The sequence below is a fragment of the Citrobacter sp. RHBSTW-00671 genome (assembly GCF_014103415.1).
Lineage (GTDB): Bacteria > Pseudomonadota > Gammaproteobacteria > Enterobacterales > Enterobacteriaceae > Citrobacter.
Genome location: NZ_JABXPR010000001.1, coordinates 4,316,123 through 4,431,465 on the forward strand (window position 1 = coordinate 4,316,123; position 115,343 = coordinate 4,431,465).

General features: G+C 53.5%; 103 protein-coding genes, 1 tRNA gene and 1 pseudogene (2 of these 105 running past the window's edge). 40 read left to right on the forward strand and 65 right to left on the reverse strand.

The window, feature by feature from the left end; translation table 11 throughout:
- The 4 genes from proY to phoB all read right to left on the reverse strand — a co-directional run.
- On the reverse strand, positions 1 to 530 hold the 5' portion of the coding sequence (gene proY / locus HV261_RS20770) for a proline-specific permease ProY (RefSeq protein ID WP_202039320.1). It extends 844 nt beyond the left edge of the window; only the first 530 of its 1,374 coding nucleotides appear in the window; the start codon lies at positions 528 to 530; its stop codon lies beyond the left edge, outside the window.
- A gap of 81 nt (positions 531 to 611) precedes the next feature.
- Entirely contained in the window at positions 612 to 1,931 is a 1,320-nt protein-coding gene (gene brnQ / locus HV261_RS20775) for a branched-chain amino acid transporter carrier protein BrnQ (RefSeq protein WP_202039321.1), read from the reverse strand.
- 407 nt (positions 1,932 to 2,338) lie between these two features.
- Positions 2,339 to 3,634, reverse strand: coding sequence for a phosphate regulon sensor histidine kinase PhoR (gene phoR, locus HV261_RS20780; protein WP_137384654.1), 1,296 nt, complete (start codon positions 3,632 to 3,634; stop codon positions 2,339 to 2,341).
- A gap of 50 nt (positions 3,635 to 3,684) precedes the next feature.
- The gene (phoB, locus tag HV261_RS20785) at positions 3,685 to 4,374 is read right to left on the reverse strand and encodes a phosphate response regulator transcription factor PhoB (RefSeq protein WP_003021496.1); all 690 of its coding nucleotides are present in this window, start codon (positions 4,372 to 4,374) and stop codon (positions 3,685 to 3,687) included.
- 190 nt (positions 4,375 to 4,564) lie between these two features.
- Between phoB and sbcD the strand changes: the two genes are divergently transcribed.
- The 3 genes from sbcD (at position 4,565) to araJ (ending at position 10,271) form a co-directional block, all read left to right on the forward strand.
- Positions 4,565 to 5,767: an exonuclease subunit SbcD gene (gene sbcD / locus HV261_RS20790; RefSeq protein WP_202039322.1), complete on the forward strand. Its 1,203-nt coding sequence runs from the start codon at positions 4,565 to 4,567 to the stop codon at positions 5,765 to 5,767.
- Positions 5,764 to 8,907: an exonuclease subunit SbcC gene (sbcC, locus tag HV261_RS20795; protein ID WP_202039323.1), complete on the forward strand. Its 3,144-nt coding sequence runs from the start codon at positions 5,764 to 5,766 to the stop codon at positions 8,905 to 8,907. Before sbcD ends, sbcC begins: the two co-directional genes overlap by 4 nt.
- Before the next feature lie 194 nt (positions 8,908 to 9,101).
- On the forward strand, positions 9,102 to 10,271 hold the full coding sequence (araJ, locus tag HV261_RS20800; protein WP_202039732.1) for an MFS transporter AraJ: 1,170 nt from the start codon (positions 9,102 to 9,104) through the stop codon (positions 10,269 to 10,271).
- A 4-nt stretch (positions 10,272 to 10,275) separates the two neighbouring features.
- On the opposite strand, the gene mak is transcribed toward araJ, so the two are convergent.
- Positions 10,276 to 11,184: a fructokinase gene (gene mak / locus HV261_RS20805; protein WP_202039324.1), complete on the reverse strand. Its 909-nt coding sequence runs from the start codon at positions 11,182 to 11,184 to the stop codon at positions 10,276 to 10,278.
- A gap of 91 nt (positions 11,185 to 11,275) precedes the next feature.
- On the opposite strand from mak, the gene rdgC reads away from it, so the two are divergent.
- Positions 11,276 to 12,187, forward strand: coding sequence for a recombination-associated protein RdgC (gene rdgC / locus HV261_RS20810; protein ID WP_137384658.1), 912 nt, complete (start codon positions 11,276 to 11,278; stop codon positions 12,185 to 12,187).
- A gap of 93 nt (positions 12,188 to 12,280) precedes the next feature.
- On the opposite strand, the gene ppnP is transcribed toward rdgC, so the two are convergent.
- From ppnP to HV261_RS20830, 4 genes are all read right to left on the reverse strand, one after another.
- Entirely contained in the window at positions 12,281 to 12,565 is a 285-nt protein-coding gene (gene ppnP, locus HV261_RS20815) for a pyrimidine/purine nucleoside phosphorylase (RefSeq protein ID WP_003021477.1), read from the reverse strand.
- Positions 12,566 to 12,636: 71 nt separating this feature from the next.
- Entirely contained in the window at positions 12,637 to 13,314 is a 678-nt protein-coding gene (locus HV261_RS20820; protein ID WP_202039325.1) for an AroM family protein, read from the reverse strand.
- Between the two features lie 278 nt (positions 13,315 to 13,592).
- Complete coding sequence (gene aroL, locus HV261_RS20825) at positions 13,593 to 14,138, reverse strand: shikimate kinase AroL (RefSeq protein ID WP_202039326.1); 546 nt, start codon at positions 14,136 to 14,138, stop codon at positions 13,593 to 13,595.
- Positions 14,139 to 14,322: 184 nt separating this feature from the next.
- Positions 14,323 to 14,778 carry a YaiI/YqxD family protein gene (locus HV261_RS20830; protein WP_101741820.1) on the reverse strand — a complete coding sequence of 152 codons (456 nt, stop codon included), beginning with the start codon at positions 14,776 to 14,778 and terminating at the stop codon, positions 14,323 to 14,325.
- 189 nt (positions 14,779 to 14,967) lie between these two features.
- On the opposite strand from HV261_RS20830, the gene proC reads away from it, so the two are divergent.
- Positions 14,968 to 15,777 (forward strand): pyrroline-5-carboxylate reductase, encoded by an 810-nt coding sequence (proC, locus tag HV261_RS20835; protein ID WP_202039327.1) that lies wholly within the window; start codon positions 14,968 to 14,970, stop codon positions 15,775 to 15,777.
- 14 nt (positions 15,778 to 15,791) lie between these two features.
- Here the strand turns inward: proC and adrA are convergent, their stop codons facing one another.
- From adrA to HV261_RS20860, 5 genes are all read right to left on the reverse strand, one after another.
- Entirely contained in the window at positions 15,792 to 16,907 is a 1,116-nt protein-coding gene (gene adrA / locus HV261_RS20840) for a diguanylate cyclase AdrA (RefSeq protein WP_202039733.1), read from the reverse strand.
- A gap of 91 nt (positions 16,908 to 16,998) precedes the next feature.
- A complete protein-coding gene (gene psiF, locus HV261_RS20845) occupies positions 16,999 to 17,319 on the reverse strand; it encodes a phosphate starvation-inducible protein PsiF (RefSeq protein WP_048212462.1) in 321 nt (106 codons plus the stop codon).
- Positions 17,320 to 17,466: 147 nt separating this feature from the next.
- Positions 17,467 to 18,882 carry an alkaline phosphatase gene (gene phoA / locus HV261_RS20850; RefSeq protein WP_202039328.1) on the reverse strand — a complete coding sequence of 472 codons (1,416 nt, stop codon included), beginning with the start codon at positions 18,880 to 18,882 and terminating at the stop codon, positions 17,467 to 17,469.
- A 104-nt stretch (positions 18,883 to 18,986) separates the two neighbouring features.
- Positions 18,987 to 19,229, reverse strand: coding sequence for a sigma-S stabilization anti-adapter protein IraP (locus HV261_RS20855; RefSeq protein ID WP_202039329.1), 243 nt, complete (start codon positions 19,227 to 19,229; stop codon positions 18,987 to 18,989).
- A 248-nt stretch (positions 19,230 to 19,477) separates the two neighbouring features.
- A complete protein-coding gene (locus HV261_RS20860) occupies positions 19,478 to 20,674 on the reverse strand; it encodes a multidrug efflux MFS transporter (protein WP_202039330.1) in 1,197 nt (398 codons plus the stop codon).
- 301 nt (positions 20,675 to 20,975) lie between these two features.
- Between HV261_RS20860 and ddlA the strand changes: the two genes are divergently transcribed.
- A complete protein-coding gene (ddlA, locus tag HV261_RS20865) occupies positions 20,976 to 22,070 on the forward strand; it encodes a D-alanine--D-alanine ligase (RefSeq protein ID WP_202039331.1) in 1,095 nt (364 codons plus the stop codon).
- 22 nt (positions 22,071 to 22,092) lie between these two features.
- Here the strand turns inward: ddlA and HV261_RS20870 are convergent, their stop codons facing one another.
- The gene (locus HV261_RS20870; protein ID WP_202039332.1) at positions 22,093 to 22,314 is read right to left on the reverse strand and encodes a DUF2754 domain-containing protein; all 222 of its coding nucleotides are present in this window, start codon (positions 22,312 to 22,314) and stop codon (positions 22,093 to 22,095) included.
- 263 nt (positions 22,315 to 22,577) lie between these two features.
- Between HV261_RS20870 and HV261_RS20875 the strand changes: the two genes are divergently transcribed.
- Positions 22,578 to 22,901, forward strand: a complete 324-nt coding sequence (locus HV261_RS20875) for a YaiY family protein (RefSeq protein ID WP_202039333.1) — start codon at positions 22,578 to 22,580, stop codon at positions 22,899 to 22,901.
- On the opposite strand, the gene HV261_RS20880 is transcribed toward HV261_RS20875, so the two are convergent.
- Together HV261_RS20880 and sbmA are read right to left on the reverse strand one after the other, a co-directional pair.
- On the reverse strand, positions 22,886 to 23,989 hold the full coding sequence (locus tag HV261_RS20880) for a DUF1615 domain-containing protein (protein ID WP_202039334.1): 1,104 nt from the start codon (positions 23,987 to 23,989) through the stop codon (positions 22,886 to 22,888). The two genes, HV261_RS20875 and HV261_RS20880, sit on opposite strands and share 16 nt — an antisense overlap.
- Before the next feature lie 14 nt (positions 23,990 to 24,003).
- Positions 24,004 to 25,224 (reverse strand): peptide antibiotic transporter SbmA, encoded by a 1,221-nt coding sequence (gene sbmA, locus HV261_RS20885; RefSeq protein ID WP_040232769.1) that lies wholly within the window; start codon positions 25,222 to 25,224, stop codon positions 24,004 to 24,006.
- A 381-nt stretch (positions 25,225 to 25,605) separates the two neighbouring features.
- Between sbmA and ampH the strand changes: the two genes are divergently transcribed.
- Positions 25,606 to 26,763, forward strand: coding sequence for a D-alanyl-D-alanine-carboxypeptidase/endopeptidase AmpH (ampH, locus tag HV261_RS20890; protein ID WP_048212469.1), 1,158 nt, complete (start codon positions 25,606 to 25,608; stop codon positions 26,761 to 26,763).
- Position 26,764: 1 nt separating this feature from the next.
- Here the strand turns inward: ampH and iprA are convergent, their stop codons facing one another.
- Both iprA and HV261_RS20900 read right to left on the reverse strand, forming a co-directional pair.
- Entirely contained in the window at positions 26,765 to 27,388 is a 624-nt protein-coding gene (iprA, locus tag HV261_RS20895) for a hydrogen peroxide resistance inhibitor IprA (protein WP_202039335.1), read from the reverse strand.
- A gap of 82 nt (positions 27,389 to 27,470) precedes the next feature.
- On the reverse strand, positions 27,471 to 30,377 hold the full coding sequence (locus tag HV261_RS20900) for an autotransporter YaiT-related protein (RefSeq protein ID WP_202039336.1): 2,907 nt from the start codon (positions 30,375 to 30,377) through the stop codon (positions 27,471 to 27,473).
- A 531-nt stretch (positions 30,378 to 30,908) separates the two neighbouring features.
- On the opposite strand from HV261_RS20900, the gene hemB reads away from it, so the two are divergent.
- The gene (gene hemB, locus HV261_RS20905) at positions 30,909 to 31,883 is read left to right on the forward strand and encodes a porphobilinogen synthase (RefSeq protein WP_137384668.1); all 975 of its coding nucleotides are present in this window, start codon (positions 30,909 to 30,911) and stop codon (positions 31,881 to 31,883) included.
- A 115-nt stretch (positions 31,884 to 31,998) separates the two neighbouring features.
- On the forward strand, positions 31,999 to 33,714 hold the full coding sequence (olsF, locus tag HV261_RS20910) for a bifunctional ornithine lipid synthase OlsF (protein ID WP_202039337.1): 1,716 nt from the start codon (positions 31,999 to 32,001) through the stop codon (positions 33,712 to 33,714).
- A 58-nt stretch (positions 33,715 to 33,772) separates the two neighbouring features.
- Here olsF and tauD read toward each other — a convergent pair whose 3' ends face one another.
- From tauD to tauA, 4 genes are read right to left on the reverse strand one after another with little or no spacing between them, the layout of a single operon-like run.
- Positions 33,773 to 34,624, reverse strand: coding sequence for a taurine dioxygenase (gene tauD, locus HV261_RS20915; protein ID WP_202039338.1), 852 nt, complete (start codon positions 34,622 to 34,624; stop codon positions 33,773 to 33,775).
- Positions 34,621 to 35,448, reverse strand: a complete 828-nt coding sequence (tauC, locus tag HV261_RS20920; protein ID WP_202039339.1) for a taurine ABC transporter permease TauC — start codon at positions 35,446 to 35,448, stop codon at positions 34,621 to 34,623. Before tauC ends, tauD begins: the two co-directional genes overlap by 4 nt.
- Positions 35,445 to 36,212: a taurine ABC transporter ATP-binding subunit gene (gene tauB, locus HV261_RS20925; RefSeq protein WP_202039340.1), complete on the reverse strand. Its 768-nt coding sequence runs from the start codon at positions 36,210 to 36,212 to the stop codon at positions 35,445 to 35,447. The genes tauC and tauB overlap by 4 nt, the downstream gene beginning before the upstream one ends.
- Before the next feature lie 12 nt (positions 36,213 to 36,224).
- Positions 36,225 to 37,187 (reverse strand): taurine ABC transporter substrate-binding protein, encoded by a 963-nt coding sequence (tauA, locus tag HV261_RS20930; RefSeq protein WP_202039341.1) that lies wholly within the window; start codon positions 37,185 to 37,187, stop codon positions 36,225 to 36,227.
- A gap of 338 nt (positions 37,188 to 37,525) precedes the next feature.
- Between tauA and HV261_RS20935 the strand changes: the two genes are divergently transcribed.
- The 6 genes from HV261_RS20935 (at position 37,526) to fbpC (ending at position 45,306) form a co-directional block, all read left to right on the forward strand.
- A complete protein-coding gene (locus HV261_RS20935; protein WP_202039734.1) occupies positions 37,526 to 38,155 on the forward strand; it encodes a response regulator in 630 nt (209 codons plus the stop codon).
- Positions 38,155 to 39,696, forward strand: a complete 1,542-nt coding sequence (locus HV261_RS20940; RefSeq protein ID WP_202039342.1) for an MASE1 domain-containing sensor histidine kinase — start codon at positions 38,155 to 38,157, stop codon at positions 39,694 to 39,696. Before HV261_RS20935 ends, HV261_RS20940 begins: the two co-directional genes overlap by 1 nt.
- A gap of 84 nt (positions 39,697 to 39,780) precedes the next feature.
- Positions 39,781 to 41,073: an MFS transporter family glucose-6-phosphate receptor UhpC gene (locus HV261_RS20945; RefSeq protein ID WP_202039343.1), complete on the forward strand. Its 1,293-nt coding sequence runs from the start codon at positions 39,781 to 39,783 to the stop codon at positions 41,071 to 41,073.
- On the forward strand, positions 41,070 to 42,101 hold the full coding sequence (locus HV261_RS20950) for an ABC transporter substrate-binding protein (protein WP_202039344.1): 1,032 nt from the start codon (positions 41,070 to 41,072) through the stop codon (positions 42,099 to 42,101). Before HV261_RS20945 ends, HV261_RS20950 begins: the two co-directional genes overlap by 4 nt.
- A 68-nt stretch (positions 42,102 to 42,169) precedes the next feature.
- Positions 42,170 to 44,248: an ABC transporter permease gene (locus HV261_RS20955; protein ID WP_202039345.1), complete on the forward strand. Its 2,079-nt coding sequence runs from the start codon at positions 42,170 to 42,172 to the stop codon at positions 44,246 to 44,248.
- Positions 44,249 to 44,259: 11 nt separating this feature from the next.
- Positions 44,260 to 45,306 carry a ferric ABC transporter ATP-binding protein gene (fbpC, locus tag HV261_RS20960; RefSeq protein ID WP_202039346.1) on the forward strand — a complete coding sequence of 349 codons (1,047 nt, stop codon included), beginning with the start codon at positions 44,260 to 44,262 and terminating at the stop codon, positions 45,304 to 45,306.
- Between the two features lie 94 nt (positions 45,307 to 45,400).
- Here the strand turns inward: fbpC and mmuM are convergent, their stop codons facing one another.
- The 9 genes from mmuM to HV261_RS21005 form a co-directional block, all read right to left on the reverse strand.
- The gene (mmuM, locus tag HV261_RS20965) at positions 45,401 to 46,333 is read right to left on the reverse strand and encodes a homocysteine S-methyltransferase (protein WP_202039347.1); all 933 of its coding nucleotides are present in this window, start codon (positions 46,331 to 46,333) and stop codon (positions 45,401 to 45,403) included.
- Positions 46,320 to 47,723, reverse strand: a complete 1,404-nt coding sequence (gene mmuP, locus HV261_RS20970) for an S-methylmethionine permease (protein ID WP_202039348.1) — start codon at positions 47,721 to 47,723, stop codon at positions 46,320 to 46,322. Before mmuP ends, mmuM begins: the two co-directional genes overlap by 14 nt.
- 273 nt (positions 47,724 to 47,996) lie before the next feature.
- Positions 47,997 to 49,211, reverse strand: coding sequence for a 3-(3-hydroxy-phenyl)propionate transporter MhpT (gene mhpT, locus HV261_RS20975; RefSeq protein ID WP_202039349.1), 1,215 nt, complete (start codon positions 49,209 to 49,211; stop codon positions 47,997 to 47,999).
- Positions 49,212 to 49,279: 68 nt separating this feature from the next.
- Positions 49,280 to 50,293, reverse strand: coding sequence for a 4-hydroxy-2-oxovalerate aldolase (gene mhpE / locus HV261_RS20980; RefSeq protein ID WP_202039350.1), 1,014 nt, complete (start codon positions 50,291 to 50,293; stop codon positions 49,280 to 49,282).
- The gene (gene mhpF, locus HV261_RS20985) at positions 50,290 to 51,240 is read right to left on the reverse strand and encodes an acetaldehyde dehydrogenase (protein WP_202039351.1); all 951 of its coding nucleotides are present in this window, start codon (positions 51,238 to 51,240) and stop codon (positions 50,290 to 50,292) included. The genes mhpE and mhpF overlap by 4 nt, the downstream gene beginning before the upstream one ends.
- Positions 51,237 to 52,046, reverse strand: a complete 810-nt coding sequence (mhpD, locus tag HV261_RS20990) for a 2-keto-4-pentenoate hydratase (RefSeq protein WP_202039352.1) — start codon at positions 52,044 to 52,046, stop codon at positions 51,237 to 51,239. Before mhpD ends, mhpF begins: the two co-directional genes overlap by 4 nt.
- A gap of 9 nt (positions 52,047 to 52,055) precedes the next feature.
- Positions 52,056 to 52,922 carry a 2-hydroxy-6-oxonona-2,4-dienedioate hydrolase gene (gene mhpC / locus HV261_RS20995; protein WP_202039735.1) on the reverse strand — a complete coding sequence of 289 codons (867 nt, stop codon included), beginning with the start codon at positions 52,920 to 52,922 and terminating at the stop codon, positions 52,056 to 52,058.
- A 28-nt stretch (positions 52,923 to 52,950) separates the two neighbouring features.
- Positions 52,951 to 53,895, reverse strand: coding sequence for a 2,3-dihydroxyphenylpropionate/2,3-dihydroxicinnamic acid 1,2-dioxygenase (gene mhpB / locus HV261_RS21000; protein ID WP_202039353.1), 945 nt, complete (start codon positions 53,893 to 53,895; stop codon positions 52,951 to 52,953).
- Position 53,896: 1 nt separating this feature from the next.
- Complete coding sequence (locus HV261_RS21005; protein WP_202039354.1) at positions 53,897 to 55,561, reverse strand: bifunctional 3-(3-hydroxy-phenyl)propionate/3-hydroxycinnamic acid hydroxylase; 1,665 nt, start codon at positions 55,559 to 55,561, stop codon at positions 53,897 to 53,899.
- A 191-nt stretch (positions 55,562 to 55,752) separates the two neighbouring features.
- Here HV261_RS21005 and HV261_RS21010 point away from each other — a divergent pair, with 191 nt between their 5' ends.
- The 3 genes from HV261_RS21010 (at position 55,753) to catA (ending at position 57,838) form a co-directional block, all read left to right on the forward strand.
- Complete coding sequence (locus HV261_RS21010) at positions 55,753 to 56,565, forward strand: DNA-binding transcriptional regulator (RefSeq protein ID WP_202039736.1); 813 nt, start codon at positions 55,753 to 55,755, stop codon at positions 56,563 to 56,565.
- 135 nt (positions 56,566 to 56,700) lie between these two features.
- Positions 56,701 to 57,012, forward strand: a complete 312-nt coding sequence (locus HV261_RS21015; protein ID WP_202039355.1) for a putative quinol monooxygenase — start codon at positions 56,701 to 56,703, stop codon at positions 57,010 to 57,012.
- A 148-nt stretch (positions 57,013 to 57,160) separates the two neighbouring features.
- The gene (gene catA, locus HV261_RS21020; RefSeq protein ID WP_137384689.1) at positions 57,161 to 57,838 is read left to right on the forward strand and encodes a type A chloramphenicol O-acetyltransferase; all 678 of its coding nucleotides are present in this window, start codon (positions 57,161 to 57,163) and stop codon (positions 57,836 to 57,838) included.
- A gap of 125 nt (positions 57,839 to 57,963) precedes the next feature.
- On the opposite strand, the gene HV261_RS21025 is transcribed toward catA, so the two are convergent.
- From HV261_RS21025 to HV261_RS21040, 4 genes are all read right to left on the reverse strand, one after another.
- Complete coding sequence (locus HV261_RS21025; RefSeq protein WP_202039356.1) at positions 57,964 to 58,416, reverse strand: acyltransferase; 453 nt, start codon at positions 58,414 to 58,416, stop codon at positions 57,964 to 57,966.
- Positions 58,417 to 58,651: 235 nt separating this feature from the next.
- Positions 58,652 to 59,368, reverse strand: coding sequence for a YebC/PmpR family DNA-binding transcriptional regulator (locus tag HV261_RS21030; protein ID WP_202039357.1), 717 nt, complete (start codon positions 59,366 to 59,368; stop codon positions 58,652 to 58,654).
- 432 nt (positions 59,369 to 59,800) lie between these two features.
- Complete coding sequence (locus HV261_RS21035; RefSeq protein WP_202039358.1) at positions 59,801 to 60,277, reverse strand: cold-shock protein; 477 nt, start codon at positions 60,275 to 60,277, stop codon at positions 59,801 to 59,803.
- 86 nt (positions 60,278 to 60,363) lie between these two features.
- On the reverse strand, positions 60,364 to 60,609 hold the full coding sequence (locus HV261_RS21040) for a YmjA family protein (protein WP_202039359.1): 246 nt from the start codon (positions 60,607 to 60,609) through the stop codon (positions 60,364 to 60,366).
- A gap of 485 nt (positions 60,610 to 61,094) precedes the next feature.
- On the opposite strand from HV261_RS21040, the gene HV261_RS21045 reads away from it, so the two are divergent.
- Both HV261_RS21045 and HV261_RS21050 read left to right on the forward strand, forming a co-directional pair.
- On the forward strand, positions 61,095 to 61,871 hold the full coding sequence (locus HV261_RS21045; RefSeq protein ID WP_202039360.1) for an MBL fold metallo-hydrolase: 777 nt from the start codon (positions 61,095 to 61,097) through the stop codon (positions 61,869 to 61,871).
- Between the two features lie 18 nt (positions 61,872 to 61,889).
- Positions 61,890 to 62,840 (forward strand): GlxA family transcriptional regulator, encoded by a 951-nt coding sequence (locus HV261_RS21050; protein ID WP_202039361.1) that lies wholly within the window; start codon positions 61,890 to 61,892, stop codon positions 62,838 to 62,840.
- Here the strand turns inward: HV261_RS21050 and HV261_RS21055 are convergent.
- Complete coding sequence (locus HV261_RS21055) at positions 62,837 to 63,487, reverse strand: class I SAM-dependent DNA methyltransferase (protein WP_202039362.1); 651 nt, start codon at positions 63,485 to 63,487, stop codon at positions 62,837 to 62,839. The two genes, HV261_RS21050 and HV261_RS21055, sit on opposite strands and share 4 nt — an antisense overlap.
- 125 nt (positions 63,488 to 63,612) lie before the next feature.
- Here HV261_RS21055 and HV261_RS21060 point away from each other — a divergent pair, with 125 nt between their 5' ends.
- Positions 63,613 to 64,707, forward strand: a complete 1,095-nt coding sequence (locus HV261_RS21060; RefSeq protein ID WP_202039737.1) for a LacI family DNA-binding transcriptional regulator — start codon at positions 63,613 to 63,615, stop codon at positions 64,705 to 64,707.
- 106 nt (positions 64,708 to 64,813) lie between these two features.
- Positions 64,814 to 67,891 (forward strand): beta-galactosidase, encoded by a 3,078-nt coding sequence (locus HV261_RS21065; protein ID WP_202039363.1) that lies wholly within the window; start codon positions 64,814 to 64,816, stop codon positions 67,889 to 67,891.
- An 87-nt stretch (positions 67,892 to 67,978) separates the two neighbouring features.
- Here HV261_RS21065 and prpE read toward each other — a convergent pair whose 3' ends face one another.
- From prpE to prpB, 4 genes are all read right to left on the reverse strand, one after another.
- Positions 67,979 to 69,865 carry a propionate--CoA ligase gene (gene prpE, locus HV261_RS21070; RefSeq protein ID WP_202039364.1) on the reverse strand — a complete coding sequence of 629 codons (1,887 nt, stop codon included), beginning with the start codon at positions 69,863 to 69,865 and terminating at the stop codon, positions 67,979 to 67,981.
- A 40-nt stretch (positions 69,866 to 69,905) separates the two neighbouring features.
- On the reverse strand, positions 69,906 to 71,357 hold the full coding sequence (locus HV261_RS21075; protein WP_202039365.1) for a bifunctional 2-methylcitrate dehydratase/aconitate hydratase: 1,452 nt from the start codon (positions 71,355 to 71,357) through the stop codon (positions 69,906 to 69,908).
- Positions 71,358 to 71,397: 40 nt separating this feature from the next.
- The gene (gene prpC, locus HV261_RS21080; protein WP_202039366.1) at positions 71,398 to 72,567 is read right to left on the reverse strand and encodes a bifunctional 2-methylcitrate synthase/citrate synthase; all 1,170 of its coding nucleotides are present in this window, start codon (positions 72,565 to 72,567) and stop codon (positions 71,398 to 71,400) included.
- A gap of 119 nt (positions 72,568 to 72,686) precedes the next feature.
- Positions 72,687 to 73,571, reverse strand: a complete 885-nt coding sequence (gene prpB, locus HV261_RS21085; protein WP_137384459.1) for a methylisocitrate lyase — start codon at positions 73,569 to 73,571, stop codon at positions 72,687 to 72,689.
- Positions 73,572 to 73,822: 251 nt separating this feature from the next.
- On the opposite strand from prpB, the gene prpR reads away from it, so the two are divergent.
- Complete coding sequence (gene prpR, locus HV261_RS21090) at positions 73,823 to 75,418, forward strand: propionate catabolism operon regulatory protein PrpR (protein ID WP_202039367.1); 1,596 nt, start codon at positions 73,823 to 73,825, stop codon at positions 75,416 to 75,418.
- 48 nt (positions 75,419 to 75,466) lie between these two features.
- On the opposite strand, the gene yahO is transcribed toward prpR, so the two are convergent.
- A complete protein-coding gene (yahO, locus tag HV261_RS21095) occupies positions 75,467 to 75,742 on the reverse strand; it encodes a DUF1471 family periplasmic protein YahO (protein ID WP_202039738.1) in 276 nt (91 codons plus the stop codon).
- Positions 75,743 to 76,090: 348 nt separating this feature from the next.
- Between yahO and HV261_RS21100 the strand changes: the two genes are divergently transcribed.
- From HV261_RS21100 to HV261_RS21110, 3 genes are all read left to right on the forward strand, one after another.
- Positions 76,091 to 76,723: a LysE family transporter gene (locus tag HV261_RS21100; RefSeq protein ID WP_137384458.1), complete on the forward strand. Its 633-nt coding sequence runs from the start codon at positions 76,091 to 76,093 to the stop codon at positions 76,721 to 76,723.
- Positions 76,724 to 76,811: 88 nt separating this feature from the next.
- Positions 76,812 to 78,200 (forward strand): diguanylate cyclase, encoded by a 1,389-nt coding sequence (locus HV261_RS21105; protein WP_202039368.1) that lies wholly within the window; start codon positions 76,812 to 76,814, stop codon positions 78,198 to 78,200.
- Between the two features lie 219 nt (positions 78,201 to 78,419).
- Entirely contained in the window at positions 78,420 to 79,526 is a 1,107-nt protein-coding gene (locus HV261_RS21110) for a 4Fe-4S binding protein (protein WP_202039369.1), read from the forward strand.
- 73 nt (positions 79,527 to 79,599) lie between these two features.
- On the opposite strand, the gene HV261_RS21115 is transcribed toward HV261_RS21110, so the two are convergent.
- From HV261_RS21115 to HV261_RS21135, 5 genes are read right to left on the reverse strand one after another with little or no spacing between them, the layout of a single operon-like run.
- Entirely contained in the window at positions 79,600 to 80,493 is an 894-nt protein-coding gene (locus HV261_RS21115; RefSeq protein ID WP_202039370.1) for a MurR/RpiR family transcriptional regulator, read from the reverse strand.
- Between the two features lie 2 nt (positions 80,494 to 80,495).
- Positions 80,496 to 81,443 carry an ABC transporter substrate-binding protein gene (locus tag HV261_RS21120; RefSeq protein WP_202039371.1) on the reverse strand — a complete coding sequence of 316 codons (948 nt, stop codon included), beginning with the start codon at positions 81,441 to 81,443 and terminating at the stop codon, positions 80,496 to 80,498.
- A gap of 15 nt (positions 81,444 to 81,458) precedes the next feature.
- Positions 81,459 to 82,511 (reverse strand): FecCD family ABC transporter permease, encoded by a 1,053-nt coding sequence (locus HV261_RS21125; protein ID WP_202039372.1) that lies wholly within the window; start codon positions 82,509 to 82,511, stop codon positions 81,459 to 81,461.
- Positions 82,508 to 83,521, reverse strand: coding sequence for a FecCD family ABC transporter permease (locus HV261_RS21130; protein WP_202039373.1), 1,014 nt, complete (start codon positions 83,519 to 83,521; stop codon positions 82,508 to 82,510). The genes HV261_RS21125 and HV261_RS21130 overlap by 4 nt, the downstream gene beginning before the upstream one ends.
- On the reverse strand, positions 83,518 to 84,345 hold the full coding sequence (locus HV261_RS21135) for an ABC transporter ATP-binding protein (RefSeq protein ID WP_137384452.1): 828 nt from the start codon (positions 84,343 to 84,345) through the stop codon (positions 83,518 to 83,520). The genes HV261_RS21130 and HV261_RS21135 overlap by 4 nt, the downstream gene beginning before the upstream one ends.
- Positions 84,346 to 84,791: 446 nt before the next feature.
- On the opposite strand from HV261_RS21135, the gene HV261_RS21140 reads away from it, so the two are divergent.
- Both HV261_RS21140 and HV261_RS21145 read left to right on the forward strand, forming a co-directional pair.
- Positions 84,792 to 86,954, forward strand: coding sequence for a TonB-dependent siderophore receptor (locus HV261_RS21140; RefSeq protein WP_202039374.1), 2,163 nt, complete (start codon positions 84,792 to 84,794; stop codon positions 86,952 to 86,954).
- A gap of 181 nt (positions 86,955 to 87,135) precedes the next feature.
- Positions 87,136 to 87,645, forward strand: a complete 510-nt coding sequence (locus HV261_RS21145; RefSeq protein ID WP_137384450.1) for a hypothetical protein — start codon at positions 87,136 to 87,138, stop codon at positions 87,643 to 87,645.
- Positions 87,646 to 87,749: 104 nt separating this feature from the next.
- Here the strand turns inward: HV261_RS21145 and foxA are convergent, their stop codons facing one another.
- The 3 genes from foxA to HV261_RS21160 all read right to left on the reverse strand — a co-directional run bounded on the left by foxA (position 87,750) and on the right by HV261_RS21160 (position 91,984).
- Positions 87,750 to 89,858, reverse strand: a complete 2,109-nt coding sequence (foxA, locus tag HV261_RS21150) for a ferrioxamine B receptor FoxA (RefSeq protein ID WP_202039375.1) — start codon at positions 89,856 to 89,858, stop codon at positions 87,750 to 87,752.
- A 121-nt stretch (positions 89,859 to 89,979) separates the two neighbouring features.
- Entirely contained in the window at positions 89,980 to 90,963 is a 984-nt protein-coding gene (locus tag HV261_RS21155; RefSeq protein WP_202039376.1) for an AraC family transcriptional regulator, read from the reverse strand.
- A gap of 115 nt (positions 90,964 to 91,078) precedes the next feature.
- Positions 91,079 to 91,984: a LysR substrate-binding domain-containing protein gene (locus HV261_RS21160; protein WP_202039739.1), complete on the reverse strand. Its 906-nt coding sequence runs from the start codon at positions 91,982 to 91,984 to the stop codon at positions 91,079 to 91,081.
- Positions 91,985 to 92,093: 109 nt separating this feature from the next.
- On the opposite strand from HV261_RS21160, the gene HV261_RS21165 reads away from it, so the two are divergent.
- The 3 genes and pseudogenes from HV261_RS21165 to HV261_RS27765 all read left to right on the forward strand — a co-directional run.
- Positions 92,094 to 92,720, forward strand: a complete 627-nt coding sequence (locus HV261_RS21165) for a LysE family translocator (protein ID WP_202039377.1) — start codon at positions 92,094 to 92,096, stop codon at positions 92,718 to 92,720.
- A gap of 217 nt (positions 92,721 to 92,937) precedes the next feature.
- A complete protein-coding gene (locus HV261_RS21170; RefSeq protein ID WP_048212521.1) occupies positions 92,938 to 93,195 on the forward strand; it encodes a YjhX family toxin in 258 nt (85 codons plus the stop codon).
- 91 nt (positions 93,196 to 93,286) lie between these two features.
- A pseudogene (locus HV261_RS27765) lies at positions 93,287 to 93,421 on the forward strand (SAM-dependent methyltransferase); the annotation flags it as partial.
- Positions 93,422 to 93,477: 56 nt separating this feature from the next.
- Here HV261_RS27765 and HV261_RS21175 read toward each other — a convergent pair.
- Positions 93,478 to 94,041, reverse strand: coding sequence for a DJ-1/PfpI family protein (locus tag HV261_RS21175; RefSeq protein WP_202039378.1), 564 nt, complete (start codon positions 94,039 to 94,041; stop codon positions 93,478 to 93,480).
- Positions 94,042 to 94,264: 223 nt separating this feature from the next.
- On the opposite strand from HV261_RS21175, the gene HV261_RS21180 reads away from it, so the two are divergent.
- The 3 genes from HV261_RS21180 (at position 94,265) to HV261_RS21190 (ending at position 97,353) form a co-directional block, all read left to right on the forward strand.
- Complete coding sequence (locus HV261_RS21180; protein WP_202039379.1) at positions 94,265 to 94,801, forward strand: tetratricopeptide repeat protein; 537 nt, start codon at positions 94,265 to 94,267, stop codon at positions 94,799 to 94,801.
- A 208-nt stretch (positions 94,802 to 95,009) separates the two neighbouring features.
- Entirely contained in the window at positions 95,010 to 96,662 is a 1,653-nt protein-coding gene (locus HV261_RS21185) for an ATP-binding protein (protein WP_202039740.1), read from the forward strand.
- Positions 96,655 to 97,353 carry a response regulator gene (locus HV261_RS21190; protein ID WP_202039380.1) on the forward strand — a complete coding sequence of 233 codons (699 nt, stop codon included), beginning with the start codon at positions 96,655 to 96,657 and terminating at the stop codon, positions 97,351 to 97,353. Before HV261_RS21185 ends, HV261_RS21190 begins: the two co-directional genes overlap by 8 nt.
- A 63-nt stretch (positions 97,354 to 97,416) precedes the next feature.
- Here the strand turns inward: HV261_RS21190 and HV261_RS21195 are convergent, their stop codons facing one another.
- Entirely contained in the window at positions 97,417 to 97,620 is a 204-nt protein-coding gene (locus tag HV261_RS21195; protein ID WP_202039747.1) for a hypothetical protein, read from the reverse strand.
- Between HV261_RS21195 and HV261_RS21200 the strand changes: the two genes are divergently transcribed.
- The 3 genes from HV261_RS21200 to HV261_RS21210 all read left to right on the forward strand — a co-directional run bounded on the left by HV261_RS21200 (position 97,574) and on the right by HV261_RS21210 (position 101,571).
- Positions 97,574 to 98,662 (forward strand): ABC transporter substrate-binding protein, encoded by a 1,089-nt coding sequence (locus tag HV261_RS21200; RefSeq protein WP_202039381.1) that lies wholly within the window; start codon positions 97,574 to 97,576, stop codon positions 98,660 to 98,662. The genes HV261_RS21195 and HV261_RS21200 overlap by 47 nt on opposite strands.
- 76 nt (positions 98,663 to 98,738) lie before the next feature.
- On the forward strand, positions 98,739 to 100,508 hold the full coding sequence (locus HV261_RS21205) for an ABC transporter permease (RefSeq protein ID WP_202039382.1): 1,770 nt from the start codon (positions 98,739 to 98,741) through the stop codon (positions 100,506 to 100,508).
- A complete protein-coding gene (locus HV261_RS21210; protein ID WP_202039383.1) occupies positions 100,501 to 101,571 on the forward strand; it encodes an ABC transporter ATP-binding protein in 1,071 nt (356 codons plus the stop codon). The genes HV261_RS21205 and HV261_RS21210 overlap by 8 nt, the downstream gene beginning before the upstream one ends.
- 172 nt (positions 101,572 to 101,743) lie before the next feature.
- On the opposite strand, the gene HV261_RS21215 is transcribed toward HV261_RS21210, so the two are convergent.
- The 3 genes from HV261_RS21215 to proB form a co-directional block, all read right to left on the reverse strand.
- Positions 101,744 to 101,818: transfer RNA gene (locus HV261_RS21215), tRNA-Thr, on the reverse strand.
- A 114-nt stretch (positions 101,819 to 101,932) separates the two neighbouring features.
- Positions 101,933 to 103,186, reverse strand: coding sequence for a glutamate-5-semialdehyde dehydrogenase (proA, locus tag HV261_RS21220; RefSeq protein ID WP_202039384.1), 1,254 nt, complete (start codon positions 103,184 to 103,186; stop codon positions 101,933 to 101,935).
- Positions 103,187 to 103,197: 11 nt separating this feature from the next.
- Positions 103,198 to 104,301 (reverse strand): glutamate 5-kinase, encoded by a 1,104-nt coding sequence (gene proB, locus HV261_RS21225; RefSeq protein ID WP_202039385.1) that lies wholly within the window; start codon positions 104,299 to 104,301, stop codon positions 103,198 to 103,200.
- Between the two features lie 289 nt (positions 104,302 to 104,590).
- Between proB and phoE the strand changes: the two genes are divergently transcribed.
- Positions 104,591 to 105,646, forward strand: a complete 1,056-nt coding sequence (gene phoE, locus HV261_RS21230; protein WP_137384434.1) for a phosphoporin PhoE — start codon at positions 104,591 to 104,593, stop codon at positions 105,644 to 105,646.
- Between the two features lie 56 nt (positions 105,647 to 105,702).
- Here the strand turns inward: phoE and crl are convergent, their stop codons facing one another.
- The 3 genes from crl to gpt form a co-directional block, all read right to left on the reverse strand.
- On the reverse strand, positions 105,703 to 106,104 hold the full coding sequence (gene crl, locus HV261_RS21235; RefSeq protein WP_005133595.1) for a sigma factor-binding protein Crl: 402 nt from the start codon (positions 106,102 to 106,104) through the stop codon (positions 105,703 to 105,705).
- A 57-nt stretch (positions 106,105 to 106,161) separates the two neighbouring features.
- Positions 106,162 to 107,406: an esterase FrsA gene (gene frsA / locus HV261_RS21240; protein ID WP_202039386.1), complete on the reverse strand. Its 1,245-nt coding sequence runs from the start codon at positions 107,404 to 107,406 to the stop codon at positions 106,162 to 106,164.
- Positions 107,407 to 107,504: 98 nt separating this feature from the next.
- The gene (gene gpt, locus HV261_RS21245; RefSeq protein ID WP_003031380.1) at positions 107,505 to 107,963 is read right to left on the reverse strand and encodes a xanthine phosphoribosyltransferase; all 459 of its coding nucleotides are present in this window, start codon (positions 107,961 to 107,963) and stop codon (positions 107,505 to 107,507) included.
- 261 nt (positions 107,964 to 108,224) lie between these two features.
- Here gpt and pepD point away from each other — a divergent pair, with 261 nt between their 5' ends.
- Entirely contained in the window at positions 108,225 to 109,682 is a 1,458-nt protein-coding gene (pepD, locus tag HV261_RS21250; RefSeq protein WP_202039387.1) for a cytosol nonspecific dipeptidase, read from the forward strand.
- Positions 109,683 to 109,882: 200 nt separating this feature from the next.
- Here the strand turns inward: pepD and dinB are convergent, their stop codons facing one another.
- From dinB to HV261_RS21285, 7 genes are all read right to left on the reverse strand, one after another.
- A complete protein-coding gene (gene dinB / locus HV261_RS21255; RefSeq protein ID WP_202039388.1) occupies positions 109,883 to 110,938 on the reverse strand; it encodes a DNA polymerase IV in 1,056 nt (351 codons plus the stop codon).
- Positions 110,939 to 111,076: 138 nt separating this feature from the next.
- Complete coding sequence (lafU, locus tag HV261_RS21260; protein WP_202039389.1) at positions 111,077 to 112,081, reverse strand: putative lateral flagellar export/assembly protein LafU; 1,005 nt, start codon at positions 112,079 to 112,081, stop codon at positions 111,077 to 111,079.
- Between the two features lie 2 nt (positions 112,082 to 112,083).
- A complete protein-coding gene (gene motA, locus HV261_RS21265; protein WP_202039390.1) occupies positions 112,084 to 112,947 on the reverse strand; it encodes a flagellar motor stator protein MotA in 864 nt (287 codons plus the stop codon).
- A gap of 28 nt (positions 112,948 to 112,975) precedes the next feature.
- Complete coding sequence (locus tag HV261_RS21270; RefSeq protein ID WP_202039391.1) at positions 112,976 to 113,692, reverse strand: FliA/WhiG family RNA polymerase sigma factor; 717 nt, start codon at positions 113,690 to 113,692, stop codon at positions 112,976 to 112,978.
- 20 nt (positions 113,693 to 113,712) lie between these two features.
- On the reverse strand, positions 113,713 to 114,177 hold the full coding sequence (locus HV261_RS21275; protein ID WP_202039392.1) for a flagellar basal body-associated FliL family protein: 465 nt from the start codon (positions 114,175 to 114,177) through the stop codon (positions 113,713 to 113,715).
- A 7-nt stretch (positions 114,178 to 114,184) separates the two neighbouring features.
- Positions 114,185 to 115,336, reverse strand: a complete 1,152-nt coding sequence (locus HV261_RS21280; RefSeq protein ID WP_202039393.1) for a flagellar hook-length control protein FliK — start codon at positions 115,334 to 115,336, stop codon at positions 114,185 to 114,187.
- On the reverse strand, positions 115,333 to 115,343 hold the 3' portion of the coding sequence (locus tag HV261_RS21285; protein WP_202039394.1) for a flagellar protein FliT. It continues 304 nt past the right edge of the window; the window shows 11 of its 315 coding nt (coding positions 305–315); the start codon falls outside the window, past its right edge; its stop codon occupies positions 115,333 to 115,335. The genes HV261_RS21280 and HV261_RS21285 overlap by 4 nt, the downstream gene beginning before the upstream one ends.

The window sequence follows — 115,343 nt, forward strand, 5'->3', positions numbered from 1 at the left end:
TTGCCAATCCCCCAAATGATAATGCCGAAACCAGCAACAATCATAATGATGATGGTGGCGACTTTGAAGAACGAGAACCAGAACTCCAGTTCACCAAATACCTTCACGCTCATCAGGTTGATGGCGCAGATAATCAGCACGACGCTGAGTACCCAAATCCAGTGCGGTACGGCCGGGAACCAGACGCCCATGTAAATACCGAAGGCTGTCACGTCGGCAATGGCGACAATCAGGATTTCAAAACAGTAGGTCCAGCCGGTAATGTAACCAGCCAACGGTCCGAGGTTTTCCTGCGCATAGCGCGAGAAAGAGCTGGCTGCGGGGTTATGGACTGACATTTCGCCCAGCGCACGCATAATAATGTACGCCGCGACGCCACCGATAATATAGGCCAGCAACACGCTCGGCCCCGCCATTTTGATGGCGTCGGCTGAACCGTAGAACAGCCCGGTACCAATTGCTGAACCTAATGCCATAAAGCGAATGTGCCGGGTGCTCAGCCCACGCTTTAGCTTGTTATTACTTTCCATCGATTCCTAACCTGTTAACACAATAAAAAAACCACGGGGCCATATTAATAGCCCCGTGGTTAAAACTTATTGTCAGTGATATTAGTGTGCGCTGGAGGTCACTTGTCGACCCGCTGCGCGATCCCAGATAACGGCCAGGACCACCATCACGACTGTTGGCATCAACCACGCCAGCCCCTGCTCCGCCAGCGGTAAACGCTGGGTCCAGGCTGGTAAGACATCGCCAACTGCAGAAGCTTTAATGCCATCAAGGATACCAAAAATCAGGCTGATAAACATCGCAGGTGCAATGACGCGGGAAGAATTATGCCACCATGAGCGGGTAAAGCTTAATACAACCAGTGCGATACATGGCGGATAGATAGCCGTCAGCACCGGAATAGAGATCTGAATCAGATGGCTCAGGCCCAGGTTAGAAACCACCATCGAGAAGCCGCCAAGGATAAATACCAGCGTACGATAAGACAGCGGAACATACTGTGCGAAGAACTCAGCGCACGCACAGGTCAGGCCAACCGCAGTCACCAGGCAAGCGATGAAAATCAACGCCGCCAGCAGGAAGCTGCCTGCACCACCGAAGGTGTGCTGAACATACGCATGCAGAATTGCCGCACCGTTAGCAGATTGATCGACCAGCGTCGCACTGTCTGAACCCAGGCGGAACAACGCGAGGTACAGCAGCGTTAAACCCACGCCCGCCATCAGACCTGCCCAGACGGTGTAGCGGGTCAACAGACGCGCTTCGGTAACGCCACGCGAACGGGCGGCGTTAACAATAACAATACCAAATACCATCGCGCCCAGCGTATCCATCGTCAGATAGCCGTTCACAAAGCCATTCGAGAATGCTGCGTTTTGATAGGCTTCCATCGCATTGCTGATCGGACCCGCAGGCCAGACAACCGCCGCCACGGAAAGCACAACCAGTGCCAGAATTTTCAACGGCGCAAGGAAGTTGCCCACGGTATCCAGCAGTTTGCCGGGATACAGTGACACCAGAATCACAATCGCGAAGTACACCACGCTGTAGATGAACAGCGGCAGCGCGGAATCACCGGTCAGCGGTGCAATCCCAACTTCGAACGAAACCGTTGCGGTACGCGGCGTGGCGAATAACGGCCCCACGGCCAGATAGCAGACGGTAGCCAGCAGCAGACCGGCAACTTTACCGATAGGCGTGCTCAGGCTGTCCACGCCGCCGCCCACTTTCGCCAGTGCGACCACGGTAAGTACCGGAAGGCCTACGGCGGTAATCAGGAAGCCAAAGGCTGCGGTCCAGACGTGTTCGCCTGCCTGCAAACCAACCATTGGGGGGAAAATAATGTTACCTGCACCAACGAACAGTGCAAATGTCATAAATCCCAGAGCGATAATATCGCGCGATTTTAACTGATGGGTCATAAAGTCTTACTGCCTGTGGATGTGGTGTTGAAAACGTTTAATTTTCTGCCTTTCCCTGCGGGATGATACAGCGGCATTTTTAAGCAATTCCAGCGGGAAATTCTCCCTGCCTGGCGCGGCGAAGAATAGTTTTTCGATTTACCGCGTAAATGCAGTCGGTATGACAGCATTTGATGCGCAATTTAAACGCTTATAACGTTTTAAAGCAAGGTGGGATCTAAAAACCAGAACAATATAGCGATATGAAAAATTGAGCCAGCACAAAACACCATTCCCTGGAAAAAGACATGGGTAATAATGCGAACAAAAAACAATCAAACGTCGTAAAATTCAGTATCTCTTTATTGACTGCAACAAAAAAAGCCAGCTTGCGCTGGCTTTTGGAAAGATAAGCTTACGAATACCTTTTAACCGTTATTTTTGGCAATTAAACGTTCCGCGAGCACAAAACTAAATCGTGTCCCTTTGCCTGGGGTGCTGTCGATATTCAAACGGCTGTCGTGATGATGCAGGGCATGCTTCACAATCGCCAGTCCTAATCCGCTCCCCCCCGTTTGTCGGGATCGTGCTTTATCTACACGATAAAAACGCTCAGTCAGACGTGGAATATGCTCAGCAGCGATACCCGGACCGTTATCTTCCACGCTAAACTCCGCTCCCGACGCCACATGCTGCCAGCGTACGGTAATATGCGTTCCCGCAGGCGTGTGATTCACTGCGTTATACACGAGGTTTGAGATTGCGCTACGCAGTTGTTCTTCGTTGCCCCGCACGTTCAGTTGGCTATCAACATCAAAAGTAAACGTGTGTTTATGCTGGCTCAGCGTCTGTGCTTCGTGTTCAACCACGCGCAGCATCATCGGCACATCCACCTTTTCATTGAGCATCATCGCCGGTGCGGCTTCAATTTTCGACAGTGTCAGCAACTGCTTCACCAGCCCTTCCATACGGTAGGTTTGCTCACGCATGGTATGCAGCGCTTTTTCTCGCGTCGTCCCTTCCAGCGGATGCTCCTGCATCATCTCCAGATAACCTTGCAACACCGTCAGCGGCGTGCGCAGCTCATGGCTGGCGTTGGCGAAAAAGTTACGTCGGGAACCTTCCAACTGGTGCATCTGCGTAACATCACGCGCCACCATCAGCAATTGCTTATCGGTGTAGGGCATTACGCGAATTTCCAGGTGCCGTCCGGTGTTGAGTACCAGATTAATTGGCCGACTAAAGTCGCGTGTTTTCAGATACAGCGTAAATTCCGGATAGCGCAGCAGGTTAAGAATGTTTTGCCCGCTATCATCCGGCCAGCGTAACCCTAAAACCTGCTGTGCCAGTCCGTTACACCAGAAAATCCCGCCTTCTTCGGTGGTCAGCACCACTGCGTCGGGCAGTGATTCGGCGCCGCTGCGAAAGCGTTTAATGAGGTTACCCAATTCGCGACGGCGCTTTTTATTACGCAACTGCATTTGATGCAGGCCGTAGAGCAGTGGCTCCCAACTGCCACGACCCGGTGGCGGCGTCATACTCCTGTCGACCCACAGCCACCAGGACAAACGCAATAAATTCCAGAAATGCCAGATAAGCAGGCCCGTTACCGACGCCAGTAAAAACCAGGGTAGATAACCAAAAAAAGCGCTAAGGATAAAAGCCGGTATGCAGCAGAGGATCAGCTCCAGTACCAGCCTTTTCCATGACAATCGTTCAAGCAAACGTCATACTCCATTTACAGCCTAATCCCTCAGGCTCTTATTACCTGCAGTCAGAAGCGGGTCGAAAAGCGATATCCCGTCCCGCGTACCGTCTGCACCATACGATCGTGTCCGCTATGCTCCAGCGCTTTACGCAACCGGCGAATATGCACATCGACCGTCCGGTCCTCTACATATACGTTGGTTCCCCACACATGATTGAGTAATTGCTCGCGGCTGTAGACACGCTCAGGATGGGTCATAAAGAAATGGAGCAACTTGAATTCGGTAGGTCCCATATCCAGCGGGTCCTCTCCGGTCATCACACGGTGCGAGGTAGGATCAAGACTCAGCCCTTGCATCTCGATAACTTCTTCCACCGCCATAGGGGAAATACGTCGTAAAACGGCTTTAATACGCGCCACCAGCTCCTTCGGAGAGAACGGCTTAGTAATATAGTCATCCGCGCCGGTTTCCAGCCCCCGTACACGGTCTTCTTCTTCACCGCGCGCCGTCAGCATCATCACGGGGATATCCCGCGTCATCGCTTCCCGCTTGAGGTGTTTAATAAACTGTAGACCCGAGCCGCCGGGAAGCATCCAGTCAAGCAGGACGAGATCCGGCCAGGGTTCATTAAGTTGGTTCACAGCACTGTCATAGTCTTCGGCTTCTACGGGTTGAAAACCGTTTTGCTCGAGCACGAAGCAGACCATTTCACGAATTGGAGCTTCATCTTCTACGACCAGAATACGTCTCGCCATGATTTGCCCTGTTTATAATTAAATCGTTTGCCATCAATACCGTGGCATTATGCGTCACTTTTATGACAGATTTATGAAAAGATAGTCCAGGTTTAACCCAGCCAGGCGAATTATGACAGCCCGGAAACAAGATATTACCGCCCTTGCAAGGTTATAATCTCCGCCATCGTTTTTTTGTCATGGAACTCTTATGCGCATCCTCCACACGTCTGACTGGCATCTGGGCCAAAATTTCTACAGCAAGAGCCGCGCCGCTGAACACCAGGCCTTTCTCGACTGGCTGCTGGAAACGGCACAATCCCATCTGGTGGATGCCATTATTGTGGCAGGTGATATTTTCGATACCGGTTCACCGCCCAGCTACGCCCGCGAGCTGTATAACCGGTTTGTTGTTAATCTACAGCAAACGGGCTGCCATCTGGTCGTGCTGGCAGGAAACCATGACTCCGTCGCCACACTCAATGAATCCCGCGATATTCTGGCGTTCCTCAACACCACCGTCGTGGCCAGCGCCGGCCATGCACCGCAAGTGCTACCGCAACGCGACGGCACGCCGGGCGCGATCCTCTGTCCGGTTCCTTTCTTACGTCCACGTGACATCATTACCAGCCAGGCGGGGCTAACCGGCCACGAAAAACAGCAGCATTTATTAGGTGCAATCACCGACTATTACCAGCAACAATATCAGGACGCCTGCGCGCTGCGTGGCGAGCAGAATCTGCCGATTATTGCGACAGGGCATCTGACCACCGTCGGTGCCAGTAAAAGTGACGCTGTACGTGATATTTATATTGGGACGCTGGATGCGTTTCCGGCACAAAATTTCCCACCAGCGGATTACATCGCGCTGGGACATATTCACCGGGCACAGGCCATCGGCGGTACAGAGCATATTCGCTATTGCGGCTCCCCGATTGCACTCAGTTTTGACGAATGCGGCAAAAGCAAATGCGTTCACCTGGTGAGCTTTGAAAACGGTAAGCTGAGCGCCGTTGAAAACCTCATCGTGCCAGTAACCCAACAGCTTGCCGTGTTGAAAGGCGATTTAGCGACAATTAGCGCACAGTTGGAACAATGGCGTGGCGCGCATCAAGAACCGCCGGTGTGGCTAGATATAGAAATCGCGACCGATGACTATCTGCACGATATGCAGCGCAAAATCCAGGCCCTGACCGAAGACTTACCGGTAGAAGTCTTATTGGTGCGGCGTAGTCGTGAACAACGCGAGCGCATCATGGCCAATGAACGACGTGAAACGTTGAGTGAATTGAGCGTGACGGAGGTGTTTGACCGCCGTCTGGCACTGGAAGAACTCGACGATCCGCAGCGTGAGCGTCTGAATCACCTGTTTAGCACGACCTTACACACGCTCGCCGGGGAGTCCGAAGCATGAAAATTCTCAGCCTGCGTCTGAAAAACCTCAACTCCCTGAAAGGGGAATGGAAAGTTGATTTCACGGCAGAACCTTTTGCCAGCAACGGGCTGTTTGCCATCACCGGTCCAACCGGTGCCGGGAAGACCACCCTGCTGGACGCCATTTGCCTCGCGTTGTACCACGAAACACCACGACTCAATACCGTCTCGCAGTCGCAAAATGACCTGATGACCCGCGACACGGCGGAATGTCTGGCCGAAGTTGAATTCGAAGTCAGAGGCGAAGCCTATCGCGCATTCTGGAGTCAGAACCGCGCGCGCAACCAGCCAGAAGGTAACCTGCAGGTTCCGCGTGTCGAACTGGCTCGCTGCGCCGATGGCAAAATTCTCGCCGATAAAGTTAAAGACAAGCTGGAAATGACCGCAGAACTTACCGGTCTGGACTACGGACGCTTTACCCGTTCTATGCTGCTATCTCAGGGGCAGTTCGCTGCTTTTCTCAATGCCAAACCGAAAGAACGCGCCGAGCTATTGGAAGAACTGACGGGGACCGAGATTTATGGACAAATCTCCGCCATGGTGTTCGAAAAACATAAAGCGGCGCGCACAGCGCTGGAAAAGCTACAGGCGCAGGCCAGCGGTGTAGCCTTGCTCGCCGCAGAGCAGGTGCAGTCCCTGACAGAAAGTTTGCAGGTACTTACTGACGAAGAAAAACAGCATCTTACCCGTCAGCAAATCCAGCAACAGCATCTCAATTGGCTCATCCGACAAAATGAGCTACAGGCAGAAGTAAACCGCCACCAGCAAGCATTACAAACCGCAAAAGAGGCGCAAGAAAAAGCACAACCGCAGCTGGCGACACTCAGCCTGGCACATCCCGCCAGAGCGTTGCGTCCGTACTGGGAGCGAATTCAGGAACAATCCGCCACGCTCGGCCGAACACGACAGAATATTCAGGAAGTGAATGCTCGCTTACAGAGCAGCTTAGCGCTGCGTGGGCGCATCCGTCAGCAGGCACAAAAACAGTCGGCGACCCTGCTCACCGAGCAGCAGACGCTAACCGACTGGCTGAACGAACATGACCGTTTCCGCTTATGGAGCAGCGAGCTGGCGGGATGGAAAGCGCTATTGGCACAGCAATCTGACGCTAACGAGCAGCTACGTCAGTGGCAAAAACTCCGCGACAGCGATGTGCGCAAGCTGGATGCACTGCCGCTTCCCTCGCTGACCCTTAGCGCGCAAGAGGTCACGGTAGCGCTGGCGCAGCACGCACAGTTGCGGCCATTACGCCAACAACTGAGCAATCTGCATGGACAAATTGCGCCGAAACAAAAACAGCTGGTACAGCTACGCACCACAATTCAGCTGCGCCAGCAGGAGCAAGCGCAACGCAACGCGGCCCTGGCCGAAAAACGTCAGCGTTATAAAGATAAAAATCAGCATCTGACTGATGTAAAAACGCTCTGCGAGCAGGAAGCACGGATTAAAGATCTGGAAAGCCAGCGTGCTTTACTGCAATCCGGTCAGCCTTGTCCGCTTTGCGGCTCCACCGCGCATCCGGCGATTGAGCGTTATCAAACGCTCGAACTGAGCATCAATCAGACCCGGCGTGAAGCCCTGGAAAAAGAGGTCAAAACGCTGGCCGATGAGGGGTCAACGCTACGCGGACAGCTCGACGCGATAACCCAACAGCTACAGCGCGATGAACGCGAGGTACAGACGCTTTCTCAGGAGGAGCAAGTACTTACTCAAGAGTGGCAGGCGCTGACTACCCGCCTGAACATAACGTTACAACCGCAGGATGATATCGCCCCCTGGCTTGCAGCCCAGGAGGAACACGAACAACAGCTTCACCAGTTGAGCCTGCGTCATGCCCTGCAGGCTCAAATTACTGCGCATTCCGAACAGATAACCCAGCTTCAGCAGCATATTGAACAGCGCCAGACTACGCTGCTCGCTGAATTAGCCCGCTACGGTCTGTCGCTTCCTGCCGATGACGATATCACCGCCTGGCTTAACGCACGTGCGGGCGAAGCGCAGATGTGGCAGCGTCGCCAGAATGAGCTGACCGAGCTCCAGGCGAAAATGGCACAGCTTGCGCCATTGCTGGAAACCTTGCCCGAAACCGGCACGAAGGAAGAAACGACAGAAAGCCTGGCGCTGGAAAATTGGCGGCAGGTGCACGATGACTGCCTCTCATTACAGGGCCAATGGCAGTCGCTGCAACAGCAGGAAGCCCAGGAAGCTCAACGCGCAGCAGAGATTCAGGCACAGTTTGATAGCGCATTACAGGCCAGTGTTTTTGACGATCGCGACGCCTTCCTTGCCGCCCTGCTGGATGAAGAGGCATTTAACCATCTTGAGCAGCTTAAGCAGTCGCTGGAAGGCCAGCTACAACAGGCGCAAACGCTGCTTAACCAGGCTCAGCAGGCGCTGGCAACGCATCAGCAGCAACCGCCTGCCGGCGCGGATCTCACACTCACCGTGGACTATCTTCGCGATGCACTGGCACAGCTCACGCAACAACTGCGGGATAACACCACACGCCAGGGCGAAATTCGCCAGCAGCTCAGGCAGGATGCCGAAAACCGCCAGCAGCAGCAGACCCTGATGCAAGAGATTGAAAAGGCCTCACTGCAGGTCGAAGACTGGGGCTACCTGAATGCGCTGATCGGCTCAAAAGAAGGTGATAAATTCCGCAAATTTGCCCAGGGACTGACGCTGGATAACCTGGTCTGGTTGGCCAACAATCAGCTGACCCGCCTGCACGGTCGCTATCTGTTGCAACGCAAGGCCAGTGAGGCGCTGGAACTTGAAGTGGTGGATACCTGGCAGGCCGATGCCGTGCGTGATACCCGCACGCTCTCCGGCGGCGAAAGCTTCCTCGTAAGCCTGGCGCTAGCGCTGGCGCTGTCCGACCTGGTCAGTCACAAAACACGCATTGACTCTCTGTTCCTCGATGAAGGTTTCGGCACGCTGGACAGCGAAACGCTGGATACCGCGCTCGACGCGCTGGATGCCCTGAACGCCACCGGCAAGACCATTGGCGTGATAAGCCACGTCGAAGCGATGAAAGAACGTATTCCGGTGCAGATCAAGGTTAAAAAAATCAACGGATTAGGTTACAGCAAACTCGATAAGATGTTTGCGGTGGAGTAATCAACCAACGGATGTGGATTCACGAGCCGGATGTGCGTAAGCACCATCCGGCATAATACATAGCACGATCGTGAATACACAAAGACGGATATGAAATGGCAATCTCTTTTTCTTATCCGCAAGCTATCCCTTTGTTGGCGGCGAGCATTCGGCGCTGTGGCGCACATCCTGCGTCTTTATTGTTGGCAGGTAGTATGAAAAAAGTCATTTTCTCTTTAGCCCTCGGAACGTTTGGGCTGGGCATGGCCGAGTTTGGCATTATGGGCGTATTAACCGAACTGGCGCGTGACGTGGGCATTTCCATCCCCGATGCGGGACATATGATTTCGTTTTACGCCTTTGGCGTTGTCATCGGCGCCCCCATTATTGCCGTGTTTTCCAATCGTTTTTCGCTCAAGCATATTCTGCTGTTTCTGGTCACACTCTGTGTCGTCGGGAACGCCATCTTCACCCTCTCTTCCAGCTATTTTATGCTGGCGGTAGGTCGGCTGGTCTCCGGGTTTCCACACGGGGCATTTTTTGGCGTCGGCGCGATTATCCTGTCAAAGCTGGCGCGACCTGGTAAAGTTACCGCCGCCGTAGCGGGTATGATTTCCGGTATGACCGTCGCCAATCTGATTGGCATTCCCGTTGGCACCTGGCTGAGTCAGACGTTTAGCTGGCGCTACACGTTTCTGCTGATTGCCGTGTTTAACATCGCCGTTATTCTGTCGGTTATCTTTTGGGTACCCCACCTCCGCGACGAAGCAAAAGGCAGGCTACGCGAGCAATTTCACTTTCTGAAAAGCCCCGCACCGTGGCTCATTTTCTCCGCCACCATGTTTGGGAACGCCGGTGTTTTTGCCTGGTTCAGCTACGTCAAACCCTACATGATGTACATCTCTGGTTTCTCCGAAACGCTGATGACTTTCATCATGATGCTGGTTGGGCTGGGGATGGTGTTGGGCAACCTGCTGAGCGGGCGACTGTCTGGTCGCTACACGCCGCTACGCATTGCGGTAGTAACCGATTTTGTGATTGTAGTGGCCCTGCTGCTGCTGTTTGCATTCGGCGGCATCAAAGCCGCCTCGCTGACGTTCGCCTTTATTTGCTGTGCGGGACTATTTGCGCTATCAGCGCCGCTGCAAATTTTACTGCTGCAAAACGCGAAGGGCGGTGAACTGCTGGGCGCGGCCGGAGGGCAAATGGCTTTTAATCTGGGTAGCGCAATTGGCGCTTACTTCGGCGGCTTAATGTTGACGCTGGGCTTTGCCTACAACTACGTCACGATCCCTGCGGCGCTACTGTCTTTTTCCGCGATGTCATCACTGCTGATCTATGGTCGTCTGAAGCGCGGAGTGCAACAGGTTGCACCCGCGACGTAAACGTTTATGCCTGCGGCCACAGCCAGGCCGCGCCGCGCACGCCACTGGAATCACCGTGCAACGCCTTGCGCAGAGGCGTTTCACACTCACCGCCAAAGACAAACTGCTTAATCAGTGACGGAACGTTTTGGTACAGCCTGTCGACATTGCTCATTCCCCCGCCCAGCACAATGACATCCGGGTCGAGAATATTCACCACATGCGCTAACGATTTCGCCAGGCGTAATTCATATCGATTCAGCGCCTGTTCCGCCAGCGTATCCTGTTCGTTTACCAGACGGATAATTTCACTGCCTGTTAGCGGGTTCCCGCTCAGGCGATGATAGTCAGTGGCAAAACCGGTCCCTGAGATAAAGGTTTCAATACAGCCTTGTTTACCGCAATAGCAAGGCACCTCTTGCCGATAGCGCAACTCATCATCATCCATCCACGGCAGCGGATTATGCCCCCACTCGCCCGCCGTGCCATTCCCACCGGTATGCGCCCGGCCATTGAGCGCCACGCCGGAACCACAGCCGGTACCAATTATCACCGCAAACACGGTCTGCGCCCCCGCGGCTGCGCCATCGACCGCTTCAGACACCGCCAGGCAGTTAGCATCGTTTGCCAGGCGGACTTCACGGTTCAGTCGCGTACTCAGGTCTTTGTCAAAGGGTTGTCCATTGAGCCAGGTCGAGTTGGCATTTTTCACCACCCCGGTATAAGGCGAAATTGAACCGGGAATGCCCATCCCCACGGTGCCCGTCTGCCCGGTGGCTTTTTCCGCCATCGCCACCAGCGCGGCGATGGTTTCTATGGTTTGTCGATAATCATCACGCGGCGTCGGCAGGCGATGGCGAAAAAGCTGCTCACCCGCATCGCCAAGCGCGATAACTTCCGTTTTCGTACCGCCTAAATCGATACCTATACGCACGGTTTGCTCCTCTTCCCGATTAACAATGCAAGCATAGCGACAATTCGCTATCATGCCCGCTGGATTTAACGACAAGGCCGTGGAAATTATCATGCTGTGGTTCAAAAATTTAATGGTTTACCGTCTTAGCCGCGATGTTTCTTTGCGTGCCGAAGAGATGGAAAAACAGCTGGCATCAATGACGTTCACCCCTTGCGGTAGCCAGGATATGGCAAAAATGGGCTGGGTGCCGCCGATGGGATCGCACAGCGATGCTTTAACGCATACCGCCAATGGCCAAATTATTATCTGCGCCCGCAAAGAAGAAAAAATTCTGCCGTCGCCGGTTATTAAACAGGCGCTGGAAGCAAAAATAGCCAAACTGGAAGCTGAGCAGGGTCGCAAGCTCAAAAAGACCGAAAAAGACTCGCTGAAAGATGAAGTGTTGCACTCATTGCTGCCGCGCGCCTTTAGCCGCTTCAGCCAGACAATGATGTGGATCGACACCGTCAATGACCTGATCATTGTCGACTGTGCAAGCGCCAAAAAAGCAGAGGACACGCTGGCACTGCTGCGTAAAAGCCTCGGTTCACTGCCGGTTGTCCCGTTGACGATGGAAAACCCAATCGAACTGACGCTGACCGAATGGGTCCGTTCCGGCACGACGGCGCAAGGTTTCCAGTTACTGGATGAAGCCGAACTGAAAGCGATGCTGGAAGATGGTGGCGTGATCCGTGCGAAAAAACAGGATCTGGTTTGCGATGAAATTGCCGTACACATCGAAGCAGGCAAACTGGTCACCAAGCTGGCGCTCGACTGGCAGCAGCGTATTCAGTTTGTCATGTGCGACGACGGTTCCATTAAGCGTCTGAAGTTCAGCGATGAACTGCGCGATCAAAATGAAGACATCGACCGTGAAGACTATGCTCAACGTTTTGATGCCGATTTCATCCTGATGACGGGTGAACTGGCCGCGTTGATTAAAAGCCTGGTGGAAGGATTAGGCGGCGAAGCACAGCGCTAAGTGACGTCGTATTGCCCGATGTCACCCCTTGCGACTTATCTGGCCTACGCCTATTGTAGGCCAGATAAGTAAGTACTATCAGGCACTAAACAATTACAGATAGCGGCAAAGATAGGATGTTGGCTCTGCCACTTGCAGATGAAATTCGCTGTTGCCCGGTACGTTAAACACGTCCCCTGCGGCATACACTTTCCACTCTGTTTCCCCCGGCAGTAACACATTTAACGCACCGCTTACCACCGTCATCTCTTCAGGTGCCGCTGTACCAAAGGTGTATTCACCTTCCGCCATAACGCCAACGCTGGCGCGGCCAGTACTGCTGCTGGTAAAACCAATCGATTTTACTTTGCCGGAAAAGTATTCATTACTTTGAAGCATACAACTGGCCCTATCTCGTGATTAAGTTGATAACCAATATAGGGGCCTGACATTGTAGCTGTCACGCAAAATTAAGCGAGCAACTCGGATGCCAGTCGGGCAATCAGTACGTTAGACAGAAGAACCGGGACATCCAGCGACTTTTGCAGTAAATCACGATGGCGTTGGTTAAAACCCAAACAATCCAGCATGATCACATCCGCGCCTTGCTCAAGCAGATCTTTTCCGGCATCAATCAGCTGTTGTTCAGAACCGTGAATCGGATTTGCCACGGCATAGACGGGGGGCGTCTGTAGCACCTGCCATTTTTGTTCCTGGGCCTGGAGCAATTCGGCGACCGGCACAATTACCCCAACCTGATGCCCTTCCACAATCGAGGCCACCAGGGGAGGAATAATTCGTAAAGGCTCCAGCAGGATACTATTACGGGCCGTCAGGCGGGTAATTGAGGCCGTGCTCATCAGCAAAATAACGTCAAACCCCTGGTTATCCAGCACTTCAACAATACTTTGCAAATCGCGCTCGACTTTCTGGCGCGAGACATGAGCCAGCTGATGGTCGCTCAGCAGCGTCAATAACGACTCGTCGCCGGGCGAGACCGCATACTCAGCCATCACATCTTCTCGCCGCATCTGTCCCAGCAGGCTGTGGTGAGTAATGTGTTGTTCATCAATATATTCCGTCAGGAGCGGTAACACCTCACACATCGGCACAACACCAATCGTGAGGATAGCCAACGACGTACTCATTTGTTGCTCCACCGTCTTCTTACTTTGCCGTGAATTCCCGGACAAATGCCGGGTACTGACCTGCGCTACAAATGCTCAAAAGCGTAGCAGCAGATCGGCGATGCATAGTGTAAAGATTCCAAATCATTCCAGTACTATATTGTTATCGTTTAATTTTCACTTTCCGCGGGATACCGGGAGGTTCGAAAATTGTGATACTGGCACGCTCCGGCAGAGGACAGATAATTTGTCTGCGCGCCCGGGATGGAGTGGAAAGGTCGGTCTATATCGGGAAGCCCTTAACGATAAGCTCCGCCCTGCCGCCGTGACCGGGCTTGCGACAGTATCGCAAGAATATCAGCCACAACCTGCGAAGGTTCATTCGTCGCATCAACAATATAATGCGCCGCTTCACGATACAGCGCATCGCGCTGCTCAAGAACTTCCTGCACTTCTTCGGTTAATGGCTTGCCGGTTAACGTCGGGCGCAATCCTTCCTCAGGCGCCACTTCCAGGCGGTTTACCAGTACCGATACCGGTGCATTTAAATAGATGACCATGCCGTGACTACGCATGTAGTGACGATTATATTCAGTAAGAATAATACCGCCGCCGGTCGCCACAACTGTTGAGGGGGCCGTAACGGCCTGCAAGGCGGTCGTTTCCTGGGCGCGAAAACCTTCCCATCCTTCTCTTTCAACAATTTCAGCCACGGTCATCTGCACGTGTGATTGCAACCAACGATCGGTATCAACGAACTGAAAGTCGATGGCTTTCGCCAGCGCCATACCGGTTGTCGTCTTACCACACCCCCGGGGGCCAACAAGATAAAGCGGTTGTGTCATCACAGAAGTTCCCCAGAGAACCGCAGGTAAGCGGGATCTGATGCTGTTAAAGTTATAATCATACCATCAAACTAGTACATCGCCAAAGTGTAAAGAATAAATTCCAATAAGGCGATAAAATCGATTAAACCCTACTATAACAAGAATTCACAACGAAGAAAGTGTAAAAAATAAATTACAGTTGTTATTTTCTACGTTGAACTTCCAGCCACCACTTGTCCAGTTCAGCCGCAAAATGTTGCCTGTCACGCGGCGAAAGGCTGTCAGGCCCTCCGGTCTGTATCCCGCTGGCGCGCAGCGTATCCATAAAATCACGCATCGTCAGGCGTTCACGAATCGTCGCCTCGGTATAGCGTTCACCGCGTGGGTTGAGTGCCGCAGCGCCTTTTTCAATGACTTCAGAGGCCAGCGGAATATCCGCCGTGACAACCAGGTCTCCCGCGCTGCACTGGCGCACAATTTCGTTATCGGCGACATCAAACCCGGCCGGAACACGTAAGGTGCGGATAAAACGCGAAGGCGGAACGCGCAAACTCTGATTGGCGACCAAAATGAGCGGCATCTGCATTCGCTCGGAAGCCCGATATAAAATGTCTTTAATCACATTCGGACACGCATCCGCATCCACCCAAATCGTCATAACACCTCCAGACACATGTGCAATTGCACATTGTCTCGTGCTTTTACTTTCAGGCAAAGCGCTGTTTCTCCTTCTGAACGCCTTCATTCCGCGCTAAGCTTAGCTTTCCCAGATTTACCCTAAATAATTCAAGTGAATTGAAGAATAACGGGTATAAAACAATGAATATCACGCATAGGGAGTGACAAGATGGACAAGAAAATTGGTTTTATCGGCTGCGGTAATATGGGTAAAGCGATTCTTGGCGGCCTGATCGCCAGCGGCCAGGTACTCCCCGGACAAATCTGGGTCTATACCCCCTCTCCCGATAAAGTCGCAGCACTGCTCGATCAGTACGGCATAAATGCAGCGCAGTCTGCACAAGAAGTCGCGCAAATCGCAGATATTGTCTTTGGCGCCGTGAAGCCAGGCATCATGATTAAGGTGCTGAGTGAAATCACCTCCAGCCTGAACAAAGATTCTCTGGTGGTATCCATTGCCGCGGGCGTCACCCTCGATCAACTCGCCCGCGCACTGGGTCATGACCGTAAAATTATCCGCGCAATGCCTAACACGCCGTCACTGGTCAATGCAGGAATGACGTCCGTCACCCCAAATGCGCTGGTAACACCGGAAGATACTGCTGATGTGTTGAATATTTTCCGCTGCTTTGGCGAAGCCGAAGTCATCGCAGAATCGATGATTCACCCGGTCGTTGGCGTCAGCGGTTCAGCCCCGGCATATGTGTTTATGTTTATCGAAGCCATGGCGGATGCCGCCGTTCAGGGCGGCATGCCACGCGCACAAGCCTATAAATTCGCGGCACAGGCGGTCATGGGATCGGCGAAGATGGTGCTGGAAACGGGTAAACATCCCGGAGAACTGAAAGATATGGTGTGCTCGCCTGGCGGAACCACCATTGAGGCAGTGCGCGTCCTCGAAGAACGAGGCTTCCGTTCGTCAGTCATCGAAGCGATGGTTAAGTGCATGGAACAATCAGAGAAACTCAGCAAATCCTGAGTGCAAGTCGGACGTCAGGCCGCCGCTTCAGTACGGTTACGTCCGGCATTCTTTGCTTTGTAAAGCGCCATATCCGCTGACTTCAACCATTCCCGATAGTGCTCTGTTTCAGAAGTCAGCGGAGCAACACCAACGCTAATCCGCAGGGCTACTTGCGGAGCACAGGACAAGCGTAACTGGCTAAGTCGTTCATGGACGCGCGACATCGCCGCGATTGCGCTGGCTGCAGGTGTACCGCACATAATTACCGCAAACTCATCACCACCAAAACGCCCGATCACATCACTGCCGCGCAGCGTCATTTGCAACTGACGCGTCAGCGCAACGATCGCCTGATCCCCAACGTCATGCCCCCAGGTATCATTGATGCTCTTAAAATGGTCGATATCGATAATAAGCAGTGTGGCATCACGTTGTTGACGACGGCAATTATCAAATTCATTGCGCAGCAGTAGCTCCCAATGGCGCCGATTATAAACTCCGGTCATTCCATCCCGCGTACTCATTACCTGCAGGCGGCGTTTATGCTCTGCCAATTTGATCACCGTCTGGTAGCTAACCCAGGCAAACAGCAGCGGATAAATCACCAGTACCGGCAGCGACAACAACACGCTCAGTTGCGTACTGCTAAACACGACCGGAATATCCGTTAACTGTAGCGTCACCAGACATGAAACCACCATCAACACGACGCCAGCGATGAATAATCGCACCCCACCTGCGCCCATCAGGTTGATGCAGATAATCATCAGCAGCGCCGTGGATGGCAGCAGGTTTGCCCCCATAATCCCCACCCACATGCCAGCGAGGATCGCATCGGCTTTAATATTCGTAAATTCACTGTACAGCGGATCTTCCGCTTTGCTCGCCAACTGCCACGCCAGGTGTGGCCAGACAAACACCCATCCCACCAGTAATAGCCACCAACCTCCGGTTATGGGTTGCGAGACTAATACCGACGCGATGGGGAAAAACATGCCCCCCAGCCCGACTGCGCGAGGCAGTCTTATCCGTCGGGCAAATCGCAGACCGGAACGTTGGTGGTCGTTTTGATGAAGCGATATAAATGCTTCATTCGGTACGGCCTTCTTTTGATAAAAGTTTTCATCATTCATCGTATTTGGGAATATTCTGAAACAAATTTCCCAAATTATAGAAAGGGGTCTGGCGGCGGAAGTATGATATTTCGGGTGAGCGATTTTATCCGCTCACCCGTATGTATTACGCAGCTTTTTTCAGGCAAGCGCTCATAAATTTTTTACGATCGTCGCCTTTCAGCGACTGCTCTGTTGCCTGAACGTTGCATTCACGCATTTTCTGCTGCTGCGGCGTCAGACTCTTTTCATCAGGCGCAGACTTACTGTTTTTCAGGCAATCACTCATATATGTCTTCCGGGCATCCCCTTTTAAGGTCTGCGCCGTCGCCTGCTGGTTGCAGGTGGTCATACGCTGTTGTTGCGGGGTTAACGTCTTCTCGGCAGCGCCGACGGTAGTTAAGAAAACCAGGCCAAATAATAGGGTAACGAGCAATGTTATTTTCATAGCACCATCCTGTTGTGAGTATTCACTCTACACGTCACCTTTCAAGCGACCTCGATGTTGGCTGCTTGAAGGATGACGTGTAGTAAGTCTGGTTGCTGACGCAGAAATAGCCACCTCATTATTAAAATTAAGTGACCAAATAGCAGGTTACTTCAGCCCTAACGCCGCTTTCATAGTGTAAAACAGGTCGGTCTGGTCGGTCAGGCCAACCACATTCGCCGCATGCGGGCCATAGGCAGCAATACGCAGCTGGCTGCCGGTATGCTCCTGTGATTCCTCTTCCGAGTTGCCATAGCTGATAACCATCACCGCGCCATCTTTGGTATTCAGCGCCTGAGTCAGGCCAGGGGCTTTGGTGTCTGGCGCAACAATCTGGCTGGCATGCGCGTGATCAGCGGTCACGACGACCAGCGTGTTGCCGTCTTTCTTCGCGAAGGCCAGCGCGCGCTGTACGGCTTCATCCAGATCGACCGTTTCACCAATCTGACCGCACGGGTTTGCGGCGTGATCCTGCTTATCGATGGACGCGCCTTCTACCTGCAGGAAAAAGCCTTTTTCATTCTTGCTTAATAGCTCAATCGCTTTATCCGTCATCTGGGCAAGCGTCGGCACCGTATCGTTACGTTTTGGATTTGGCGTACAGGTCACGACTGGCTTATCAAGGTTACCGTGGTAAGACGCTTTTGGCCCTTCCCAGCGTACCGGCATGTTGCCGTCAGAGAACAAGCCTAACAGCGGTTTATCCTGATTCGCTTCAGTAATGGCTGCCAGCGTCGCGGTATCACTGACCATCTGATAACCACGGGCCTGAGCCTGTTCACGCAGCGTTTTACCCTGCCATTCGCCCGCTGCAGCGGTCTCAGCAAAGGTTTTTGCCCCGCCGCCCAGCGTAACGTCAGCGCGGGCATTCAATAATTGTTCGGTGATTGAGCCTTTACCGCCTTTTTCCAGCGCGTTCGTCGGGCATTTCTCAGCGGTGACGCCCGGGCCGTAGCATTTACGCGACGTCACATGCGCTACCAGCGCGGCGGGGGTGGCATCCTGCAATTCAGCAGTGGATACGTTGCCTGTCGCCAGACCGGCAGCTTTGGCCATTTCCAGAATAGTGGCGTGATCTTTTTCGTGAATATCAACGCCCAGCGCACCGTTATATGTTTTAACCCCGGTCGTCCATGCTGTCGCAGAGGCTGCGGAATCGGTCACATAGTCAGGTTTACCCGTTTTTTTATCCAACGCGTAGTGCGTGTATTGTCCGGTCAGGGGTAACGCATCAATACCTTTAAAAAAACCACCTGCGCCTTCTGCATAATTTCGCGCAGCGGTAATTTCCGAATCCCCCATACCATCGCCGATCAATAAAATAATATTTTTGGCTGGTTTATCGTTCAAAGAATCTCGTAGTGCTGCCGTTTGATCCGTCGTTAATCGACGCGCGCCACCCGGTGTGGTGATATCTCCCTGTGCGGCACGATTATCCATAGCCGCTACGGTAGATGTTTCTGCATGAATAACCGGGGTAAACAGCAAGGGTAACAGGGCAATAGCGAGTGCGCTTTGTTTCACTTTATTTTCTCCATGTACAAATACGGTAAAATTAAAACAAAGCGACTATAAGTATTTGATGTGACACTTTTATGATAATTCGTGGATAAGTATCTGCAGATATCTCAACACGTTTTAGGTGCGTTTTCGCCAGCACTGTGCATCGTCGTCAGAAATGCGGGCATTTGACTTACCCCTGCCAGCGCGTCTTCTATTTGACGAATCAGTGTTTGCTGCTCATTTGTTGCCATGTTGCGCAGCATTTCCATGATGACTCGCTCTAACGTTGCGACTTGCGCGGCCAGGTCTTGCGATTCTTCTTCTTTTTGGGCGAGCTTAAGTAACAACTCAGTGATGAGATTTTTCATTTTCGTATTCCCTTAACCAAATAAAGGCCACGTTATCACTAAGACTCACAACTTCCTAGAGGATGAAAGTTGTATTTATTGCAGAAATAAAGCGTTTTGCGAAAACAATCACAACACAAAATAAGGGGGAATGACGCTTTCTGCAGAATAATTCAATATAAAAGGGTAAGGAGATTAATAGTCACCCAGATATATAATCTTCAATTATGGATTAACAACGCGGGCAACCCGCGTTGTTAATCCGCCATTCAGCGAGCGAGACGCCGGCGTCGCAACGCGATAGCCAGTTGCCAGATATTAATAAGCACAATGCTCGCGGTAGCGATAAAGACCCAGCGGAAACCCGCCATGGCCGATACGGTTGCCCCCATCAAGGGTCCGGCAACGTTTCCAAGGTACATAAACGACTGGTTATACCCAAAGATGCGCCCGGTAATCTGCTCGCTGGAGTATTTCACTAATAGCGTTTGCACCGCAGGCAGCATTGCACCATCGGCAAAGCCGAGCAGAAAACGTAATATCCCTAATTGCAACGGAGTGGTAACCCATGACATGGCGAAAAACAGCACCACGGCGAAGATGAGCGTTGCCATTAGAATCCGTTCAGTACCAATTCTGTCGCCCAACTTTCCAAGACGTGGTGCTGAAATCAAAGCGGATATGCCGGGAACCGAGGCAATCAGCCCGCTGAGAAAAGCAATATTTGAGCTATCTGGCACCATCGATTTGATAAACAGCGCCAGAATGGGGCCAATAGAGCCGTTACACAGTTGAATCACCATGGTGGTAAAAAACAGGCTAATAACCAGCGCGGGATACGGTAACGAAGCAAAAACAGCTTTCCCGCTTAAACGCTCGCTTTTTTTAATCGCCGGTCGGACACCCTCTTTAATTAAGAACAGTGTGACCAAAAAACTCACCACCAACAGCGCGGCGGTAATACAAAATACCGCACGTAAGCCAACATGGTCGGCAATAAAACCGCCCATCAGCGGCCCGCCAATCACCCCACTAATTTGCGCCGTTGAGAGCGTGCTCAACGCCCAACCACTGCGTTCACGCGGGACTTGCGACGCCACCAACGCCATCGCATTAGGAATATATCCCGACGTTAACCCCATCACCCCGCGCAGCAGAAAAAGCTGCCAGACGTTAGTGGCAAATGCCTGCAGCAAAATGGCAATGGCCATGCCCAGCGAGGCCCGTAACAGCATCAGCTTACGCCCTTTACGGTCAGCTAAACTGCCCCACATCGGTGAAACAATGGCAGAAATAAGGAACGTGACGCTAAACGTTAACCCGGACCACATTGAGAGCGCTTCGTGCGAGGTGACTCCCAGTTGGGAGATATAGAGCGGTAGAAAAGGCAGGATTTGGCTGATCGCCAGTCCGGTGAAAAAGCAACCGAACCACACGGAAATAAGGTTAACTCTCCAGGATTCCATAAGGACTCATAACGGTAAGTAGCTGAAAACTGCGAGCAGCTTAACAAATTACGCCTGCAAACGAGGGTCCAGAGGTGCGATGTTTCACAGTTTAGTATTTTATCTCCCCGCTCATCATATTTATGATATTCATCACATCAAACCCACATTACATGCAGGGGATTATACTTCGAACATGCCCTGTGGGTTTGTGCGTATTCATTCCCGTGGAATCCACCAAAACAATCTGCCAGAAGCCGAGGAATCCTGCGTTTTGTCGTGGTAATGTATGTGCTTTGCATTCAAGGAATGGGTTTTTAAGATGGCAAAGTTGCGAGTAGGAATCGTATTTGGTGGTAAATCAGCGGAACATGAAGTGTCATTGCAATCGGCAAAAAATATTGTCGATGCCATCGACAAGACTCGCTTTGACGTTGTGCTGTTAGGTATTGATAAACAAGGGCAATGGCACGTGAGCGATGCCAGCAACTATCTGCTCAACGCTGACGATCCGACACGCATTGCGTTGCGCCCTTCCGCGACCAGCCTGGCGCAGGTACCGGGTAAAGAAGAACAGCAGTTGATCGATGCGCAAAACGGTCAGCCGTTGCCTACGGTCGATGTTATTTTCCCTATCGTGCACGGCACGCTGGGTGAAGATGGTTCACTGCAAGGCATGCTACGCGTGGCGAATTTACCGTTCGTCGGGTCCGATGTGCTGGGCTCTGCGGCCTGCATGGATAAAGACGTCACCAAACGTCTGCTGCGCGATGCCGGATTAAACATCGCGCCATTTATTACACTCACCCGCGCCAATCGCAATGCCATCAGCTTTGCTGAGGTTGAATCGCGTCTGAGTCTGCCGCTGTTTGTGAAGCCAGCCAATCAGGGATCATCCGTTGGCGTCAGCAAAGTCACCAGCGAAGCGCAATACGACCAGGCTGTAGCACTGGCGTTTGAGTTCGATCATAAAGTGGTGGTGGAACAGGGGATCAAAGGCCGCGAGATCGAATGTGCGGTACTGGGGAACGATCACCCGCAGGCCAGCACCTGTGGCGAGATCGTCCTGAACAGCGATTTCTACGCTTACGACACCAAATATATTGACGATAACGGGGCCAAAGTCGTAGTTCCGGCGGCAATTGCGCCAGAAATTAACGACAAGATCCGTGAGATCGCTATTCAGGCCTACCAGACGCTGGGTTGCGCCGGGATGGCGCGGGTGGATGTGTTCCTGACCCCTGAGAATGATGTGGTGATCAACGAGATCAACACGCTGCCGGGCTTTACCAACATCAGTATGTATCCCAAACTGTGGCAGGCCAGCGGCTTAGGCTATACCGATCTGATCACACGTCTGATCGAGCTGGCGCTGGAGCGCCACGCTGCCGATAGCGCGCTGAAAACCAGCATGTAAAAGCAGACAGGATGCCCGATAGCTATTGGGCATCCTTGACGTCTTTATCCTCATCGACGCGGCGGCGAATAATAAGTCCCGCAAGCCAAAAGCTAATCACCCACGTAACCAGCCCCACCGCATAGGTTTGCCATCCTTTCGCTTCAAACCCCAATAATCCCACCACGCCATTCAGAATAAAGATCAGCCCAATGGCAAACGCGTAATAGTGCCAGTCGCGGCGAATTTTTACAGGCAGGTTCATAACAGCTCCGGTGGAAGTACATCGTTGAGCAGCATCCTCGCACATTTCCCTGCGAGCGTCTGTGTCCTGTGCGGAAATTCTGAAATGTGAGTTAATTTAACTTAAGGTTACATATTTGTGACGCTCAACAAAAAACCAAAATCCAGGAATAATCTCTACCTGAAATTACCATCATTCTGATATTGACAATCCCGATCACCTGTCAGACTCACTGTCAGTTACTGGTATGGCATCGACAACGCAGGATATTTCTGGAGGTCCCTATGGCTGATTTTACGCTCTCAAAATCCCTGTTTAAGGGCAAGCATCGAGATACCTCCTCTCTGCCCGGCAACATTGCGTATGCCGTTTTTGTGCTGTTTTGCTTCTGGGCCGGAGCTCAGGTTTTAAATCTGTTAGCCCACGCGCCCGGTATCTATGAAGAACTGATGCAGCTACAGATGCAAGAGACCGGACGCCCACGCGTTGAAATTGGCTTAGGCGTCGGCACGCTGTTTGGACTGATTCCCTTCCTCACTGGCTGCCTTATCCTTGGCGTTATCGCGGCGGTAATGCGCTGGCGCCATCGTCATCATAACGATGACTGACCCATACACTTCGCCCGACGATCATCCACGCGTTTAGCAAACCATGCCGTGGTCAAATTACGCGTAATCTTCGGGCTTTCCAGTTGAATACCTGGCAGCATTTCCCGTGGTAACGCTTTTCCTGCCTTCGCTTCCGCCAGCTTATACATCTTCTCGTACAGCGCCGTCTCCTCGAAGGCCAGGCTGTCGCCTTTTTGCAACTGACGATGGATATCGCTCTCACTCATCCCCAGCTTCCCGGCAAGCTTGCGTACTGCCAGCTCCGTTTTGCCCGGTTCTTTGCTGTTGTAGAGAATCAAATCCCCATCCAGCGCCAGCTTCACACCACTGGCTTTGCTGACGGCATTCTGAAACGCCGCATTACGGCTGGCGTACCATCCCGCATTAAAATCCGCGAAACGGAAGATGGGTGCGCTATAGTTCGCCGGGTAATTCAGCAAGTGATACGTGCCGAACCAGAGTCCGCCGCGCAGGGTGAAGACCTCCTGACGTACCGTTCCTTCCATTTTCCACGGGTATCCGGAAGTATGCTGTTCGGCAAACGCAATGCTGACCTGCATCGGTCCCCCGGTATGCACCGGGTTGAGCGAACCAAACAACGTCTGTCCCATCGGCACCATATTGATGAAATCATCAAAAATGGCGCTAAGCTGCTTTTCCGTCTTCACTGAATCCAGACGCTCGCTGTAGCTTTTCCCATTTGGCGAGTTAATCTTCAGTGCGGTATGAACCAAAAACACCGGGATATGCATACGCTCGGCGCGACGGTCAATCTCTTTCCAGGCTATTTTGCTTAAATTCGGGACAACCGGATCGGCCTGATAGTTGGACTCCTGCTGCGCCACCGCCAGCACCGAACAGATATTTTCAACCGTCGGCGCCAGCTTCTGACTGGCAAACGTTTTCGCCAGGTCCTGCGCCCACGCGTCCCGGTCTTTCACACTGGCAGGCATTTTTTGCCGCACCACGCTCGCCACATCGACGGCTTTCTCCCCCTTTTTTAATGGCTGCGCGGGTTGGCTACTACACCCCACCAGCACCAACGCCGCCAGACCAGACCAGGGGTAAAGACGGGAAACCGTCGACATAACATCTCCTTTTGTTAGCTAAGCGTATGGGTAACAGCCTGAATTTCCTGACCATCCAGTTCACGCTCGAAGCTACGCAGACGCTTATAGATAGACATCAGCTCAACCAGCGTCGTCCACGAATTAATCAAATACTGGAACGAACCGCGTACCTGACCAAACACGTTGGTGATTTGCGTCATCAGACCGAGCGTAATCGTACCGGCAACAATCGATGGAAACAGCAGGAACAAGCCGAAAACGTTATCAACCTGCAGGTAAAGAATACGGGCAATATTGAAGTACATATAGTGAAAATAGAGGCGAAAATAGTTTTGACGCACCGCGTGGAACAGCTCGCGAACCGTCGGCGGCGTCGCGCGATTACCATCATCTTCACCGTACACCAGCTCTTTACGGTACGCCGCTTCCACCCGCTGATTTTTGAACTCCAGCCCAGGCAGTTTGATCCCCACCACAGCCAGCAGCCCGGTCCCCATCAACGACCAGACAATCGCGGCAATCACCAGACCGTAGGGAATATGCCCAACAATCGGCAGATCCGGGACATGCGCAGAGAGCGTAACCAGTACCGGCAGGAAGGCAATCAGCGTCATAATCGCGTTAATAAAACTCACGCCCATGTCTTCCAGCGTGGAAGCGAAACGCATGGTGTCTTCCTGCACACGCTGCGCCGCACCTTCGATATGACGCAGATGCTGCCAGTGCGCCATATAATGTTCGTTCATCGCGGTACGCCAGCGGAAGACGTAATGGCTGACGAAGAAGTTGTTCATCACACCAATGACGACGGCTATCAGCGCAATCCCGAGAAATATCCCCACTTCCTGATAGAACTGCTCAATTTTCACCTTATGCGGCGTGCTGAGCGCGGTTTGAATCAGGTCATAGAACGGCGCATACCAGGCGTTGACGGCGACGCCGACTTCAACCAGAAACCAGGTAACGAAGATAATCAGCGAGGTACCGAGTATCGACCAGTACTGCCAGCGGTGCGGACTGTAGATAAACCAGAACAGCGCAAACACGCCAACGCACAGAATGTAGTACGCATAAAAAATCAGATAATCCAGCGACCAGAATCGCGCTGCGCTAATCGGTACATCCCCCGATGCGCCGGTAATCTGTGCAACCCAGGCTCCCCCTCCAGCCTGCCAAAATACAACAGCGACCAGTGCCCAAATAAATGCCGAAATAAAGAACGGCCCCGGCTTTGGGAAAAAAGACTTAAACATAGTGCTCTCCTGCTAACTTCTTATCGTTATGACGACTGCTGTGCATTTGCCACGGTGGTTTACCGCGGCAAGACGGCTTACGCCCAATAAACACAAGCTGAAACCGACAATTGTGACCAGAACCGACGCACTTAGTTCGCTATCTGGTTTTGTAGAATTGTTTCTGCGGTTTTCACACCGACAGCGTTCCGGCATGTTCAGATTATTACAGCGTGAGATCACAAAAGCGAACATCCACTCTCCGGGAAAAGCCCACGTTTACTCATCGTTACGTTTTTCCCACTATCATTGGCTGATAAGCGCTTTGCAATATGCCAACGAGTAGTATAAATACGCATACGCACGTCATCTTTTATTTCCTCTAACTCATGGACACCACCGTTGAAACGTAGTCTGCTTTTTTCTGCCGCGCTGTGTGCGGCGTCATTGACATCTGTCCAGGCGGCACAGCCTATAACCGATCCCGTCTTTGCCTCTGACATCGTCGACCGGTATGCCGATCATATTTTCTACGGCAGCGGAGCTACAGGGATGGCGCTTGTGGTGATTGATGGTAATCAGCGCGTGTTTCGTAGCTTTGGTGAAACACGCCCCGGCAATAATGTTCACCCGCAGTTGGATTCCGTCATTCGCATCGCGTCGTTGACCAAATTAATGACCAGCGAAATGTTAGTGAAATTACTCGATCAGGGCACAGTAAAACTCAACGATCCATTGAGTAAATATGCACCACCAGGCGCACGCGTTCCGACATATCAGGGAACGCCTATTACGCTGGTGAATCTGGCGACGCACACCAGCGCACTGCCACGCGAGCAACCTGGCGGCGCGGCAAAACGCCCGGTCTTTGTCTGGCCGACTCGCGAGCAACGCTGGAGCTATCTCTCAACCGCAACGCTAAAAGCCGCACCGGGCTCGCAGGCATCCTATTCGAACCTGGCGTTTGACCTGCTGGCCGATGCGCTGGGAACCGCGTCCGGCAAACCTTATCCGCAGTTGTTTGAAGAGAAAATCACCCGACCACTCGGGATGAAAGACACTACCTTTACCCCGTCCCCCGATCAGTGCGCACGTCTGATGGTCGCGGAAAAAGGCGCCAGCCCGTGTAACAATACGCTGGCGGCCATGGGCAGCGGCGGCGTCTATTCTACGCCCGGCGATATGATGCGCTGGATGCAACAGTATCTCTCCTCTGATTTTTATCATCGTAGCCAGCAGGCCGACCGGATGCAGACGCTGATTTATCAGCGTACGCAGTTAACCAAAGTGATAGGGATGGATGTTCCGGGCAGAGCCGATGCGCTAGGTTTGGGCTGGGTCTATATGGCGCCGAAGAATGGGCGACCAGGAATTATTCAAAAAACCGGTGGCGGCGGTGGCTTCATTACCTATATGGCGATGATCCCACAGCAAAACGTCGGGGCCTTTGTCGTGGTGACCCGCTCCCCGCTGACCCGCTTTACCAATATGAGCGACGGGATCAACAATCTGGTGAGCGAACTGAGCGGCAACAAACCGCAAGTGATCCCCGCCTCCTGATTCAATACTCAAAAGGCAAACGGTTAATGCTCACCAGTTTGCCTTTATTCATTTCAATGTAGCCGCCTTTACGCAGTGCCGAGAGAACTTCAGCAACGACAGAGCGTGAAATGCGTGTACGCTGGTGGATATAGTTCATAACGCCAACGCGAGAGCGCAGTAACTCATCCCATTTCATCATGGATATCAGCGTGGCACGGATCTGATCGTAGGAGTTATTGCCAATTAATTGCAGGTCGCGTAATTCAAGCATGCAGTGCTGCCATGCTAACCAGCTAAAGGCTTCGCGCCATAGTTGACATTGTTCAATAATACCAATCGTTTTGGTCGCTGGCAGATAATAACCCGCACAGTAACTTTCTGTTATTAATCTATATTGAACATCTGTTTTCATCACACCATCAGCAAGTCCCATAATAAACGGTGCCTGTGTAATGCCAACCAGTATGTTTTCTCCTCGTCTCAGCGAGATAACCCCTTTTAAAATAACAAAAGTGTCGTTTTTATTTACATCACTGGAATATATTATTTGCTTTTCATTTTCATATTCAAAACGCTCACCATATTTCGATAAACATTTATCCAGCTTACCAAACTCCAGAAAAGGCTTATCTACAGATAACATTTACGCATTCCTTGCATAAAAGCCCGTCAAATCCTTGACGGGCTTATTGGGATTAAAATACCGAGTCCTCTAAGAGGAATGCTTACCAGGTATATTTAACGCCTACATTCGCAGACCAGTCTTGATCAACATCACCGCCGCCGAGGTAGTTAGCATCGGTGTACGCGCTGAAGTTTTTGGTAAAGCTGAACTGAGTACCCAGTCCAACACGTACTGCAGAACCTTCTACGCCATTGTCGATAGAGTCGCCGTTTACGTCAGAGTCATTGTTAGAGTCATCGTAAACATAGGCCAGTTTGAAGTACGGAGTCAGAGCCTGGTCATCACTGTACGCGAAGGTATAACCTGCATCAACACCCAATTCATAACGCATGCTGTCATAAGACTGACCGTCAACTTTCATGTCGTTGCTCAGCTTATAGTCATCACCAGACTGGAACAGACCGGATACGCTACCGTAAGGCGTTACGTAGCCCGCATCACCCAGCTTCAGGTCATAACCCAGTTTCAAGCCAAAGCCCCAGGCATCAGAAGAGGTGCTGCCATCAACATACTGACCGTTGCTCATGCTGGCGGACAGATCGTTGTTGAAGTGAGAGTAGCTTAAGTTACCATCAACAAAGATGTTGTTGGCAAAGTGAGCAGAAGAGTAGATGTAGGCAGTCTGGCTGTCCTGATCCACCTGACCGCTACGGTCGCTCATATCTCCTTTCGCGAAGCCTGCTGCGGCACCGACAATCCACTTAGCATTGTTACCATCAATTTTGGAATCAACACCGACCATGATGCCATTAACGTCCTGATCGTAGTTAATGGTGCCGTTATCCGCATCGAAGCTACCACCGAAGTAGCTTACCCATGCGCCACCGTTATCAACCAGACCATGACGTGCGTTAGTCAGACGAGTACCAACGGTATCTTGTTCCAGATTCCAGATATTGGTGTTAGCAGACGGGATGCTCAGCGCCATGTTCGCGTAGTCTGTCAGCTCCATCTGTTGCAGAACAACGGTGTTACCCTGCTGCTGTGCCCGATAGGTGTACGCACCCAGGTCAGCTTTGTTGGCTGCTGAGAAGGTCGCAGTGGTATTCGCGTCGTTAACGTAGATCAGCTCGTTGCCTTTGTAATCAGCAACAGAACCTGCGCCAGTGGCGTTATCAATACGAACTTTATAGTTACCGGTTGCGGCTACGGTGTTGTCAGCAGCGCTGTTGTCCAGTTCATCGCCATTGTTGATATCGCCGTTACCGTTGACAGTCAGATGACCATCGGCATTCATCGCGACAATACCGTAGCCATAGTTAGCCTGATGAGTATCGTTGGTACGGTCGTTCACCAGATCAGCGTTCAGAACATAATCGCTGCTGTGGATGTCGAACACACCCGAGATAACATGACCGCTGTTATCCGCAACGTTGCCACTGGTCAGTTCCAGGGTATCAGTGCTGAATACACCATTATCAAACTGATCAACATTCACATCCAACATACCACCGTTAGTTACGGTAATAGTGTTAGCATACAGAGACGAGTAATAAGTTCCTCCACCATATCCCGTGATATTATCAGTCAGTGCAACCGTACTGTAACTGTCAATGGTCAGGTGATCGGTTGCAACTAGCCCACCTTCACCGATATTCATGGAAGAACCATTGGTCAAGCCAATAGTGTCGGATACCAAAGCAGAATCAGCGACATTAACCTGAGAGCCATTGTTTACAGTCAACGTATCAACAAGAGAATCCCCAACAGTATCCCACTCAGAACCGTTGTTTAACGCGACGTTAAACAGACCGCTCTGGAACACTTCATTACCATCGACACGTCCCCAGGCATTATTTTCAGAGGTTGCATCTGGAGTAAGGCTATTGGTAGCAACATCAAACATGTTTGCTGGATAGATTGTTTCAGCAACAAAAGTCGCTTGACCAACCCACTTGCTACCATTATCAAGAGTCAGGTTCAGTTCATCGACGTTGAGGCTATCGTCAGCCCAACCACCGTTGGTATCAACCACACCATCGCCGTTTGAGTCATGACCAATCGGATCAAAATTGGCGTTCCAGGTGCTGGTAAATTTGACATCACCCATCAACGTTGAATTGCTAAAGTACACATTGTTCTTCATTGCATAATCTGATTGATTGCTGTCAGTGAAAGACAATGCAACATCGCCCGGACCAGTATAATCACTCGGCTCATCAGAATGCCCAAAGAATCCGGAGTTACCTTCCAGAATGACATCTGAACCAGAAGTTACTGTAGAATCATAAACATTGATGTTGTTATCCCAGGTATGGGATTCCGTTGTATAGGTGTCGTTGTTTGTATTCCCCTGAGACAGGGCGATACCGGCAACATGAGAGTTGTTGGAAATGTTGATGTTGCTTTCTACATCAAGATTAACCGCTACACCTTCGCTGACGTCAAATCTTTCGTTGGTGGATTTAGTCACACCACCATCAAGATAGGAATCAGTAAAATACAGCGCTTCGTAGTCATCATCAATGGTGGAGTTAGCAATATTCAGAGTGAACACATCACCATCGTACCAGTTACCATCAACCGCAGGCATATTGCTGTCGTAGAAAGAATAGCCTTTTCCATTCGGACGATCATAATAGCCGCCTGGCAGCGCGGATGTGATTGAACCATGAATCACTGAATTACTAATATCTAACGTATTCGCAACACCATCAGTGTAATCATGATTCAGGTAGTAGGTTGAAATTGTTCCGTTAACAGTATCACCGTTAAAGGACTGATCAAAATCGCCATTAGCATTATTATAGTAAACAAAACCACTATAATTCACATAGTTACCATCTACAGTGCCTGGGGCATCCATACTGTCCCAGTTAAGTGCAGTAGACGGGTTATCAACATAGGTCCAGGTATCATAAGTAGTAGCATTCGCCTGAGAATTGATTGCCAAAGTGCAAGCTAATGCTAACTGTGAGACTACGAGTTTCTTTTTCCAAGTGTGCATTTGTCATCCCTCCTCAGGGACGTGATATAGTTGATCCATCAATTATCAATGCATAGCAATTATGCATAGCAATTATCAATGCATAGGAAACATTAATGTTTCTCGGAAACGATTATGCGGCGTCACAGATGAAAGGTTCAATTATTCTTTGCCTTAAGTCCGAAAGCAGACCACAAATAAGACAATTAAGAAAACCCTATAAGAAAAAGAAAAAATATTTAAATTCAATTCATTAAAATCATAAAAACATCAAACCCATACATTTATCATATTATTTAAAAAGAAAACAAAAACACAGAAAATAAATGCTATTAAAACCTTCATGGCTTAATTAACCATTAAGCAAAACCGAACCAGGATTAAAACCAATCGATATCTAAAATAATAAACACCACAAAAATATAAATAGTATATATTTAAGAGAGGCTATTAAGCGTGGAGCCTCACTCGCATAACGCCAACTTTCGTAAACCACCCGCCCTCAGGTTCGGGTATACTACGGCCTTCGATTTCACAAACATCAGGCATACCATGACAGACCTAATCCAACGCCCTCGCCGCCTGCGCAAATCCCCTGCGCTGCGCGCTATGTTTGAAGAGACAACACTGAGCTTAAATGACCTGGTGTTGCCGATCTTTGTTGAAGAAGAACTCGACGATTACAAAGCCATCGAGGCCATGCCAGGCGTGATGCGCATTCCGGAAAAACATCTGGCACGCGAGATTGAACGCATTGCCAACGCCGGAATCCGCTCGGTGATGACCTTCGGTATCTCCCACCACACCGATGACACCGGCAGCGACGCCTGGAAAGAAGACGGTCTGGTGGCGCGCATGTCGCGTATCTGTAAGCAGACCGTACCGGAAATGATCGTCATGTCCGACACCTGCTTCTGTGAATACACTTCGCACGGCCACTGCGGCGTATTATGCGAGCACGGCGTTGATAACGATTTAACCCTGGCCAATCTAGGCAAGCAGGCGGTGGTTGCCGCCGCTGCGGGCGCTGACTTCATCGCGCCTTCCGCCGCGATGGACGGCCAGGTGCAGGCAATTCGCCAGGCGCTGGACGCCGCGGGTTTCACCGATACCGCGATCATGTCCTACTCCACCAAATTTGCCTCTTCGTTCTACGGCCCGTTCCGTGAAGCCGCAGGCACCGCGCTGAAAGGCGATCGTAAAACCTATCAGATGAACCCGATGAACCGCCGTGAAGCGATCCGCGAATCATTGCTGGATGAAGCCCAGGGCGCAGACTGCCTGATGGTCAAACCGGCTGGCGCATACCTCGATATCCTGCGCGATATCCGCGAGCGCACCGAGCTGCCGATTGGCGCTTATCAGGTCAGCGGTGAATACGCGATGATCAAATTCGCGGCGATGGCGGGTGCTATAGATGAAGAGAAAGTGGTACTGGAAAGCTTAGGCTCGATCAAGCGCGCTGGCGCGGATCTGATTTTCAGCTACTTCGCACGCGATCTGGCTGAGAAAAAAATCCTGCGTTAATTCCTCCTTTCAACGCCCCGCACTGCGGGGCGTTTTATCATAAAACGTCACCAAACCGCCATCTAACCGACACATCGCCCTTCTACTGTCACAAAAGGACAGAGGAGGAGCCGCTATGTTTAGTCTCGACAATGTCATCGACGACCTGTGGCCAGAGGCGAGGCCCGCCCCGTGGCAAAAAAAAGTACTGAGAAAACTGTTACATGAAGAGGAATTCCAACAGTTTGCCGCTCGTCACCGCCATCTGAAAGGGTTAGATACCGTCGAACAGGTGCTGGAGCATCTCAACATTCACTGTCAAATTCCGGTCCGTAGTCTGGAACGAATTCCCGAACAAGGGCCGCTGGTTATCATCGCCAACCACCCTACCGGCACACTCGACGGCCTGGCCCTGCTGTACGCCGTCTCTCGCGTTCGCCGCGATGTTAAAGTCGTCACCAACCGCATGCTCAGCCATCTTGAACCGCTCAGTTCGCTGTTTATTCCGGTGGATAATATTAATGGCCGCACCGCTAAAGCGGCGCTACAGCAGATGGACCGACAGTTGCAAAACGGCGGTGTGCTGATCTTCTTCCCGGCCGGTGAGGTTTCGCGCATAACCCGGCGCGGCATTCACGATAAAAAATGGCACTCCGGCTTTATTAAGCTCGCCGCCAAATACCGCGCACCGCTCTTACCTGCGTGGATTGAGGCACGCAACAGTACGCTGTTTTATGCCAGCACTCTGGTGTCGCAAAACCTGCCGATGCTGTTGTTAATGCAGCAGATGTTCCGCCGCCGGAACAGCAACCTGCCGGTGACCATTGGCGAGCAAATTGCGTGGTCGACATGGTGCACCCCGCAAACCACGCCGCGAGAAATGACAGACAAGTGCTACCAACACGTTCAGCTACTGGGGAAAGGACTGCCGGGCGTTTTTAAAACCGAAAGCGCGATCGCTCGCCCGGAACCCCGTGCCCTGCTCAAGCGCGAGCTACACCAGGCCGAGTGCCTGGGGCGTACAGCAGACGGTAAGGTTATCTATCTCTGGCAACGTAACGGTCAGGAAGAGGCTCCGTTGCTACGCGAGCTGGGCCGTCTGCGGGAAATCGCCTTCCGCGCGGTAGGTGAAGGCAGCGGCAAACGCCGCGACATCGACAGTCATGACGATGACTACCTGCATCTGATCCTGTGGGATGAAGACGATCTGGAGATCGTCGGAGCCTACCGCTTTATGCCGACCGCCCTGCAGATGGAAAAGCGCGGGCTGGACGGCATTTACAGCTATAGCCTGTTTCATTACGACGAACGGATGGACGATATCCTCCAACACGGTATTGAGCTGGGGCGCAGCTTTATTCAGCCACGCTACTGGGGACGCCGCGGGCTGGACTATCTGTGGTCCGGTATCGGCGCGTATCTGGCGCGCCATCCACACTATCGCTACCTGTTTGGCCCGGTCTCTATTTCTGGTGGCTTACCGCCTTCGGCCCGCGATCTGCTGGTTGCCTTTTATCGCCTGTGGTTTCCGGCAACGCATCCGCTGGCGGAGTCGCGTCGACCGTACCCGGCCTCGTTACCCGACGCACTGGCGCAGTTTGGCGGGGAGGATTACAGCGAAGACCTGACGCGGCTGAAGTCGCTGCTCGGCAACCTTGGTTGTGGTATTCCACCACTCTACAAGCAATATTCCGCAGTGTGTGAGCCAGGTGGCGTACAGTTTATCGACTTTGGCAGCGACCCGGACTTTAACAACTGCGTGGATGGCCTGGTGCTGGTGGATTTAACGTATCTGAAGGCAAATCGTTACCAGCGGTATATCGAACCGCATTTGGTTTCGCAGGCAGAATAAGACGTTTGTGTCGCCATTCGGCACGGTACCGCAGCGTGCCGAACGGTGTAATTCTCTGTTACGACGCACGATAGAACGGCTTATCCCCTAAAATCGTGGCCCGATGCATAATGCGCCGCTGCGGCAGATAATCCGCATTGGCGTAATGCTGCGTCACGCGGTTATCCCAAATCGCCACATCGTCAGGCTGCCAGCGCCAGCGCACCTGAAACTCTGGTTTAGTGATATGCGCGAATAAAAAGCTCAGTAACGCCTCGCCCTCTTTTTCCGTCACATCGACAATTCGCGTGGTAAATCCTTCATTCACGAACAGCGCCTGCTTCCCGCTCACCGGATGCGTGCGCACCACCGGATGCAACAGGGGTGGATGCTTCGCCACCGCCTCCAGCCAGCGCTGGTGCTCTTCTTCCGTCTTACGGTATTTGTACTCCTGGAATGATTTACGAAAATCATGCTCAGCCCGCAGGCCGCTAAGCAACTGGCGAAACGGCTCAGAGAGCGCCTCATAAGCGGCAATCCCGCTGGTCCACAGCGTATCGCCTCCGGTCGAAGGTAGCATTTTTGCTGCCAGAATGGCCCCGGCAGGCGGCGTGTCGATAAAGGTCACATCGGTGTGCCAGTTATCGTTATCTGGCGGATTATCGTTGTGAGTATCCAGCACGATAATCTCTTCCGCGTCCTCGGCGTGCGGGTAGACCGGATGAATATGCAGATCGCCAAAACGTAGCGCCAGCGCTCTCTGCTGCTGCGGCGTAATCACCTGCTCACGCAGGAACACCACCTGATGGCGCAGCACCGCATGATAAAGCTGCTCAAACTGGTTATCGCTTAGCGGACGCGTCAGGTCCGCACCGGAAATTTGTGCGCCAATATACGGCCCCAGCGGGGTAATGCTCAGACGTTCACTCATTGTACTTCTCCATGCCAGGGCGTCAGACGACGCTGAAGCGCGCGCAAACCCAGTTCTAAAATAAAGGCGATAACGGCAATGACCGCGATCCCCGCCAGCACCACATCGGTTGCCAGAAATTCACCGGCGGACTGGACCATAAAACCCAAACCTCGCGTGGCGGCAATCAACTCCGCGGCCACCAGCGTTGACCAGCCAACACCCAGCCCGATGCGCAGGCCGGTCAGAATTTCAGGTAATGCGCCGGGTAAAATAACAAACCACAACACCTGCGCACGGCTGGCCCCCAGTGATTGCGCGGCGCGTACTCTTACCTGCTGCGCGCTGCGGACACCGGCCAGCGCCGACATCGCAACAGGCGCGAAAATCGCCAGGTAGATCAATAAGATCTTGGAGGTTTCACCGATACCAAACCAGATCACCATCAGCGGTAAATAGGCCAGCGGCGGAACCGGGCGGTACAATTCAATGATCGGATCGAGAATGCCGCGAATTGTCGGGCTCAGGCCCATCGCGATCCCGACCGGAACGCCCAGCAGCACGGCGGCCAGCAGGGCGATGACAATTCGCGCCAGGCTCGCTGCCAAATGTTGCCACAGCGTGGCATCCATAAAGCCTTGTGGCCCGGCGATGGTGATCAACTTTTGCAGCACCTGACCGGGCGCTGGCAAAAACAGCGGGCTGATTAATTGCAGCGCTGCCACCGTCCACCACACCGCCAGAATGACGACCAGCGTACCAAGGCTTAACGTTATCTGACGTGAAAACGGCCAGCGCCAGTTCAGCGTGCGCTGTCGCGGTTTATCATTAATCACTACGCTCATGAGAACGCCTCCCGTTGCGCAAAGACGCGGCTTAGCACGTACTCACGCATGGCAATAAACTGCGGATCGGACTTAATACTGCGGCTCGCTTCCCCGGCCACAAAGCGCCGGGCAAAGTTAAGCGGCAGACGCTCCATCACCCGACCAGGGCCGGATGAGAGCAGCACCAGCTCGGTGGCCATAAATACCGCTTCTTCAATATCGTGCGTAATTAACAACACCTGTTTGCCGGTCTCATGCCAGAGTTTCAGCAGCAGGGTTTGCATCTGCTCGCGGGTAAACGCGTCGAGCGCACCAAACGGTTCATCGAGCAGCAGGAGCTGTGGATTGGCCGCCAGCGCCCGGGCAATGCCAACACGCTGACGCTGGCCGCCAGAAATCTGCCAGATAAAACGTTTTCCGGCATCGTCCAGCCCCACTTTCTGCAACATCTCCTGGGCGATACGCTGACGCTGCACTTTATCTACTCCTGCCAGTTGCAGACCAAAGGCCACATTATCCTGCACGTTACGCCAGGGCAGCAGACCTTCGTTCTGGAATACCACCCCGCGCTCCGCGCCCGGACCTTCCACCTTCTGACCTGACAGCGTAATGCTGCCGTGCTGATACGGCACGAACCCGGCAATCAGATTTAGCAGTGTGGTTTTGCCGCAGCCGGAAGGCCCGAGCACCACCAGCAGTTCGCCGCTATCAAGCGTCAGGTTGATATCGTCCAGTACCGGTTTTCCACCGTAGCTGGCGGCGAGATGAGAGATTTGCAGCATCAGCGCCTCCTTTTATTGCACGAAGCGATCGGTAACGTACTGGCTGTAATCCGTCGCGACAGCAGGCACTTTGCCCTGCTCTTTGAGGAACTGCGCAGTATCGACAATCGCTTTGTTTACCGGGCCGGTCAGCTCGGCGGTTTGCTGTTGCGCAGTCAGGTAGGTATTCCCTTTCACCAGCCCCGGCACATCCGCCTCCGGCACGCCGCTTAAGCGCGACAGCTTGCTGATATTCTCCGGCTGTTTCAGCCATTCATCGGGGTTAGCAATATAGGGTTGCTGCGCATCAATCGCGCTTTTGACAAAGGCTTTCACCACCTCGGGATGCTGCTCGGCAAAATCTTTGCGCACCACCCACACGTCCAGCGTCGGCGCGCCCCACTCGCCAACCTTTTCAGAATCGGTTAATACCTTGCCCTCTTTTTCCAGCGCATTGACGGCCGGCGCCCAGACGTAAGCACCATCAATATCGCCACGCTGCCAGGCGGCAATAATTGCCGGCGGCTGCAGGTTCACAATCTCCACCTGACCGGGTTTGATACCCCAGTGTTTCAGCGCAGCCAGCAGGCTGTAATGGGTGGTGGAAATAAACGGCACGGCAATGCGTTTGCCAATCAAATCCTCCGGCTTACTGATATTTTTCTTCACTACCAGCGCTTCAGAACTACCCAGTTTTGACGCCAGCAGGAAAACTTCAATAGGTACCTGCTGACTGGCAGCGACGGCCAGCGGGCTGGAGCCGAGATTGCCAATCTGCACATCGCCGGAAGCCAGTGCACGCACGATGCTCGCCCCGCTGTCGAATTTTCGCCAATCAACGGTGGCCCCGCTCTGTTTAGCAAAGGTGTTATCCGCCTGCGCCACTTTGGCCGGTTCGGCGGAGGTCTGATAGGCGACTGTGACGTTTACCGCCTGAGCCTGAAATGCGATGAATGCCAGAGCGGCAAGAAGTGTGTTACGCGATGAAATAACCATGATTGTCTGCTCCCCTGTCTTGTTATGGAGGCAGTATTTCGTTGCGGCACCATTTGATAAAGGAATTAAAAATTCTGGCTAAGAACAAAGCGTTTTTAGAAAAAAAGCGGCAATAGTTAGCTATTTCGCTCATTACAGAACGTAGGCCGGATAAGGCGCTTGCGCCGCCATCCGGCAATCAATGCCTGATGCGCTGCGCTTATCAGGCCGACACTCGCTACAACACCCGGCAAATTATTGCGATTTTGTTACATTCGTTACATAACTGCACCACGATGATTGCCAGCGTGGCGCTGGCAGGCATCATAGATATCCTCGTAAGGCAAGAGAGCAATATCATGATTCATGTTGTGCTGGTGGATGACCATGTGGTGGTGCGTTCCGGCTTTGCGCAATTACTCGGTCTCGAGGAGGATCTCGCCGTTATCGGCCAGTACAGCAGTGCGGCAGAGGCCTGGCCGGCATTACTGCGCGAGGACGTCAATGTCGCGGTCATGGATATCGCCATGCCGGATGAAAATGGTCTGAGTCTGCTAAAACGGCTGCGGGCGCAAAAACCCGGCTTTCGCGCCATTATTCTCAGTATTTATGACGCGCCGACGTTTGTACAAAGCGCTCTGGATGCCGGGGCCAGCGGTTATCTGACCAAACGCTGTGGGCCGGAAGAGTTGGTACAGGCGGTGCGCTCAGTCGGTATGGGAGGCCATTACCTGTGCGCCGACGCGCTGCGGGCGTTACGCGGTGGTGAGCAATCTGCACAGGTGCTGGAGGTATTAACCCCACGCGAACGTGAAGTGTTTGATCTGCTGGTCAAAGGTGACAGTGTGAAAGAGATCGCCTTTAAGCTCGACCTCAGTCATAAAACGGTCCACGTCCACCGTGCGAATGTACTGGGCAAGCTGCAATGCCATAGCACCATCGATTTGGTGCATTTTGCCCTCGACCACCAGCTATTAACGGGGCATTAATGTCGCGTAACCTTCGGCATTGGGTTATTTCTCTGTTTATTCTGCTGGCCTGGGGATCGGGCTGGCTGATGCTGTGGACGCTAGGGTTTTACCTGACCCATAACGGTCAGCAGGCGGCATTATTTCTGCCGCACGGCGTGTATCTCGCCCTATTGATCCTGCTGTCCCGCCGCTACTGGCCCGCGCTGGTATTGCCGCCGGTGTTGCTCCTGTTCTGGCTACACAACGAACAGTTACTCAACGGTTATCTTCTGCTGGCCGCACCGCTGATAAGCCTGATACCGGCCAGTATCGGTCAGTCATACTGGCACCGCTTCCCGCTCTACTGGCAGCGGCTCACCTTGTTGCTGGCCGCCGTGACGGTCACGTCGCTGCTTAATACCGCGCTGCTGTCTCCCTTTATTCAAAGCCCGGCGACGTTAATCGGTCTGGCGTCGTTTACCGGTGGCGTGCTGCTCACCCCGTTTGTCTATCTGATCTATGAATTTTTGCGCCAGCAGCACCGCTATCATTTGCTCGGGCTGGATACCACCAATCCCCCGCTGCGCACCTCGCTTATCATCTGGTGCAGCCTGTTCTTTATTATTGGTATCGGCACGCAGATGGTGCTCTCGCCAGACATCGAACGCCTGTTGCTGATTGTCGTGTTCCTGCCCAACGTGGTGATGGCGTGGAAATTTGGCTGGCAGGGCGGCGTGTTGTCCGGATTGCTCGGCAGTATGATGATCACCATCGCCCGGCAAATCGGCGTCGGGTTCAGTAACTTACTGGAGCTGGAAATTTTCCTCGCCACCCAGGCGCTGCTGGGCATCGGGCTGGGAATCGCCATCAGCCGCCAGCAGCATCTGGCGCAAAACCTGCACCATTATCGCCAGCGACTGGAAAGCGAACTGGCGGCGCGCCGCGCGCTGACCGAACAGCTGATCCGCACCGAAGAAAACACGCGCAAAAGCCTGGCGCGGGAACTGCATGATGAAATTGGCCAGAACATTACCGCCATTCAAATTCAATCTCAGTTGGTTAAACGTTCGCAGGGCCCTGAGCAAACGCTCGACGCGGCGAACCAGATCAACGATCTTGCCCGGCGAATCCACCACTCGACCCGCCAGCTACTGCGCCAGCTCCGCCCACCCGCGCTTGACGAGCTGTCTTTTAAAGATGCGCTGCACCATCTGGTCAATGAATTTGCCTTTGCCGAACGGGGTATTCACTGCCGGTTTGATTACCGACTGGCAAATACGCCAGAAAATGAAACGGTACGCTTTACGCTGTACCGTCTGTTGCAGGAATTGCTCAATAACGTCTGTAAACATGCCGATGCCAGCGAGGTGTCGATTGCGCTGTACCAACGGGATCACTGCCTGTTGCTGGAAGTTACGGACAACGGCGTGGGCATTCTGCCTGAAAAAATTCCCGGCTTTGGTATCCAGGGAATGCGTGAGAGGGTCAGCGCGCTCGGCGGTGAGCTGACCCTCGAATCTAACCACGGCACGCGGGTAATTGTTAACCTGCCCACAAATTTGCAACAAACCGCCCCTTAACCAGGAAAAAGTCTTAGTCACTGCGGACTTTCTCTCATCCCCTTTCGCTTTCACTTTCTTATAGTCAGCAAAACGGAGACGGCTATGCGTACCGACATCAACCAACAATACCGGACGCTGCGTCCACAGCTACTGATGTGCATGGTCATCGGGTACGCGGCGTTTTACCTGACGCGCAAAAGCGTTAACTACGTCCTCCCGGCGCTGCAAATGGATCTGGGACTGGATAAAAGTGATATCGGTCTGTTGGGATCGCTGTTTTACCTGACCTATGGTTTGTCGAAGTTTACCGCGGGACTCTGGCACGACAGCCATGGGCAGCGCGCATTTATGGGCATTGGCCTGTTCGCTACCGGCATCCTGAACGTGGTGTTCGCGTTTGGTGAATCGCTGACGCTGCTGCTAGCGGTCTGGACGCTGAACGGATTTTTTCAGGGCTGGGGCTGGCCGCCTTGCGCCCGCCTGCTGACCCACTGGTATTCGCGTAACGAACGCGGCTTCTGGTGGGGTTGCTGGAATATGTCGATCAACATCGGTGGCGCCATTATCCCGCTGATTAGCGCTTTTGCCGCCCACTGGTGGGGCTGGCAGGCAGCGATGCTGGCACCAGGGATCATCAGCATGGCATTAGGTATCTGGCTGACGCTGCAACTGAAAGGCACGCCCCGCGAAGAGGGTCTCCCTACCGTTGGAGAATGGCGGCATGACCCGCTGGAGCTGCGTCAGGAGCAGCAAAGCCCGCCGATGGGGCTGTGGCAAATGTTACGCACCACCATGCTGAAGAATCCGATGATCTGGCTGCTGGGGGTGTCGTATGTGCTGGTGTATTTGATCCGCATCGCGCTCAACGACTGGGGCAACATTTGGCTGACGGAAAGCCACGGCGTGAATCTGCTCAGCGCCAATGCCACAGTGATGCTGTTTGAGGTCGGCGGCTTGCTCGGTGCGCTGTTTGCCGGCTGGGGTTCGGATTTGCTGTTCAGCGGCCAGCGCGCCCCGATGATTTTGCTGTTCACGCTGGGGCTGATGGTTTCCGTCGCCGCGCTGTGGCTGGCGCCGGTTCACCACTACGCGCTGCTGGCTGTCTGTTTCTTTACCGTGGGCTTTTTCGTTTTTGGCCCGCAGATGTTGATTGGTCTGGCGGCCGTCGAATGCGGACACAAAGCGGCGGCAGGTTCAATCACCGGATTTCTCGGGCTGTTCGCCTATCTGGGGGCCGCGTTGGCGGGTTGGCCGCTGTCGTTGGTCATAGAACATTACGGCTGGTCGGGGATGTTCAGTTTGCTCTCGGTTGCCGCTGTCTTTATGGGTTTATTGCTAATGCCGCTGCTCATCGCGGGTATCGCCCCTTCTCTCAGTCAAAGGATAAAACAATGAAACTGACGCTTACCTCTACCCTGATTGCCTCTACTCTGGCGCTGGCTGCCTTCAGCAGTGCGGCACAAGCACAAGGTCGTCTGGTGGTCTATTGCAGCGCCACGAACGAGATGTGTGAAACCGAAACCAAAGCCTTTGGTGAAAAATATGATGTGAAAACCTCATTCATTCGCAACGGTTCGGGCAGTACGCTGGCGAAAGTCGATGCCGAGAAGAAAAACCCGCAGGCGGATGTGTGGTACGGCGGTACGCTGGACCCGCAGTCTCAGGCGGGCGAAATGGGTCTGCTGCAACCGTATAAATCACCAAACCTCGAGCAGATCATGGAGAAATTCCGCGATCCGGCAAAGGTAAAAGGCAACCTCTCCTCCGCGGTTTATGTCGGTATCCTGGGCTTTGGCGTCAATACCCAACGCCTGAAAGAGAAAAACCTGCCGGTGCCACAATGCTGGAAGGATCTGACCAAACCGGAATACAAAGGCGAAATTCAGATTGCCGACCCGCAAAGCTCCGGTACCGCCTACACCGCGCTGGCGACCTTTGCCCAACTGTGGGGTGAAGATCAGGCCTTTGACTACCTGAAACAGCTCAATGCCAACGTCTCGCAATACACCAAATCCGGCATAGCCCCGGCGCGTAACGCCGCCCGTGGCGAAACGGCGATTGGCATTGGCTTCCTGCACGACTACTCGCTGGAAAAAGAACAGGGCGCCCCGCTGGAGCTCATCTCCCCATGCGAAGGTACCGGCTATGAAATTGGCGGCGTCAGCATTCTGAAAGGTGCGCGTAACCTCGACAACGCCAAACTGTTCGTTGACTGGGTACTGTCAAAAGAGGCTCAGGAGCTGGCATGGAAGAAAGGTAAATCCTATCAGATCCTGACCAACACCACCGCCGAGACGTCTCCTAACTCGCTGAAACTCGACGATCTGAAGCTTATCAATTACGACATGGATAAGTACGGCTCGACTGACGTACGTAAGGCGTTGATCAATAAGTGGGTTAGCGAAGTGAAGATGGGTAAATAAGCCCACGTTGCGTTCATTTTCCGGGTGCGGCGTAAACGCCTTACCCGGCCTACATTACCGGAAACGCTATGTCACACACACTTGCACTCCATCCCGTGAAAAAACGGGATGCGATATTTCTTTGGGTTTTGCTCGGCTGGCTGGCGTTTGCCCTGCTGCCAAGCTGGAGCCTGGACTATGGCCTGCTGGAGTCCACGCGCGACGAAATTCTCGACGCCTACAGCTGGTCACATTTCAACATTAGCTGGCTCTGGTATCTACTGCCGAGCCTGCTGCTGGTGCGTCCGTTTAATGAAGCCCGACGCGAACAGCGCAGCCGTCATTATCTTGACGCGGGCTGGGCATTCTTTTGTATGGCCTTTATCGTTGCCAGCGCCACCCTTGAAGGGCGCGGCTTAGGTTATGCCACCATCGTGCTGTTTGTGGCGCTTGGCGCAATCATGACCCTGGCGCTTACTCGTCTGGAATGGCTGGGTGGTGACCGTTTTGTCATCGGTTCGCTCACCGCGATCGTCGCGCTGATCGGTATTTTTATCGTCTGGCCGAGCATCGCGATTTTCATTCCGATGTTCACTAACGACACCGGGGGATTTGCCCCGCTGGCGTTTATGAATGTGCTGTCCCAGGCGCATATCATTCAGGTGATCCTCAACTCGATTATGTTGTCGATTGCCGTTGGTATTGGCTGTACCTTCTTTGGTCTGGTGCTGGCGATCTACACCACCCGCATCGCCAAACGCAGCGCCATTATCGGGCGTATTTTCTCGATTCTGCCGATCGTCACCCCGCCGTTTGTCGTTGGCCTGGGTGTCACCCTGATGATGGGACGCTCCGGCTACATCACCGAATTTATGGTCGAGTGGTTTGGCTTAACCAACACCAACTGGCTGTACGGCTTTACCGGCATCTGGCTGGCGCAGGTACTGGCCTTTACCCCGATGGCGTTTATGATCCTCGACGGCGCGATCAAAACCATTCATCCCTCGCTGGAAGAGGCGTCATACACCCTACGAGCCAGCCGCTGGCAGACCTTTAACGGCGTATTTGTCCCGCTGCTGAAACCGGCGCTGGCGAACGCCTTTTTGATCGTGGTGGTGCAGTCGCTGGCCGACTTCAGTAACCCACTGGTGCTCGGCGGTAACTTCGACGTGCTGGCAACGCAAATTTACTTCTATATCACCGGCTCACAGCTCGACTACCAGGCCGCCAGTACGCTGGGCGCTTTCCTGCTGCTGTTCTCGCTGCTGGTGTTCTGCGTGCAGTACATGTGGATCGGTAAACGCTCGTATGTCACCGTTTCCGGTAAATCCTATCGTGGCGACGTGCAGCCGCTACCGGTCACGCTGGTGTGGAGCGTGGTTGCCCTGCTGGCGGTGTGGATCGCCTTTAACGCCCTGCTATACGGCAGCATTTTCTACGGCAGCTTCACCGTCAACTGGGGCGTGGACTACACCCTGACGCTGGCGAACTTTACTAAATTGTTCGGCCAGGGAATGAGTGACGGTGCATGGCCTTCACTGCTCGATACCCTGCTCTACGCCGGGATTGCCGCACCGATTACCGCCATCTTCGGTCTGCTTATCGCATGGATTGTGGTGCGTCAGCAGTTCAAAGGTAAGAAGACCATCGAGTTCACCACCATGTTGTGCTTTGCCGTACCGGGCACCGTCGCAGGTGTGTCATATATTCTGGCCTTTAACAGCGCCCCGGTGTACCTCACCGGTACCGCAGCCATCGTGATTATCTCGATGGTGATGCGTAACGTCCCGGTCGGTATCCGGGCAGGTATCGCGGGCTTAGGCCAGATCGATAAATCACTGGATGAAGCCTCACTCAGTCTGCGCGCCGGTTCGCTGCGTACTATTACGCACATCCTGCTGCCGCTGCTGCGCCCGGCAATCCTCTCAGCGCTGATCTACAGCTTTGTCCGCGCCATTACCACCGTCAGCGCCATTGTGTTCCTCGTCACGCCGGATACCCGCGTGGCGACGGCCTACATCCTCAACCGCGTGGAAGACGGCGAATACGGCGTGGCGATTGCCTACGGTTCCATTCTGATCGTGGTAATGCTGGCGATTATTTTTATCTTTGACTGGCTGATCGGTGAATCACGTACCTCCCGTTCAAAAGCCAAAAACCAGGCGTAATGGAGCGCACTATGACTCAGAAAAATTTCGTTGAACTGCGCAACGTCACCAAACGATTTGGCAGCAACACGGTTATCGACAATATCAACCTCACCATCCCGCAGGGGCAAATGGTGACGCTGCTCGGCCCGTCCGGTTGTGGCAAAACCACCATTTTGCGCCTGGTTGCCGGACTGGAAAAACCGAGCGAAGGGCAGATTTTTATTGATGGCGAAGACGTCACCCACCGCTCTATTCAACAGCGCGATATCTGTATGGTATTTCAGTCCTACGCCCTGTTCCCGCATATGTCGCTGGGGGAAAACGTCGGCTATGGCCTGAAAATGCTTGGCGTACCGCGCGCAGAGCTGAAAGCCCGTGTCAAAGAGGCGCTGGCGATGGTGGATCTGGAAGGATTCGAAGACCGCTTTGTCGATCAGATCTCCGGCGGTCAGCAGCAGCGCGTAGCGCTGGCGCGCGCGCTGATCCTCAAACCGAAGGTACTGCTGTTTGATGAGCCGCTGAGTAACCTCGATGCCAACCTGCGCCGTAGCATGCGCGATAAGATCCGCGAGCTACAAAAACAGTTTGATATCACCTCGCTGTACGTCACCCACGATCAGAGCGAAGCCTTTGCGGTGTCCGATACCGTACTGGTCATGAACAAGGGGCACATCATGCAGATTGGCTCGCCGCAGGATCTCTATCGCCAGCCGGCCTCACGCTTTATGGCGAGCTTTATGGGCGATGCCAACCTGTTCCCGGCCGCGTTCAGCGAGGCGTTTGTCGATATTTACGGTTATCGCCTGCCAAGGCCGCTGCATTTCGCCAGCCAGGGAGAAGGTACGGTTGGCGTGCGTCCGGAGGCGATTACGCTCAGCGATCGCGGCGAGGAGAGCCAGCGCTGTGTGATCCAGCACGTCGCCTATATGGGACCGCAGTATGAGGTCACGGTAGAGTGGCACGGGCAGGAGATTTTATTGCAGGTTAACGCCACGCGTCTGCAGCCGGACGTTGGCGAACAGTATTACCTCGAAATCCACCCGTACGGCATGTTTATCCTGGCGGATGCGGCATAATGTTTTGTGGTTTTGTGGTTTTGTGGTTTTGTGGTTTTGTGGTTTTGTGGTTTTGTAGGCCGGGTAAGGCATCAGCCGCCACCCGGCATTATTCTCAACGCTGCGCGTTCAGCTCAGCAATATCCTTCGGCGTGGTGCGACAGCACCCGCCAATCAACCGTGCGCCAGCGGCCTGCCACTGCGGCAGATAATCCGCCAGCTGCGCGCAATGCTCACCGTGATGATGCCAGGTTTTGCTTACCGCATCATACTGCTCGCCGGAATTGGGATACACCACCAGCGGCAGCGCCGTTAAGCCATGCAGATGCTGCAACGCAGCGGTGGTGTTTTCCAGCGCAATGCAGTTAATGCCTAACGCCACCACCTGCGGATATTGCGCAAGGAAAGCGACCACGTCGCGCAGCGGCGTACCGTCGTTCAGATGTGCGCTATCACGCAGGGTAAACGAGAACCATGCCCGCGCACGCGGATACGCGGTCAACAACTCAGCCAGCGCGCGAATTTCGGCAAAATTCGGCAGGGTTTCACAGGCCAGCAGATCGGCCCCGGCATCCAGCAACGCTTCAACACGCGGGCGATGAAATGCCTGTAACGCTTCAATGCTTAACGCGTAATCGCCACGGTACTCAGAGCCATCGGCCAGGTACGCGCCGTAAGGTCCGACGGAACCCGCCACCAGTAACGTCCCGGCCTGCGGATTTTCCGCCAGATACGCCTCACGCGCTTTACGCGCCAGCTCCACGCTTTTGCCAATCAGCGCTTTCGACTGCGCCTCATCCAGGCCGAGCGCGGCAAAACCCGCGGGCGTTGCCTGATAGCTGGCGGTGATTGCGCACTGCGCCCCTGCCCGGAAGTAATCCAGGTGAACTTCGCGGATAAGCGCCGGGTTTTCTACCAGCACCCTGGCAGACCACAGGCTGTCGGCTAAGTTACACCCTCGCGCTTCAAGCTCCGTCGCCAGAGCACCATCCAGCAACAGGAAATCCTGTTTATCGAGGAGTGCGCGTAACGGATTATTCTGCGACATGTTCTGGCTCCTGTTTTGCGTTACGGGGTTGAGTAAGGAAATAAGCACCATAACACAACGCGACAAACGGTAACCCGCACCACAACGCAATTCTCTGCGCCGGATCGAATGCCAGCCCCACACAGGCCACCAGGCACAGCACAAAACCCAGTACCGGAACCAGCGGATACCACGGGGCGCGATAATGCAATTCACTCAATGCGTTACCCTGCTGCAGATGGCGGCGGCGAAACACAAAATGCGAGGCGCAGATACTCAGCCACACCGCCACTACCGCAAATCCGGAAATAGCCGACAATGCGACAAACACCGTATCCGGGGCCACGACGCTGGAAAACAGCGCCAGCACACCGCCGAGCATACTGACCGACAGCGCCGTCAGCGGTACACCGTTTTTCGTTACTCGCGCAAAACAGGCCGGTAGCGTACGTTCATTCGACAGCGACCACAGCATGCGCCCGGAGGCATACAGCCCGGAGTTCGCCGCAGAAAGAATGGCGGTCAGGATCACGAAGTTAAAAATATCAGCGGCGTACGGAATGCCCACCTTCTCGAATACCAGCACAAACGGGCTCTTCTCCACGCCCGCCTGCTGCATCGGGATCAGCGCCGCCAGCACAAACACAGTGCCGATAAAGAAAATAATCAACCGGGCGATGGTGGTACGAATCGCCACCGGGATCACCTTGCGCGGATTTTCCGTTTCGCCGGCGGCAATACCGATAAGCTCAGTCCCCGAAAAGGCAAAGTTCACCGCGACCATGGTCATCAGGATCGGCAGGCCGCCGTGCGGGAACCAGCCTTCCGCCGTGATGTTACTCAGTCCCGGCGCGGGTGAACCATCCTGCATCGGGATAAAGCCGAAAATAGCCGCTCCGCCGAGGAGAATAAACGCGATGATGGTGATCACTTTCACTAACGAAAACCAGAACTCCCCTTCGGCAAAAAAGCGCGTGGAGATAACGTTGAGGGCAAAAATAATCGCGCAGAACACCACACACCAGACCCATACCGGCACCTGAGGAAACCAGTACTGCATACAGAATCCGGCAGCGGTAAAGCTCGAACCCAGCGCCACAGTCCAGGTCAGCCAGTAGAGCCAGGCGACGGTATACCCCGTCGCCGGTCCGAGGTAGCGCGCAGCATAGACGTGAAACGCCCCGGTTTCCGGCATCGCGACCGACAACTCGCCCAGGCACTGCATCACCAGCCAGACCACCAGCGCACCTATCAGATAAGCCAGCAGCGTTCCCGCCGCCCCCGTGGTCGAGATGATGTACCCGGTATTGAAGAATAACCCTGTGCCAATCACGCCGCCTAAGGAGAGCATAATCAGGTGACGCGTTTTCATCGTGCGCTTCAGTGGCGCATTTTGTTGTGTTGTTTGCATATAACCTTCTAAACGTATGGACATCTAAACATCCAAAGAAGGTTTGTTATACCGTGTTTGTTGACAGAATGCAAAGTCAACCCTGCACCAGATGCAGATGCCCGCGTCGGGCGCTCAACACTGGATGAGGGTTAATAATGAGATATAAAAAGGGCCGCCAGCTCATAACGCCTCCGTTGCCAGACTGTATGTAAACTCTGGCAACAGAGCCGCCGACTTGCGTTCACCCGGAAGTAGGAAGCGAGTGTTCCCGTTCATGCAACCGGATGACCCTCAGGAACCGCTGGCCTGGACCGTCATCTGCGATTTACGGCTCATCAAAATAAATACCGCCAGACCGGCCAGCAGAATGCCCGGCGCAGAAGCCGCCATCACCCCCACCGTTCCGGTGCCCAGCGCCAGCATTTTCCCCGCCAGCAGCGGGCCGCTCATTGCGCCCAAACGCCCAACCGCCACCGCAGTGCCTACGCCGGTGGCGCGGATTGACGTGTTGTAAAACAGAGGCGCCAGCGCATACAGCACGCTTTGTCCGCCGGTAGCAAACATGCCCGCGACAAAGCCGGCCATCAGCATGCCGCTCCATGACGAAACCGTCCCCAACGCCAGCAATGAGGCCAGCATCCCGGTGTAAATCAGTAATGACATCACCACCGGGCGCAGCTTATCCATCAACGCCCCAAGGATTAACGTGCCGCTGGCCGCACCGATTTGCAGGGCAAACATCACGCCTGCCGCCTGCGATGGACGAAAGCCCTGCTCGACCAGCAGCATCGGCAGCCAGTTGATCAGCATGTATACCACCAGCAGGGTGAAGAAATAGCACAGCCACAGCAGCAGCGTAGCGGTCGCGGTAGCAGGTGCGAACAGCGCGCGCAGCGGCGCGGTGGCCACCTGTGTTTGCTGGGTATAAACCTGTGATTCCGGCAGCCAGCGCATCAACAGCGGCACCAGCAGCAGCGGGATCACGCCTCCCACCCAGAATACCGTTTGCCAGGCAGACGCCAGACCGCTAAACCCGAGCGCCGCCGCCAACGCCGCGCCAATTGGCACACCGCAGTACATCAGGCTCACCGCCGTACCACGAAAACGCGGGCCCGCGGCTTCGGAGGTTAAGGCAATCAGGTTCGGCAATGCGGCTCCCAGTCCGACGCCGGTCATCAGGCGGGCGATGACTAACGTTGAAAAGTCCCACGACAGCGCCGTTGCCAGGGAGAACAGGCCAAACAACGCCACGGAGGCAATGAGAATGCGCTTGCGCCCATAGCGGTCGGCCAGCATGCCGCCCACCAACGCGCCGGGCAGTAATCCCAAAATCCCGGCGCTGAAAATCCAGCCCATTTGCATTTTATCCAACGCAAAGGCTTGAGCGATACCAACGGCAGCGATACCGGCGGCTTGTAAATCCAGTCCCTCCATCAGGGCGACTAAAAAGCAAAGCCCGACGGTCAGCGTCAGGCGCGAAGAGGAGGCGGGGGTACGGGTCGTCATAAGATGTCCCTCAGAGTTCACGATGCAGGTGAATCGCGGCTGATACATTGCCAGCCGCGTAATCATTTTTACTTGCTGTTGCGCAGGTCCAGCGCCACATCAACGATCATATCTTCCTGGCCGCCGACCATTCGGCGTTTGCCCAGTTCAACCAAAATATCGACCGCGCTCAAACCGTAACGCGCTGCCGCCACTTCGCAATGGCGCAGGAAGCTGGAGTACACCCCGGCATAGCCCAGCGCCAGTGTTTCACGATCCACCCGCACCGGGCGATCTTGCAGCGGGCGCACCAGATCGTCGGCGGCGTCCATCAACGCATACAGATCGGTGCCGTGCTGCCAGCCAAGCTTATCCGCTGCGGCAATAAACACCTCCAGCGGCGCATTGCCTGCACCTGCGCCCATCCCCGCGAGGCTGGCATCGATACGGTCGCAGCCCTCTTCCACCGCGGCAATTGAGTTCGCCACGCCGAGGCTCAGGTTATGGTGGGCGTGCATCCCGGTTTCCGTTTCCGGTTTCAGTACGGCTTTCAGTGCGCGGAAGCGGTCGCGGATATCGTTCATATTCATTGCACCGCCGGAATCAACCACATAAATACAGGTGGCGCCGTAGTTTTCCATCAACTTCGCCTGCTGCGCCAGGTTCTCTGGCGTGGTCATGTGGCTCATCATCAGAAAACCGACCGTATCCATACCCAGCTCGCGCGCATACTGAATATGCTGAGCCGACACGTCTGCTTCGGTACAGTGGGTCGCCACGCGCACGACCCGCGCACCGGCCTGATACGCATTTTTCAGATCGTGAATGGTGCCGATACCCGGCAGTAACAACGTGGCGATTTTGGCGTGTTTCACCACCTCCGCCGCCGCTTCAATCCACTCCAGATCGCTGTGTGCACCAAAGCCATAGTTAAAGCTGGAGCCCTGTAAACCGTCGCCGTGCGCCACTTCAATGGAATCAACCCGTGCGTCGTCCAGCGCTTTAGCAATCTGGCGCACGTTATCCAGTGAATACTGGTGACGAATGGCGTGCATGCCATCGCGCAGGGTCACGTCAGAGATATAGAGTTTCTTACCGTTCATGCTGCTTCTCCTACCTGACGAGTGAGTGACTGCGCCATCTTCTCTGCGGTCGCCAGCGCACTGGAGGTCATAATATCGAGGTTGCCGGCGTAGGCTGGCAGGTAATGCGCCGCACCTTCCACTTCCAGATAGACCGCGGTTTTCAGTCCGGAGAACTGGCCGATACCCGGCAGATTCACCGGTTTATCCTCAGGGATGACGTCAAACTGCACGCGTTGCTTCAGACGATAGCCCGGCACATACGCCTGTACCGCCGCCGCCATTTCATTAATCGACGCCTCAATTTCCGCCTGCGAGGCCGCTTCACTCAGCACATACACCGTATCGCGCATCATCAGCGGCGGCTCGGCAGGGTTAAGCACAATAATGGCTTTACCTTTTTCCGCACCACCCACCACTTCAATCGCCTTCGAGGTGGTTTCAGTAAACTCATCGATATTGGCGCGGGTGCCCGGCCCCGCCGATTTACTGGCAATTGAGGCAATAATCTCGGCGTAATGGACACGTGCCACACGAGACACCGCCGCCACCATTGGGATCGTCGCCTGCCCGCCGCAAGTCACCATATTGACGTTCTGCCGATCAACGTTGGCTTCCAGATTCACCACCGGTACGCAGTATGGGCCAATGGCCGCGGGGGTGAGATCGATCAGGCGAATGCCTGGTTTCACCGCCCGTAAGGCGGCATCGTTTTTCACGTGCGCCCCCGCGCTGGTGGCATCAAAGACGATGTCAATATCGGCAAACTCCGGCATCGCTATCAGCCCCATCACCCCTTCGTGCGTGGTGGCGACGCCCATGCGCCGGGCGCGTGCCAGACCATCGGACTCCGGATCGATACCGACCATCACCGCCATCTCCAGATGCGTGCCGTGACGCAGAATTTTAATCATCAAATCGGTGCCGATGTTGCCGGAGCCGATAATGGCGACTTTACGCTTACTCATGACTGACTTCCTTTTGTAACCGCCGCAGAAAAGGTGGCGGCGACTGAACCAATACCGTCGATATGGGCTTCAAAACGATCGCCCGCATTCACCGCCACCATCGGACCTAACGCCCCGGTGAGAATGATGTCTCCGGCACGCAACGGCTCGCCGAGGCTGGCCATTTTGCGCGCCAGCCAGACAGCGGCGTTGATCGGATGCCCCAGACATTCGCTGCCGCGTCCGCTGGAGACTTCTTCGTTATTGCGCGTCATTGTCATCGCGCAGTTTTTCAGATCTAATCCCGCCGGACGTTGCGCCGGACCACCGACCACATACACGCCGCAGGAGGCGTTATCCGCCACGGTATCGACAAACTGAATTGACCAGTCGCGAATACGGCTACCGACCACTTCCAGCGCCGGTAATACCCACTCAATGGCGTTGACCAGCTCATCAAAGGTGGTGTCGGCATCAGGCAAATCGCGGTTCAGTACCAGCGCAATTTCGGCTTCAATACGCGGTTGCAGCACGCGGGAAAACGGGATAGTTTCGTTATCGCCGTAGCACATGTCGGCAAACAGTGTGCCGAAGTCCGGTTGATCGACGCCTAGCTGTTGCTGCACTTTCGGGTGCGTCAGCCCCACTTTACGTCCGACCACACGACGCCCACGCGCCACGTCGTACTGCACGTTGATGTGCTGAATAGCGTAAGCCGCCTCGGCGTTGTCCATGCCAATCAGCTCACGCAACGGGGCGATGGCTTCCCCTTTTTCTTCAGCCTGACGTAAATCGGCGGCTAACTGTTCAAGATTAAGATTCGTCATATCCATTCCTTAAGGGCGTGCGAGGAAGTTCAGCACCAACTGATTAAAGGCTTCCGCATGTTCCCACTGCGCCCAGTGCCCGCAATCGCGGTAAATGTGCAGCTCAGAGCCAGCAATGCCGGAAAGCAGACGCAGGCCCGCATCCATCGGCACAAAGCGGTCGTTGCGCCCCCAGACGATCAGGGTCTGAGCTTTGATTTCCGCCAGACGTGGACCGAAATCCGGGAATTGTTTCGGGTTAGCTTCCAGACTCTGGACAAAATTTTCCAGGTGGTCGCGGCGCGACAGCATGTTGTTCAGACGTGCCTCAAACAGCGCTTCGGTCAAATCACCGGTATCGAAAACGAAGATTTCCATCATCAGTTTCAGGTTTTCGATGGTCGGTTCGCGATACAGCTGATTCAGGCGCTTGATTCCTTCGGTCGGCATCGGGGTAAACAGGCTCATGCCGCCCGTCCCGCCGCCCATCAGCACCAGTTTGCCCACGCGTTCCGGCCAGCTCAGGGTAAATGCCACTGAGCTGTGGCCCCCCATCGAGTTACCCAGCAGATGAATTTTCTGAATATCCAGTTGATCAACCACACTTTTCAGGATGCGGGCATTGAGATCGGATCGCGACCCACGGTTAACGATCCCATCGCTTTTTCCCCAGCCAGGACAATCCAGCAGGATCACCCGGTAACCCGCCTCCACCAGCGGATCGATATTGCGGCTGAAGTTCGCCCAGCCCGTCGCGCCCGGTCCTGAACCATGTAACAGCACGACGGTTTCTTCACCCTGCCCACAGTCATTAAAATGCACACGCAGGGTTTCACCTGCTTCCTGTACCTCCAGAAAACGGCTGGTGGCGGCTTCGGTTTGCGGTTGGTAAGTCATCATGTTCTCCTGCATATTCAGTTCTGTTTCAGTTCTGTGTAGTGGCACTCAGGGAGCCAAACCCGGCGATCCACTCCGGGATCGGGCGGTAATAACGGCCTTCACTGCGCCAGTTGCCAAAGGCAGAAATGGCGGCGAAGGCGGCAACCCAGGTTTTAACTTCGTGTGTTGATTTACCCGCCATCGCGGACAACTCTTCATTACTGACCGTATCCAGCTCCTGCAAACGCCCCTGCTCAAGCAGGGTCATAAAGCGGTTATCCCAGACGGGATTAAGCGGGTGTAGCGTGTTTTGATCGACCACGAACTTCTCGGCGGCGCTGATCACCCGCTGCTGGCGCAGTTCTCGCTCGTTTTCGGGTAGCTGTTTGCCGCTGCCGAGCAGACGGTCACGCATATGCGCGTCAGCCTTTGCCAGCTCCGGTACCGGCGGCTGATGCGACAGGCCGCCGGAGCCTAAAAACAGCACGCGCTTATTCAGCGAACTGGCGAAAAGACCAATCGCTTCGCCGAGCATGCGGGTACGCTGGAAGCCCGGTAGCGGCGTGGCGACACCATTAATAAACACCGGCAACACCGGCACCTTATCCAGGCCGCCGAGCAGAAACTCCAGCGGCTGCGCGAAGCCGTGATCGACCTGCATGTTGTAGGAAACGGCGAGATCGATACCGCTTTTCATCACCGCGTGGGCGCAAGCTTCTGCGAGATCTGTCGGCACCGGCAGTTCCCCCGCCGCGCTGCCGAAATCACCAATCGCCGTGGCACCTACGCCTAAACAGAACGGTGGCATCACGTCGTAGAAAAAACCGTTGTAATGATCGGGGGCAAACAACACCACCAGTTCAGGATCGAACGCCGCAATGCGTGCGCGTGCGCTGGCGATCACGCCGTTGACTTCATCGAGCACAGCCTGCGCCGGGTCGACATAGCCCACCAGCGGTGAGTGGGAAAGACAGTGAAGATAAGCGTGCATATCAGGCTACCTTTTCAACAAGAAGATCGGCATTGACGCGAGTCAGCGTCATCACCGACGCCAGTTTATTCAGGGTATTGCCCAGGGTTTGCGGAATGGCAACGGCAGCAACAAAGCGATCCGGGCGCATGACCACCAGCGCGGCGTTGTGCTGGGCAAACCACGCGCGCAGGCGGTTTTGCGTATCGCCAATGCGGGTAACGCCATCGTGGTTATCCTGATCGGTATGTATCTGCGTATCCGGCACGACCTGAATAAACCGCGTCCCCAGCGCCTGCCACTGTTGGATCTGCGCCTCGCTCATGCCCCATAGCGGGTTACAACCCCAGCCAATCACCGCGAAATTCGGTCCGATGACGTTGTCGAGCAGCGTCACCTCGCCCGTTTCTAGCATCACCTTCGGCTGGATAAACATTTTGCCGACCGGTGACGTTTTCGCCTCGCCTTCACGTACCAGCGCCCCGACGTGGTACTGCGGCATCGGCTTAAAGCGCATTTCCAGGAAGTAGCGTTTGACTGGCGGAAGGTAGTTCAACAACCAGGAGACTCCGTCGCGCACCGCGCCGTGCCAGCGTTTCGGCGGAGCCAGCACGTTGCCTGCGGTAACGGACAAATCAATCATCGCTTTGGCGTGGTCACGGCGTTCCTGCTGGTAGGTATCCAGCAGCGCATCACCGGCTTTGCCCTCGATCACCAACGCCAGTTTCCACGCCAGGTTGAAGGCATCGCGCATGCCGCTGTTGTACCCCTGCCCCTGCCAGACCGGCATAATGTGCGCCGCGTCGCCCGCCAGCAGTACGCGGTCAATGCGAAAACGTTCGGCCAGACGGGCGTTATGGGTATATACGCGTTGGCGGATCAGTTCGACGTTATCCGGGTTCGGCAGCACTTTGCTCAACAGCTGGCGCATATTCTGCGGCTCGCTAAGCTGCGCTTCGGTTTCCCCCGGCATCACCATAAATTCAAAACGGCGCACCGCATGCGGCAGTGCGGCAGAGACATACGGGCGGACTGGATCGCAGCACAGATAGACATGCGGCGTGCTGAGCGGATCGTTGGCGATATCCACCACAATCCACTGATTCGGCGCGGTTTTGCCTTCAAACGGTACATTCAACGAACGTCTGACATTGCTGCCGCCGCCGTCACAGGCCACCAGCCACTGGGCCTTCACCGTTTCGCGCTGACCGTCTGGCGTTTTCAGGTTCAGCGTCACTTCGCCGTTTTGTTGGCTGAAGGCTTCCAGTTCGCGGGAGAACAGGCAGCGCACATTGGGAAAACGCGACAGCCCTTCCAGCATCACCGCGTCCACTTGTGGCTGAATGAACGCGTTGCGGCGCGACCAGCCAAATTCGTCGGTCATCGGCTGGATATCGGCAAAGCAGCGGCCTTTCGGCGTAAGAAAGCGCATCGCGTGCCACGGCGTGGTATGCGGCAGAACGTTTTCGACCAGGCCAACGGACTGCATGGTGCGCAGCGCTTCATCGTCAATGCCGATGGCACGGGGATAGTCGATCAGTTTGTCGAGTTTCTCCACCACCAGTACCTCAATGCCCATCTGGCCAAGGTAGTTGGCCATCATCAGCCCTACCGGGCCGGCACCAGCAATCGCCACCTGCACGGTGTGCTGTACAGCAGGCTGGATATCCGGGTTTATCGTTGTCATTTCAGAACCTCACTACTCGGACAAAACGCAATTGCAGACCCTGGCGAGGCGCAATTCATTTTGTTAAAAAGATGTAAATAATTTTTTATTGTGCGGTCAGTATAGGAGTGAGTTTTTGCGCTACAATCAAAACATGCCTGGATGTGCACTAAGTGCACAACGTTGTTTTACCTGTAGATTTGTCAATAAATATGAAAAGTGATGACGGTACCGAATACAAAACCGTACGCGGATTAGCGCGCGGATTAATGTTATTAAATATGTTAAACCGACTCGACGTTGGGGCCAGCGTTGGCCTGCTGGCTGAGCTAAGCGGCCTGCACCGCACTACGGTCAGGCGACTACTGGAAACGTTGCAGGATGAGGGTTACGTCCGGCGCAGCCTTTCCGATGACAGCTTTCGTTTAACCATTAAAGTCCGCCAGCTCAGTGAGGGATTTCGTGACGAGCAGTGGATTTCTGCGCTTGCCGCCCCGCTGCTGGGCGATTTGCTGCGCGAGGTCATCTGGCCGACCGACGTTTCCACCCTGGATGTGGATGCCATGGTGGTGCGTGAAACCACCCACCGCTTCAGCCGCTTATCGTTTCACCGCGCGATGGTAGGACGTCGCTTACCGCTATTAAAAACCGCCTCCGGTCTGACCTGGCTGGCATTTTGCCCGGAGAATGAACGTCAGGAACTGATCGAAATGCTGGCCTCGCGCCCCGGAGAAGAATACCAGTTGGCGCGTGAGCCGCTGAAGCTCCATGCCATCCTGAGCCGCGCACGGAAAGACGGCTTTGGCCAGAACTATCGTGGCTGGGATCAGGAGGAAAAAATCGCCTCCATCGCCGTCCCCATTCGCAGCGAACAGCGGGTGATCGGCTGTCTGAACCTGGTGTATATGGCCAGCGCGATGACCATCGAACAGGCTGCGGAAAAACATCTTCCGGCCTTACAAAAGGTGGCAAAACAGATAGAAGATGGCGTCGAATCGCAGGAGATTTTGGTTGCCGGGAAGTGAGGTGGATCACAGTTATACGCATCATCTGATTGATAGCTGGAATGATTCATTCATCAGCCGATATCACGCGGTGCCATCTTGCTTAAATGATATCTTCATTGCAGAGTGTGCATTCATTTTCTGCCAGGAGGCGACATGTTAAAGGTCATTGCTGAAGATTTTATAAAACCTGAATATATTGAAACCGTTCTCCCTTTGTATCGTGAACTCATATCCGCTACGAAGAAAGAACCGCTCTGTCTTGCTTATGACCTCTATATTGATGAAAAAGATCCCGGGCATTTTATTTTTATAGAAGAATGGCCAAACCACGCGGCGCTCGATGAACATTGTGCGAGTGAGCACTTCAGACGACTTGTGCCATTAATCGATCAATACACGCGCAAAGAAGCACGTTACATATTGATGAATGATGTCGTAAATCCAGGGGCGCAAAGTCTCTTGTAAAGAGGCTTTAATCGGCCCTCCTGTATAAGGATACGCTACTCTCACACATGCGTTCGCCGGTAACATGCTTCGGGACATGCAGCTTGATTAAGTCACGGAAAGACTTAGGTTAAAATATGGTATTTGATTGCAAATCAAAGGATAAAAAGTGGAAAAAACGACTCCAGAATATACGATTGTTGACTTATCTCGTTGGGCAAGGAAAGAGCATTTTGAGGTATTTCAGTCTTTTGCTCAAAGTACCATTAACCAGACGGTTCTGTTAGACATTACCGCGGTACTAAAACATATAAAAGAAGTTGGCTGGAAATTTTACCCTACGATGATTTCCCTCCTTGCTAACGTTGTCAACAAGCATACTGAATTCCGTATGGCCATAAAGAACAACGAGCTTGTCATATGGAATGAAGTTCATCCAAGCTATACCATTTTCCATAATGAAACTGAGACTTTTTCATCATTATGGAGCCGCTACGATGGCAATATTCATCACTTCCAAAACACTTATTCAGAAGACGTTGCACGCTATTGTCATAATCTTTCTTATTGGCCAAAGGGAGAGTCTCCGGAAAATGTATTTTTCGTATCGGCTATTCCTTGGGTCAGTTTTACCAGTTTTAATATCAACATTGCGAACATGCAGAACTTTTTTGCCCCCATGTTCACACTTGGAAAATACTATGAACAAGATGGGAAAGTAGTGTTACCTCTCGCCGTTCAGGTACATCACTCCGTGTGCGATGGCTTCCATTTAGCAAGACTAATCAATGAACTACAGGAAATGAGCCATGGCCTACGGCACCGTTCAGAGGAACGCAACGTCTGATGCAGCAGACGTTTCTTTAGATGGCATGAGCAGCAAGAATAGTCGCCGTGTCTGCGAACAAGAGGGATCGACATGAACGGTCTGGGAACAACATAAATTGGGGTTCGCGATGGCAAAAGTAATACTTAGAGCTTTCGCAACAGTCTGGCCGGATTGCCAGCATACACGCCTTTAACCAGCACGGGCTTTGTCACCACACTACCGGCACCAATCACCGCACCACTGCAAATTTCCGTTGTTAAAATTGTGGCTCCACTACCCACCGTTACTGCATTGCCTAATACAATATTAATCCAGCTTTGTGCAGAAGCGTCAGGACTTCCGCTCTTGAAAAGATCGTTAGCAAAGGTCACGCCATGCCCTATAAAGCAGTCTTCGCCTAAGGTAACGTTCTCACAGATGAAAGTATGGGACTGCACTTTAGTTCTGTCGCCTATGACGCATCCCTTTTGTATCTCAACAAATGGTCCGACAAACACATCATGGCCCAGCTCGCATTCATAAAGATTCACAGGCATGACTATTTTGACATTTTTACCTTGTTTTACGTCACGAATACCACTTTCAATAATATTCATACCAGCACTGTCCTTACTCAAGATAATACGGCTCAGTATTGAAACCTGAATTTGCAGGTGCTCCTTTTCCATCTATTATCAGATAGCTAAGGTCTTGAATTTCAATTAACACGTTTCTTTTAGCGATAGTACTTTTATCTGTTTTTATAATCAACACATCTTATCAGACATGTTGATTATAACAAACTTACAATCTATAAAATCTGCCATAATGACAGATTTCTTTATTTTATAATTAGAGATTTGCAACGTTATGATATACTTTTTGAACATCATCATCATCTTCAAGGGCATCAACAAGTCCTTCAAAGATTTCTAAATCTTCTGGTGAAAGTTCAATTTCTGATTGAGCTATCATTTCTAATTCTGTGGTTGAGAATTCAGTAATCCCAGCGGCTTTGAGGGCTGCAATTCCTTTATGAAGGTCTGTAGATTCAGTATAAATAATGATGCTGCCTTCTTCTTCGGTGACATCACGAACATCAACTTCAGCTTCAAGCAAAATTTCAAAGATATGGTCAGGGTCAGTGCCTTTAAATACGATCACACCAGTATTGTCAAACATGTAGCTGACAGAACCTGCCGCGCCGATATTCCCGCCTTTTTTATTGAAGATTGAGCGGATATTAGCAATCGTGCGGTTAACGTTTGAAGTCAGGGTTTCAGCGATAATCATGGAACCACTTGGACCAAAGCCTTCATAACGCCCTTGCATGAACGTTTCGTCGCCGCCACCTTTGGCTTTATCAATAGCTTTATCAATAACGTGCTTTGGAACCTGGGCTTGTTTCGCACGTTCAATAACGAATTTTAAAGCTGTGTTTAATTCTGGGTCTGGTTCACCTTGTTTAGCCGCAGCATAGATTTCCACACCGAATTTGGAATATATTTTAGACGTTGCACCGTCTTTAGCCGTTTTTTTACCAACAATATTGGCCCATTTACGTCCCACTGGAATAGTCTCCTCGAAAATTTATTTACATGACGGGCTGCTTAATAAGCTGCCCGTTTTTCCCGCCATATTATATCATCATATGTAAATTCTCGTCTATGAGAAATAAAAACATCCAAATTTTACGGAGTGTTACTTTAATTTCATTAATAATTAACATTATGGATAAGTTACAACAAATCAGTCTTCTGATTCTTCTTTTTTTATTCTTAACACTGGAACCGCAGCAATAATAGATAAGACAAGAGAATCAAAAGTAATATCCCTGGCAAAGTCCCGCTTTCACTTTTTATATAAAACGTTCACATTTGCTTCTGACACAAAACAGCTTATGCGCCCGCATACCTACCCGTTCTGACGGAATGCAAAAAAAAACCGAAACCCTGCTTTTGAAAAGAGCAGCGTTTCGGCATTCATTCACTCTGGAGGACGTCAGACTTTCAGCAGTTTCACCGTCTCGTCGATGTCGATTTCATCTTCCGAGAAGATCAGCGTCGTGCCCTGGAAGGTTGTGATCGCCAGCTTTTTCAGCGTGCGCATTTTGCCTGGCTTCACGTCTGATTTCGGTCGGATGCTGTTCATCAGCACGCCGACAGACAGCACCGCATTTTCTTTGTCGATACGGGTTTCTACCGGCACTTCTTCGCTGTACACCAGGTAAGACTTGATCGCCGTGAGCTTCAGGCGCTCGCCCGCGATATAGATGTACTTGCTGTCGGGTATGACTTTCACCGCATAGGCAGACAGGCCTTTGTTGTTGGTGGTGGGCTCAAAAGTCACCGCCGCGTCTTTCTTGATCAGCTCAGGATTAGCAACCTTAATCACATGAAAATAGCGGTTGTCGCCGTTTTCATCTTTGATAAATCCAAAGCCTTTATCTTTAAACCACGTTGTGATTGTTCCGTTCATTGCTGTTTCCGCCTGATTAAACCAAATACTCGTAGAGTATACCTACTCAATTTGCGCGCAGTGTAAAACACAGACCCCGTCTTTGGCTACTCGTTACCCCAGCGATTGAGGAACTCCGCGATATCATCAATACGCTGTGCTTCAACGCCGGCCACAGTTGCCATCTCTTGCTGCGCGTCTTCGCTGATCTCCTCGTTGTTCATCAAACGGGTGATCAGCTGCTGGAAGTAGTGCGCCAGCGCATCGCGTTCGGCATCGCTCACCGGCTTTGCGGCCTCGGTCGCGTACTCATCGGCGATATCATAATATTTTAGCGGAATGTCGTGGTTCATCAGGTGCTCCGGGGTAAATGCGTGTGCCAGCAGTTGCCTGCCGCGTCTGGGGTGAATGATAGCATTGTTATTTCATGGTTCGCGATCTGTTTTATTCACTGTAATACGTTGCATTTATCCGTTATATTTTCTGGAACTACTTCGCATTTAATAAATCTGCCCATACTTGATTGACTGTATTTTTATTCAGTCCGGTATAATAGTGGAGGATTAACGAGTGTTATAAAAAAGAAACATAAACTTAGTTTAAATCAACTCTCTTTAATCATTTTCCAACGCATTAAATAGCTCAGACGATAACCCGGTGATTAAACGCAGCCAATAAAGATTCGTCCCGTAGGCCTGATAAACGCCCCGCCATCTCCTACCGACATCATTGCGTTGCAATTGGCCCAATCCCACCGTTAGTCGCCCATTTGCCCACATTCATCTTCTGGACAACACTCTACGATGACACCACTGACCCAACACGTAGAGCGCACACCATGAACATCACGCAAATCCGTAATGCCACACAGCACATCACCTTTGGTGGAATGACTTTTCTGGTCGATCCTATGCTGGCAGCGAAAGGCGCATATCCGGGTTTTGCCGGAACCGCACGTGCCGAAATTCGCAACCCAACCGTCGACCTGCCCATCGACATCGATACCCTGCTGAATGTCGATGCGATTATCGTGACCCATCTGCATGAAGATCACTGGGACGAGGTTGCCGCTCGTGTCGTGCCGAAAGACAAACCAATTTATGTGCAAAATGACCATGATGCACACGCACTGCGGGAGCAGGGTTTCACACAACTCACCGTGCTGACGCAAAATACCGTGGTCGGCGCTATCACTCTGCGTAAAACCGGCGGCCAGCACGGCTCAGATCGCGCCTATGCCATTCCACAAATGGCAGAGCGCCTGGGTGATGCCTGTGGCGTTATCTTTATGCATCCGGCGGAAAAAACATTGTATCTGGTCGGGGACACCGTCTGGCGCGACGAGGTGGAAGCCAACATGCATACCTTCCAGCCAGGCGTGGTGGTTCTGAACGCGGGTTTTGCCCACGTCATCGGGTTTGGCCCAATTATCATGGGCGCGGAAGATGTGCTGAAAACCCACTTCACCTTACCCGAAGCGCAAATTGTGGCGACCCATATGGAGGCGATTAACCATTGTCTGTTGACCCGCGCGGCCCTGAAAGCGTACGCCTGCGACAACCAGATTGCGCAATGTGTCCACGTGCCGGAAGATGGGGAAACCCTGACATATTAATCTCTACAAAGGAATCGTATGCAGCCGCTTAACGTCGCCATTGTTGCCGTGGAAGATTTCAGCCCGTTTCACTTCTCGGTGCCGTGCATCATTTTCAGTGACAAAATGGCGGCGAAAAAGCGCTTTGAGGTACAGATGTGCGGCGAAAAACCGGGCATCATCTCCTCGCAGGATGGTTTCTCCGTGACCGCACCCCACGGTTATGACGCGGTGGAGACTGCCGACATCGTGGTGATCCCCTGGTGGGGCACCACCGCGCAGCGTCCACCGCAAAGCCTGCTTGATGCGCTCAACCGTGCGCGACAAAACGGCGCGCAAATTGTCGGGCTGTGCCTGGGCGCGTTTGTCCTCGGCTATGCGGGGTTACTGGATGGTAGACGGGCAGCTACGCACTGGGAGTTCGAGCAGGATTTTCAGGCGCGCTTTCCGACGGCCCAGCTGGATATCAACGCACTGTACGTGGATGATGACGGCATTATTACTTCAGCAGGCACCGCCGCCGCGCTGGATTGCTGTTTGTACGTGATCCGCCAGCGTTTTGGCAGCACGGTGGCGAATCAGATTGCCCGCCGGATGATTGTGCCACCGCATCGTGAGGGCGGTCAGGCCCAGTTTATCGAACAACCGGTCGCGAAAAATACCCAGGATCAACGCATCAACGCCCTGCTCGACTATTTGCGCCAACATCTCCACGAGCCGCATAATCTCGACGTTCTGGCGCAGCGGGTAATGATGAGTCGTCGCACGCTGACCCGTCATTTTATGAAGGCCACCGGGTCAAGCGTGGCGGAATGGCTGATTACCGAGCGCCTGCGCCGCAGCCAAATCCTGCTGGAGTCCAGTCAGTTACCCGTTGAACACATTGCCGAACAGGTGGGTTTTCTCTCCCCCGTCACCTGGCGGCAGCATTTTAAATCCCGCTTCGGCGTCAGTCCGGCTGAATGGCGTAAAACCTTTCGCGGCAATTAACCTCTTTTTTGCGCCAGCCAGATGGTGTGCCCGGTACAGAGCGGATCTTCCATCACCCTCTCTATCACCGTAAAGCCGTGCGCCGACAACAATGCGTGGTACTCATCAGGCGCGAGGCTGGCGTGAAACAGCGGCTCGCCCTCAAATTGTCCCATGGCGATGCCGTTGCCCGTGCCGCTGGTAAACATCAGCGCGCTGCCGGGATGGCTGAGGCGGTCAAAAATGGGGAACATCTTTTGCTGGTCCAACTGGGTTAAATGGAAAAAGCTGTCCCAGGCGATCAGACCGTCAAAGGTTTCATCAAGCGTTAGCTCGCGCATATCCTGCTCCAGCCAGCGCTGCCCGGGAAAGGCGAGCCGGGCACGCGCCAGCATCGCCGCCGAGCCGTCAATCCCCGTTAGCTGCAAACCTTGCTGGATAAAATAACCGGCAATCGGCTGGCCGTTTCCGCAGCCAATATCCACAATATGGCCCTGCCCGCCCATCACCGCGATGAACTTATCCAGCCAGTTTTTTTCAAACAGCGCGCACGAACGCTGGCGGGCAAAAGCCTCCGCATGACGCCGATAGATAGAAAGAATGTTGTTTGCCGCAGCATCGCTCACGATGTCCTCACTTTTCTGCTGTTCTGTCATTATGTTAAGCATAAAGGCTGTTGACCTGCCAGCGCCCAATTCATGTCCCTGGAATGCAACTCGCAGAACCCGACCACAAATAGCCAAAAATAGTCTGCGCTGTGGCATGATAGCGCGTGGATAACGTCATGATCAGGGTGAACAATGTGAAACCGGTAACGCTATACGATGTCGCAGACCATGCAGGCGTCTCTTACCAGACCGTCTCACGCGTCGTAAATCAGGCCAGCCACGTTTCCACAAAAACCCGGCAAAAAGTTGAGGCCGCGATGGCGGAGCTCAATTACATTCCTAACCGCGTCGCGCAGCAGCTGGCAGGCAAACAGACGCCGTTAATTGGTGTCGCCACATCGAATCTTGCTCTGCATGCCCCCTCGCAAATTGTGGCCGCCATAAAAAGCCGCGCCGACCAGTCCGGCGCCAGCGTGGTGATCGCCATGGTCGAGCGTAGTGGCGTTGAGGCGTGTAAAGCCGCGGTACACAACCTGCTTTCTCAACGCGTTACCGGGCTTATCATCAACTATCCGCTGGATGAAGAAGACGCCATGATGGTCGCCGCCAACTGCGGTACGGTGCCCGTATTGTTTCTTGATGTCTCTGAGCAGGCACCGATTAATAGCGTCGTTTTCTCCCATGATGACGGCGCGCGACTCGGCGTTGAACATCTGATTCAACACGGACATCAGCGCATTGCCCTGCTGGCCGGGCCGCACTCATCGGTCTCCGCCAGGTTAAGGCATCGCGGGTGGCATAAATATCTGGCTCACTATCAGCTACGTCCCATTGCGGAACGTGAAGGTGACTGGAGCGCCCTGTCCGGCTTTCATCAAACCATGCATATGCTTAACGACGGTATCATTCCAACTGCCATGCTGGTCGCCAACGATCAAATGGCGCTGGGCGCAATGCGGGCAATCAGCGAGTCTGGCCTGCGAGTTGCAGCGGACATCTCCGTGATCGGCTACGACGACACCGAAGACAGCGCCTGCTACATCCCGCCGCTGACCACCATCAGGCAGGATTTCCCCACGCTCGGACAGACCAGCGTCGACAGGCTGTTGCAGCTTAAGCAGGGCATGTCCACCCCCGGCAATCTGCTGCTGCCGGTCACGCTGGTCGAACGGAAAACCGTACTGCCGCCTGACACACAAACCGCCACGCCTCAGATGCTGGCGGAGTCGTTGATGCAACTGGCGCGTCAGGTCTCTCTGCTGCCATCCGGCGAACGCTAATTACTGTGAGTCAGTTCACCCATTAACCCCGCCCGGCTTTACAGCGTCTCAGCGCACGCCTTATGTTTATTAAATTGTGAGCGAATAACAAATATGAGATACCACTATGACTCTGAGCTCGGACTCACTCGCCGCCGTACTGGCGCGCCGTGACTGGGAAAATCCCGGCGTCACGCAGATAAACCGTCTGGAGGCACATCCCCCGTTTTGTAGCTGGCGCTGCGTGGATGATGCCCGTAACAACTGGCCTTCATCCCAACGGATTTCGTTAAACGGCGAGTGGCAGTTCGCCTGGTTTGCCGCACCAGAGGCCGTGCCAGAAAGCTGGCCTGAGCATGATTTACCGCAGGCCGATACCCTCTGCGTGCCGTCTAATTGGCAGATGAGCGGTTATGATGCGCCAATCTACTCCAATATCACCTATCCATTTCCGGTCAATCCGCCCTGTGTTCCGACGCATAACCCTACCGGTTGTTACTCGCTCACATTTTGCATCGAAGACGCATGGTTAGATGAGGGTCAGACGCGCATTATTTTTGACGGCGTCAATTCCGCGTTTCATCTGTGGTGCAACGGTCGCTGGGTCGGCTACGGTCAGGACAGCCGCCTGCCGTCTGAATTTGATCTTCGCGATTATCTGCTGCGCGGCGAAAACCGCCTGGCCGTCATGGTGCTGCGCTGGAGCGATGGCAGCTATCTGGAAGATCAGGACATGTGGCGCATGAGCGGCATCTTTCGCGACGTTTCTTTGCTGCATAAACCCGCAACGCAGATCCGTGACCTACGCATCAACACCCGCTTTAATGATGATTTCAGCCGTGCGGTGCTGGAAGCGGAAGTCCGGATAGCAGGCGACGAGCGTGAAGATGTACGCGTAACCCTGCAATTATGGAACGGCGAAACGTTGGTTGGCGAGCTCACCTCACCGCCCGGCAGCGAGATTGTTGATGAACGCGGCGCTTATCACGATCGCACTACGCTGCGCCTCAACGTTCAACACCCGGCGTTGTGGAGTGCCGAAACGCCTCATCTGTACCGCGCCGTGGTGCAGCTTCATACTGCTGACGGTACGCTGATTGAAGCCGAGGCCTGTGACGTCGGCTTCCGCGAGGTCCGCATCGAAAACGGCCTGCTGTTGCTTAACGGTCAACCGCTGCTGATTCGTGGTGCTAACCGCCACGAACATCACCCGCAAAACGGTCAGGTGATGGACGAAGCGACGATGGTGCAGGACATCATCCTGATGAAACAGAACAACTTTAACGCCGTGCGTTGCTCGCATTACCCAAATCACCCGCTATGGTACACCCTGTGCGACCGCTACGGCCTGTATGTGGTGGATGAAGCCAATATCGAAACCCACGGTATGGTGCCCATGAATCGCCTGAGCGACGACCCAACATGGCTTCCTGCCATGAGCCAGCGCGTCACGCGCATGGTACAGCGTGACCGCAATCACCCAAGTATCATCATCTGGTCATTGGGCAATGAGTCCGGTCACGGCGCGAACCACGACGCGCTGTATCGTTGGCTGAAATCGGAAGATCCCTCTCGTCCGGTGCAGTACGAAGGCGGCGGCGCGGATACCGTAGCCACCGACATTATTTGCCCGATGTACGCCCGCGTAGACCAGGATCAGCCCTTCCCGGCGGTACCCAAATGGTCAATCAAAAAATGGCTGTCGATGCCCGGCGAGCAGCGCCCGCTGATCCTCTGCGAATATGCTCACGCGATGGGTAACAGCCTCGGCGGCTACGCCAAATACTGGCAGGCATTCCGCCAGTATCCGCGTCTGCAAGGAGGATTCGTCTGGGACTGGGTCGATCAGTCGCTCATTAAATACGACGACAACGGTAATCCGTGGTCAGCCTACGGCGGGGATTTTGGCGACACGCCTAACGATCGTCAGTTCTGCATGAACGGACTGGTATTTGCCGATCGCACGCCGCATCCGTCGCTGTATGAGGCCAAACACGCGCAGCAGTTTTTCCAGTTTACGCTGTTACCGGGTGACGAGCGCCAGATTGAAGTACGCAGCGAATACCTGTTCCGCTGCAGCGATAACGAAATCCTGCACTGGTCCATCGCCCAGGACGGCAACCCGCTGGCCGCCGGAGAAGTCGCTCTGAATATCACCCCGCAGGGCCGCCAGCTGATCACCCTGCCAGCCATCCCGATACCGGAAACCGCAGGCCAGCTGTGGCTGACGGTTCGCGTGGAACAACCCGAGGCGACTGCGTGGTCAGACGCTGGGCATATCAGTGCCTGGCAGCAGTGGAAGCTGGAAGAGAAACTCAGTCTGGCGATTAAACCTCGCGCCAGCACAGCGCCACAGCTGACGACCCGCGATGACACGTTTACGGTAATCGTCAGCGATAAACGCTGGGAATTCTGCCGCCGGACAGGTTTACTGACGCAATACTGGCTGGCCGAAGAAGCACAGCTGTTAGCACCGTTAATCGATCAGTTTACCCGCGCACCGCTGGATAACGATATCGGCATCAGCGAAGTCACGCGTATCGATCCTAATGCCTGGGTCGAACGCTGGAAGGCCGCGGGCCATTACCGTGCTGAGCCACGACTAGTGCAATGCGAGGCCGAAGCGCTGTCGAGCAGCATCCTTATCACCACCGCGCATGCCTGGCAGTATCAGGGCGAAACGCTGTTTGTCAGCCGTAAGTCATATCATTTCGACGGCCACGGCGAGATGCAGATTACCGTGGATGTCGATGTAGCCAACGGCACGCCGCACCCGGCGCGTATCGGCCTGAGCTGCCAGCTGGCACAGGTGGCTGAGCGGGTGAACTGGTTAGGCCTTGGGCCGCATGAGAACTACCCGGATCGCCTGAGCGCTGCCTGTTTTGATCGTTGGGATCTGACGCTGGATGAGATGTATACGCCGTACGTCTTCCCGAGTGAAAACGGCCTGCGCTGCGGGACACGCGAATTACGCTACGGGGAGCATCTGTGGCGTGGTGATTTCCAGTTCAACATCAGCCGTTACAGCCAGAAGCAACTGATGGAAACCAGCCATCGCCATCTGCTGCAGCCTGAAGCCGGAACATGGCTCAACATTGACGGTTTCCATATGGGCGTCGGCGGGGATGATTCATGGAGCCCTTCAGTGTCGCCGGAATTTCAATTGAGCGCAGGGCGTTATCATTATCAGCTGAGTTGGCGCTAACACTACCCCGGATGGCGCTGCGCTTATCCGGCCTACGGTGCGCGGTTTCGTAGGCCGGATGAGGCGAAGCCGCCATCCGGCAACGCCTTACTCCTCTATCGCCTGGCGGATTTGCTGTAACGATGTCGGATCGTCAATGGTGGTCAGATCGCCAGGATCGCGGCCTTCGCAGATCGCCTGGATCGTACGCCTGAGCATTTTTCCGGAGCGTGTTTTCGGCAGTTGTGACACAAACCAGACATGTGCCGGACGGCCAAAGTTACCAATCTGGCTGTCCACCAGCGCCATGATCGCCTTCTCTTCAGAATGCGCAATGTCGCGGTCTTCCAGACTGTCACTCTGCTTTGGAATGACAAACGCGACGGCCACCTGCCCTTTTAGCGCATCTTTCACCCCCACTACCGCTACCTCAGCAACGTTCGGATAGCTGGAGATACTCTCTTCTATCTCACGCGTGCCCAGCCGGTGTCCGGCGACGTTGATCACGTCATCCGTACGTCCCAGAATGAAGTAGTACCCGTCGTCGTCACGAATGCCCCAGTCAAAGGTGGCGTACACCTGGCGGGAGAACAGCGACCAGTAGGTATTCACAAAGCGTTCGTCATCGCCCCAGATGGTCTGAATACAACCCGGCGGCAGCGGCCCTTCAATCACCAGCATCCCCTTCTCATTTGCAGCACAAGGTTCGCCAGTCACTTCATTGAGCAGTTGCACGTTGTAGCCGTACATCGGCACGCCAGGACTGCCCAGGCGCGACGGTCGATCGTCCAGCCCGCGGGCAATCGCCATAATCGGCCAGCCAGATTCGGTCTGCCAGTAGTTGTCGATAACCGGAACACCCAGCGTTTGGGTTACCCAGCTTGCCGTCGGTTCATCCAGCGGCTCGCCGGCCAGATACAGCACCTCCAGCGAGGAGAGATCGTGATTACGGATCTGCGCGGTCGGAAATTTCTTCAGCACACGGATGGCGGTCGGTGCCGAGAACATCCGGCTGACCTGGTATTTTTCAACGATTTTCCACCACACGCCGCAGTCCGGCCAGGTTGGCAACCCTTCGTATACCACTGTCGCCATCCCCGCCAGCAACGGGGCATAGACGATGTACGAGTGTCCCACCACCCAGCCGATATCCGACGCGCAGAAGAAAACGCCGCCCGCTTTGCCACCAAAAATGGTGTCCATCGAGGTGGCCAGCGCTACCGCATAACCGCCCACATCACGCTGCACGCCCTTGGGTTTACCGGTTGTACCGGACGTATAGAGAATGCAGGAGGTTTCATTCGATTCCAGCCAGACCACCGGCACGCGTGCACCGAGATGCTGTTGGCGCAGCGCGGCAAAGTCGAGGTCGCGTCCTTCAGCCCACGCCATTTTCGCCAGGCCACGATCAACCAGTACCACATGGCGCGGTTGATGCTGAGCCTGCGCAATCGCATCATCGAGCAGCTTTTTATACGGCAGGATCTTGCCGCCGCGCGCCCCGGCATCCGCCGATACGATGACCTTTGGCTGGGCATCGTCAATGCGCGCCGCCACGCTATGCGAGGCAAATCCGCCAAATACCACGGAATGGATCGCCCCAATCCGCGCACAGGCCAGCAGCGTAATGTGCGCCTCGGCGATCATCGGCATATAAACCAGCACCCTGTCGCCGCGCTGTACGCCCAGCGACAACAACATCGCCGCCGCGACGTTTACCTCGTCATACAACTGACGAAAGGTAAATGTGCGCTCTTCTTCGGTTTCCGATGAAACCGCGATCAGCGCCAGCGCGTCAGGCTGTTTCCCCAGCCAGCGGTCGATGGCGTTATGGCACAGATTAGTCGTCCCGCCACAAAACCAACGAGCAAACGGTGGATGACGATGATCCAGTACCTGGGCAAACGGCTGCTGCCAGTCAATACGCTGGGCCTGCTCGGCCCAGAACGACTCCGGCTGCGTAATCGAACGTTGATAAAAATCGCTATAAGACATAATGCTCTCCTGTTGAACTTACGCCTTGCCGCACGCAGGTTTAGATAACGAACAAATCAAGGTATTCGTTGACTGGCATCTGCTCCAGGCTTGCTCTGTTCAGGGAGACATCCAGAATGCGCTGCTGCTGACGGGTCGGGAACTGACGCGCCAGGTTGATTTTGAATTTTTCGACCAGTTTCGGCATCCCGTCATGACGACGACGCGCATGGCCGATGGGGTACTCCACCACCACTTCTTCAAAACGTGATCCATCGGTAAACTCCACGGTGATGGCGTTTGCGATGGCGCGTTTTTCCGGGTCATGATAGTCCGCGGTAAAGGTTGGGTCTTCGAAGCAATTGATCTTCTCGCGCAGCGCATCAATGCGTTTGTCCTGCGCCACGCCGTCTTCGTAATCCGCTGCGGTTAAGCGTCCGAACAGCAGTGGGATAGCCACCATGTACTGAATGCAGTGGTCACGATCCGCCGGGTTATTCAGTGGACCTTTTTTATCGATGATACGAATACAGGCTTCGTGCGTACGAATGGTCACTTTTTCGATATCCGCCGCCGTTTTACCCGCCGCCTGCAGTTGTTCATACAGCGTCATCGCCGCTTCAACCGCTGTTTGTGAGTGGAACTCGGCCGGGAAGGAGATTTTAAACAACACGTTTTCCATCACGTATGAGCCGTACGGACGCTGGAAGCGGAACGATTCCCCTTTGAAGGAAACATCATAAAAGCCCCAGGTTTTTGCCGTCAGCGCAGACGGGTAGCCCATCTCGCCGGTTTTCGCCATCAGCGCCAGACGCACTGCGCGTGAAGTGGCATCGCCAGCAGCCCAGGATTTACGTGTGCCGGTATTCGGGGCATGGCGATAGGTGCGCAGCGACTGTCCGTCGACCCACGCCAGCGATACCGCATTAAGGATCTCATCGCGGGTCAATCCGAGCATTTCGGCAACAACGGCGGTCGAGGCGACTTTCACCAGCAGGACGTGGTCAAGTCCAACGCGGTTAAAGGAGTTTTCCAGCGCGATACAGCCCTGAATTTCGTGGGCTTTAATCATGCCGGTCAGCACTTTTTTCATGGTTAACGGCGCTTTTCCCGCCACCACCGCATTGCGTGACAACCAGTCAGCCGTCGCCAGAATACCGCCGAGGTTATCGGAAGGATGGCCCCATTCAGCGGCCAGCCAGGTGTCGTTGAAGTCCAGCCAACGGATCATCGCGCCGATGTTAAATGCCGCCTGAACGGGATCGAGCTGGAACTGGGTGCCAGGTACGCGCACACCGTTCGGGACGACAGTACCCGGTACGACCGGCCCCAGCAGTTTTTTACAGGCCGGATATTCCAGCGCTTCCAGGCCACAGCCGAGGGTATCAAGCAGGCAATAATGTGCAGTGTCATACGCCACCTTTGAGGTGATCTCGTAATTCATAACGTAGTCAACGATATCAACAATTTCACGGTCAAATTCAGGGCGGACGTTCGAAATATGTGCAGACATAGGGTACATTTCCTGTTTTTTTATCTTTAGCGGTTTGGCATTAGCAACGTTTTTCAATTGCAACGAATTCGCGATCTTCCGGGCCAACATAATTGGCGGAAGGACGGATAATTTTGTTGTCCTGACGCTGTTCGATAATGTGCGCCGCCCAGCCAGTAACGCGGGCGATGACAAACAGCGGGGTGAACATTTCGGTGGGGACGCCCATCATGTTGTAGGAGACCGCCGAGAACCAGTCGAGATTCGGGAACATCTTTTTGGTATCCCACATTACGGCTTCCAGACGGTCGGCGATGTTGTACATTTTCAGCGAACCGCCTTCCTGAGAGAGCTGTTTCGCCACGCGCTTAATCACCTGATGACGCGGGTCGGCAATGGTGTACACCGGATGTCCAAAGCCAATCACCACTTCTTTGTTTTCCACACGTTTGCGGATATCCGCTTCGGCTTCATCCGGCGTTTCATAGCGCTGCTGGATTTCCAGCGATACCTCGTTGGCTCCGCCGTGTTTCGGGCCGCGCAGTGCGCCAATCGCGCCGATAATCGCGGAATACATGTCTGAGCCAGTACCGGCGATCACTCTGCCGGTAAAGGTGGAGGCGTTAAATTCGTGCTCGGCGTACAGCACCAGCGAAATATGCATGGCTTTTTCCCAGCTTTGCGAGGGTTTTTCGCCATGCAGCAGATGCAGGAAGTGGCCGCCAATCGAATCATCGTCAGTTTCCGGCTGAATGCGCTCGCCGTTATGGCTGTAGTGATACCAGTACAGAAGGATTGAACTGAGCGACGCCAGCAGCTTGTCGGCAATATCGCGCGCGCCGGAAACGGTATGCCCCTCTTTTTCCGGCAACGTACAACCTAACGCGGAGACGCCGGTGCGCATGACGTCCATTGGGTGTGATGCTGCCGGCAGTGCTTCCAGCACGGTACGCACGTTAGCGGGTAAGCCACGCAGCGCTTTTAATTTGCTCTTGTAGGCGTTGAGCTCATCGCGGGTAGGCAATTTTCCGTGGATCAGCAGGTGCGCAACCTCTTCAAATTCACACTGCTGCGCCAGGTCGAGAATATCGTAGCCACGATAGTGTAAATCGTTACCGCTTTTACCAACGGTACACAACGCAGTATTTCCGGCGGGGACGCCGGACAGCGCGACGGATTTTTTCGGCTTAATGACATGGGTACTGTTTTGCAGGATCGTTGTGTCGCTCATGTTGTCCTCGTTATTTTTTATATATAGGGTATTGAGGGTATGCATCGCGTAGTACGTTGTAGGCCGGATAAACGTAGTGCCATCCGGCATTGCCTGATGGCGGCTGCGCCTTATCAGGCCTACGGCTTCGTGGTGTACAGCGCGTCGAGTTTCTCTTCGAACTGGTAGTAGTTGATGCTTTCGTACAGCTCGTTGCGCGTCTGCATAATGTCGATCACGCTCTTTTGCGTACCTTCCTGACGCAGCACGTTATATACCCGTTCAGCGGCACGGTTCATGGCACGGAAAGCAGACAGCGGATAGAGCGCCATCGCAACATTTGCACTGCGCAGCTCATCGGTGGTGAACAGCGGTGTCGCACCAAATTCGGTAATGTTAGCGAGGATCGGCACCTGCACCGCGTCAGCAAACTGACGGTACATAGACAGCTCGGTGATCGCTTCCGGGAACAGCATGTCAGCGCCCGCTTCGACATACGCCTGCGCCCGATCGATAGCCGCCTCTAACCCTTCCACCGCCAGCGCATCGGTACGCGCCATGATGACAAAGTTGGGATCGGTACGCGCATCCACGGCGGCGCGGATCCTGTCGACCATCTCTTCTTTCGAGACGATCGCCTTGTTCGGGCGATGACCGCAGCGCTTAGCGCCGATCTGATCTTCAATGTGCAGTGCAGCAGCACCGGCTTTGGCAATCGACTTCACGGTTCGCGCCACGTTAAATGCCGACGATCCAAACCCGATATCGGCGTCCACCAGCAGCGGCAGCGGGCAAACGTCGGTGATACGGCGGATATCGGTCAGCACATCATCCAGCGTAGAGATACCGAGATCGGGCAATCCCAATGAGCCGGCCGCCACGCCGCCGCCTGACAGGTAAATGGCCTGGTATCCGGCGCGTTGGGCCAGGAGCGCATGGTTGGCGTTAATGGTGCCCACGATTTGTAATGGATTTTCTTTGGTGAGCGCAGCGCGGAACGCCTGCCCTGGGGAGTGTAGAGACATATCCCATCCTCTTGTTATCAACTTGTTATCGTTCGTTGATTAACCTAAAGCAAGGGGTATGCCAAAGACCTGAACTTTGGCTAAAATTCTATTTTTTATTTTTAAAACAAAGAATTACATTTAACACCTGCATTTTTTATGTACAAAAGCGTGTCAGCTATCGTTTCATGAAACCGAGATGAACGTTTCATTGCAACATTTATGAAACACAACTAAACCCAATATTCGGTTCCTTACTTTTTGGGTTGCTTATGGCTGATACGCATCTTCCGCCGCGGGTGAATGACGACAAACCGGTTATCTGGACGGTCTCCGTTACGCGTCTGTTTGAACTGTTCCGCGACATCAGCCTCGAGTTCGACCACCTGGCGACCATCACCCCTATCCAGCTCGGTTTTGAAAAAGCGGTCACCTATATCCGCAAGAAGCTGGCGAGCGAGCGTTGTGATGCGATCATTGCGGCGGGCTCCAACGGTGCCTATCTGAAAAGTCGCTTATCAATTCCGGTGATCCTGATTAAACCCAGCGGCTTCGATGTGCTACAAGCATTAGCGAAAGCGGGAAAACTCACATCATCGATTGGCGTCATTACCTATCAGGAAACCATTCCTGCACTTCTCGCCTTTCAAAAGACCTTCAATTTACAGCTTGAACAGCGTAGCTATATCACCGAAGAAGATGCCCGAGGACAAATCAACGAGCTGAAGGCCAACGGCACGCAGGCAGTAGTCGGGGCGGGACTCATTACCGATCTGGCGGAAGAAGCCGGTATGACCGGCATCTTTATCTATTCAGCGGCTACCGTGCGCCAGGCCTTTGTCGATGCGCTGGATATGACGCGCCTGACGCTGCGGCGAAACGGTCAATACGCTTCTGGCGATACGCTGCGCACCCGCTATGCACTGGGAGATATGCGCGGTCATTCTGCTCAGATGGAACAGGTGCGGCACACCATAATGCTCTACGCCCGTTCCCGCGCACCGGTGTTGATTCAGGGCGAAACGGGTACGGGGAAAGAGCTGGCGGCGCAGGCCATTCATCGTGAATATTTCACCCGTCAGGAGAATCGACGCGGTAAACCCTCACCACCGTTTGTTGCCGTCAACTGCGGGGCAATCACCGAATCCTTACTGGAAGCGGAGTTGTTCGGCTATGAGGATGGTGCTTTTACCGGCTCACGGCGGGGCGGACGCGCGGGTCTGTTTGAAATCGCCCACGGCGGAACGCTGTTTCTTGATGAGATAGGTGAAATGCCGTTACCGCTACAAACCCGACTGCTGCGCGTACTGGAAGAAAAAGAGGTCACCCGGGTCGGTGGACATCAACCCATTCCGGTAGAGGTACGGGTGATTAGCGCCACGCACTGCAACCTGGAACAAGAGATGAAACAAGGCGAGTTTCGTACCGATCTGTTTTATCGCCTGAGCATTTTACGCCTTAAACTCCCCCCGCTACGCGAACGGCTACCCGATATTTTACCGCTGGCGGAAGGCTTTTTAAAACAGTCACTGGCGGAATTAGATGTGCCGTTTTCTGAGCCGGTGCGCAAAGGACTGGGGCTCAGCCAACATATGCTGCTGAATTACGGCTGGCCGGGGAATATTCGTGAGCTGCGCAATATGATGGAGCGTCTGGCATTATTTTTAAGCGTCGAGCCGCAACCAGAACTTAACGTCCATTTCTTGCTGCAATTATTGCCAGAGCTGGCGATTGTCGCCGAAATACCCCAGATATCATCATCTCTGACGCCACAACAGGTGCTGGCGCAATTCAACGGTGATAAAACCGCAGCGGCACGATATCTCGGTATCAGCCGAACCACGTTTTGGCGCAGATTAAAAGAATAACCCGCCAGTACAGAGGCTGGCGGGTATTTTATCTTTCAATGCAGCGCGTTATTTTTTCTTGTAAATATTAGCTGTGCCATGGATTTTGTTATCCGTTTGGCCGGAGGTTAATACCACCACATCAGCGCCTTTCTCTTCAGCTTTCTTCAGCAGCTCTTCTTTAGCATCTGCGACAGAAACTTCATTACTCGTTGAAATATCACCGATTTTTGTGTACTGCGACTCAACCTTTTCAAACTCAAGTTTTGTCATAAATTCCGCAGCATAGGCGTTGGAAAAAACGAAAGCTAACGCACCAATAAGTACTTTATATCCAGTTTTCATATCAAAGCTCCAGGTTTTGTTATATATGCCATCATCGACCCCTGAACATCCATCGTGCGAGTCAAGGATGATTAATAAGTAGTTCAGCCTGATTAAAAGATCCAGAGCCAACGGAAATATAAAGAAATCTTGCGCTATCGCCACAACAGGCGATCCAGCGCTGCCGCGTTATCCGACGAATTCGGTGCCACAAATAGCGTTAATGCTGACATTGAGAAATTAACTGCGTTTGATGGCGCACTGTGAGTGAATACTCAGAATATTGATTGCGCTAAAACTATAGTAGGTGCAGATTCGTAAATGACCTGCGGGTAAACATTCATTTTCTCACTGATGGAATCGTTGTCTATGGAACCTCTGCACGCCGTCGTGCTCACCGTTAGCCTGTTTGTGTTAACCTTTTTCAACCCCGGCGCAAACCTGTTCGTGGTGGTGCAAACCAGCCTGGCGTCGGGACGACGCGCGGGTGTGATGACCGGTCTGGGCGTTGCCTTAGGCGATGCGTTCTACTCCGGGCTTGGCCTGTTTGGTATGGCGACGCTTATCACCCAATGTGAAGAGATATTCTCACTGATAAAAATCGTCGGCGGTGCCTACTTACTGTGGTTTGCCTGGAACAGCATACGCCATCAGGCCACACCGCAAATGCCCACGTTACAGCAGCCGATCTCCGCCCCCTGGTACGTATTCTTTCGTCGCGGTCTGTTAACGGATTTATCCAATCCGCAAACCGTACTGTTTTTTATTAGTATTTTCTCGGTCACCTTAAGCGCAGAAACCCCGACCTGGGCCAGGCTGATGGCATGGGCAGGCATTGTACTTTCTTCTGTTATCTGGCGTATTTTTCTCAGCCAGGCGTTTTCTCTTCCTGCGGTGCGTCGTGCGTATGGGCGCATTCAGCGCGTTGCCAGCCGGGTGATTGGCGCCATTATCGGCGTCTTCGCCTTAAGGCTGATTTATGAAGGTATTCGCCATCGTTAATGCGTAAAGAGAGTTTCACTTGACCATCGTGACGTAATTGTCCGTAATACCGCCTGAATTTTTCAATCACATTTTGAGTGGCTGTGAGATGGAACAGGTTGATCCCGTAAACGACACATTACTCCTTACAGAATGGCGGGCGCTAATACGCCAGACATCCCCTGACGTTCATACGATCCTCACAGGGTTAAGCGACGATGAGATCCGCCATTTAGTGACCGTTTTTTATGACTACATGCTCTCTCACGCGGAGAGCGCGTTGTTTCTGAATACCGAGCAGGTCAGTACGCGCCTGAGCGGCAGTATGTTTGACTGGTTGCGCAGCGTGCTCGGCAGCGCATATGAAGACCTCCCGCTCTTGCTGGCAAAACAGCGTGAAATAGGTGTGGTACACGCCCGTATCGGCCTGCCTATCGATCTGGTTAACCGCGGGGCGCGTAAGCTAAAAGAAGAGCTGTATCAGTTGCTGAAAAGTAAGGCAGACTACTCTGTCAGCCTGTTGAGCGAGGCTATCTGTTTCAGCAGTCTGGCGATGGACACTGCGCTGGAGGCCATGACCGTTTCCTACTCTCCGAGCTATCAAAACTCGCTGCACACGCAAGAGCAGTATCGGCTGCAGACCATTTACGACGACGTCAACGTCGAGCGCGAACGGCAGATCCGTTCGTTTACCGATTGGGAAAATCAGTTTATCTACAACATTGCGACCGGATTACCGTCCGGTGATCTGGTGTTCCTGGCAGACTCTGATTTTGGTATGTGGTTCTCCCATAAGGGAAAACACATTCTTGGCAACAGTAATCTGCTGGCAGAAATGGAATCCGTGATCGCGGAAATCGATAACCGCCTGACACAAACACTCTCGAATCAGCATCAGCCTGGCGAAACCGAACGGATGAGCCTATTGCAGGATGTCCGGCAGCTCTCGGCCAAAATCCATTTCCTCCTCGCCTCAATGTTTGAAGCGCTGGTCAAACAGGAAAACGGTAAAGATTCGCTGACCCAGCTGCTTAATCGCCGCTTTATTCCGACGATTATGCGCCGTGAAATCTCGCTGGCGTTACATTCACGAAAACCCTTTACCCTGGCAATGCTGGACATTGATTATTTTAAGCAGATCAACGACAGCTACGGACATAACACTGGCGATATGACGCTGAAAAACGTCGCGGCCGTTATTTATGAGCACATCCGCAGCAGCGATTACGTATTCCGCTATGGTGGTGAAGAGTTTATGATCCTGCTGGTCGAATCAGACGAATCGCAGGCCTCGATTATTCTGGAAACACTGCGCAAGAAAATTGCCGAGCTGCATATCGCCGCGTCCGTGACTGAATCCTTCTCTATTACCGTCAGTATCGGCGTTGCCGAATATGACTATCACCCTGACTACAAACAACTGGTTGATAAAGCCGATCGCGCGCTCTATCTGGCGAAAAGCCATGGCCGTAACCGCGTAGAAACGTACCGGGAATGACTGTCGTCCCCCACAGATAAATAAATACCCCGTTCAGGGTATTTATCTGACCTGTGATAAATATCGTGCTGTTATTTTTATACATGCCCATTAGCGTGATAAAAATGGCAGCCGATTAATAAGATGCAAATCAAATACACTATATCTTTATAGCGGTAGCATATCCCGGTGATGAGTCTTCCTGAATGCAGGGGGAAATATGAGGGATAATAAAAGATCATGAACGGGAAGAAAAAAACGCGCTGGCAGCGCCGCCCTGGTACCGTCGGAGGGAAACTGCCGTGGAATGACTGGCGCAATGCCAGTAGCTGGAGAAAAGCCACCCAGTTTCTCCTGTTGGCCATCAATATCTATATTGGCGTGACGTTCTGGTATTGGGTTCGCTATTTCGAAACAGCCGGTACCAGCGTTTATATCCCAAGGCCCGGCGGTATTGAGGGATGGCTTCCCATTGCCGGTCTGATGAATATCAGATACACACTGGAAACCGGCTTTCTTCCCCCCATTCACGCCGCTTCCATGCTGCTGCTGGTTGCCTTTATCCTGATGAGTCTGCTGTTAAAAAAAGCGTTCTGCTCGTGGTTGTGCCCGGTGGGTACGCTGTCTGAGCTGATAGGTAATCTGGGCAAAAAAATAGTGGGTCGCAACTTTACCCTGCCGCGCTGGCTGGATCTCCCCTTGCTGAGCCTGAAATATTTGCTGCTGAGCTTCTTTCTGTATATCGCCCTGTCGATGCCAGCACAGGGGATTCAGTATTTTCTGATGTCAGCCTACGGCATGATTATCGACGTTAAGATGCTCGATTTCTTTCGTAATATCGGCACGACGACGCTCATCGTGGTGGCGGTTATCAGCATCATGAGCCTGTTTATTCGCAATGCGTGGTGCCGTTATCTGTGCCCTTATGGCGCACTGCTTGGTCTGTTCTCTTTGCTTTCGCCGTTTAAGATCCGCCGCAATGCCGACAGCTGTATCGATTGCGGCAAATGCGCAAAGAACTGCCCGTCGAATATTCCGGTCGATCGCTTAATTCAGGTACGCACCGTTGAGTGCACGGGATGTATGACCTGTGTGGAATCCTGTCCGGTAGCCTCAACGCTAACCCTGTCACTGAAGACACCGCCTGGCGCACAACCAGGGCACGGCGCAGCGCCGAAACCATGGTGGCGGCAAGATAGATTATCAGGGTGGACAATGACGCTACTGCTGCTCGGTATTCTGTTTGCCGCCATAGGCTATGCGGTGTATGCCAACGTCTGGCAGTCACCGGTGCCGGATCATATGTATTTCCAGCTGATCCCGAAGGCCAGAATGATCGGCCATTAATGGTTTGATCTGTCTGCCTTTATGCCGGGTAGTGACGACACCCTACCCGGCCTGCATATCGGGTATCACCGGTTTATTTCTTCGCCCCGGATTTACCAATGCCCCGGTACAGTTCGTTAATCCGCTTCACGGATTTAATGGATCGCTGCGGCGCGGTAGACGCGACAGACAGCACTATCATTTCCAGACACACCAGTACCGTACCGTGGAGCGGCATTTTCCCATTCTCGCCGCCGCGTGGCACGTTAATCACCACATCCGCTTCTTTACTAAAACGGGAGTCCAGCGCGTTCGTCAGTAAAATAACCGGGACACCCAACCGCCTGGCCTCGCGAATGGTCGTCAGCCCTTCCCGGTGCGGTGATTTCTGCGCCATCATGATCAGCACATCTCCCCGCTGCAATGCGATCAGTTGCTCCGCGAGGTTAATCCCGGTGCGATTAAACGCTACCGCAGGCAGGCCAATACGGCTGAGCAGACGCGCGGTATAATCCGCCAACACGCCGGATGCGCCAATGCCAAAAATCCCCACCTGACGGGCTTCCACCACTAGCGCCACCGCCTGCGCGATTGCATAGCGGTTTTGCGGAGTGGAAAGGGCTTCACAGGTGCGCTGATGCCCCTGCAAGACAAAATCAATGCTGGAGTTCACATCGCAAGAGAGCGTATTCACCGTGGTGGTCATCTTCTCTTCTGAGGTCACGCCAGGGCCAAACCAGTGCTCAATGGTCTGCTTTAAATCGCGCAACCCGGCAAACCCCAGCGCCTGAATTGCCCTGACCACCGTCGCGTCAGAGGTTTGAGTGGCGGCAGCGATTTCTATCGCCGTAAACTCCAGCACTACTTCGCGGTTTTCGTTGATATAACGCGCCACGGCCTGCATACGTGGCGAGAGTAAATGCGCCCTGGCGCGAAAACGGTCACCATAGACATCAATACGATTTTTGGCTTTTTTCGCCGTCAGCATGGTTATTTCGCCTCCGGTAGCCAGCGACCGGCGATATGCGTTTGCACCTGCGCCACCATCAGGCTCAGCGAGGCATAGGAATTGGATATCGCCTCTTCACGGGAGAGTAAAACGTAATGTCCGCGCTGGCAGGCCGTCAGGAACTCACACCAGCCCGGCATCACCGCATCCATCGCCGCGATTTCATCCTGCGGTTTACCGCCGGTATCGCCACGCCAGGTCGCGAAGACAAAATCGGCATCCAGTTCAGGCAGACGTTCCGCACTGACATCAATGCGCCCACCCGGCGGAATGCTGTCGATAAGCTTCGGGAAGGTGAAGCCAGCATCGCGTAACACTCGCCCCAGGGAATGATAAGTGTGCAACGCATTGATTTTACCCTGATTGGCCTGTATTACCGCCACAGAGATGTGCTGCGTATCGACCGTCCGCTTGAGCTGGGCAATTTCTTCACGGTAGCGCCGTTCCAGCAATGCCAGCCGGTGCTGCGTACCTGTCAGCTGCGCCAGCTTGCGGTAGATCTCCGGCGCACCGCCATCGAGATGATCGATACTGACCGTCGGCGCTATTTTTTCCAGTTGCTCAACCGGCGTGTTACGGCTAGGTTCGGTGATAATTAAATCCGGTTTCGCGGCGACAATGGCTTCAATATCAATGTCTGCCGTACCGATATACGTCATGGTCGAATTATCAAAATCCACGCCGGTCAGCAGCACGCTGGAGCGTAAAAAATGGCTGCCATCCGGGCGCGTTCGGCCGTGGCTGGCCACCGGAGGCACGCCCAGTTCGATCAGCGGAATAGTGATGTCGAGATCGTGCAATGACACAATGCGCTGCGGATGTAGCGGCACGTTCACCACCCGCCCGAGATCGTCAGTAAACGACTGAACAGGCACCGCCGCCTGGACGGCGCAGCCGACCAGCAGCAGCAATGAAAAGATTAAACGCATATACCCTCTTAACAATTACAAACGATCCCGACGACGCCAGAGCAACAGTAAAAAGAACGGTCCACCGACCAGGGCAATGACGATCCCGGCCGGAATTTGCAGTGGTGCAAACGCCAGACGACCTACGGTATCGGTCACCAGCACCAGCAACGCACCGATCAACGCACTGCCCCACAGCAGGGCTGTTTGTCCGCCACGCAGCCAGAATCGTGCCATATGTGGCGCCATCAACCCGACAAAACCAAGGCTACCCACGCAGGCAACACTGGCGGCGGTGAGTACAACCGGCGCGAGAAAACGCAACAACGCCAGTCGGGGTAAACGTACCCCCAGCCCCGTTGCCGTCGCATTGCCAAGCAGCGCCACATCCGAAGCTCGCGCCGTGGCAAATAAGATGATGGCCGCAGGCAAGGTCCAGACCAGCGCCACCAGCAGCAGTGGCCAGGTGGCGGCATGAAGGCTGCCCGCCAGCCAGACCAGCGCAGTCTGTACGTCACGGACATCGGCGGTGGTCATAAATACGCCCATTCCCGCCGCAAAGAACCATGACACGCCAATGCCTATCAACACGAAACGAGGGCGGGAGAAATCACGGGCCAGCAGCATCACCAGTGTGGCGACCAGTGCGCCGCCGGCCATTCCCGCCAGGGGCCGCCAGACCAAACTTGCGGACGGGAAAAGCAGCACCAGGGCCAGCACCACTACGCAACTCCCTTCTTTGACACCGATAAGCCCGGGATCGGCCAACCCGTTGCGGGTGATCGATTGCATTGCCGCCCCGGCCAATCCGAGCATCGCCCCGCACAGAAGCGCCATCAGCAGTCGCGGCAGTCGTACATCCCACACGACATACTGTTGCTGAGCCGTCAACGCCTGAGGATCAAACAACGCCCGTCCGATAGCGGAAGCCGGAACCGGGAGCGAACCCTGCATCACGCCGAACAGCAGTAATGCGATGGCCAGCACCGTCAGGCCGAGGCTGTACAGCACGGTTTTGGGACGAATGACACGAGAAAATCCCCCCACCCGCCATGCACGAAGCCCTGCACGCTGCAGCAGATCGTTCATTTCAAAAACCTCGACGCAATGAAAATAAACGCCGGTGCGCCCACCAGGGCGGTCATGATCCCTGTAGCCAGCTCCTGCGGAGCCAGCACCGTGCGGGCGGCAATATCGGCCAGCAGCAGCAGCGCCGCACCCAGCAATGCCGACGTCGGTAGCATCTGACGAATATCTTCTGTTACCAGACGGCGGATAACGTTAGGCACTAACAGGCCGATAAACCCCAGCGGCCCCACGACGGAGACTGCCGCACCGCACAGCAGCGCAATGGCGATCATCGCCAGCACGCGTATGCGCAGAATGTTCACCCCTAACCCACAGGCCATACGGTCGCCGAGGGCCAGAATATTCAGGCCCGGCGCGATAGCGAGCGCCAGCACCATACCGGCAAGCGACGGGGGAACGGCGCTTTTGAGACTTTCCCAATGCAGACCCGCGAGATCACCCACCAGCCAGGTGCGCATTGCCAACAGAGTTTGTTCATCCAGAATCAGGATCGCCGCAGTCAGCGATGACACCATGGCCGACAGCGCCACGCCGCACAACGTGACCTTCAGCGGCGTTAAGCCACCGCGCCCGGCAGATGAAAGCGCCATCACCAACGAAAAGAGTGCCGCAGCACCGCCTGCCGCCAGCAATGGCTGGCTTACCCCCGTCACGCCAAGCGCGGCGCACAACACAACGACAAACGCCGCACCGGCATTCAGCCCCAGAATATGCGGCTCTCCCAGCGGATTACGAATCAACGCCTGCAACAGCACGCCCGCAACACCTAACGCCGCGCCGACCAGCATCGCCGCCGTCATGCGCAGCAGACGTAAGGAGACAATAATCCGGTGGTCGAAATTTTTCGCGTCAAAGTGGAACAGCGCCTGCACGACGGTGTGCGGGCTGATAGTGCGTGCGCCACCCCCCAGGTGCACCACCGCCAGAACACACAACAGCAGCGTTAACACGGGGAGCGCCAGCATAAACCGGCCACGGCGACGAGCCAGTGTGCTTGCCATGACCGTCATTGCGCTTGCCCGCCCGGCGCGCGGAACGGCATAAAGAACGGTTTGCCGGTGAGAGGATTCACCGACATCTGCACGTCGACGTCAAATACGTGCTTAATCAACTCGGGCGTGCAGTTTTCGCCATCATGCACGACGCCCTGCAGCGTCCCCTGTTTAAGGAATACCAGCATGTCCCCGTAATTCACGGCAAAATTCAGGTCGTGCAGGACCACAACCACAGTACGGCCATGATGGCGAGTGAGTGAATGCAGCAGTTCGAGGATCTCCACCTGATAGCGCAGATCGAGAAACGTAGTCGGCTCATCCAACAAGATGACCGGCGTTTGCTGTGCCAACGCCATCGCAATCCAGCAGCGCTGACGTTGCCCACCGGAAAGGCTCTCTACCGGTAAATGCGCAAAATCAGCAGTTCCGGTCAACTGGAGTGCCTGCTCCACGGCGCGTTCGTCATCGTCCGTCCATTGCGAAAGCATGTTCTGCCAGGGAAAACGCCCGCGTGATACCAGTTCGAAAACGGTGAGTCCTTCGGGCACCAATGGGGATTGCGGCAGGATGCCGAGCTGGCGTGAAACCGCTTTGGTGGGCTGTTGATGAATGGCTTTGCCATCCAGCAATACGCTGCCGCCGTGCGGTTTCAACATACGGGCGATAGTGCTTAACAACGTTGATTTACCCGAGCCGTTCGCCCCTACCAGCACCGTCATTTTGCCTTGCGGGATAGTAAGACAGATATCGTGGACAATGGTGTTATGGCGATAACCCGCAGAAAGCTGTTGTAGTTCAATGCCCGTTCTGTGGGCGGTATTTTCCACATGCTGTGGCATGTTCACTCCTGCGCCGCCGCATGGCAAAGCCTGCATGCGTAACTCTCTAAATAAAAATAAAACTCATTCTCTTTGTGATCTTGCTGGCTTGCACTGTAGTAGTCAAGCAATTACACCCTGTAGTTACATCACCTGTCGCCAACAACTAAAGCACAAATAAAAAACACTGAAAAATCAATAAAAATCATTATTTTTCAATATATTAAAAATTAAATACCCGTAAATAAATGACGGTTAAATTGCGGCGAATCGTCTGTAGTTTCTTTTTCATTTTTACGTTTACTACTACAAACGCCCATGATTGAATGATTCTCAATTACACATCTGACGCCAGTAACGCCGGCTTACAGATGGATAAATGCAGGGCTGGCAAGCCGGGCAATGAATTGAATCAACCTGTTTCCCTGCCCATTTTTGGCAGGGTCTTTTGCGGAATAAATAAAATAATGGCTGAGTTAACGACTTACTTTTCGGGGATGAAAGGGCGGGCATTGTGCTCTGCTCTCTTTCTGGGCATGACAACAACACCTACGGTATTCGCAGCGGAGAAAGAGACGACTCCGCCTAAAGGTGAAGATACCATCACCGTTCGGGCAGATGCGTCGTCTGCCGATCAGGCCGTAACATCGGGTTACCAACCGCTGAGCTCGTCCACCGCGACGCTGACATCCATGCCATTGTTGGATATCCCACAAGTGGTGAACACTGTCAGCGATAAAGTTCTGGAAGATCAGCATGTCACGACGCTGGACGAAGCGCTGTATAACGTCAGTAACGTTGTGCAAACCAACACATTAGGTGGCACACAGGATGCGTTTGTCCGCCGCGGCTTCGGCGCAAACCGTGACGGCTCAGTGATGACCAACGGTCTGAAAACCGTGTTGCCGCGCAGCTTTAACGCCGCCACCTCACGCGTGGAAGTGCTGAAAGGCCCGGCCTCAACCCTGTACGGGATTCTCGATCCCGGCGGGCTGATTAATGTCGTCACCAAACGTCCGGAAACGCAGTTTGGCGGGTCGATTTCAGCAACCTCCAGCAGCTTTGGCGGCAGCACAGGGCAGTTTGACGTGACCGGGCCGATTGAAGGCACGCAGTTGGCCTATCGCCTGATCGGCGAATATCAGCATGAGGATTACTGGCGTAACTTCGGCACCAATCAGAGCACTTTCATCTCCCCGTCCCTGACCTGGTTTGGCGACAACGCCACCGTCAACGTGCTCTATTCACATCGCGACTATAAAGCCCCGTTCGATCGCGGCACCATTTTCGATCTCAACACCAAACACGCGGTGAATGTGGATCGCAAAACCCGTTTTGATGAGCCGTTTAATATCACCGATGGCGAATCGGATCTGGCGCAGCTAAATGCCGAATACCGCTTCAACAGTGAATGGACAGCGAAATTCGACTACAGCTTTAGCCAGGATAAATACAGCGACAATCAGGCTCGCGTGATGGCTTATGATTCTGCAACCGGAAATCTGACCCGCCGTGTTGATGCCACTCAAGGCTCCACCCAGCGCATGCACGCCACGCGTGCCGATTTGCAGGGCAACGTCGATATCGCTGGCTTTTATAACGAGATCCTCACTGGTGTCTCTTATGAGAACTACGATCTGCTGCGCACCGACATGATCCGCTGTAAGAACGTAAAAGGGTTCAATATTTATAATCCTGTCTACGGTACGTTGGGTAAATGCACTAACGTTTCTGCTGCTGATAGCGATCAGACCATTCAACAAGAGAGCTATTCTGCGTATGTGCAGGACGCGCTGTACCTGACCGATAAATGGATCGCCGTCGCCGGGATGCGTTATCAGTACTACACCGAATACGCTGGCAAAGGCCGTCCGTTCAACGTTAACACCGACAGTAGCGACCAACAGTGGGTACCCAAATTCGGTATGGTTTACAAACTGACGCCGTCCGTATCGCTGTTCGGTAACGTGTCGCGATCCTTTATGCCGCAATATTCTATCGCCAGTTATATTGGCGAGCTGCCACCTGAAACCTCAACGGCTTATGAAGTGGGGGCAAAATTCGATATCTTTGACGGTATCACCGCCAATATTGCCCTGTTTGATATTGATAAGCGCAATGTGCTGTACAACGAAATGATCAATGGCGAAACCGTGGCGAAAACGGCGGGTCGCGTGCGTTCACAAGGCGTGGAAGTGGATGTCGCCGGTTCGTTGACCACCAACACCAATATCATCGCCAGCTACGGTTATACCGCCGCGAAAGTGACGGAAGATCCTGATTACAAAGGTAAGCCGCTGCCCAATGTACCGAAGCATACCGGCTCATTATTCCTCACCTACGATATTCAGAATGCCTTTATGGGCAATACCCTGACGATTGGCGGTGGGGGTCATGGGGTGAGTCGCCGTTCCGCAACCAATGGCGCAGACTATTATCTGCCGGGCTATTTTGTCGCCGATGCCTTTGCCGCTTATAAGATGAAGATGCAGTATCCGGTCACATTGCAGCTCAATGTGAAAAACCTGTTTGATAAGACCTATTACACCTCATCCATTGCCACCAATAATCTGGGTAATCAGATTGGCGATCCGCGAGAGGTACAGTTCACGGTGAAAATGGAATTCTGATCCTCTTCATCCATTAACCCTGCCAATTCTGGCAGGGTTTCCCGCTTATTCCACCCTTTTAAGATAATTGCACTTGTGCTGTCGCCGCCCCGTTTATACAACCCTAAAGCTCACCTGTAATACGATGACATTTATTTTGTTATGGGCGACTGGGGACCACAATAATGAATGGGATAACATCATGACTAAAACAAAACTGACGCTGCTATTACCTTTATTTTTAGCTGGCTGTTCAATGAGTGACGGGGAATTAAGAAATGCCTATGCTCAGCATTATCAGCAGCCTGCAGCTTACGTTGAAGTCTATAAGCAAAAAATAGCCAGCATGGATATTAATACGCTGGCGCAATATGCCGCCGCAGAAGATAAGAAAAAAATGCGCGGGCAGCCAAGGCTGAAAATTGACGAGTTCATTACCATTGAGAACGTTCAGGCGAAAGATAATCGGGTAGTCTACGATTATACGCTTTCAGAACGCTGGCTGGCGCTGTCTGCAGATAAACAGCGCGAGAAGCAGAGCAATATGAATAAAGATTTGATCTACCGAACCTGTTCGTTGGAAACGGTACGTCTGGCGCAGGCAAAAGGGCTGGAAGAAGAGCATAACTATTACCGCCAGTATCCTGACAAGTTAGCCTTTACCCTGAGAACCAGCGCGCAGATTTGTATGCAAAACGGTTTTACAAAATAGCCGCACTCACTATGCCTGATGCGCTGCGCTTATCAGGCACACAATTTGCACGCTGCCGTAGGCCGGATAAGGCGCCAGCGCCGCATCCGGCTAAAAAGAGAGACTCAGAATTTCCAGGATACGCTACCAACAATGCTGCGCTCTGCGCCAAAGTAACAATAAGAAAGCGAGTTGCAGGCCGCGACATAGCGTTTATCGGTCAGGTTGTTAACGTTCAACTGCGCGCTCAACCCTTTAATACCGATATTCGTTAAGTCGTAACCAATCGCCATATCCACCAGCGTGTAGGACGGCAGGGTGTGAGTATTCTGGCGATCGCTGGTAATACCGTTAACGTAGCGCACGCCTGAACCCAGCGTCAGTCCCTCCAGAGGCCCCCTTTTCACATCGTAGCTTAACCAGGCGCTAGCCTGATTGCGCGGTGCATAAACGGCACGCTTACCCTGCTCTTCCGGGCTGCTTTTCTTATAGCGAATATCGGTGTAGGTATACGCCGCCTGCAAACGGAAACTGTCCGTCAGTTGGCTAATAGCTTCCAGCTCCACCCCTTCAGATTCAATTTCGCCAATCGAACGGTACGGATCGGTCGGCTCTTCTTTGGTGGCAATATTGGTCTGATTAATGCGGAACACCGACGCGCTAAACTGGCTATTCAACCCTTCCGGTTCATATTTCAGCCCGGCTTCCCATTGTTTGCCTTTCATCGGTTCCAACAGGTTACCGTTCTCATCCGCAAAACTGGTTGGCGTAAAGGCAGTGGAATAGCTGATGTACGGCGCAACACCGTTATCAAACAAATAAAGCAGAGCAGCGCGACTGCTGAAGTTATTTTTGTCCAGATCGCTGCGAGTGCCGTTTTGCTTATCAATATTCGATATGCTCACCTGATCGTAGCGGCCACCGAGCGTTATACGCCAGCGATCCCATGACATCTGATCCTGCAAATAGTAGCCCGTCTGGCGCAACTTGTGTTTCTCGCGCGCATACATATTGATGTAATCCGGCTTCGCCCCGTACACTGGGTTAAACGCATCGATCGGCGGAAATGCCCCGTAATAGCCGGTAGTATTGTTGCTACGATCCTGATAATCGATGCCCACCAGCAAGCGGTGATTGACCTGCCAGGTATCAAAACTGCCGTCGAGCTGGTTATCCAGCGTAATGGCCGACATGTTTTCATCAGAGCCGGAATAGCCGCGATTAAGCTCTGTTTCATTCAACCAGCCGGCCGCATACACCTGGTTCAGCTCAACGTCGGTATGCAAATAGCGTAACTTTTGCCGCACCGACCAGCCGCTATCAAACATGTGCTCAATGTTGTAGCCGACCATATTTTCACGGCGATCGTATTTGTCGTAATCATCCTCGCCTTCGTAGAAGGTGTTGGCGATCTTCTGCCCATAGTGTGGCACAACGGTGCCGTCATACGGCAGGCCGGAGTGGCTGCCACCTTCCGGGTCACGGTGCAGATAGGCCATCAGGTCAAGACGCGTCTGGTCTGTAATGCGCCAGGTCAGACTGGGCATCAGCGCGTAGCGCTCTTCTTTCAACGGGCCGAACTGCGAATCAGCATAGCGCGTCATGCCACTCAGGCGCGCCGCCACGCGGTCGTTATCGTCCAGCGCCCCGGTGACATCAAACGCGGCGCCGCGCTGATTGTTGTTTCCGGCAAACAGTTTCACTTCTCCGCCCGCATCAAACGACGGTTTACGCGATGTCAGCGCCACGATCCCGCCCGGAGAAGATCGGCCGTACAGCACGGAAGCCGGGCCACGCACCACTTCAATATTGTCGAGAAACCACGGATCGACCACCAGCGAACTGTGCGAGTTAGTGTCGCCCATCATTTTCAGGCCGTCGAGATAGACGTTGTCCAGACTACCATCGGAGAAACCGCGCAGCACAATGTAGTCAAAGCGGTTGGAGGCACCAATCTGGTTACTGTACACCCCAGGCGTGTAGCTAACAGCCTGCCGCACGCTGGTTGCACCTTGTTCTTCAAATTGTTCACGGGTAACGATAGAGACCGATTGCGGCGTTTCGATATCCGGTGTGGCAAGCTTGGTCGCCCCACTTTGCATTTGCGAGGTGACAACCACCGTATCATTGTTTGTTGTTTCCTGCGCCAGCAGAGGAAAAGCCACACTGCCGGTCACCCATCCTACCAGCAGCGCCAACCGAGTCTTCGCGAACATGAACATCTCCCAAGGCATGTCTAATTGTAAATGAGAATTATTGCCATTTTTGTATCAGGAGTCGCTATGCCGAATGCCAGGTTGCGTATGCGCAACGCCAAATTATTAATCTGCCACGCGCATAAAATGGGAAAATGGATTAGCAAAGTTTGAGAACATCACCAGGCGGGAAGCCATAGCGACGACGAAAGGCTGTGGAAAAGTTGGTGGCGTGCTGGTAGCCAGACATCCATGCCGCTTGCTGTACGCTATATCCTTCCAGCAAATAGCCACGCGCGCGTTCCAGGCGGCAGTCGCGCAGGTAGTCAAACACCGAGCAGCTATAGGCCGTGCGAAATTTACTGCGCAAACTGCTGGGGCTCATCGCCGCACGCTGCGCCAGCTCGTTAAGCGTGTAGTCATTTTCAGGGGTTTGCTCCAACAGGCGACGCACACTTTCCAGCCGTTGCTGCTCGCCACTGGCAGCGAGGCATTTACCGCTCTCTACCTGACAAACGCTGAGACCGTGACCAAATAATTGTAAAATCAGTCCTTCCAGCATCAACTGGCGGGAAACATGGCTAAGCGAGCCCTGCTGCGCATACTGTAATCCGCTGAGTAAAAACCCCGGCACCTGCCAGATAAGCGTTGGCGTCTGGCAGCTTTCCCACTCACGCATAAGGGATTCGAGTAATCCTGTGCGCCATGCCCCGTCAGGATACAACCCGAGTGATAGCGTCCGTAGCTTGCAGTCTGCAGGGTGACGGGCGCTCATCGCCTGACGTTCACTCAGACGCGAACTAAACGCCATGCCGGAACGTACCACATGTTCCTGTCCGTTGAGCGTCAGTATCACACAACCCTCCAGCACCACCAGCATATACAAGGGACTACTGTGTCGGGAGGTGGTTTCATACGGTTGCAGCACCTGTACATCAGAGTGTGTGACGCACATCCCGCAAGGGAGCATCATCTCCTCGACTTCCCCTTGCAACACGGCACTGGAACACGGAAGACCCGTTTTTTGCGCCAGTAACGGAAAACGGTAATCGATCCCGTAACGCTCACCAAAGTCCCTAAACTCACTGACGGAGAAGGTGCGGGTAAAACGTCCGGATGCATTCTGGGCGGTGGTGTTGTTCATGCTGTCTTCTGCACAGGAAATGGAATTTGCAACGTACGATGGGTGGCAACATTACCATTACCCGCACAACACAACAATAATAATGAGAATTGTTATCAATATGACATTCGCTGGGTTACTCCAGCCAGAGCAGCTCGGCCATGTCAGCCTCGGGCGCAGCTTCTTTTAACCAGCGATACAGCAACTCAATATTTCGAAGCCGGGTTGACGCTTTTGGCCAGACGAGGTAATAGCCCTCTCCTGTCGCGACTGCCTGTTTAAACGGTAACGCCAGCATCCCGGCCTGAATAGCCGTCAGGCTTAAGAGCAGATCGGCGACCGCTACCCCATGCCCGCTCATTGCCGCAAGACTCCCCTGTTCCAGGGTGTCGAACACGTTGCCACGTGCCAGGTTCAACGCAGGAAACGCTCCGCTACGCTGCAGCCAGCGACGCCAGTCGCGGCGATCGGCAGAAGGATGAATCAATTCACAGGCGGCGATATCACTTTGCGCCTGAGCCTGTAACGCAGGCGCGCAGACCGGGATAAGCCACTCCTGAAACAGCAAACGACTGTCCGTATCCTCACCAAAATAACCATTCCCCAACAGGATTGCACAGTCATACGGTTCGCGACTGAATGCGACGGAATCGGTGTCCATCCACACGCTGGAGATTTCAATCACCGGCGTTGGATGGGCTTCCCGGAAACGGCGCAGTACATCCAGCAGCCAGCGCATGGTCAACGTTGAGGGGGCTTTCAACCGCAGCTCATGACTGCTGCTACGAAAAGCATGGCAGGCATGTTCTAAACTCTGAAACCCGGCCGTCAGCTGTTGCGCTAACCCCTGTCCTGAAGGCGTTATCTCAATACGGGGGCCGCTACGAACAAACAGTTCGCAGCCAAACCAGGCTTCCAGTGTGCGGATATGACGGCTTACCGCACCAGGCGTGACGTTCAGTTGAATAGCCGCTTTACTAAAGGACCCCAGACGGGCAGCAGCTTCAAAAGCTCTCAGGGCATACAGTGGGGGTAGCGTCATCATCGGCTTCTATGTTGAGTTTTACTCACAGTAGAGCGCAGTTTTATTCGTTTTTCAATGTGACACGCAGGCGGAATACTGATGAAAAATAACGTCAGGATCATCAGATATGAATCTCGCTTTACTGGCTGTATACAGCCTCTCGGTGCTAACACTGTTGCTAACGCCTGGCCCTGTTGTGGCGCTGATTACCACGACGGCGGCACAGTACGGCTATCGCCAGGCCTTTATGACGCTATGCGGAACGAACGGCGCTTCATTGCTACTGCTTGCGCTCGCTGCGCTGATGCTGGCAGGGGTGGTATCACTCTCTCCTCTGCTGCTGTGTGTGCTGGGTATCGCCGGATCGCTGTATATCGGCTATAGCGCGTTTTGCAGCCTGCGGGCAAGAAATCAAGCCGCCAGCGAAGGCTTTCGCCAGCCGTCTCATGGGGGATTTATCAACGGTTTTCTGATTGGCGTGTCAAACCCGAAAGATATTCTGTTTTTCGTTTCATTCTTTCCCCAGTTCATCACCATTACACATAATTTCGCCACCAGCATGCTGATACTCACGCTGGTATGGATCATTTTTGACGTTGCCGTTCTGTCGTTTTATATCGTGATGTTCAAACGCTGGATGCCCACGCGGTTTATCAGAGACAGCGTTTTTATCTCGTCCCTGTTCCTGCTGGCGGTAGCGGTGTTTGGCATTATCTATAATGTGGCCGCACTGCGGTTACAGATCACAAATTAGCGTCACAAGGGTTCCCCTCGAGGGACCGCCTGTTATCATTCAGCATGTAAATACCCTTCAACTCAACCCGAGGCTTTGATGCTGGAGAATGTCATCATCAGATAATCAGTTTGCCGACCTTATCAGGCCGGACTGGTTATCACTGCGCCGAAATCGAATGCGGACACCGCAGTGTGTTTGCACGTTTTGCACATGATGATGAAACAGGTTTCCCAGTATGAATTTATCCCGTCAGGAACAACGTACCTTACACGTTCTCGCCAAAGGTGGCCGCATTGCGCACGTCCGCGATAGCGCTGGCCGCGTCACATCCGTTGAATGTTATAGCCGCGAAGGATTGCTGCTCTGCGACTGCACGCTTGAGGTGTTTAAAAAGCTCAGAACCAAAAAATTGATCAAATCCGTCAATGGCCAGCCCTACCGCATCAACACCACCGGATTAAACAATGTTCGCGCCCAGTTAGATAATCGCTAAGGAGAGAGTGATGGATATTCCCAGAATTTTTACTATTACTGGCGTCAAATACCCGCCACGAAAGATATTGCCCAGGCATACGGGGGCAGTTCGATGGCTGGAGGTGAACCCAAACGATGACTTTACGCAGGAAGTCAGAGAGCAACTGAGGACGTCACCGGGACGCCATGTCACCTTCACCCGGGAATATCTCGGCTGGGGAGTATTCGCACTCATGCAACGGTAATTTTTTGCAGTCGGTATAGCCGGATGGGTTATACCGACCTGCAAAGCCGGTACCCGTTAATTCATTAATACTTCAACAAATTTAGCCAACCAGGCAGGATGAGCAGGCCATGCCGGCGCGGTAACCAGATTGCCGTCGACGTGCGCCTGGTCAATGCCGATATCGGCATAATGGCCACCGCTCAACCGAACTTCTGGCGCACACGCTGGATACGCGCTGCAGGTCCGGTTTTCTAACACTCCGGCTGCCGCCAGCAGTTGCGGGCCATGACACACAGCGGCGATAGGTTTACCCGCGGAGTTAAAGTCTTGTACCAGTTGAATGACATTCGGATTCAGACGCAAATACTCCGGCGCCCGCCCGCCAGGGATCAACAAGGCATCATAATCCGCCTCACGCGCATCAGAGAAATTCGCATTCAAGGTGAAGCGATGTCCTGGTTTCTCACTGTAAGTCTGCGCCCCATCAAAATCGTGAATGGCGGTCTGAACATAGTCACCTTGTTGTTTATCCGGACAGACGGCATCAACCCGGTGACCGAGCATTTGCAGAGCCTGGAAAGGCACCATCGTTTCATAATCTTCGACATAATCCCCGACCAGCATCAGAATCTTCTTCATGCACATCCCCCACTCACGGTTATTAATAATGAGAAATAACGGCCATCTTTACTATAGTTCACACGACTCGGGACATTACTAAATACCGCAGAACAATCGGCTGGATCAGCGGTGTATTAAAAATAAACGGCAGGTCAATTTATAGGCATCGATAATGAATAAAGCATGGTCTGCGCGGTTTACAGCATGCAAGAACCTTCACTCATACCGAGAGGACAGGACCATGAAGATGCACGCCATGACGAAAATACTGCCGTTCATTTGCCTGATCTCAGGCGGGCTGCTCTACTCCGCTGCAGCCAGCGCCATGGGAAATGACGATACCACCACACCAACATGCCCGAAGGGTCAGGTTTACGACAACAAAACCCAAAAATGTTTGCCAGAAAAAAGCAGCATGATCGACGATCAGGATAAAACGCAGTATGCGTATCATCTGGCGAAAACCGGCCATTATCAGGATGCCATCAATTTACTCGATACCTTACAGCAGCCCAATACGCGTGAAGCCTGGAACTATCGAGGCTATGCGACGCGCAAGCTAGGGCGTACGGATGAAGGGATAAGTTACTACCAACGATCGATTGCCCTTGATCCGCACTATGCGAAAGTGCGCGAATATCTTGGGGAAGCATGGATGGTTAAAGGCCGTCCCGACCTGGCGAAAGCAGAGCTGGCCACCATTAAGACTATCTGCGGCACCCAATGCGAAGAGTATCGCGATCTGAAAGACGCGATCGACGGACACCCAGAGTCATAGACCGGAAGATCCAAAAAAATCACCGTCAACGATGCGCATTTTCAATGAATACAGCCGTTGGATCGCATCGTCGACATACCGTTTATTGCCTCAGAAATTCGCGGAGAATGTAGGCAGTTCACAACTCTGTTGTCCCTCGATTACGGTTCGTATTTTCGCATGATAGGCTTTTCAGATGACCCTTTCTGCTCTGGCCGCTGCGGACTACATGAAACTCAGATTGTCCTTTCAGGTAAAGCTGTTCCTCTCACTGGTGGCTTTTTCCTGCCTTCTGCTGGCGCTGCTTGGCGTATTGCTGTTTCACTTTATCGACCGCCAGTTGCACCACGATTTGGGCCAACGTGCGCGGGTACAGGCCAGCGAAATTGCCCTGATTCCCGGTCTGGCAGAAAAAGTACAACAGCGGGATATTCCCGGTATCGCACAACTGATTCAGCCGCTGCGCGCTGAAAGCGACGCCAGTTATATTGTGATTGGTGATGCGCGTGAACAGCATCTTTACCACTCAGAATCCCCGGAGCGCCTTAACCTGCCGATGATCGGTGGCGACAATGCTGACGTGCTGAAGGGCAAAACCATTATCACAGTGCGTAAGGGCGGGATCGGTGTCTCGTTACGCAGTAAGGCACCTATTTTCGATAGCCATCATCAGGTAATCGGCATTGTCTCCGTCGGTTACCTCACCTCCTACATCGCCAATATCAACGCCCGCCTGCTGTGGCGCACCGGAATGTACGGCCTTGCCCTGCTGCTGCTGCTGTTTATTTTTTCCTGGTTACTGACCCGCACGCTGAAAAAACAGATGTTCGGCCTGGAACCCAAAGATATCGCCCAGTTGGTGCTACAGCAAAAGGCGTTACTGGAGGCCATGTACGAAGGGGTGTTTGCGGTGAATGCCGATAAACAGCTAATACTCATCAACCGCGCCGCCAGGGAGATGCTCAATATTCGCCAGAGTGAACAAGCGTTGCTCGGCAAGCCGCTGGATGAAGTGATTCAACTGCCACCGTCGTTTTTCGCGCCAGGCAATACCGCTTATGACAGCCGCCATCACGATCATATTACCGTCCTGAATCAACGGGAAACCATCGTCAACCGCGTGGCTATTGAAGTTGAGCCGGGCACCCAAAGCGGTTGGGTATTCAGCTTCCGCGATAAGAACGATATCAATACGCTCAGCAGCCAACTCAGCCAGGTGACCCGCTATGCCGATAACCTGCGCATCATGCGCCACGAGCAGCTCAACTGGACGGCGACGCTCGTCGGCCTGCTGCAGATGCAGCGCTATGACGATGCGCTGCGTTATATCCAGGTACAGTCAGAGGGGGCCCAGCAGGTGCTGGATTTCCTCTCCAGGCAGTTTGTCTCTCCGGCGCTGTGCGGCCTGCTGCTGGGGAAATATGTCGGTGCCCGCGAGAAAGGTGTTGAGCTGGTTTTCGACCCTGCCTGCCAGCTCTCGCGCCTGCCGGAGGGGCTGAGCGAAACGGAGCTGATGTCAGTAATTGGCAATCTGGTGGACAATGCGGTCGATGCCACGCTGAAAACGCCAGCACGTACCGCGCCGGTGGAAGTGTATATATCGGATCGCAACCACGAACTGGTGATTGAAGTGGCTGACCGAGGCTGTGGCGTTGATGAAGCCATGAAGCCGCATATTTTTGAGCAAGGCTTTACCAGTAAACCCACGGACAGCAGTGCACTCACCGGTGCAGAACATGGTATTGGCCTGTACCTGGTCGCGGGCTATGTTCGTCGGGCCGGTGGCAGCATCGAAATAAGCGATAACATCCCGCAGGGTACCGTATTTTCGGTTTTCATCCCGTTCCAGATTTCACTTCCGACAGGACCTTCCTATGACTGATATCCGCCCTCTTGAGGTTGTTATTGTTGAAGATGAGCCGCATCTCGCACAGTTGCATCGGGAGTTTATTGAGCAAAACTTCCATCTGCGCATCGTGGGGATCGCGGGATCGCTGGAACAGGCCCGCGAGCTGATCCTCCGTCATCGGCCGCGCCTGCTGCTGCTGGACAACTATTTGCCGGACGGTCAGGGCGTTGAGCTTATTGATAGCCCGCTGCTCAAACAGTTTGAGTGCTCGGTGATATTCATCACCGCCGCCAGCGATATGCAAACCTGCAGCCATGCTATGCGCAGCGGCGCGTTTGACTACCTGCTAAAACCCGTGTTTTCCCACCGTCTGCGGGCCTCGCTGGAGCGCTTTATGTTGCTGGAGCATACGCTGCGCCAGGTGAAGGTTGTTGACCAACATGCACTGGATAAACTGTTCAATTTACCCGCGGGTGAGGCATCAACCCAGCCATCAACAAAGGGCATTGAACCGGCAACGCTCGAGCGGGTGAAGCGTATTTTCAGCGAACATCCTGACGCCAGTTGGTCAGTTGAGCAGGTGGTGGAAGATGCAGGGATCAGCAAGACCACGGGTCGCCGCTATCTGGAGTATTGCGTGGAAATTGGGTTTGTGGTGATTGAGATTCAGTATGGGAGTATTGGGCATCCGAGGCGGCTGTATCGGAGGGTGGCTCAGGAGTAACAATCACTGTAGGCCGGATAAGCGAAGCGCCATCCGGCCTACAACGGCGAGAATTCTATTCTCTCAACCCATCGCCCTCACGGTTTCTATGGTGTTAATTACCGAAACAACGCCAACAATCACATTTCCACCAGCCGGCTCTCTCCCCCCTCTTGTCTCTCCCCTCCCATCCGCTATGTTGACTTTTAGTTCCTCAAATGTAACTAGAAGGTTAATAATAATGGCGAACACATTCCGCATCTCTCTGATCTCTGCTGCTGTTTTCATGTCGTTTTCTGCCCTGTCCGCGCTGCCGCAGGGGTATCCGGCTGACTACCAAAAGGTGGTTGATGCCGCCACCAAAGAAGGCAAAGTCGTGGTTTACTCCACAACGGATACCAAAGCGGCGGGGCCGCTGATTCAGGGCTTTGAAGCCACCTATCCGGGCATCAAAGTTGAATATAACGATATGAACAGCACCGAGCTGTATAACCGTTATATCAGCGAACAGGCTGCTGGCGGCGGCAGCGGTGACGTTATCTGGAGCTCCTCCATGGATACCGCGATGAAGCTCGCGACCGACTATGCCATGGAGTATGTTTCAGCAGAGCAGAACCAGCTACCGAAATGGGCGGTCTGGCACAACAAAGCCTACGGCACCACCTACGAGCCGGTGGTGTTTATTTACAACAAGCGCCTCATCCCGGCGAACGAGGTTCCGGACTCCCACGCCGCGCTGGCAAAGCTGATTGCAGGCCAGGTGGATAAATTCAAAAGCAAAGTCACCACCTACGATATCGAAAAATCCGGGGTTGGCTTCATGCTATCGGTGCTGGATTACAAGGCCGATCCGAACTACTTCAAAACATTGGCCGACGTGGCGAAAGGCGGGTTAGCCGTGCAATCGTCCACCGGTACGATGATGGAGCGGGTTTCATCGGGTGAAAACCTGATTGGTTATAATATCCTCGGCTCTTACGCCGAAGCGCGTGCCAAAAACGACCCGTCACTGGGCATTTCCTATCCGAAGGACTACACCCTGGTGCTGTCACGAGTTTCTTTCATCAGCCAGCAGGCAGAACATAGCAATGCCGCCAAACTGTGGCTGGACTATGTGCTGTCTGAAAAAGGGCAAAACATCCTCGCCAACCAGGCCGATATTCCGTCTATTCGCAACGATATCGAAGGTAAAAATGACATCGACGGTATGACCAAAATGCTGGGTAGCGCGCTGAAGCCGATCCCGGTTGATGAGTCATTACTTGAATACCTGCAACCGAAAAAACGTCTGGACTACATCAAACAGTGGCGCGAAGCCGCGGCCAAATAAGAGCCAGAACCGGGCGCACGGTTCACTGGTGCGCCTGGTGCTCGTTTCCTGAATACGTGTTACCGGATCTCCGCTTATGAATGCATTACGCAGAAAGTGGCAAAGCTTGCCGCGTGGCATCGTCGTGCTGTTAACCGCGCTGGTTATCTACACGCCGTTGTCGTTCATCGTGATACAAAGCTTTTTGTCCGCGCCGTTCTTCTCGCCGGCAAAGGACTGGAGCCTTGAATCCTTTGGCTTTATTTTTACCGACCCTGACTTCTATAAAGCACTGAAAAGCGGTTTTATTCTCGCATTCGGTCTGGTCATTATCGCCATTCCTCTGGGCGGCATACTGGCCTTCCTGATGGTACGTACCGACTTACCGGGTAGACGTCTGATTGAGCCGCTGATCCTGGTGCCTATTTTTGTTTCACCGATGGTGCTGGGTTTTGGCTATGTGGTGGCCGCAGGCCCAGTAGGCTTCCTGTCACTGTGGGCACAATCGCTGATTGGCTTCGTGCCGTGGAACATCTACGACATGTCGAGCATCGTGGTCATTGCAGGCCTGACACACGTACCGCACGCTTATCTCTATATCTCCTCGGCGCTGCGCAGCGTGAGTTCGGACGTGGAGGAAGCCGCACGTATCTCCGGCGCATCCCCGCTGCAGGTGATGACCTCGGTCAGCCTGCCGATGGTTCGCCCGTCTATTCTGTACGCCGTGGTGCTGCTGTTTTTCCTCGGTCTGGAAGTGTTTGGCCTGATGCTGGTGCTGGGCGATCCGGAAGGCAACATGGTGCTGGCGACCTATCTGTATCAGTTGACCAATAAACTGGGTACGCCGTCGTATCACCTGATGGCGGCCGTTGCCGTGGTACTGATCTGCCTGACCATACCACTGGTCATGCTACAGCGTCGCCTGATGCGTACCGCTAACCGCTTCGTCACCATGAAGGGTAAAGCCTCGCAGGCCCGCGCGCTGCCGCTGGGTAAATGGCGCTGGATAGCGGGAGCTGTGGTCGCGTTCTGGCTGACCATCACCATTGGCGTACCGTTGATGGGCGTGGTGCTGCGTGCGTTTATCTCTAACTGGGGCGTGGGCGTTTCGCTGTGGGATGAGCTGTCCCTCAGCACCTTCCGTACCATCTGGGAACAGCCGAACCTGCTGCGGGCCATCGTTAACTCCATGGCGATTGGCGTGATTGGCGGCGCGCTGGCGGTGGGCTGCTATCTGTTTATCGGCATCGCCATGCACCGTAAACCGGACAACACCACCCGCTTCCTCGACTACAGCGTGCTGGTTCCCCGTGCGGTGCCCGGCCTGCTCGCCGGTCTGGCGTTTCTGTGGGTGTTCCTGTTCTTGCCGATGTGGCTCGATAACGCACTGAAATCCGGCTGGCTTTCCGGCATGCCATGGTCGCAGTGGCTGCGCGATAACCTGATTGTCTGGCTGCGCTCGTTACGCAGCACCATGTTCAGCGTCTGGCTGGCGTATACGGTGGTGTGGATGGCCTACGGCCTGCGGCTTATCTCCTCAACGTTGCTGCAAGTGGGGCCAGAGCTGGAAGAAGCCGCGCGCAGCACCGGTGCGACGCGTGGGCAGATCACCCGCCACGTCACCATTCCGCTGTCGCGCTACGGGCTGATTGGTTCCTGGCTGTTGATGTTCCTGATCTTTGAGCGCGAGTACTCAACGGGCGTCTATCTGCTGTCGCCGGGCACGGAGACCATCGGCTCGATGCTGGTTTCTCTGTGGGCGGCAGGCGCTATCGATATCGTTGCGGCGCTGTCGTTTATCAACATTGTGTTGGTGGTGATTGGCCTGGGTATTGCCCTACGTTTTGGAGTGAAATTACATGATTGAATTATCGGTCGAGAACCTGCACTTAACCTACGGTGATAACCCGGTGCTAAAGGGCGTGACCATGGACCTCAAACGGGGCGAAGTGGTTTCGTTACTGGGACCGTCCGGGAGCGGTAAAACCACCCTCCTGCGCGCGGTGGCCGGGCTGGAAAAACCGACACAAGGGTCAATTACCATCGGCAACAACAAAGTCTACGACGGTACGCCGCGCAGCGAAATCCCCGCCGAGGAGCGCAACCTGGGGCTGGTGTTCCAGTCCTACGCTCTGTGGCCGCATAAAACCGTATTTGAGAATGTGGCCTACCCGCTGAAGTTGCGCAAAGTCTCCACCGCAGAGATCAACCAACGGGTACAGGGGGTGTTGGATCAACTGGGCCTGGGACATCTGGGTAAGCGCCATCCGCATCAACTTTCTGGCGGCCAGCAGCAGCGCGTGGCGATTGGCCGTGCGCTGGTTTATAACCCACCCGTGATCCTGCTCGATGAGCCGTTATCCAACCTTGATGCAAAACTGCGGGAAGAAGCGCGCGTATTCCTGCGTGAGTTGATTATTAATCTCGGGTTGTCCGCGCTGATGGTGACGCATGACCAGGGAGAAGCGATGTCGATTTCTGACCGCATTCTGCTACTCAACAACGGCAAAATCGAGCAACAGGGTACGCCGCAAGAGATGTATGGTTCCCCAAAAACGCTGTTCACCGCCGAGTTTATGGGCAGCAACAACCGCCTGCACGGCAAGGTCACTGAACTGCGCGACGGCAAGGCACGTATTGAAGGACGTGACTGGGTTCTGTGGGGTCAGGCGGGCGACGGTGTTCAGGTTGGCCATGAGGGCACCGCGGTGATCCGCGTTGAACGTGTGGTGCTGGCCGACGGGCCAGGCGAAAACCAGTTGGCTCTCCCGTTGCTCACCAGCATGTATCTCGGTGACCGCTGGGAGTACCTGTTCCGCACCGTGGCTGATGATTTTGTCATCCGCGCCTACGGCAACGAAGTACGCGATCCGCAGTACTGCCACCTGGCGTTACCCGAAAAACATGTTTGGGTGTTCCCAAAATCCTGATGCCAGAAGGGAGCGGCTGTCGCTGCTCCTTTTTCTACAGGAAGGATAGCGGTAATACAGAAGATATATTTGCGTACAATGAGATGATGATGCTGCTCATCGTGCTGATGACATCAGACGGGCTGGTCCTGGTACAGGAAAGGGTAAAAATCAGTGCGAAGAAATAGAGAAATGGTGCGATAATAGGAGTCGAACCTACGACCTTCGCATTACGAATGCGCTGCTCTACCAACTGAGCTATATCGGCCCTGATAAGGACATGTCCACGAATGCGAACACGGGGTAGAAGGTTAAAACTAACCGGGCGATGCGTCAATGGCCTTGTGAATCAAACGCCTAATTTTGCATCACCCGGTTTCAATTACGCACGAATCGTGTCGTCACCAAAGCCAATCCACTTGTAAGTGGTCAGTGCTTCCAGCCCCATTGGGCCACGTGCGTGTAATTTTTGCGTGCTCACGGCGACTTCCGCGCCAAGTCCAAACTGACCGCCATCGGTAAAACGGGTAGAGGCGTTTACGTACACGGCGGAAGAATCGACTTCATTCACAAAACGATCGGCGTTGCGCAGCGTACGCGTCAGAATCGCATCGGAATGCTGAGTACCATGCTCACGAATATGGGCAATGGCATCATCCAGATCGGCGACAATCTTCACGTTCAGATCCAGCGATAAAAACTCATCGTCATACTGTTCCGCTTTTACCGCCACGACGTTTGCCGGTCCGGCCTGCAATGCGGCCAGCGCAGCATCATCTGCATGAAGCGTCACGCCGCTTTCTGCCATTTGCTGGCTTAGAGCAGGCAGGAAGCGCTCAGCGATACTCTGATTCACCAACAGTGTCTCGACAGTGTTACACGTGCTCGGACGCTGGGTTTTGGCGTTGACGATAATCTTCAGCGCCGGGGCGATCTCAGCCGTATCATCTACATAGATATGACATACGCCAATACCACCGGTGATAACCGGGATAGTCGACTGTTCACGACACAGCTTGTGCAGCCCTGCACCACCGCGAGGGATCAGCATATCGATGTACTTATCCATCCGCAGCATTTCAGTGACCAGCGCGCGATCCGGGTTATCAATCGACTGCACCGCAGCGGCCGGTAAACCGCAGGATTGTAGCGCATGCTGGATCACCGCCACAGTGGCGGCGTTGGTCCGGTACGTCTCTTTCCCACCGCGCAGAATCGCCGCATTACCCGTTTTCAGGCACAGCGAAGCCACATCAACGGTGACGTTAGGACGCGCTTCATAAATCACGCCAATCACGCCCAGCGGCACGCGACGACGCTCCAGACGCAGGCCGCTATCCAGCAGACCGCCGTCAATCACCTGCCCTACCGGGTCAGCGAGATTACACACCTGACGCACGTCGTCAGCAATCGCTTTCAAACGCGCAGGAGTCAGCGCGAGGCGATCAAGCATCGCTTCGCTCAGGCCATTTTCACGCGCCTGTTCAACATCCTGTGCGTTCGCGCTGAGGATGCTTTCCGTTTGCGCTTCCAGCTCATCAGCAATGGTTTCCAGCACGCGATTTTTTTCGCGGCTGGAGAGTAGCGCCAGCTTATATGACGCAGCTTTGGCAGCAATGCCCATTTGTTCCAGCATATGCCTGTTCCTTAACGGGTAATCATATCGTCGCGATGGACAGCAACCGGGCCATATTCATAGCCAAGAATAGTGTCAATCTGTTGTGAGTGGTGCCCGGCAATACGGCGTAGCGCGTCACTATTATAGCGAGTGACGCCGTGGGCAATATCACGCCCTTCGAGGTTGCAGATGCGGATCACTTCACCACGAGAGAAGTCGCCTGTCACGCTTTTAATGCCTTTTGGCAGCAATGAACTGCCGCGCTCCAGAATCGCCGCGGTCGCACCTTCATCGACGGTAATCTCCCCGGCAGGCGGAGCGCCGAAAATCCAGCGTTTACGGTTTTCCAACGGAGAAGCCTGCGCATGAAAACGGGTACCGACAGAAACACCTTCCATCACATCACCAATGACGCCCGGCTTGCTGCCTGCGGCGATAATGGTGTCGATACCCGCGCGGCAGGCCACGTCGGCAGCCTGTAATTTAGTCCCCATCCCCCCGGTTCCCAGACCCGAGACGCTATCCCCGGCAATGGCGCGCAGCGCATCATCAATGCCGTGAACGTCTTTGATCAGTTCCGCCTGCGGGTTAGTACGCGGATCGGCGGTGAACAGGCCCTGTTGATCGGTCAACAGCAGCAGCTTATCGGCACCCGCCAGGATCGCCGCCAGCGCCGAAAGGTTGTCGTTATCACCGACTTTAATTTCAGCGGTCGCCACTGCGTCGTTCTCATTGATGACGGGAACAATGTTGTTATCCAGCAGCGCACGTAGCGTATCGCGGGCATTAAGGAAGCGCTCTCTGTCTTCCATATCCGCACGCGTCAGCAGCATCTGGCCGATATGAATACCGTAAATTGAGAACAGCTGTTCCCACAGTTGAATCAATCGACTCTGCCCTACCGCCGCCAACAGTTGTTTCGACGCTATCGTCGCCGGGAGTTCAGGGTAACCAAGATGCTCGCGTCCGGCGGCAATCGCGCCCGAGGTAACGATAACAATACGATGCCCTGCGGCATGGAGCTGCGCGCACTGGCGAACCAGTTCGACGATATGGGCGCGGTTCAGGCGGCGCGATCCGCCCGTTAACACACTGGTGCCAAGTTTTACCACCAGCGTCTGGCTGTCACTCATGATTCTCTGCCATTCAAAATTGGGGAAAATGATATCAAACGAACGTTTTAGCAGGACTGGCCCCGGTTGCCAACAGCCAGCGCACAAAGCATGGAATTTTATTGCGCAGGATCAGCAAGCGTAGCGGCAGATTTTGACGCATTTATTACAGACACAAAAAAACATTCTTTTTTAAAAATATTCTTACTTTGTCATAAAACGTTCATTGCCAGACGTTAAAAACCCTCCTGTCTTTTAACGGGGATCACACCCAGTAAATATTAGCGCGTACTTTAAATCAGGAATGAAAATGAAAAAGAGCACTCTGGCATTAGTGGTGATGGGAATTGTTGCATCGGCGTCCGTACAGGCGGCAGAAGTCTATAACAAGAACAGTAATAAACTGGACTTGTATGGCAAAGTCAAAGCAATGCACTACATGACTGATTATGACAGCAAAGACGGCGACCAGAGCTATATCCGCTTAGGTTTTAAAGGCGAAACACAAATTAACGATCAACTGACCGGTTATGGTCGTTGGGAAGCTGAGTTCGCAGGGAATAAAGCGGAAAACGAAACCAACCAGCAAAAAACACGTCTGGCTTTCGCCGGTGTGAAATTAAAAGATTTTGGCTCGTTTGATTATGGTCGTAATCTGGGTGCGCTGTATGACGTGGAAGCGTGGACGGATATGTTCCCGGAATTCGGCGGTGACTCTTCCGCGCAGACCGATAACTTTATGACCAAACGTGCCAGCGGCCTGGCCACCTACCGTAATACCGACTTCTTCGGCGTCGTCGATGGTCTGGATCTTACTCTGCAATATCAGGGCAAAAACCAGGACCGCGATGTGAAAAAACAGAACGGCGACGGCTTTGGTACCTCCGTGACGTATGACTTTGGCGGCAGCGATTTCGCCATCAGTGGTGCGTATACCAACTCCGACCGTACCAATCAGCAGAACCTGCAAAACCGGGGTACTGGCGATAAAGCAGAATCCTGGGCGACAGGTTTAAAATATGATGCCAATGATATTTATCTGGCAACGTTCTATTCTGAAACGCGCAATATGACACCTATTTCCGGTGGCTTTGCTAACAAAACTCAGAACTTCGAAGTGGTCGCTCAGTACCAGTTTGACTTTGGTCTGCGTCCATCCCTGGGTTATGTTCTGTCAAAAGGCAAAGATATTGAAGGCGTAGGCGATGAAGATCTGGTGAATTATATCGACGTGGGCGCGACCTATTATTTCAACAAAAATATGTCGGCCTTTGTTGATTATAAAATCAACCAACTGGATAGCAATAATAAGCTGGGCATCAACGATGATGATATCGTCGCTGTCGGTATGGTCTATCAGTTTTGATATAGCATAAAAAAAGCCGGATGGGGTTGCGCCGCCATCCGGCTTTTTTCTGTTCATTATGCCGTTAATTTAACCGGCTCATCCTTAAAGTCGTCAGCAGGCTCCAGCGCCAGATTCAGCGTCGTTAACAACCCACGCAACTTTTCATGAAACTCGCGTAAGGTGTATTCCAGTCGCTCTACCACTTCAGTCTCTTTAATCGGCACGGCGGTCCAGTTGCCGTCTTTATCGAACAAACCAAACTGGTAGCTGTACGTAAAGCGTTTCTCCTGCGCTTCCAGCTCCATCCACCAGCCCCAAAATTCACGTTTCTCTGGTGCCGGTTTCACGTTGACGCAAACAGCCAGACAATCGAAAAAGAATCGATTATCTTCGCACTGCCCTTCGCGGATGTATGGGCCAAGCGCGGTGAATTTTTTGATCAATCTGCTTTTCGGGTGTCCACTCGGTAACGTCATTGCGATCTCCTTAGGTGAAGCAACTGTTTTACCAAACCAATAAAATTTAGCAATCTATTAACACAATCTATGATTGATCCACCCGGTAATTTCTTGCAGCGCTTTGTCAAAATTGCGATACACCGGGTTGAACGGAATCTCCAGCAGCTTACCGTCGGAAGATGAAGATGTGATTAAACGCGACTCCTCTTCCGGACTAAATGGATCGTTTTTCCAGAACCCCGACAGCATTGGCGTTGGACAGCGACGGCCCAGCAGCCCTTGTACCTTTAATGAATAGCGGTTTAGCTCGACGCGCAGCGCTTCATCAGACGCATCGTGCATCCCCAGACGGCTGGCCAGAACGTCAAGATACATTTCCGGTACTGAAGCCTGACGCTGGGGATCGCTAAGCAGCGCATGCACCACCGGTCCCAGACAGGCCACCGCCTTCAGGCGTGATGATTCCAGATAGGCCAGGCGTACTGCGACGTTAGCGCCAAAGCGAAAACCGAATGCCGCCACACGGGTGTGATCGACCCAGGGAATATTCGGCAGCGCTTTTAATACATGTTGATGCAGCAGGCTGGAATCCTGGGTCAATTTCCATTTTGACGAGAATCCGACTGAAGGCATATCCAGCGTCAGCATGGCAATACCACGCGGTGCGAAATAGCGCTCATACAGGGTGTAGTAGTCGGTTTGCATGGAATCCAGGCCACCGCACATCAGCACCGTCGGGAACGGGCCGTCGCCTTTTGGCATGTGCAGGAAGCCGGTTATCGGCGCACCGCCGGCAACAGCAAATTCCATCTCGCGCAGCGTACCTGGCAGTCGTTGAGCCGCCTCTTCGTAAGCGCGGTTGGCCAGGGCCTGCGCCTGTTCTGCCAGCTCATCGCCTTTTAAATGTGGGTATGCTGCAATGTTGTACAGCGTGGAAGCATGCAGCCAGTGGCGACCACTCACCTGCGGGTCCTCTTCCATAGACGCTTTCTGTTGCCAGTCCATCGCCTGCTTCGCCCACTCGTAGATCCAGTTTCCACCACGATAGCCAATGACCGTATCGTAGAGCTCTTTATCCGTGCGTTCGGCTTCGCTCATGACGATACGCGCCTGCACTTCAAGGATTTCACGCGGATCGACCCCACGCCAGATCCACATCAGGCGATTCACCATGCGATACCAGTGCGGGATTGTTTTGCCATCCAGAGCGGACTGCACAGACGGCTGCGCGCCGTGGTTAAAACGACGAACCAACGTTGACGTTTCAGGATGTTTGAAGCGGGGTTTAAACAGAACTTCGCTGAGGTTAGCCTGCGACATGATTACGGCCTCCATGAGTACTCACTAAGGCATAGTGTAACCTGACACCGCACAAAAAGAACAACGCCCGACAGTGCGGGCGTTGAAAACTTTTTAGATTAGCGACCAGAGATCGGCGGAACAAATACCACGCCCATATCCCACGGCTGCTCAATCCAGGTATCCTGCGGAATATCAACCACATAGTCATTCACCAGCGGGCGACCAGCCGGCTTAGCGAAGATCGTGACGAAATGCGCTTTAGGATACATTTCACGGATAGCAACGGCAGTACCACCGGTGTCTACCAGGTCATCGATCACGATGAAACCTTCACCGTCACCTTCCGCACGCTTCAGCACTTTCAGTTCGCGCTGGTTGTCGTGATCGTAGCTGGAGATGCATACGGTATCGACATGACGAATACCCAATTCACGCGCCAGCAATGCGCCCGGCACCAGACCACCACGGCTAACGGCAATAATGCCTTTCCATTGTTCAGAAGGCATCAGGCGGCTTGCCAGTTTACGTGCATGGATCTGCAACATGTCCCAGGTGACGACGTATTTTTCGCTCATGTGAAGTGTCCCAGCCTGTTTATCTACGGCTAATTAATAAATTGAGGGTGAATCAGGTTGCGCGAGATTATAGAGATCTGACGCACTAAAAACCAGTGTTTCGCGGAATCCGCGCCTCTTTTTGCATGCTTTATACTAGCCGTCAGCGAAGAAAGTGGTATTCTCAATCGCATCGCGCAAGCCTGACTTGTGGTGTTTTTAATTCCGCTAACCCCGTGGCCTGCAAGTCAATTTTGTAGGACATCGCCAAGGAGACTCAACGTGTCTGAACTGTCTCAGTTATCCCCGCAACCGCTGTGGGATATTTTTGCCAAAATCTGTTCTATTCCTCATCCGTCCTATCATGAAGAGCAACTCGCTGAACACATTCTGAGCTGGGCCCAGGAGAAAGGTTTCCACGTCGAGCGCGATCAGGTTGGTAATATCCTGATTCGTAAACCCGCTACCGCAGGAATGGAAAATCGCAAGCCGGTCGTTTTGCAGGCGCACCTGGATATGGTCCCGCAAAAAAATAACGACACCGTGCACGACTTCACCAAAGATCCGATCCAGCCTTATATTGATGGCGAATGGGTAAAAGCCCGTGGTACCACGCTGGGTGCAGATAACGGTATCGGTATGGCGTCTGCGCTGGCGGTACTGGCTGATGACAATGTGGTACACGGTCCGCTGGAAGTGCTGCTGACCATGACCGAAGAAGCGGGCATGGACGGCGCATTTGGTCTGCAGGCAAACTGGCTGCAGGCTGATATCCTGATCAACACCGACTCTGAAGAAGAAGGTGAGATCTACATGGGTTGCGCAGGGGGTATCGATTTCACCTCTAACCTGCCGCTGTCCCGTGAAGCCATTCCTGCTGGCTTCCAGAGCTTTAAGCTGACCTTAAAAGGCCTGAAAGGCGGTCACTCCGGTGGCGAAATTCATGTTGGTCTCGGTAATGCCAACAAGCTGCTGGTACGTTTCCTGGCAGGCCATGCCCAAGAGCTGGATCTGCGTCTGGTTGACTTCAACGGCGGTACGCTGCGTAACGCGATTCCGCGCGAAGCCTTTGCGACCCTCGCCGTGGCTGCCGATAAAGTTGATGCGTTAAAAGCGCTGGTCAGCACGTATCAGGAGATCCTGAAAAACGAGCTGGAAGCCAAAGAGAAGAATCTGGCGCTGCTGCTGGATGCCGTCAGCAACGACAAAGCCGCACTGACTACCCCGTCTCGCGATAGCTTCATTCGTCTGCTGAACGCCACGCCAAACGGTGTAATCCGCAATTCCGACGTGGCGAAAGGCGTGGTGGAAACCTCGCTGAACGTCGGCGTGGTGACCATGACTGACGATAATGTCCAGATTCACTGCCTGGTTCGTTCGCTGATCGACAGCGGTAAAGACTACGTGGTAAGCATGCTGGATTCGCTGGGCAAACTGGCTGGCGCGAAAACGGAAGCCAAAGGTGCGTATCCAGGCTGGCAGCCGGATGCGAACTCGCCGGTTATGCACCTGGTGCGTGAAACCTATCAGCGTCTGTTCAACAAGACGCCGAACATCCAGATTATCCACGCGGGTCTGGAATGCGGTCTGTTCAAGAAACCGTATCCGGATATGGACATGGTTTCCATTGGGCCGACCATCACCGGTCCGCACTCTCCGGATGAGCAGGTTCATATTGAAAGCGTCGGTCATTACTGGACGCTTCTGACCGAGCTGCTGAAGTCTATTCCAGCGAAGTAAGATTCTGCAATAAATGCCGGATGGCGCTGCGCTTATCCGGCCTACACGCTGATTTGTAGGCCAGAGAAAGTTTTTATACCACTATCCGGCCTACGCGCTGATTTGTAGGCTGGATAAGGCATTTGCGTCGCCACCCGGCCTACGCGCTGATTTGTAGGCCGGATAAGGCGTTTACGCCGCCATCCGGCAATACGTTAGCGTCAAATCCCCAACAGTAGCTGTCTTTCCATCTGCGGGTCCAGCAGCGTAACGTGTAATCCCACCAGCCTTACCCCGCGCCCTCCCCGACGTTCGTTCCAGGTATTGCGCGCCGTCGCGATCAGATCCTCTTTATTTAAGCGCGGCCAGACGTGTTCCTGCGTCGTCTGCTGAAAATCATTAAACTTTAACTTCACCCCCTGACGGGCGATGAAGAGATCGGGCTTAACCTTGGCCAGCCGCCGCTCCAGTTCCGGGTAGAGCCGCTCAATAATCGCCTCACACTCCGACCATTCATGAATATCTTCCGCCAGCGTGCGCTCGACGCCGACTGACTTTCGCAGCCTGTCGTTATTCACATCGCGTTCATCAATACCCTGACTGCGTTCCCACAGCACACGACCAAACTTACCAAACCGCTTAAGCAACAGGGCCAGATCGTATTTTTGAACATCTTCACAGGTCCGTAATCCCATCGATTCCAGTTTCGCGGCTGAGACTTTGCCGACGCCGGGTATTTTTCCTAACGGTAACGTTCTGAGGAATTCGGGAACATCCGCGGGAGTAATCACATATTGCCCGTTAGGTTTATTCAGGTCGGAGGCGATTTTGGCCAGAAACTTAACCGGAGCAACCCCCGCAGAAGCGGTTAGCTGTAGTTCGTTGAAAATCGTCTGACGGATCTCTTGTGCCATCAACGTGGCCGAGCCGTGGCAGTGCGGACTGTCGGTCACATCAAGATAGGCTTCATCCAGCGAAAGGGGTTCGATGAGCGAGGTGTAGCGAGAGAAGATGGCCTGAATCTGGCGAGAGGCCTCTTTATAAGCGTCGTAACGGCCGGGTAATAAGGTGAGATGCGGGCACAGCTTTAACGCCATTCCCGTAGGCATTGCGCTACGCACACCAAACTTTCGCGCCGGGTAATTGGCGGTGCTGATGACTCCCCGGCGTTCGCGACTGCCACCAATAGCAATGGGGATGTCGCGCAGGGCCGGGTTATCACGCATTTCCACCGCTGCGAAAAAGCAGTCCATATCGACATGTATGATTTTGCGCATCGCTCGCCTCCCACAACACTGTTTAAGTATACAGTATTTTTATAATATGAGAAGCCTGCACCCGACCCGCAAAATGACAAATCCATGATGAATGCCAGACGGGATTATACCCCCCTAATGTGAAGGGCGAAAAACCCCTTAATGAACGACGGGAGCAGGTTGTTGGCGCAAAGACATCACCTTCTTTTGTTTATCCAGTTTGTTCACCAGCGGCTGCACAATTTTCTCTCCGTGCTGGCCAAAATATTGATACAGCGTGTCAGAGGCACTTTGCGTCAACACCATGATTTCAATGCGCCGGTTACCTGCACTTTCAGGATTCTTGGCATCCAGCAGCATTTGATCGGCCATTGCGCTAACCTGCATCACTTTACTCTGAGGCATTCCGGCATCCTCCAGCACACGACGGGCCGACAGTGCGCGGTCGCCGGAAAGATTCCAGTTGTTATAGATATTGCTCTTGTAACTCATCGCGTCCGTATGCCCGGTGATGATGAGTTTGTTGTCCAGTGAATCAAACACCGGGGCCAGTTCTACCAGCAGCGCGTTAAAAAAGGGCGTAATTCTGGCGCTACCCCGTTCAAACATATTCCGGTTCTGGTCGTCTTTAATCAATACGCGCAGCCCCTGGGGTACAATCTCCATCTCCAGGTTGGCTTCCATATGCGCATTTCTGGCAATCACGCTAATGTCGGTTGCCAACTCACCCAACTCGCTCGCCGATTTTTTCTTTAGCAGGGCCGTTTTCTCATTCACATCACGCGCTTTCTTTTCGGTGTCTGCGCTCACCGTTGCCGTCTCTTTCGGTGCAGCGGTCTTCTCTTTATCCAGATTCGTGCGGGTGATACTTTGATTTTTCGTCGTAGAAGGTAGAGGTTGCTTGCCAATCTTATTCAGTGGCGCAAGCCCACCGCCGTTAAAGATGGATTGACCATGCAAGGCCGCCACGATGTTTTCTCGTTCTGATTTACTGACGCTGTTTACAATCCATAGCGTCATAAACAGCGCCATCATCGCCAGCGTAAAGTCGGCAAACGCCACCTTCCATGCTCCGCCATGATGCCCACCGTGATTCTTTTTTATCTGTCGTCGGATAATGGTGGTATGCCCGCCACGATCGCGTCGGTTAGCCGCTTTCCTCATGCTTATTCTTGCTCCAGCATCGCATTCACCCACGCATCCAGGTTAGCGAAGGTCGGTTTCGACGCCAGGTGCAGTAGTTTACGACCGGCATCGACGGCCAGCAGCGTTGGCTTCCCGCCCGCTTGTGCGACCAGTACGGTACGCACGCACTCCAGCAAAGAGTGCTCGGCACGCGCCTGCTGTTCCATGGAGTTCGCCAGCGGGTCCATCAGACAGTAGCAAAAAAAGACCCCGAGGAAGGTTCCGACCAACGCAGCCGCGACTTTCAGACCGATCAGGGCAATCGAGCCGTCAATAGACTGCATGGTGATGATGATCCCAAGTACCGCGGCGCAAATGCCAAATCCCGGCATTGCTTCGGCAGTACGCTGGAGCGAGCGTGAAGGCGCCAGTAGCTCCTCTTCGACCGTATCCAGCTCTTGATCAAGAATGCCTTCCAGTTCATGGGCGTCAATTTTCCCCATCGCCATCAGACGGAAGTTATCGGCGATGAAGGTCACCAGGCGCTCCTGCGTAAGCACCATTGGGTATTTCTGGAAAATCGTGCTCTCTTCCGGTTTTTCAATATGCTGATCCAGCATCCGTAAGCCGCCGTTTTGTACCAGCTCCAGCAGTTCAAACAGGCACATTAATAATTGTCGCTGAAATTCCGGGCCGAGCTGTTTTTTGCTTATTACGCCTTTCAGTTGATGGGCTATTTCTTTCAACACATGTTTAGGGTTACCGATAATCATCGCCCCTAACCCTGCGCCAAGAATAATCACAATTTCCGCGGGCTGCCAGATAGCGATTAACTGCCCACCGGCCTCAAAATACCCCCCAAATACACACCCCAGCACCACCAGTAAACCTAATAGCTTTTGCATTAAATCCTCCGCATATCAATTCGAATTGTTAGTCTGGATATAAACAATCACGAATTTTCTGCGTGATCTTTTTATTCATTTGGCAAATTCTGGCTTCAGTTAGCCCTAACACCAGCGCGATCTCTTTTAAATTCATATCGTGTTGGTAATACATTGAGAGCACCAGACTCTCTTTTTCAGACAATTGACGCAGGGCGACGCTTAACATCTCCTGAGTCACAATTTGTTCTTCAAGCGGACGTCCTTCCAACGGCACACTATGGCTGTCAACGCCCAGAAGTTCATCCAGACTTGCCAGCGTTTCCGCCCCTTCCAGTTGCTGAAACTCCAGATAGTCCTCTGGCGTTAGCCCCAGCGCGGCAAGATCTTCCCATCCCGGTTCATGACCGAGCGTCTTTCGTGCGTCGCGAATCAAATCTTTAATTTGATGGTATTTTTGCCGTAACTGCCGAGGCCGCCAGTCAAGACTGCGCAATTCATCGAGGATTGCGCCACGGATGCGAAGCGCGGCATAACCGGCAAACCCTTCATCCGGAAAGCCATAGCGTCGAATCGCATTGAGCAAACCCATCAGCGCTGTCTGCTCCATATCCTGCCTGTCGATAATGCAGGTACACTGCGGGGCAAGCTGGCGCACGATTTTACGTACCAAAGGAAGATAAGCCTGTAAATAATGGCTCTCCTGCTGTGGCGTTAATACCGGAGTTGCGACGAACTCCTCAGATTCGTAAGCGTCCTGGATCATATTATTTTCTTACCTGGCACTTACTGAAAAACAACTTTTTTCACCAGAACATCTTTATAAGGCGCTTTGATTTTGAGATTCTTTAGCTCTTTATCCAGTGACGCAGAAATAATCTTTCTTATTTCTGAGATTTTCATTGCGCGCACTTCGTCATATTTCATTTCAGAGAGCCGTTCAACAGCAATACTTTGATAAAGCGGTTCTTGTTGTTTAACTTCCTCTGACTCTTTATCGTTTGCCACCACCATGACCAGTTCGGCGGACATATAATGGTCCGAACCGTCATTCGCATGTAGTGTGACAATACTCTCCTGCAGAGAAACAAAGATACGGTTACTCTCATCCAGAGTTTCGGCGGTATCAGCATGTTCTGCCCCCGCTGGTTTTCCTTTTCCTACGAAATGATATACGCCCCATCCAGCGCCGCCGCCAATCAGCATGGCCAGGACAGAACAGATCACACTCGCTGTAACTATTTTCTTCATCTTTTTTTTACACTTTAATCAGTACAGATTCGTTCTGTTGATATTGCGGTTCATCACTCAGCAATAAGGCAGAGTTCACCTCTTCTTGTTGATGACCGGACTGTTGCTGTTGCTGCTGCGACTGTCCTTCGGAAGAGACCTGTACGTTCACTTCCATAAAGTTTTGTGCAGTCAGGTGCTGCCGTAAGTTTTCGCTAAACTGCTGCAGTGAACGGCACACATCACTCTGATTAGCGCCGATATGCACCATCAGTTTTCCTGCATCCAACTGCACCGCGATCTCCAGTTTCCCCAGCGAAGGAGGATCGAGCCGAATCGTCGAGATCTGCTGCTGTTTACCTATCTGGAACTGGATCTGATCCTTTAACAGCGCGGTGAGTTTTTCCCCGAGTTCATCGGTCGACAAGGTGGCAGGCTGCGTACTGTGCGTCGAAATAGCGGTGACGTTACTCAGCGCATTTGTTGATTGGTTACCGGTTGCGACAGCGTTAAACAGGCTCTGCGCTTCTGCCGGTTTGTTCGGCTCCACGCTGTCCCATTTTTTCAACGCAACTGGTCGCACACCCGGGTTGCGATCCGACTGTTTCACCTGCGCGGAAATTTGCTGCGAGGTAGAAAGCGTCTGCTGCTTTGGCGCAATCACGCGCAGATCTTGCGCTGAAAACAGAGCGAGTTTTGCCTGCTGCCCGGCGGTGGCCATATCTGGCGATGCTTCCTGGGTCAGCGCACCCTGCCGTTGAGACGGTAATGTCGACGGGCCGGCGGAAGGCATCGGATTTTGGTCATGACTCTGCATCGTGCTCACCCACTGACGGACAGAAGAGGAAGACGAATTTCCGCTCTGAGTCGCCAGTAAGGTTTTCAGCATTTCACTGTCAGGTTGTTTTTGTTGCTCTGACGGTACCGCTGGCTGGGCCAGCAACAACGCCATCAGCGCCTGCATGGCTACCGGGTCGTTCTCATGTTGACGCTGTGTCGTTGATGATTGCTGCTGATTCAGCTTCGCGCTCTTCAGACGTTCAGCCACGGCGTTGAGCGCCAGCTGCGGCGAAGCAAACTGTTCACGGTTTTCTGCTGCAGTCGTCGGTACTGAAATCGTGGTACTTTCCGCTGTTCCACTGACCAACGTACGGCTCACCGCCGGCAATACAGGGTTCATGATTTCT

What these genes read in the sequence shown, in the direction of transcription:
- brnQ (WP_202039321.1), bottom strand. Translation starts at nt 1,931, where the DNA reads ATGACCCATCAGTTAAAATCGCGCGATATTATCGCTCTGGGATTTATG.
- phoB (WP_003021496.1), bottom strand. Translation starts at nt 4,374, where the DNA reads ATGGCGAGACGTATTCTGGTCGTAGAAGATGAAGCTCCAATTCGTGAA.
- sbcD (WP_202039322.1), top strand. Translation starts at nt 4,565, where the DNA reads ATGCGCATCCTCCACACGTCTGACTGGCATCTGGGCCAAAATTTCTAC.
- sbcC (WP_202039323.1), top strand. Translation starts at nt 5,764, where the DNA reads ATGAAAATTCTCAGCCTGCGTCTGAAAAACCTCAACTCCCTGAAAGGG.
- araJ (WP_202039732.1), top strand. Translation starts at nt 9,102, where the DNA reads ATGAAAAAAGTCATTTTCTCTTTAGCCCTCGGAACGTTTGGGCTGGGC.
- rdgC (WP_137384658.1), top strand. Translation starts at nt 11,276, where the DNA reads ATGCTGTGGTTCAAAAATTTAATGGTTTACCGTCTTAGCCGCGATGTT.
- ppnP (WP_003021477.1), bottom strand. Translation starts at nt 12,565, where the DNA reads ATGCTTCAAAGTAATGAATACTTTTCCGGCAAAGTAAAATCGATTGGT.
- HV261_RS20820 (WP_202039325.1), bottom strand. Translation starts at nt 13,314, where the DNA reads ATGAGTACGTCGTTGGCTATCCTCACGATTGGTGTTGTGCCGATGTGT.
- aroL (WP_202039326.1), bottom strand. Translation starts at nt 14,138, where the DNA reads ATGACACAACCGCTTTATCTTGTTGGCCCCCGGGGGTGTGGTAAGACG.
- HV261_RS20830 (WP_101741820.1), bottom strand. Translation starts at nt 14,778, where the DNA reads ATGACGATTTGGGTGGATGCGGATGCGTGTCCGAATGTGATTAAAGAC.
- proC (WP_202039327.1), top strand. Translation starts at nt 14,968, where the DNA reads ATGGACAAGAAAATTGGTTTTATCGGCTGCGGTAATATGGGTAAAGCG.
- psiF (WP_048212462.1), bottom strand. Translation starts at nt 17,319, where the DNA reads ATGAAAATAACATTGCTCGTTACCCTATTATTTGGCCTGGTTTTCTTA.
- HV261_RS20855 (WP_202039329.1), bottom strand. Translation starts at nt 19,229, where the DNA reads ATGAAAAATCTCATCACTGAGTTGTTACTTAAGCTCGCCCAAAAAGAA.
- HV261_RS20860 (WP_202039330.1), bottom strand. Translation starts at nt 20,674, where the DNA reads ATGGAATCCTGGAGAGTTAACCTTATTTCCGTGTGGTTCGGTTGCTTT.
- ddlA (WP_202039331.1), top strand. Translation starts at nt 20,976, where the DNA reads ATGGCAAAGTTGCGAGTAGGAATCGTATTTGGTGGTAAATCAGCGGAA.
- HV261_RS20870 (WP_202039332.1), bottom strand. Translation starts at nt 22,314, where the DNA reads ATGAACCTGCCTGTAAAAATTCGCCGCGACTGGCACTATTACGCGTTT.
- HV261_RS20875 (WP_202039333.1), top strand. Translation starts at nt 22,578, where the DNA reads ATGGCTGATTTTACGCTCTCAAAATCCCTGTTTAAGGGCAAGCATCGA.
- HV261_RS20880 (WP_202039334.1), bottom strand. Translation starts at nt 23,989, where the DNA reads ATGTCGACGGTTTCCCGTCTTTACCCCTGGTCTGGTCTGGCGGCGTTG.
- sbmA (WP_040232769.1), bottom strand. Translation starts at nt 25,224, where the DNA reads ATGTTTAAGTCTTTTTTCCCAAAGCCGGGGCCGTTCTTTATTTCGGCA.
- iprA (WP_202039335.1), bottom strand. Translation starts at nt 27,388, where the DNA reads ATGTTATCTGTAGATAAGCCTTTTCTGGAGTTTGGTAAGCTGGATAAA.
- HV261_RS20900 (WP_202039336.1), bottom strand. Translation starts at nt 30,377, where the DNA reads ATGCACACTTGGAAAAAGAAACTCGTAGTCTCACAGTTAGCATTAGCT.
- hemB (WP_137384668.1), top strand. Translation starts at nt 30,909, where the DNA reads ATGACAGACCTAATCCAACGCCCTCGCCGCCTGCGCAAATCCCCTGCG.
- olsF (WP_202039337.1), top strand. Translation starts at nt 31,999, where the DNA reads ATGTTTAGTCTCGACAATGTCATCGACGACCTGTGGCCAGAGGCGAGG.
- tauD (WP_202039338.1), bottom strand. Translation starts at nt 34,624, where the DNA reads ATGAGTGAACGTCTGAGCATTACCCCGCTGGGGCCGTATATTGGCGCA.
- tauC (WP_202039339.1), bottom strand. Translation starts at nt 35,448, where the DNA reads ATGAGCGTAGTGATTAATGATAAACCGCGACAGCGCACGCTGAACTGG.
- tauB (WP_202039340.1), bottom strand. Translation starts at nt 36,212, where the DNA reads ATGCTGCAAATCTCTCATCTCGCCGCCAGCTACGGTGGAAAACCGGTA.
- tauA (WP_202039341.1), bottom strand. Translation starts at nt 37,187, where the DNA reads ATGGTTATTTCATCGCGTAACACACTTCTTGCCGCTCTGGCATTCATC.
- HV261_RS20935 (WP_202039734.1), top strand. Translation starts at nt 37,526, where the DNA reads ATGATTCATGTTGTGCTGGTGGATGACCATGTGGTGGTGCGTTCCGGC.
- HV261_RS20940 (WP_202039342.1), top strand. Translation starts at nt 38,155, where the DNA reads ATGTCGCGTAACCTTCGGCATTGGGTTATTTCTCTGTTTATTCTGCTG.
- HV261_RS20945 (WP_202039343.1), top strand. Translation starts at nt 39,781, where the DNA reads ATGCGTACCGACATCAACCAACAATACCGGACGCTGCGTCCACAGCTA.
- HV261_RS20950 (WP_202039344.1), top strand. Translation starts at nt 41,070, where the DNA reads ATGAAACTGACGCTTACCTCTACCCTGATTGCCTCTACTCTGGCGCTG.
- HV261_RS20955 (WP_202039345.1), top strand. Translation starts at nt 42,170, where the DNA reads ATGTCACACACACTTGCACTCCATCCCGTGAAAAAACGGGATGCGATA.
- fbpC (WP_202039346.1), top strand. Translation starts at nt 44,260, where the DNA reads ATGACTCAGAAAAATTTCGTTGAACTGCGCAACGTCACCAAACGATTT.
- mmuM (WP_202039347.1), bottom strand. Translation starts at nt 46,333, where the DNA reads ATGTCGCAGAATAATCCGTTACGCGCACTCCTCGATAAACAGGATTTC.
- mmuP (WP_202039348.1), bottom strand. Translation starts at nt 47,723, where the DNA reads ATGCAAACAACACAACAAAATGCGCCACTGAAGCGCACGATGAAAACG.
- mhpT (WP_202039349.1), bottom strand. Translation starts at nt 49,211, where the DNA reads ATGACGACCCGTACCCCCGCCTCCTCTTCGCGCCTGACGCTGACCGTC.
- mhpE (WP_202039350.1), bottom strand. Translation starts at nt 50,293, where the DNA reads ATGAACGGTAAGAAACTCTATATCTCTGACGTGACCCTGCGCGATGGC.
- mhpF (WP_202039351.1), bottom strand. Translation starts at nt 51,240, where the DNA reads ATGAGTAAGCGTAAAGTCGCCATTATCGGCTCCGGCAACATCGGCACC.
- mhpD (WP_202039352.1), bottom strand. Translation starts at nt 52,046, where the DNA reads ATGACGAATCTTAATCTTGAACAGTTAGCCGCCGATTTACGTCAGGCT.
- mhpC (WP_202039735.1), bottom strand. Translation starts at nt 52,922, where the DNA reads ATGACTTACCAACCGCAAACCGAAGCCGCCACCAGCCGTTTTCTGGAG.
- mhpB (WP_202039353.1), bottom strand. Translation starts at nt 53,895, where the DNA reads ATGCACGCTTATCTTCACTGTCTTTCCCACTCACCGCTGGTGGGCTAT.
- HV261_RS21005 (WP_202039354.1), bottom strand. Translation starts at nt 55,561, where the DNA reads ATGACAACGATAAACCCGGATATCCAGCCTGCTGTACAGCACACCGTG.
- HV261_RS21010 (WP_202039736.1), top strand. Translation starts at nt 55,753, where the DNA reads ATGAAAAGTGATGACGGTACCGAATACAAAACCGTACGCGGATTAGCG.
- HV261_RS21015 (WP_202039355.1), top strand. Translation starts at nt 56,701, where the DNA reads ATGTTAAAGGTCATTGCTGAAGATTTTATAAAACCTGAATATATTGAA.
- HV261_RS21025 (WP_202039356.1), bottom strand. Translation starts at nt 58,416, where the DNA reads ATGAATATTATTGAAAGTGGTATTCGTGACGTAAAACAAGGTAAAAAT.
- HV261_RS21035 (WP_202039358.1), bottom strand. Translation starts at nt 60,277, where the DNA reads ATGAACGGAACAATCACAACGTGGTTTAAAGATAAAGGCTTTGGATTT.
- HV261_RS21040 (WP_202039359.1), bottom strand. Translation starts at nt 60,609, where the DNA reads ATGAACCACGACATTCCGCTAAAATATTATGATATCGCCGATGAGTAC.
- HV261_RS21045 (WP_202039360.1), top strand. Translation starts at nt 61,095, where the DNA reads ATGAACATCACGCAAATCCGTAATGCCACACAGCACATCACCTTTGGT.
- HV261_RS21050 (WP_202039361.1), top strand. Translation starts at nt 61,890, where the DNA reads ATGCAGCCGCTTAACGTCGCCATTGTTGCCGTGGAAGATTTCAGCCCG.
- HV261_RS21055 (WP_202039362.1), bottom strand. Translation starts at nt 63,487, where the DNA reads ATGCTTAACATAATGACAGAACAGCAGAAAAGTGAGGACATCGTGAGC.
- HV261_RS21065 (WP_202039363.1), top strand. Translation starts at nt 64,814, where the DNA reads ATGACTCTGAGCTCGGACTCACTCGCCGCCGTACTGGCGCGCCGTGAC.
- prpE (WP_202039364.1), bottom strand. Translation starts at nt 69,865, where the DNA reads ATGTCTTATAGCGATTTTTATCAACGTTCGATTACGCAGCCGGAGTCG.
- HV261_RS21075 (WP_202039365.1), bottom strand. Translation starts at nt 71,357, where the DNA reads ATGTCTGCACATATTTCGAACGTCCGCCCTGAATTTGACCGTGAAATT.
- prpC (WP_202039366.1), bottom strand. Translation starts at nt 72,567, where the DNA reads ATGAGCGACACAACGATCCTGCAAAACAGTACCCATGTCATTAAGCCG.
- prpB (WP_137384459.1), bottom strand. Translation starts at nt 73,571, where the DNA reads ATGTCTCTACACTCCCCAGGGCAGGCGTTCCGCGCTGCGCTCACCAAA.
- prpR (WP_202039367.1), top strand. Translation starts at nt 73,823, where the DNA reads ATGGCTGATACGCATCTTCCGCCGCGGGTGAATGACGACAAACCGGTT.
- yahO (WP_202039738.1), bottom strand. Translation starts at nt 75,742, where the DNA reads ATGAAAACTGGATATAAAGTACTTATTGGTGCGTTAGCTTTCGTTTTT.
- HV261_RS21100 (WP_137384458.1), top strand. Translation starts at nt 76,091, where the DNA reads ATGGAACCTCTGCACGCCGTCGTGCTCACCGTTAGCCTGTTTGTGTTA.
- HV261_RS21105 (WP_202039368.1), top strand. Translation starts at nt 76,812, where the DNA reads ATGGAACAGGTTGATCCCGTAAACGACACATTACTCCTTACAGAATGG.
- HV261_RS21110 (WP_202039369.1), top strand. Translation starts at nt 78,420, where the DNA reads ATGAACGGGAAGAAAAAAACGCGCTGGCAGCGCCGCCCTGGTACCGTC.
- HV261_RS21115 (WP_202039370.1), bottom strand. Translation starts at nt 80,493, where the DNA reads ATGCTGACGGCGAAAAAAGCCAAAAATCGTATTGATGTCTATGGTGAC.
- HV261_RS21120 (WP_202039371.1), bottom strand. Translation starts at nt 81,443, where the DNA reads ATGCGTTTAATCTTTTCATTGCTGCTGCTGGTCGGCTGCGCCGTCCAG.
- HV261_RS21125 (WP_202039372.1), bottom strand. Translation starts at nt 82,511, where the DNA reads ATGAACGATCTGCTGCAGCGTGCAGGGCTTCGTGCATGGCGGGTGGGG.
- HV261_RS21130 (WP_202039373.1), bottom strand. Translation starts at nt 83,521, where the DNA reads ATGACGGTCATGGCAAGCACACTGGCTCGTCGCCGTGGCCGGTTTATG.
- HV261_RS21135 (WP_137384452.1), bottom strand. Translation starts at nt 84,345, where the DNA reads ATGCCACAGCATGTGGAAAATACCGCCCACAGAACGGGCATTGAACTA.
- HV261_RS21140 (WP_202039374.1), top strand. Translation starts at nt 84,792, where the DNA reads ATGGCTGAGTTAACGACTTACTTTTCGGGGATGAAAGGGCGGGCATTG.
- HV261_RS21145 (WP_137384450.1), top strand. Translation starts at nt 87,136, where the DNA reads ATGACTAAAACAAAACTGACGCTGCTATTACCTTTATTTTTAGCTGGC.
- foxA (WP_202039375.1), bottom strand. Translation starts at nt 89,858, where the DNA reads ATGCCTTGGGAGATGTTCATGTTCGCGAAGACTCGGTTGGCGCTGCTG.
- HV261_RS21155 (WP_202039376.1), bottom strand. Translation starts at nt 90,963, where the DNA reads ATGAACAACACCACCGCCCAGAATGCATCCGGACGTTTTACCCGCACC.
- HV261_RS21160 (WP_202039739.1), bottom strand. Translation starts at nt 91,984, where the DNA reads ATGACGCTACCCCCACTGTATGCCCTGAGAGCTTTTGAAGCTGCTGCC.
- HV261_RS21165 (WP_202039377.1), top strand. Translation starts at nt 92,094, where the DNA reads ATGAATCTCGCTTTACTGGCTGTATACAGCCTCTCGGTGCTAACACTG.
- HV261_RS21170 (WP_048212521.1), top strand. Translation starts at nt 92,938, where the DNA reads ATGAATTTATCCCGTCAGGAACAACGTACCTTACACGTTCTCGCCAAA.
- HV261_RS21175 (WP_202039378.1), bottom strand. Translation starts at nt 94,041, where the DNA reads ATGAAGAAGATTCTGATGCTGGTCGGGGATTATGTCGAAGATTATGAA.
- HV261_RS21180 (WP_202039379.1), top strand. Translation starts at nt 94,265, where the DNA reads ATGAAGATGCACGCCATGACGAAAATACTGCCGTTCATTTGCCTGATC.
- HV261_RS21185 (WP_202039740.1), top strand. Translation starts at nt 95,010, where the DNA reads ATGAAACTCAGATTGTCCTTTCAGGTAAAGCTGTTCCTCTCACTGGTG.
- HV261_RS21190 (WP_202039380.1), top strand. Translation starts at nt 96,655, where the DNA reads ATGACTGATATCCGCCCTCTTGAGGTTGTTATTGTTGAAGATGAGCCG.
- HV261_RS21200 (WP_202039381.1), top strand. Translation starts at nt 97,574, where the DNA reads ATGGCGAACACATTCCGCATCTCTCTGATCTCTGCTGCTGTTTTCATG.
- HV261_RS21195 (WP_202039747.1), bottom strand. Translation starts at nt 97,620, where the DNA reads ATGAAAACAGCAGCAGAGATCAGAGAGATGCGGAATGTGTTCGCCATT.
- HV261_RS21205 (WP_202039382.1), top strand. Translation starts at nt 98,739, where the DNA reads ATGAATGCATTACGCAGAAAGTGGCAAAGCTTGCCGCGTGGCATCGTC.
- HV261_RS21210 (WP_202039383.1), top strand. Translation starts at nt 100,501, where the DNA reads ATGATTGAATTATCGGTCGAGAACCTGCACTTAACCTACGGTGATAAC.
- proA (WP_202039384.1), bottom strand. Translation starts at nt 103,186, where the DNA reads ATGCTGGAACAAATGGGCATTGCTGCCAAAGCTGCGTCATATAAGCTG.
- proB (WP_202039385.1), bottom strand. Translation starts at nt 104,301, where the DNA reads ATGAGTGACAGCCAGACGCTGGTGGTAAAACTTGGCACCAGTGTGTTA.
- phoE (WP_137384434.1), top strand. Translation starts at nt 104,591, where the DNA reads ATGAAAAAGAGCACTCTGGCATTAGTGGTGATGGGAATTGTTGCATCG.
- crl (WP_005133595.1), bottom strand. Translation starts at nt 106,104, where the DNA reads ATGACGTTACCGAGTGGACACCCGAAAAGCAGATTGATCAAAAAATTC.
- frsA (WP_202039386.1), bottom strand. Translation starts at nt 107,406, where the DNA reads ATGTCGCAGGCTAACCTCAGCGAAGTTCTGTTTAAACCCCGCTTCAAA.
- gpt (WP_003031380.1), bottom strand. Translation starts at nt 107,963, where the DNA reads ATGAGCGAAAAATACGTCGTCACCTGGGACATGTTGCAGATCCATGCA.
- dinB (WP_202039388.1), bottom strand. Translation starts at nt 110,938, where the DNA reads ATGCGCAAAATCATACATGTCGATATGGACTGCTTTTTCGCAGCGGTG.
- lafU (WP_202039389.1), bottom strand. Translation starts at nt 112,081, where the DNA reads ATGAGGAAAGCGGCTAACCGACGCGATCGTGGCGGGCATACCACCATT.
- motA (WP_202039390.1), bottom strand. Translation starts at nt 112,947, where the DNA reads ATGCAAAAGCTATTAGGTTTACTGGTGGTGCTGGGGTGTGTATTTGGG.
- HV261_RS21270 (WP_202039391.1), bottom strand. Translation starts at nt 113,692, where the DNA reads ATGATCCAGGACGCTTACGAATCTGAGGAGTTCGTCGCAACTCCGGTA.
- HV261_RS21275 (WP_202039392.1), bottom strand. Translation starts at nt 114,177, where the DNA reads ATGAAGAAAATAGTTACAGCGAGTGTGATCTGTTCTGTCCTGGCCATG.
- HV261_RS21280 (WP_202039393.1), bottom strand. Translation starts at nt 115,336, where the DNA reads ATGAACCCTGTATTGCCGGCGGTGAGCCGTACGTTGGTCAGTGGAACA.